The following is a 110,131-nucleotide window of genomic DNA, read 5'->3' as shown; positions in this document are numbered from 1 at the left end:
GGTCGCGGTGCAGGGCGTTCCAGTCTCCGGGCCCGTAACGCAGCAGGATCTGGGACGACTTGGCCTGGCCCGCCTCGCGGCACATCGCGAGCCACTCCTCGAAACTGTCCGGCCAGGGCGCGGGCCGGCCGAGCTTGTCGGCCCAGTCGCGGGCGATCGGCAGCAGACGCGGGTAGAACGCCTCCCGCAACTCCCGCACCAACTCCGGCAGCGGGTCGCTGAAGTAGCGGTACTGGCCGGAGCCGAAGCGGTAGCGGGCCATGTCGATCGTGGAGCGGAAGTGCTCCGTCTCGTCGTACAGCGCGGCCAGCGACCGGCATTCCTCCAGGGTGAGGATCCGCTGGGTCGGCGCACAGCCGTACTCGTTGACCTCGTCGGCCAGGGCGCTCCAGTCGCCCGCGTCGACGCGCGCGCCTGCTCGGGCCGGAAGACGGGTGGTCACGGTCATGGTTCTGGTTCCTCCGGTGTCGTGGGCGGAGCGCGGGTCAGGCGGCCTGCCTGACGCCCTCGTGGAGCAGCAGCTGCTGCTTGCACGGGAGGCCGCCCGCGTAGCCGGTCAGGGAACCGTCCGCGCCGATCACGCGGTGACAGGGCCGCACGATCAGCAGCGGATTCGCGCCGATCGCCGCGCCCAGGGCACGCAGCGCGGCACGCGGGGCACCGATCCGCTCGGCGAGCCGGCCGTAGGTGGTCGTGGTGCCGTACGGGACGGACTCCAGGGCCTGCCAGACCCGCCGCTGGAATTCCGTGCCGCCGGAGACGTACTCGATGTCGAAGTGGGTGACCTCGCCGTCGAAGTACGAACGCAGCTGGGAGAGGATCTCGGTGAACGCCTCCGGGCTGCGCCGCCAGCCGTCCTGAATGGCCGCTCCGCCCTTCTGGCCGGGTACGGACAGGGACGCGAGCGCGGTGCCGCCCTTCGCGGTCGCCGACTCCTCACCCACCAGGAGCAGTTCACCCAGGGGGCTGTCGGTCGTGGTGTACAACGTCATCGTTCTTCCCTTACCTTCCTGTTTGCTTGGCTATGTTCGAGTCTGCCCTCCGTACAAGGTTTCGTCTGGCGGGATTCGGACGCCACGCTCCTGGCCTGCGCGAAGCACCTGCGGGAGCCCGGACCGGCCCCGTGGGCATGTCACCCGTCGATGGCGAGGGCGATGCTGGGGTAGAGGCGGAGCACCTGGTCCGCGCCCGAGATGTCCAGGAGACGCCGGAGCTGCGGCGGAGGCGCGGCGATCCGCAGTGATGTCGTTCTGCGGACGCGGAGAAGCACACTGAGCAGGCTGGAGTCGGCGAAGCGCAGCTCGCTGGTGTCCAGGATGACGACGGTGTGCGCCGCGGCGGCTGTCTCCAGAGCTTCCCGCACCTGGGAGACGTTCGACGCGTCGATCTCACCGCGAGCGACCACCACGTAGATGTCGCGCAGGGCGTCGTGGCCGGCGAAGGCTTCGTTCAGGGCCTGCTCAACGGGATCCGAGTGGTCGTCGTTGTGGGGCGTGCGGGGGCTGGGCACGCAGGGAAGCGTAGGCCAATGAAGCCGCCGGGCCCCCGATAGGTGAGCCGGATCTCATTCGGCGGTGGCGGTGTACGCAGTGGAGGTGGCGGGCGGGACGCGGACCGCGATCAGGGCGATGTCATCGGTACTGGCCTGCCCGAGGCCGGTCATGAGTTCGTCGCAGAACGTCTCCAGCGGTGCGCGGGCCAGCGCGGCGGCGTGCTGGCGCAGCCGGGCCATGCCGTCGTCGAAGGTTTCGCTGCGGCGTTCGATGAGTCCGTCCGTGTACAGCAGCACGGTGGAGTCGGGCGGCAGGGGCTCGATCGCGTCGGGGCGGATCGTGTCGGCGTCGGCTCCGAGCAGCAGGCTGCGGCCCTCGTTCAGGAATCGGGCATCGCCCTGACGGGTGACCAGGAGCGGGGCGGGGTGGCCGGCCACGCCGTAGTGGAACAGCCAGGGGCCGTCGGGTTCGGGTTTGGTGACCAGGGCGTACAGGCACGTCAGGGTCTGGGCGGGGTAGAGAATTTCGTTCGCGGCGTCCAGCCGGGCCAGGATCTTGCCCGGGGGTTCCTTGCGGTCGCACGCGATGCCGCGGAGCATGTTGCGCATCTGGCTCATGGACACGGCGGCCTTGAGGTCGTGGCCGGTGACGTCGCCGATGATGAGCGTGAGGGCGCCGTCGGGGAGCAGGAAGGCGTCGTACCAGTCGCCGCCGACCTCCGCGCTCACCCGCGCGGGGTCGTAGCGCGCGGCGATGTCGAGGGGCCCGTGGTCGGGCAGGTCGGGCAAGAGGGAGCGCTGAAGCCGTTCCGCGGTGGTGGCGATCTGCGCGTGCAGGCGCGCGTTGTCCACGGCCATGGCGATGCGATGGGCCAGATCCTCGATCAGCGGCAGCCGGTCCTGCTCTTCCAGCCCGTCCTGGTCGGTACGTACCAAGGTCAGTACCCCCAGCACCTGGCGGCGCGCACGCAGCGGTACCAGAACCGCTCGATGGGCCCCCAGCTGCTGGAAGGTCTGCAGTTCGATGCGGTGCAGGGCGTCGGTGCCCTCTTCGGACGGCGGAAAGTCCGTCAGCAGCAGGGGCCCGGCGCCCCGCAACGCCCGAGCCAGCGGGGCATCGGAGGAGTCGTCCGCCGGTGGGAGCAGCGCTTCGAGGAACCCGGGAGGCACCGCGTCGGGATCGCGGTGCTCCACCACGGCCCGGCGCAACCGCCCTTCGCCCCTGTCCTCGTCCTCGACCAGGTCGATGACGCACCAGTCCGCCACGGCGGGTACCAGCACGCGGCACAACCGGCGCAGTCCCGGATCCAACTCCAGCGTGCTGGACAGCGCCTCGGAGGCGTTGGCCACCAGGGTCAGCCGGTCCAGGGCGTCCTGCACGGCCTGGTCCACCTCGAAGGAATCGTTTCCGTGGGGCTGCATGGCCACCGTGCTTTCTCTGCCTCGGACGCCCCCGGTCGGCCGCCCGCCACTGCGGCCACGCCGACCGGAGCTCAAGAACCAGCCGCGCCGAGTCCGATGGCCAGGTGGCGGGGGCCGCGCAGTACCGGGCTGGGGCGGTACGGAGGCGGGTCTTCGATCAGGCGGGGACTGTCGAGCCGCCGGATGAGCTCGTTCAGCGCGATCTGGGCCTCCACCCGGGCCAGCGGGGCGCCGAAGCAGTTGTGGATGCCGCTGCCGAAGCCGAAATGCTGATTGTCCTCACGGGTCGGGTCGAAGCGGTCGGGATCGTGGAACCGCTGGGGATCACGGTTGCCGGAGGCGAGCATGAGGACGAGGGGCGCGCCCTTGGGGACGACGGTGCCCGAGACCTCGATGTCGGTCAGGGGCGTGCGCTGCGGCAGCATCTGGACGGGCGGCTCGTAACGGAGCATTTCCTCCACCGCCCTCGGCATCAGCGCCGGTTCCTCGCGCAGTCGTTCCAGCTGGTCGGGCTGTCGTAGCAGGGTGAGCATGCTGTTGCTGATGAGATTGACGGTCGTCTCATGACCGGCGATGAGCAGCAGGACGGACGTGGCCATCAGTTCCTGCTGCGTGAGGTGTCCCTCGGGGCCCTCGTCGTTGACGTACGCGGAGAGCATGTCGTCGGACGGGTGGCCACGGCGTCTGTCGGCGAGCTCTCCCAGGTACAGGCCCATCGCCTGCCGGGCTTCCATGGCCGCGCGCACGCGCTCGGCGGTGTCCGTGTCGGAGCCGGGGTCGAGTCTGGCGATGATGGTGTTCGACCAGACGCGGAACAGCGGTTCGTCCTCGCGGGGTACGCCCAGAAGCCGGCAGATCACGGTGACGGGGAGCGGGTAGGCGAAGTCGTCGACGAGGTCGATCCGCTCCTTCCCCTGGAACGCGGCGATGAGCTCCTCGGCGATCCGGGTGATGTCGCCGCGCATGGCGTCGATGCGGCCCGGGGTGTGGGGCGGGCCGAAGGGCCGCATCGCGAGGCGGCGGAGCCGGTCGTGCTCGGGGTCGTCGACCCCGATGAACGCCGGCTGCAACTTGAACGCGTCCTCGTCCGGTTCGTTGAGGTTGCGGCGGTCCGAGCTGATCCGCGGGTCGTGGAGCAGAGCCGCGATGTCGTGGTAGGTGCCGACCACATAGCTGCCGTCGTCCTGGCGGGCGACCCTGCTCCGGCGCAGCTCGGCGTAGAGCGGGTAGGGGTCGGCGCGGTTGGCGTAGTCGGTGATCCGGCGGAGCAGGGTGTCGGCAGCCATGGGTGGGCGCTCCTCATCGGTAGGGAGTGTGGGCGGTTCAGTCGGCGTGCCGCACCAGGATCAGGCGCCGGTCCGGCAGATAGCCGGTGAGTGCGACGGTCGGCCCGTGCGAAAGCCCCTTCGGGTCCAGTACGTCCGAGGAGACGGGGACGGCCGTGCCGGGACGGTCGGCGGCGCCCGGTCCTGGCGGAAACGGCGCCGCCGTCTCGATCAGGTTCTGGTAGTAACTCAGCCACTTGGTCCGGTTCACGCTCACCGCCGCGGTGACACGTCCCCGGTAGCCGTAGACGGCGACGAGCCGGGCCTCTTTGAGCGAGCCCTGCGCGATGACCACCTGGTCGGAGAAGGTGGGCACGCCGACGGACTTGATGTTGAGGCCGAACTGACTGGACCAGAAGACCGGCACCGCCAGATGCGGGCGCCTGCTCGGGCCCGGGCTGACCATGTTGTGGGCCGCGACCTCGGCCTGCGCGACCGCGTTGCCCCAGTGGTCCAGGGAGAGCATCTGGTACTCGAAGAGCGGATGCGGGAAGCGGGCCACGTCACCGGCGACGAAGACGTCGTCGGTGACGATCCCGTACATGCTGAAGGCGCGGCACCCGGCGTCGCAGGTCACTCCGAGCGGGCCCGCGGCGAGCCCCGAGTCGGCAAGCCATTCGGTGTTGCGGATCGCGCCCAGGGCGACCACGGCGATGTCCGCGTCGATCCTGCTGCCGTCGGAGAGCGTCGCGCCGGTGAGTCGGTCGGTGCCCTCCAGGGCGGTGACGGTCACGCCGCAGCGCAGGTCGACACCGTGCGCGAGCTGCAACTTCGCGGCGAGCGCACCGAACGCTCCGCCGAGCGCGCCGACCAGTGGCGCGGGGCCGCGCTCGGCGACCGTCACCTCAAGACCGCGTTCCCGGCAGGCGGAGGCGATCTCCGAGCCGGTGAAACCGGCACCGATCACCAGCACCCGTCGCGGCCCGGCGTCCAGCCGCTCGGCGAGGCGGCCCGCTTCGTCGCTCGTACGCAGGGTGAACACGCCGTCCAAGGCGTTCTCGGCGGGGTTCGGCCAGGGCCTGGCACGGGTTCCGGTGGCGATCAGCAGCCGGTCGTAGGGCAGCTCCTCGCCGTCGGCGAGGAGGACCCGCTTCTTGACCGGGTCGACGCCGGTGGCCCGTACGCCGAGCTTCCAGCACGCGTCCACCTCACGCCGCTGCGGCAGCCCGGTGTCCTTCGCCGACACCCGCCCGAGCAGCACCTGTTTGGAGAGCGGTGGTCTGTCGTACGGGGGATGGGGCTCGTCCCCGACCATGGTCAGTGAGCCGGTGAAGCCTTCCTCACGCAGCGTCTCGGCGGCCCGCAGCCCGGCCAGTGACGCGCCGACGATGACGATCCGGCAGTCGCGCAGCTCACCGTCGCCCGGCATCGGTACCCGCCTCCTCGCCGATGAGGATGGCCTGCACGGGACACGCCGCCGCGGCCCGCCTGACATGTTCGTCCTGGTCTGCCGGGGCGACGGGGCTGTACGACAGGGCCTCCTCGCCATGCATCGCGAACACGCGCGGGGCGAGGAACGCGCACTGGGCGTAGCCCTGACATCGATTGAGGTCGACGACGATGTTCATCCCGAGCAGCTCCTCCACCGCGACACCCGTGATGTCCGTCCTACTACCGATCAGGCGGCGGCGCGGACGGTGCTGCTCCGTCCGGGGGATGACGCACAGTCACGGGCGCTCACATCGACCGGGCGAGCCGGAACCCGAGGTCGTCGATGCGGAAGGTCGGGTGGCTCTTGCGGCGGCACGACGCCCGGCATCCCCGTGGCGGGTCGTATCCACCACCGCCACGGAACACGCGGTACGGGCCGTAGACCCTGGGATCGTAGACATCCCAGCACCACTCCCACACATTGCCGATCATGTCGTAGAGGCCCCACGCGTTCGGCGCCTTGGCCGCGACGTCGTGCACCTCGCCGCCGGAGTTCCCGCGGTACCAGGCGATCTCGTCCAGCTCCCCGTAGCGGGTGTCGGAGGTCCCGGCCCGGCACGCGTACTCCCACTCCGCCTCGGACGGAAGGCGATAGCCGTCGGCCTCCCAGTCGCAGACCACGTCCTGCCCGTCGCGGTCGTCTCCCATCGCGTAGCAGGGTGCGAGCCCCGTCGCTCGCGAGAGCAGGTTGCAGAACCGAACGGCCTCCTGCCAGGAGACCTCGGTCACCGGCGTCTTGGGCCCCGCCGAACTCGCCGGCGCCTCGCCCCGAACAGCGCGGTACAGCTCGCGGGTCACGGGAGAGGGCGCCAGCCGGAAGGCCCCGACCTCGACCTTCCAGTTCGTCTTCGTACCCTCGTCCCGCAGGACGATCTCCCCGGCGGGGATGTCCCTCATGTCCTCGACGATCGCCTGGTGGACGGTCGATTCAGGATTCATCCCAGCTCCCGTGCGCGTAACAGCCGTACCGCTCCTGTGCACCGGACTGGCCCGTACGGGGGACAGGCCGCCGTGCCGGAATAGTCGGTGCCGGGCGCGGGTTGGCACGGCCGTCGCTGGATTTCGAGGGCACGTAGGAGACAAGACGATGGTAACTCTGCAGGAGTCCGTGGGCCGTTACGGGATCTGGAGCGCGGAGCTCCGCTCCGAGGACCCCGCGCTGCGCGGGGAGATCCCGGAAGCCGCCGCCGAGCTGGAGGAACTCGGCTTCGGAGCCGTCTGGCTGGGCGGCAGCAGCGGCGTCGAGCACGCGGTACCCCTGGTCGAGGCCACGTCGGGGCTCACCGTCGCCACCGGCATCCTCAGCATCTGGCAGTACGAGGCCGCCGACGCCGCCGCCCGGTTCCTGCGGCTGGACTCCGCGCATCCGGGGCGTTTCGTGCTCGGTATCGGCGCCAGCCACGCCAAGCTCGCCGCGCAGTACCGACGGCCCTACTCGGCGATGGTCGACTACCTCGACGCACTGGACACGGCCGGTGTTCCGGCCGGCCGGATCGTGCTGGCCGCGCTCGGCCCGAAGATGCTCGAACTCTCCCGCGACCGCGCGGGCGGTGCCCACCCGTACCTCGTCACCCCCGAGCACACCGCCCAGGCCCGTGAACTCCTCGGCGCGGGACCGCTCCTCGCCCCCGAGCTGAAGGTCGTCCTGGACGCCGACCCGGACACCGCTCGGGCCACGGCCCGCGGCTACCTCGCCATGTACCTCACCCTGCCCAACTACACCAACAGCTTCCTGCGGCTGGGCTTCACCGAGGACGACTTCGCGGACGGCGGCAGCGACCGGCTCATCGACGCCGTCTACGCCTGGGGCGACGACGCCGAGATCCGGCGCCGTATCGACGCCTTCCACACGGCCGGCGCGGACCACGTCGCCCTCCAGATCGTCACCCCCGGCACCACCCCCGCCACCCCGGGCCCTCTGCCCCGCGCCGAATGGCGCCGGCTCGCCGAGGTACTGGCCTGACCCTCGTACCCTCGCCGCCCGTACCCTCGCCGTCCGTACGGAACAGATCCTGCAGCAGGGGTCAGCGGGCGGCCAGGACGAGCTCCGCGGCGCGTTCGGCGATGGCCACCACCGTGGCGTTGGGATTGACGCTCACGATGTCCGGCATCACCGAGGCGTCGGCGACGCGCAGCCCCGTCACGCCGTGCACGGCGCCTGGACCGCGCCAGGGCCGAGCTGGCGGCGGGCGGCGGTCTCACCGTCTCCGAGATCGCCGCCCGCTGGCACTTCGCGGACGCGAGCCACTTCGTACGGTCCTTCAAGAAGCGCCACGGCATGACGCCGTCCGCCTGCGTGCCCCGCGAGGCCGCCGGCCCTGAACCACGGGACAGCCCTTAGGTTGACTCCCATGTACTCGACGCGGGTCTCCCCGCACGTGAGTGCCTCACGTGCGGTCTCCCGACGCCGTGCCCGCCGCCGACAACGAGACAGGCACCCGCATGGCCCTGGCGAACCTCGCCCGGCTCGTCGAGGCGGACGAGCGCTCCGGGGCGGCCGGGCCGCCCCCCGCGTGAGCCGACGCCCTTACGGGCACGGATACTCGTCGCCCTTCGGCCCCCACCTCGTGCGTTCATCGCCGCGCGCCACCCTGCCGCACAGCAGCTCGGTCGCCGGCGCGCCGCCGGTGCCGCGCAACACCGCGAGCAGCTTGTCCTCCGTCACCCGCCCCCCGCCCGCCGCGCCGTGCGCGTCGGTACGGCCGGTGGCGCCGTCGAGGCCCCCGCCGCCCAGGCCCTGGTAGAGCACACCTTGCAGCAGCCCGCGGTCGAGGCGGTCGTCATGTCCGCCGGTGGTGCGCCAGGCCTGGTCGATGCCTTCGGCGAGATAGCGCAACGCGTCCCAGGCGAGCGCGAGATGGCCGTCCTCGCGCATGGCCTTCGTCCTGGCGCTGTGGTCGCCCGCGTACGCACGGTCGTACGCGGCGAGGAAGGCCGCGGCCTCCGGGCTCCGTGGAGCCAGCGCCGGGGCGTTGCCGTGCGAGACGTAGAAGAGGGTGAGGCCCTTGAAGTCGTCCCAGGGACGCTCCTCTTCCGTCAGTGTGTTGGTGACGTCGTCGCCGCCGAGCACACTGATCTTCGGGCAGTCGCCGGAGATACGGGCGATCTCGGCCAGGAACAACTGGAACTGGCTGGCCCGCGCCGACCACACCACCGCCGTCCGCGGCTCCTCACTCACGGCGCCGCAGACCTCGCGGGCCAGATCCTCCACGGTCGCCACGGGCCGTCCGCCCAGCGCACCCGGCACCGGCCCGGGTTCCGGTGCGTCGGTGGGGGTGTAGAGGAGTACGTCGACGCTCCCTGGCCTGTACGAGGCACGGAAAGACGCGGCCAGGCTGTTGCTGTAGGCGTCGGTGGCGTCGGCGACGAGAGTCACCCGGCGCGCCTTCTGCCCGCCCGCGGTCATCCCCGCGCTCGAAGCGAACGCTGCCATCAGCTCGGCGGCCCGCGCGTCGGTGGGGGCCGTCTGGTAGTAGTGCTCGCCCTGGCGAAGGAGTTCGTCGGCGGTGCCCGAGGTACCGACCATCGGGATGCCGGCCTTGTCGAGGACGCCTATCGCTTCGTACGTGTTGCGGCGGCTCTGTCCGAAACCGACGACGCCCGCGATGGACGGATCGCTCGCGGCGAGCTCCACGATCCGGTCGGCGACGGCGGGCGCGTCCTTGAAACGGTCACCCGCGTTGGCGGCGAGGACCCGCAGCGGGACGCGCTCGCCGGAACGCAGCGCCTGGGCGTTGATGTGCTGCTGAGCCAGCGCGAGACCGCGCAGCTCCGCCAGTGTGCCGCCGCGCACCGGGTCTTCCGCGTCCTTGCCGCCGGTGAGGGGGCCGAAGTAGACGACGGTGCGGCGACCGGGGCGCGGGTCGTTGCCCGGCCGGCCCGCGAGTTCCTTGTCGACCTCCTCGTTCTGCCGCTCGATCTGCTGGAGCACGGCCCGTACGGCCTGCTCACTGGGCTCCTTGCCGAAGCCCGCCGCGCCTTCCGCGACCCCGACGCACTGCCCGTCCGTGCCGAGGAAGGTGGAGCCCTGGCAGGGGTCGTCCTTCTGGCGGTTCCCGATGTCCGGTACGAGGACGAGGGCGGCGGCGAGGGCGAGTACGAGCGTGCCGATGCCGAGCACTCCGGCCACCTCGGCGCCGGGCCCCCAGCGCGGCGACGGCGTCACCAGCGTCGGCCAGCGGCCGAGCCAGTACACCGCGGCCTGGTCGTCCTCCGGTCCTTCGGCCACCGGGACGACGATGCCGGTCGGCTGACCCGGCGTCATCCCGCGCCGCTCGATGTTGATCAGCTCGGCGCCGGCGTGAGCCAGGCCGGACGCGTCGATGTCGGGGATGCGCGAGGCCAGCGAGCGTACGCCGCCCGCCACCGCGAACACCGAGGTGCAGCGTAAGTCCTCCATGGCGGAGCGGAGTTCGCGCAAGAAGCGCTGCACGCGCGAGTCGGCGGGCCCCGCCTCGTCGAAGAGCAGCACGAAGCGGGCGGCGCGGCGCCGCCGCCAGGGGTTGAAGAGACGGGCCCGGCACGCCTGGTCCAGATCGGCGAGCAGGGCGTGCATGAGTACCCGGTCCATTCGCTCCGGCTCATGGGACGGATCGCCGTGTACGAGGTCCAGCGCGGAGCGGAAGAAGTCCGTGGGCGGGCTGCCGTGCTGACGGCGCACCCACTCCGCGTACCAGCTGCGACTGCGGGCCCGCCCGAGCATCCGGCGGTTGGCGCGCCAGCCGAACAAGGCGCGCGGCAGCCGCTGGAAGAGCGGGCCCGCGACGAAGTTCCACAGCAGTTCGAGCAGTGTGCCGCCGCTCGCCTGGTCGCGGCCGCCGAGCCACCACAGGGACTGGGCGGTACGGGACCAGTTGCGGTGCTCCGCGTAGCAGTGGTTGCGCAGCTCGGCGTGGCGGCGCTCCATGAGCCCCTCGATGGCGGGCGCGGTGACGACCGAGCGCAGCAACCGGTAGCTGTGCAGCCGAAGTTCACCGGTGCCGGGCGGCATGGTCTCGGCGAGCTGAAGGGTCAGATGCTCGAAGAGTTCGAGCGGCGGCGAGTCGTTCCCGTCCGGTATCTGCGGAATGTACGCGTGCGGCGCGAGGACCTCGCTGCGGCCGCGCATCCGTGAGCGGAGCCCCGTGACGATCTGTCGTCCCGCGGTACCGTCGCCCGGCTCACTGAACAGGACGACCGGCACTCTGCTGCGGCTGCGTCGCGGCTGTACCACCAGTTTGTCGAACGCGTCGATGAAGCGCTCGACGCCCGGATAAGCCGGAATGCGGCTTTGTGGATCCCCCGTGGTCATGAACAGGCCCCCCTGTGTCCCCCTGCGAAGCAAGGGATATTCCCCTTAACCGTCATACGCAAGCATGGGGTCACAGCACAGGAGAGACACAGGATTTTGCCGGGTTCAGGCGGCCGGTTGCCAGCCGAGTGCCGGGCCGAGCTCGGTGGCGATGTCCGTGAGGATCTGGACGTAGTCGTCATGGTCGAAGGTGAAGGGCAGCGCGAACGCGACCTCGTCGATCTCCCGGAAAGCGGCGTGGGAGTAGAGCCGTTCGGCGATCTGCGCGGAGGTTCCGACGAGATCGGGCGCGAACATCATGCGCGCAGGCCCCTGTGGCGTGGCGGTACGCGGCGTGCGCTTCCGGGCGAACTCCTCGTACTTCGCGCGTTGCTCCGGCGAGGCGGTGTCGGTGGGGATGACGACGAGCCCCTGGGAGACGCGGGCGCGGTCCCCGTCGGGGTGGTGGGCGCGGAAGGTCCGTATGTGCGAAAGCTGGATCTCGGCGAAGTCCTCGGACTCCTCAGCCTTCACGACGCTGCTGGTCAGGAGGTTCATCCCGTGCTCACCTGCCCACTGGGCCGACCGCAGGCTCGCGCCGCCGTACCACATGCGGCGGCCCAGACCGGGAGCGTGGGGCTGGACCCGGTCGGAGAACACCTCGAAGCCCTCCGTGCCGCTGAAGTCGGTCGCTGGTTCGCCGCGCACGAAGTCCAGGAGCCGCTGCACACGGTCGTAGCTGAAATCCTCCATGGCGGCGGTGTCGGGGTAGAGCGCGTGTCTGACCTGGTCGTAGTGGATCGGCGGACCGACGCTGACCCCCGGATTGAGGCGGCCCCCGGACAGGATGTCGACCGTCGCCAGGTCTTCGGCCAGCCGCAGTGGGTTCTCCCATCCCAGCGGGATGACCGCCGTGCCCAGTTCGATGCGGCTGGTGCGCTGCGAGGCCGCTGCCAGGACCGCGACGGGGGAGGAGATGCCGTACTGCAGATGGCGGTGGCGCATCCACGCGCTGTCGAAACCCAGCCGCTCACCCAGTTCGATGATCTCAAGTGTCGATTCGTGGCCCCGGCGTGGGTCGGCCCCATCGAACAGCCCGATGGTCAAGAAGCCCAGCTTCCGCAACGGTTCCGAGGGCAGCGGCACAGGGATCCTCCATCGTCCGCGGCATGCTCTGCCGCACATCAGCACTGTCCCGATTGTGGCAGGCGATCGTCGGGCGGACCTGGTCGGCCCGGGGCCGCAAGAGAGCCGGTGTCTCAGGCGTGGAAGCCGTTACACGTGACGGATGTGAACTTCGTGGGGCCGCCCTCCACGTGGTACAGCACCACGGTCCAGTCGCCCCTGTCGTCGCCCACCGGGATCGCGTCGACGGTCCGTTCGCCGAAGTGGGCCCGGAAGTCGTCGGGGTACTTGAGTGTGATGGTTCCGCCCGAGGACCACTGGGAGTAGAGGTCGACGGGCTTGCTGGTGAAGCCGATGCCCTTGCCGGCGGACCGGGTGGGCCGACCGGTGACGCGGTCGGTCTCGTGCGGGGGCCGTACCCCGACGGATATGTAGTACGGCGCGGGCCGCTTTCCCTGTCCGGCGTTCTTGGGGCGCAGCGCCACCGAGGCGGTGTCGAAGCCGGTGGTGTGCGAAACGGAGGACCGCAGGCCGTCCGGCGGTGAGGACTCGGCGAGGCCGGCCAGGTCGCAGGAGCCGATGCCCTGGGCGGCCTGCGCCGGATCCTCCGACAGGGTCCAGCGGTCCTGTGAGACACGGTCGTTCATGATGTGGTCCGGCGGTCGCCCGGCCGGACTGCTGGCCGTCGGCCGGGACGCGGTCTGCGGCCCGGACGGGGTCACGCCGGTCGTGGGTCCGGCCGCGGAGTCCTTGGTGTCCGCTCCGGGGAGCAGCCAGACCGTCACCGCCGCGGCGACCGCCACCGCACCGAGCACGGGCCAGGCTCGGCGACGTACGGCGCGGGCGGGAAGGCGCTGCTGATCGGGCAGGCCGTACGGGGTGGTGCCGAGCGGCCCCGGAGATACCCTGCCCCACGCCCCGGCCTCCGGTTCGGGGTCGGACAGCGTGTACCCACTGAACGGCGGGGGTGGCGTGTTCACGTGCCCGAGCGCGGACACGGACTCGGGCTCGGGCTCGGTGGTGCGGGCCAGCGAGCGGTAGTGGGCGTCCGCCACCAGCGCCGAGTCCACCGCGCATCCGGCGATCACGGCGGACAACTCCGGCCGCTCCGCCGGGTCCTTGGCGACACACCGCCGGATCAGCGCGGCCAGATCGGGCCGTACCCCCGCCAGGTCGATGTCCTCGTGCACGGCCCGGTAGCTCACCACCGTCGCGTCGCCCGTGCCGTACGGGGGCCGGCCGGTCGCCGTGTACGCGAGCGTCGCCCCCAGCGCGAAGACGTCCGCCGCCGGTCCGACCTCGTTACGCAGGACGACCTCGGGCGCCGTGTACCCCGGCGTCCCCGGCGTCATCCCGTCCCGGGTGAGCATCGTCTGCTCAAGCCCCCGGGCGATTCCGAAGTCGATCAGTTGCGGTCCCTGCGGCGAGAGGATGACGTTCTGCGGTTTCACGTCCCGGTGGGTGACGCCGTGGACATGGACCGCGGCCAGTCCCTCGGCGAGCGCGGCGAGCAGCCGCAGGGCACTGTCCGGCGGGAACGGTCCGCCCGCGCCCACAGCGGCGCGCAGCGTGGGCCCGGCCACGTACTCGGTGGCCAGCCAGTACGGGGACGAGTCGAGCGACGCCTCGATCAACTGGGCGGTGTAGGCGCTGCGCACGGCCTCCACGGTCGCGGCCTCCCGCCGGAACCGGGCCAGCGCGTCGGGGTGATCGCTGATCTCGTCCCGGATCACCTTCACGGCCACCAGCCGCCCGCCGGGTGACCGGCCGAGATACACCTGTCCCATGCCGCCCGCGCCGAGACGGGCGAGAAGCTGGTACGCGCCTATTCGCGCGGGGTCCTGAGGTCGCAGCGCATCCACCAGCACGACTGTGCCATATCCGCCCACCCACGTGACGGGCTGCGGTTGACATGCCTGTCGAGGGTGGGAGCGTGGAGGGGGAAGGCGCGATGGTGCGGCGACGGGAGCCGTTACGCGAACCTCACGAGCGCCTCCCACTGAGAGGCAGATCAAACACCATGGGACACGCACTGCACGATCGGAAAGTCGCGATCCTGGCCACCGACGGAGTGGAACGCGTAGAGGTGGAACAGCCCCGCGGCGCCCTCTACGGCGCCGGGGCCAAGAGCGAGATCCTCTCCCTCCACCCCGGTGAGATCCAGGCCCGGCAGTTCGACATCAACCCCGCCGGGACCTTCCCCGTCGACCGACTCGTCGCCGACGCCTCCGTGGACGACTACGACGCCCTGCTCCTGCCGGGCGGCACCATGAACCCCGACCAGCTCCGCGCCAATGAGGACGCCGTCGGCTTCGTGAAAGCGTTCGTCGCCAGCGGGAAACCGATCGGCGTGATCTGCCACGGCCCGTGGACGCTCGTGGAAGCCGACGCCGTACGCGGACACCGCTTCACCTCCTGGCCGAGCGTGCGCACCGACCTGCGCAACGCGGGAGCCGAGGTGGTCGACGAGGAAGTGGTGATCGACGGCCAGTTCATCTCCAGTCGCTCACCCGCAGACCTGCCGGCCTTCTGCGAGGCCATCGTCGACCAGTTCGCCAAGGCCGGCCACGAGGTCGCCGGATAGCCCGGTCAACGCGTGAGCCCCGGACCTGGGCGGTGGTCCCGGCCTTCGCCGGCCTGATGAGCGGGTGACTGAGCCGGTGACCGGCAGGCTGCCCGCATGACGGAGCGGGCCTGGCCGCGCAGCCAGGTGTGAGCGCGGTCGCTGTCGTAACGCTGGTGCCACGCCAGATACATCGGGACCGTGGGCATGTCGAGGGGGAGCGGGAGCACGCGCAGGGCGAGGTCGCCGAGCAGGGGGCGGCTGATGAGTTCGGGGACCGCGACCACGAGGTCGCTGTGCCGGACGAGCTGCAGCGCGGTGGCGCCGGTGGGCACCGCGGCCACCACCCGACGTCGCAGGCCGTGGGCCGCCAGCGCGTCGTCGATGGGGTCGCTCAGGCGTCCGCGGCGGGACACCGTGACGTGCTCGGCCGCCGTGTACCGCTCGATGCTGAGCGGCCCTTCGGTCAGCGGATGACCCGAGCGGACCGCGACGACCAGGCTGTCCAGGCCGACCTTCTCGTAATGGATCTCGGACGGCGACGGCTCGCTGGTGCTGGTTTCGAGGTCGACCTCGCCGCGCCGAAGCTCGTGGGTGTCCGTACTCGACTCGGGCACGAAGCGCAGCCGGACCCCGGGGGCCTGGGAACGGACCGCGGCGAGCAGCGCGGGGCCGCACGCGTGGGTGAGGGCGTCGTGCCACCTCAGGGTGAAGGTGCGCTCCAGGTTCGCCAGGTCGACGTTCCGCTCGGGAGAGAGCACCGCCTGGGCCTGGTGCACCAGGCCGTGGACCTGTTCGCGGATGGCGAGGGAGTACGGCGTCGGGGTCATCGTCCGACCGGTGCGCACCAGGATCTGGTCGCCGGTCGCGCGCCGGATGCGGCCCAAGGTCCGGCTCATCGCGGGCGCGGACACATGGAGCCGGGCGGCGGCGCCGGCCACACTGCCCTCCTCCAGCAACGCGTCGAGTGCGGTCAGCAGGTTCAGATCCACATGCATGGGAGTAATGCTAGGCGTAACAAGCATGCACTTGTCGTTAACTGAGGAGCGGCTTACCTTCGAGATCACTCCGCCACAGCCCCTCTTCTCGGAGATCACCATGAAGATCGTCATACTCGGTTCCACCGGGCGGACCGGCCGCCTGCTGGTGGCCCAGGCCCTCGCCCGGGGCCACGAGGTCGTCGCTCTGGCCCGCGACCCGAGCCGGCTCTCCGAGCTCGCCGCCGGCACCCTGGTCGTGGTCCGGGCGGATGTAACCCAGGCGTCCACCGTCCTGCCCGCGGTCGAGGGCGCCGACGTGCTCGTCAGCGGACTGGGCATCACCAAGAAGCAGGACCCGCGCATCCTCATCGACGGAGCCCGCCTGGTGGCCTCGGCGGTCCCACGGGTGGTCTGGCTCAGCTCGCTGGGAATGGGAGCGACCGAGGGCGCTCTGGGGAGAGTGAACGGTGCGCTGCTCAAGCGCGTCCTGCGCCATGAGTGGGAGGCCAAGGGCGTCGCCGGCCACGTCGTCCGCGCCGCAGGGGGAAGTGTCGTGTACGCCGGGCCGCTGACCGATCGGCCCTACCAGGGCGGCGGACGGCTCGTTCCCGCTGAGAGGTTCAAGCCGCGGCTGGTTCCGCCCGCGGCACCCCGGGCCGGCATCGCCGCTCTCCTGCTCGACGAGGCGGAAGAGCCCCGCTTTTCCGCCACCCCTGCCATCGCGCTGTTCGACCAGCGTTGAAGCCAGCGTTGAAGCCAGCGTTGAAAAAGGTCTCCCGGGGCCACCACGGATACCGTGGTGGCCCCGGTCGCTCTGTGCTATCCGTCTTCGGGCAAGGGCCCGTTGTCGCTGGTGACACCGTCGTTGAAGATGATGGTCAAGGGCGCGGTTCCCTCCCGCCTGGTCTTGCGGAGGTCTTCGGCCATACGCCGGTAGAAGGCGGAGGCCATGGCCCAGCTGCCGTCGATGATGTCGCCCTTCACCCGTGCTTCGCGCAGCGCGATGAGCACGCCGATGAGGGAGCGTCCGGAGAGGATGATCCGTACCCGGCCTTCTCCGTCGTCGGTGATTTCCGGGGTGGGGTTGAAGTGCTCCTGGCCCGAAGCGAGGTCGGCGACGAAGTTCCAGGCGTCCCGGTGGCAGACGAGCACGATGGAGGCGATCGGCGCGGCGCCCAGCAGAAGGGCGCCGTGGCTGATCGCCTCTCTCGGCTCGGTGCCGGAGTCGAGTGCCTCGCTGGACTGCTTGCGCCGGTCGGCCTCCTCGGGCTCTCCCTCGCCTTCGGCGCCCGCGGGGGCCACTACCTCGGTCTCGGCCTCCGGCTCGGGACCACCCGCGGAGGGCTCCTCGGCGGGTACTGCGGTGGCTGCCGCCGTCCGCTCCTCTTCGACGTCGGGGGCGACCGGAGCCCGGGAGATGGACGTATCGAAGAGCTGATGGTGAGCCAGATCGGTCACCAGGCCGCGGAGCGCGGCTATCGACTGATGGATCTCGTGCAGGTCCTGACGCAGAGCGGTGACCTGCCTGCTCACCTCGGTCGTAGCCGCGGACCCGTTGTTCACGCGAGTGCGCGTCTCACGGATGTCGGAGCGGAGGCTTTCCACTTCGGATGCGACAACCTGACGCAGATCCTTTTCCGCGGTGTCGACGCGGTCTCCCACCGCGCCGATCTGGTCACTCAGCTCCCGCCGGGTGTCCAGCAAGGCTGTCATCAGGTCGTTGTTACGTGCCACGGTCGTCCTCATTGCACTCAAAGTATCCAAGTAACTTCGTCTTGTAGTTTCCCCTGGTCGCGGAGTGCTGAAGGCGATTTGTAGCGATCAGGCCGAGGTCCGGCCGAAACTGATGCGTTGTTGATGTTGCTCCGGGTGCCGGACACGGCCTACGGGACAGCCCTCAGCCCAGCAGGCCGCCGAGGACGCCGCCGATGAGGTCGCCGAGCGGGTGTCCCGGGTCCGACGGTCCGGCGCTCGGCTGACCGGCGTCCTGCTCCGGCTCGCCCGGGGCAGGAGTGTCGACGGCCCCGGACGAGCCGTCCGCCGGCTTCCCCGCTCCCGGCTTGCCTGCTTCGGGTTTGCCCGCGGGTTCGTCCGCTCCGGGTTCGTCCGTTTCCGGCTCGGGCGGCTCCTGATGGTCCGTGACCGGCACCGCCGCGCCCGGTCGCGGCGCGGCCGGGGTTTCCGCGCCGTTCGCCGCGTCGCGGCTCGGTACGGGACCGGGCTCGCCCGGCTCTGCGCTCCATGGGCGCCCGGGTGGCGGCCCGGCCGGACCCGTCGGATCCGGTGTCCGCACCACGGATTCGCGAACGGCGGGAGCCGGCGACGTCGGTACGGGTAGCGCCTTTGGCTCCTGCGCGAACGCGGGTATCACCAGCCCGGGCGCCAACGAACTCCCGCCGACCAGCAGGCCGCCTAAGGTGACGGCGTAACACGAACAGGCGGCGGCCACGGTCCACCCGACCCGGCGGAACATCCTGTTCCGACGCCCGCTGGCGTCCACGAAGACCGGCCCGCCCGCCGCCGAGTCCGATTCGACGTGCTGTACCGCTGTACGCATGACGCTCCCCCTGTGTATGTGTGTCGTGCGCATTCCAATCCGTTGTTCGTATCAGCACACAAGCAGGATTGGTCGGAAGTGCGCCACATTCAGACGCCCCTTGGGTACGCCTCGGTGCGCCTCGGTGCCCAACTCGGCTTCCGACAGCTTCACTTCGGCCGTCCCTGCCGTCACACTCTGCTCAGCAGGTAACCTCGGCCCGGGTCGCCCACCCCCCCCTGTATTGGCTGACCTTTCATCACTCTGACACCTGCCGACTCTCGGCGTGTCAACGAAGACCGGCGAAGCTGATCCGGGCATGTCAATCGGACCGTGTGCCCCACGCCGCGGTCGATCAGGAGGACGCAGTGAAGAAAAGCTCGCGCATCCGCAAGGTTTCACTCACCCTCGGCAGTGCCATCGCGCTGGTCATCGCCTTTCCGGGCAGCGCTCTCGCCGATCCCCCCAGGGCCTTGCCCGCCAACGCGGATGGGATGGAGCAGACGTTCCAGCCGGCCTTCGACTACGACACGGACGGTTGCTACCCCACTCCCGCCATCGGCCCCGACGGGACCATAGCCCCCGGTCTCAACACGACCGGGGCCGTCAACGGCTCGTGCCGCGACTCCTGGGATCTCGACAGCACCAACGGATACGCGCGGTACAAGTGCAACAACGGCTGGTGCGCGATCATTTACGGCCTCTATTTCGAGAAGGACCAGGCCGTCGCGGGCAGCGGCCTCGGCGGGCACCGTCATGACTGGGAGCATGTCGTGGTGTGGGTGCAGAACAACCAGGCGCAGTACGTCTCCACCTCCGCCCACGGCAATTTCAACATCCACAGCCGTGACCAGATCCAGTGGGACGGGACGCACCCCAAGATCGTCTACCACAAGGACGGCGCGGGCACGCACTGCTTCCGCGCCGCGAACACCAACGACGAGCCGCCGGAGAACCACTACCGCGGGTGGCAGTTCCCCACACTGGTCGGCTGGAACGGTTACCCCGCGGGTCTCCGCGACAAGCTGAGCCAGGCCGATTTCGGCAGTGCCGTCTTCGGCCTCAAGGACGGTAATTTCAACTCCCACCTGGAGAAGGCCAAGCCGGCCAACATTCCGTTCGACCCCAACGCCTGACGCACGGGGCCGGAGGGCGGGCGCGGCGCGTCAGCCGCCGCTCCGTCCCCCGGCCCCGCCCTCCCCTCTGGCGGACGTTTCGACACGCCGGGGATCGACCAGAACGGAGCGCCCGTAGACGTCCCACACAAGGCAACGCTCGTTGCATAAGCGACGAGTGTCGATTATCTTGCCCGGTATGCGACTGGAGATCTGGGCGGATGTTGTCTGCGCGTGGGCCTACATCGGCAAGCGGCGGCTGGAGACGGTTCTGCTCTCCTGGCACGGGGAGCCCGTAGAGGTGATCTGGCGGCCGTTCCGGATCGACCCCATGGCTCCGGCCCAGGCGCTCGCCCTCGCCGACGCGCTCCAGGATCCGCTGGTGGACGCCGCGTTGCAGCAGTGCGCGCCCGGTCTGTCGCCTGCGGAGAACCGCGTGCGGGTGTCGGAGATCGCGGCGGCCGAAGGGCTGGGGCCGCGCTGGGGCGCGGCCTGGCGGGCCAACAGTCACGACGCGCACCGGCTCATCGCCCTCGCTCACGAATCCGGCGGCGCACCGCTGCAGAACGCCGTGGCGGAAGAGGTGATGAAGGCGCACTTCCTCGACGCGCTCGACATCAGCGCTCACGGCACCCTCGCCCTTGTCGCGGAGCGGGCCGGATTCCCCGAGGGAGCCGGGCTGCTCGCCGGGACGGCCGGTGAGGACCACGTCCGCGAACTGGTCCTGCGCGGCAAGGCCATCGGGGTCACCACATCCCCCACGTTCGTCGTGGCCGGCGAAGCCCTCGCGGGCGCCCATGCCCCGGAGGTCGTCGCGGACTTCCTGCGCCGTAGCGAAGGGCTCACCGAGCCCCGGATCCCAGCGGAAGTGGTACGGCTCCGGGAGGCCGAAGCGCTCCTGGACCTCGGCGACCCGCTGGGGTGCCTCACCCTCCTCGGCCCTCTTCTGGACGAGCACGGCGAGGACAAGAACGTACGGCTGCTCGCCGCCCGCGCCTACTTCCACTCCGCCCAACTGGGCCGCGCCCGTGCGGTGCTGGAGCCCCTGTGCGCGGAAGCGCCCGACGACTCGTATGCCCAACTGCTTCTCGGGCGCGTGCTGGAGCGGCAGGGCCGGGGCGCGGAGGCCGCTCCCCATCTGCGCCTCGCGGCCGCCATGACACCGACGTACGGACGCTGAACCGGCGACAGTCGGCAACGGTCGGCGAGCGGGGCGGAGGGGAGCGGCGCCCGGTCGGGTCAGCCGAGCCGCTCGATGATGGTGACGTTCGCCTGGCCGCCGCCCTCGCACATGGTCTGAAGTCCGTAGCGGCCTCCGGTGCGCTCCAGATGGTGGAGCATCGTGGTCATGAGCCGGGCGCCGGTCGCTCCCAGCGGATGCCCCAGAGCGATGGCGCCCCCGCACGGATTGACCTTGTCCGGATCGATGTCGGTCTCCCGCTGCCAGGCGAGCACGACGGGAGCAAACGCCTCGTTGATCTCCACGGCGTCGATGTCCCCCGCCGCCAGCCCCGCTCGGTCCAGCGCTCTGCGCGTCGCCGGAATGGGCGCGCTGAGCATCATGATGGGATCGTCGCCCAGCACGGTCATCTGATGGATGCGGGCGCGGGGCGTCAGGCCGTGCTCGATGACGGCGCGCTCGGAGGCGATGAGCAGCGCCGCCGCCCCGTCGGCGATCTGCGACGAGGTGGCGGCTGTCAGACGGCCGGCCGGATCGAGGGTCCTGAGCTTCGCCATCGACTCCAGGCTGGTGTCGCGGCGGGCACACTCGTCGGTCGTGAGGGACGCCTCCCCGTCGTCGTATGTGGCGATCTCGCCCGCGAAGTGACCGCCGTCGATGGCCTTCAGCGCCTTCTGATGGCTGGTGAGCGCGAATGCCTCCATCTCCTCGCGTCCGATCCGCCACTTCCCGGCCATCAGCTCGGCCGCGTGGAACTGACTGACCGTCCGGTCGCCGTACCGCTTGCGCCAGCCGCGTGAGCCCGAGTACGGGTCCGGCATGCCGAACTGATCCCCGACCAGGGCCGCCGCGGTCAGTGGTATCTGCGACATGTTCTGCACGCCGCCCGCCACGACGAGGTCGGACAGGCCGCTCATCACGGCCTGGGCGGCGAAATGGACGGCCTGCTGCGACGAGCCGCACTGGCGGTCCACGGTCACGCCCGGCACGGACTCGGGCAGGCCGGCCGCCAGCCAGCTCGTACGGGCGACGTCACCGGACTGGGAACCGATCTGGTCCAGGCAGCCGAAGACGACATCGTCGACCGCCGCCGGGTCGATGCCCGTGCGGTCCATCAGGGCGGTGAGTACATGGGCGCCGAGGTCCGCGGAGTGCACTCCTGCCAGTGATCCGTTCCTGCGTCCCACGGGCGTGCGGACCGCGCCGACGATGTAAGCCTCAGATAACGCGCGCATCTCTACCTTGATCCTCTCGAAGGGAGTCATGACCTGGAGGGAACAGACAGGACGTCCGGTGGACCGGCCTCGCCGGCCCCGACTGTACGACGGCTGTCGCATAAATGACAGGTGTTGCTTTCACGGCACCAGTCGTGGAAACTGTGGCCTCATGCCGAACAACTCAAGCACCAGGGGCACTTCGCGCGACCCCCGAGCCCGGCGCACCAGAGCGCTGCTGCGGGCAGCCGTTCTGGAACTCTCGATGGAGAAAAGCCTGGACGGCATCACCATGGGGGACATCGCGGAGCGGGCAGAGGTCAACCGCGCGACTGTGTATCTGCACTACAAGGACCGGGAAGACCTGCTGCTGGAGGCTTCGGAGAGCACGATGGCCGGCATCCTTGACGCGGCGAGCGCCTGCCGGCTCACGGCGGACACCTCGTTCGCCTTCGAGGAACCCGCTCCCGCGCATCTGGTCAATCTCTTCACGCACGTCGATCAGCACCACTCCCTCTACAGTCATCTGCTCGGAGAGGACGGCAGCCCGCGGTTCGCCGCTCACCTCGAACGGCTTCTCGCCCAGGGCTGGTACGAGCAACTCGTGGCCGACACCGACCCGGAGAAGACGGACGAGATCGCGCTCTCGTTGCGTGCGCACTTCCTCAGCGGGGCGCTGCTCTCGGTCATCGCCCGCTGGACCCAGGGGGAGTTCGCCGACACCGATGCCGCCGCGCACAACTCTGCGGCCTCCGATATCGAGCACGTCGCGCAGGTGACGTGGTCCCTCATCCGCAGCCAGATCTGCGTGCGCGAGCAGCTCTGACCCCCGCACGGAATACGGCAGTTCGCCCACTCGGCACACCCACCCGTTTCTAGTAGATTGCGTAACGCAGAGATGCTGAACGACGTACAGGTCTACTCACAGGCAACGGATACTGATTCCCAGGTCTCGGTCCTGGTGGTTCTGGAGAACGAGTTGGTGCGCTGCGGCGTATTCAACATGCTGAGGAATGTCCCATCGGTCGCCCAGGTGTGGTCGTGCGGCGGCGCGGCCGTCGCGAGCGAACTGATGGCCACGTACCGGCCCGGTATCGTCGTCTGCCACGGAAGCGGCCAGTTGGCCGCAGCGCTGGTGCAGGACGCGGTGGCGTGCGACGCCCGGATCCTCCTGCTCCTGGAGGATCTCCGTCTTGAGGCCATCGACGAGATGGTGATGCTGGCCTCGCAGGGATTTCTCATGCAGGCGGATCTGACCGCGGCCAGCCTCTACGAGGCGGTCACCAAACTGCAGAGCGGGGAAATGCCGCTGCCGCCCGGACTGGCCCGCAACCTCATGGTCCGGGTCCGTGGAACGACCTCATCGAGTACCTCCAGGAAAGTGTCGCTCACGCCGCGCGAACAACAGGTTCTCGCCCTTCTGGCGCAGGGCCTCAGCAATAAGCAGATCGCCCGTCGGCTGACCATTTCCGAACATGGCGTCAAAAGACATGTGACCAATCTGCTGGCCAAACTCAATTCCCCCAACCGCACCCTCGCCGTGGCGCTCGCACTCCAGGAGGGACTGGTCTGACCCCGGGGGCGCGGTGAGCCGTAGGCGCCGGGACCGTCAGATCGGGCCAAGGCGCACCGCGCCGTCCAGCCGGATGACTTCGCCGTTGAGCATGGGATTCTCCAGGATGTGTGCGACGAGCGCCGCGAATTCCTCGGTGCGGCCCAGCCGTACGGGGTGGGGTGTCTGCGCCGCCAGGGAGTCCCGTGCCTCGTGCGACAGTCCCGCGACCATGGGGGTGTCGAACAGGCCCGGGGCGATGGTCATCACGCGGATCGCGTGCCGGGCGAGGTCGCGCGCGAGCGGCAGGGTCATGCCCGCGACCGCCGCCTTCGAGGCGGTGTAGGCGGCCTGGCCCTCCTGCCCCTCGTACGCGGCGATCGACGACGTACAGACCATCACCCCGCGGTCGCCGTCCACCAGGGTGTTCCCCGCCATGGCCGCCGCCGCGAGCCGGACCACATTGAAGGTCCCCAGCAGGTTGACCCGTACGACGTGCTCGAACTCCTCCAGGGGCAGCGGGCCCCTGCGCCCGAGCGTCCGGCCGGGCACCGCGATACCCGCACAGTTGACGACGGCGCCCAGGCGGCCCAGCGAGCACGCCAGCCCGACCGCCTCGGCCACGTCGTCGTCGCTGGTGACATCACCCGGGACGAAGTACGCCTCACCGCCGAGATCCGCCGCCGCCTTGTCCGCCCGTTCCGACGGCCGGCCCATGAAGACCACGCGGGCCCCGGAGGCGGTGAGCCGCCGGGCGGAGGCCAGCCCCAGCCCGGACGTTCCGCCGGTGACCAGTGCGACACTGCCGTGGATGTCCATGCTCCCCTCCCCTCAGCGTCCGAGCCAGACAGCGGGGCGGCGCTCGGCGAACGCCCGTATGCCCTCGGCCGCGTCCGGGGTCGAGGCGACGGCGCTGAGCGTCGCCGACTCGTCCTGGAGGTGGTCGGCGAGGGTGCGCGCGAAGCCGGACCGCAGGAGCCGGTTGGTCTGACCGTGCGCCGTGGTGGGACCGGCGGCGAGCCGCGCGCAGACCGACCGGGCCCGCGCCGTCAGGTGGCCGGCCGGCACGGTCTCGCTGGACAGCCCCCACTGCTCGGCCTGTTCGGCGTCCAGGACATGGCCCAGCAGGGTCATGCGCTGGGCGCGGCGCAGCCCCACCAGCCTGGGCAGCAGATGACTCGTGGAGGCGTCGGGTGTGAGTCCGAGGGCGCCGTACGCCGAGCGGTACGTGGTCCCTTGCTCCGTGAGCAGGACGTCCGCCAGACAGGCGAGCCCCAGTCCCGCACCCGCCACATGCCCCCGCGCCGCCACCACGAGAGGGGCGGACAGGGCCGCCAGCCGGCTGATCGCCGCGTGCAGGTAACTGGTCACCTCCGTCAGGTGGTGGGAGATGTCGTCCTGCGCCTGGAAGGCATGGAGGTCCCCGCCCACGCAGAAGTGGTCGCCCGCGCCGCTGAGCAGCACGCACCGGCTGTCCGCGGTGCGTTCCAGCAGACAGGCCCGGAGCAGTTCCTGGGCCAGCCCGAGGTCGATGGCGTTGCGGCGGGCGGGGCGGTTCAGCGTCAGGTGGGTGACGCCTGCCTCCCAGGTGACGCTGATCCTGGTGAAGGCGGTGGTACCGGGTCCGGTCATCCGCCGCCCACTTCCGTCCTGTCCGCGTCGGAGTAGTCATGGAAGCCACGGCCCGACTTCCGTCCGTGGTGCCCTGAGGCGACGAGCTCGCCGAGGAGCGCGGGTACGGCGAACACCGGGTTTCCCGTGGCCCGGTGGAGCCCGGAGGCCACGTCGTGGAAGACGTCCAGGCCGCTCAGGTCCACCGACGCGAGCGGCCCCATGGGGTGGCCGAAGCCGAGCCGGCAGGCGAGGTCGATGTCCGCCGCACGGCAGGTGCCGTCCTCCACCATCCTGATCGCCTCCAGGATGAGGACCGTGAGCAGGCGGGTGGTGACGAAGCCCGGCGAGTCCCGGTCCACCACGATGCTCTGCTTGCCGATCTCCCGCGCGAAGGAACGCGCGGCGGCCATGGTGCTGTCCGCGGTGGCCGGACCCCGCACGATCTCGCACAGTGCCATCACGGGGACCGGCGAGAAGAAGTGCGTGCCGACCACCCGCTCGGGACGGGACGTGGCGCCCGCGACCAGGCCGATGGGTATGCCCGAGGTGTTGGTCGCCAGCACCGCGGAGCCGGCGCAGATCCTGTCCAGTTCGGCGAACATCCGCCGCTTGGCGGTGAGGTCCTCGGCGATCGATTCGATCACCACGGCCGCCTCGCCGCAGTCACCCAGATCGGTGGTGAGGGCGATACGGAGCCGGACCTGATCGGGATCGGCCGCGGCGCCCGGTTCCGGCCGGGCGGCCTCGCGCCGCGCGATCCGCCGCAGGGAGGTGTCGATGGACGCCGAAGCGCGGGCGAGGGTCTCCTCGGTCCGGCTGTAGAGGATCACGTCGCGGCCCGCGGCCGCCGCGGTCTGCGCCAGGCCGGCCCCCATCGTGCCCGCCCCGATCACGGCCACAGGACCGGCGGGGGCCGCCGGGAGTACGGGGGACTCGACGCTCATGAAACGGGACCGAAGTCGTCGTCACCGGTCCAGCGGATCACCGCGCCGCCATGGCTCATGCCCGCGCCGAACGAGACGATGACGACAATGCTGCCCGGGGTGATCCGGCCGCTGTCCACCGCCTCGCGCAGGACGAGCGGCACCCCGGCGCCCGAGGTGTTGCCGTACTTCTGCACGTTCGTCATGGTCCGGTCCGCGGGCAGGCCCAGCTTCTCCATCAGGAGATGGATCAGGTGGTAGTTGGCCTGGTGAAAGACGATCAGATCGATGTCGTCCACGGAGAGCCCGTCGCCCTTGACGAGTTCCTCGACGAAGGGCGGAATCCGGTCGAGGGCGAAGTCGCGCACGCCGCGGCCGTGCATATGGGCGAAGTTGTCGCCGAAGGCCGACTGCTTGGGACTGCCGTCGTCCCAGGTGCGCTTCTCGCGCTTGACGTACGCGGTGGTGTACGCCGTCGGGTCGCTGCGCAGCAGGGCCGTACCGACTCCCTTGCCGGCCGCTGTCGGCTCCAGCAGGTAACAGGCCGCGCCGTCACCGAAGATGACCCCGACGGTACGGTCCTCCGGGTCGAACGTCTTCGTACTGACATCGGCCAGCACCACCGCGACGCGGCGGTAGGAGCCGGAGGCCACGTACTTCGCGCCGACATCCAGGGCGAAGGTTCCGCCCGGGCATCCGCCACTGTTGACGTCGAATCCGGGGGTCTCCCGGATTCCCGCCTTGCCCATGATGGCCACGGCCGTCGCGGGGATGAGGTGGTCGGGGGTGTACGTGCCGCAGACGACGAGGTCGACCGACTCGGGGCTCACCCCGGCCCTGCGGCAGGCGTCGAGCAGCGCGGCGGCACCGAGGTCGGACGACCACTCGTCGGGGGCGGACCAGCGACGGGTCTTCACCCCGATGTACTCACTGATCCAGGCGTCGGTGGTGTCGAGCCGCTTCTCCAGTTCCGCGTTGGTGACGACCCGTTCGGGAAGGTGGCCACCGATGGCTCTGATCCCTACGCCGTGCCGCTCGTGGTGTGCGATGTCTGCCATCTGACGGGTGCTCCTCATGCCGGCCACCTGGGGTGGACGGCGAGTCGGGACAGGTCGGAAGCGGGGCTGTGGGGCGAGGCCGGGGGAGCGGGCCCTCCCCGGGGCGAGCCCGGTCCCGGGGAAGGCCCGCATCGGCGGGTCCGGCCGGCCGCGCCGGCCTTCGGTGCCGCGGGTGGCGGTACCGGCAGGATGGGACCAGGTACTGACAAGGCCACTCGCACGGTTCGCGAGCGAATGGAAGGTCTGCCGGCGGCGCACCGGAGTGCGCTGGATTCGGTCCTGTTGGGACACGCGCCGGCTGCCACCCGGTGCGCCACGAGTCTGGCTTCCGCCACCGGGGCCGGGAAGAGTCGATCCGGGTGCTCCATCGCCACCGACGGACGGATCGTTCCCCACCTGCACGACCGGGCAGGGCACTTGGATACGTCGAACAACCACCACGAAAATACCGCGCCGACTGAACAGTTGTGGATGGCCCGGAATGCGGGACACGACCTAGAGTGCCGTGCACTGGAAGGCTGTGCGCCCGGTCCCACGCCGGAATTCCCGCAATGCGCCGGGCCCCACCGAAGAGGCTGCCCCGGCCTCGTTGTCCGGGCGGCGACCGCGCACGTACCTAAGCCCGGGTCCGGCCGGAGCCGAGCGGCTGACCGGGCCATCTATCTGCTGCAGCCGTGGCCTCGGTCCCTGTGCACGAGGCCGCGGCCAGCCGGGAAGTGAGCAGACATGCCAGAGGTAATCGAGAATGCCGTGCCGTCCCCGGGCCTTTCGCAGGGCGGTCTCCGTATTCCTGTCGGAATAGCCGGAACCGGCATGTACGTGCCTTCTCAGGTCGTCCGGAACAGTGACCTGGTGAAGACGCTGGACACGACCGACGAATGGATCAGAACCCGTACCGGAATCCAGGAACGGCGGTGGCTGGAACCGGAATTGACCACGTCGGACATGTGCACGGCCGCGGGCCGTCAGGCACTGGAGAACAGTGGGGTGGCCGCCGAGGACATCGACGCGGTCATCGTCGCCACCTTCACCTACGACCAGCCCCTGCCGTCCACGGCCCTGATCGTCAAGGAGGCGCTGGGGGCGAGCCGTGCCTTCCCGCTGGATCTCAGTCAGGCCGCCTGCGCCGGCGGCGCCTACGGGATGCTGGTGGCCGCTCATCTTCTCCAGAACGACAGCCTGCGCCACGTCCTGGTGATCGGCGCCGAGTGCCTGTCCCGGGTGACCGACCCGGCGGACCGTGCCACGCGGGTGTTCTTCGGTGACGCGGCCGGCGCGGTCGTCATGAGCCGTACGTCACCGGGACACGGAATCCTCTCCTGGGATCTCGACGCCTCCCTCTCGCACGCGGTGGAGATCCGGGCCGGCGGCGCCTCCCTGCCCACCACGCCCGAGACCGCCGCCGAGGGCGGGCAGTACCTCCGGATGGACGGCCGCGCGGTCTGGGCCGAGGCGACGAAGCGGCTGCCGGAGAGCATCCGCGTCACGCTCGGCAGGGCGGGACTTCGGGCGGACGACATCGCCCACTACGTACTCCACCAGGCCAATCTGAACATCGTGCGGGAGGTGATGGACGTGCTGGGCGTCGAGCGGTCCAGGGCCGGGGTCACGGTCGACCGGTACGGCAACACCGGGGCGGCCACGGTGTTCACGGTTCTCCACGAGGCCATGGAGCGGGGCGAGGTCACCGATGGGGATCTGATGATCATCTCGGGGATCGGTGCCGGGTTCGTCTGGGGCACACTCTGCCTGCGGGCCGGGTGACAGCTCATGTACGCCGTTGTGGCCGAGCGGTCCGCGCCGCACGATCCGCTCGCCGGTCTGCGTACCGGCGAGTGGCCCGAGCCGTCCGAGCGGGCGGGGTGGACCACCGTGTCGGTCCGTGCCGCCGCGCTCAATCACCACGACCTGTGGACCCTGCGCGGTGTCGCGGTACAGCCGGGCCAGCTTCCCGTGATCCTCGGCAGCGACGCGGCGGGGGTGGACGAGGAGGGGAACGCGGTCATCGTCTATCCCGTGATCGGCGATCCGCTGGCGGGCGGCGGGGACGAGACGATGGATCCCGCGGTCCAGTTCCTCTCCGTGCACCACCCGGGAACGCTGGCGGAACGCGTGTCGGTGCCCGTGCGCTGTCTGGTTCCCAAGCCCGCCGAGCTCAGCTTCACGGAGGCCGCCTGCCTGCCGGGGGCCTGGCTCACCGCCTACCGGATGCTGTTCGAGAAGTCCGGGGCGGAGCCCGGGTCGACGATCCTGGTGCAGGGCGGCGGCGGAGGCGTCGGGACGGCGCTGGTCAGCCTCGGCCGGGCGGCGGGATACCGCGTCTGGGCGGTCAGCCGTTCCGGGGCCAAGCGTGACCGGCTGGCGGGGCTGGGCGCGGAGCTGGTCCTCGCCCCGGGCGAGCGGCTTCCGCACAAGGTCGACGCGGTCCTGGACACCGTCGGCGAGGCCACCTGGGCCCACTCGCTGAAGGCTCTGCGCACCGGCGGGCGGCTGGTGATCTCCGGCGCGACCACGGGTGGGTTCCCGCCGGCCGACCTGGGGCGTATCTTCGCCAACCAGCTCTCCGTGGTGGGGTCGACCATGGGGACCGCGGCCCAGCTCGCCCGGCTGGCGGCCTTCTGTGTCCGTACCGGTGTACGTCCCGTCGTGGACCGGGTGCTGCCCCTGGGGGAGGCACGGGCCGGCCTCGCCGCCATGGGGGCGGGCGACCTCTTCGGGAAAGTCGTCTTCACGGTCTGACCCGGTCCCGTCGCACGCGTGTGGGCCCGGCCCCGCTTCGTACGGAGCCGGGCCGGGCCCACACGGCCTTGGTCACACGCGGCCGGGCGCTGTCGTCTCGTGCTCCGGCTCCGCCGGCGCCGTGACCGCGGAAGCCGGGGGCTGGGCTTTGCGCGGCAGGAACAGCACGGGCAGCACAGTGATCACGGCGAAGACGAGGACCCACCAGAAGGACGTACTGAACGACTCGCTCAGCGGAGTGCCGACGGGCCTGCCGTCCGTGAGGGCCTGTTGCAGGACGACCGCCGCGACAGCCGTGCCCACCGATCCGCCGAGGCGCTGGAAGATGTTCATCGCGCTGGATGCCCGGGGCATCGCCGCCGGTGCCAGCGACCGGTAGGCGGCCGCCAGGCTGGGCAGCGTGACCACTCCGACGCCGATGCCGCGTACCACCATCGCGATCCCCAGCACGAGTTGGCTGGAGCCGCTGTCCAGCATGACGAACGGGACGGTCCCCAGCACGGTCAGCACCACCCCGGCCAGCGCGATCGGACCGGCGCTCAGCCGGTCCGTGGCCTTGCCGACGAGCACCATCGCGATGACATAGCCGGCCCCCTGCGGAGCCAGCATCAGCCCGGCGTGCAGGACGCTGTCACCGCGGCTCATCTGGAAGTACAGCGGCAGCAGGAACATCCCGCCGAAGAGGGCCGCGTTGAGGGTGAACTGCGTGAGTACGGCGGCGGAGAAGCCGCGGTCCGAGAAGAGCCGCAGGTCGATCAGCGGGGTGCGGCGGGTACGCAGCGCGTGTACGGCGAAGGCCACGATCAGGACCGCACCGGACAGGGTCCACGGCAGGCTGCCGGCGCTCGCGAAGCCGTCACCGGCGCTCTCGGCCATTCCGTACAGCAGCAGCGCGAGGCCGGGGGAGAGGAGCAGCAGTCCGAGCACGTCGAGACGTGTCTCCTTGGACGGCCGGTCGGCGGGGAGCTTCACCCAGGCCAGCACGATCGCGGCCAGTCCGATCGGAATGTTGATGAAGAAGATCCACCGCCAGCTCAGCTCGTCGACGAACAGGCCGCCGATCACCGGGCCGATCACCGGGGCGAGCATCGCGGGTACGGAGACGACGGCCATGACCCGGCCCATCCGGCTGGGGCCGGCCGCCCGGGCCAGCATGGCCTGGGCCATCGGCATCACCATGCCGCCGCCGAGCCCCTGGACCACCCGGAAGGCGATCAGGCTCTCCACGGACCAGGCGATGCCCGACAGCACGGAGCCGATCAGGAAGAGCGCCTGGGCGGCGAGCCACATGCGCTTGGCGCCGAAGCGCTCCATGGCCCATCCGGAGAGTGGCACCACCAGGGACAACGCCAGCAGATAGCCGGTGATCGTCCACTGGATCGAGTCGAGTGTGGAGTTGAACTCGTGCGAGAGCGTGTCGATCGCGACGTTGACGATGGTGCCGTCCAGCAGCGTGGTCACGGCTCCGAGGACGAGCACACCGCACAGCCACCACAGCTGTGCGTCGATACGGCTGTCCTGCGCCGCGCCCGGGGGCGAAGGCGTCTGTTGGGTCATGGCGGGATCCCCTCCGAGCGGTGGTGCGGGCTTACAAAGTTAGACGGTGTCGTCTAGATTTGAATAGTAGAGTAGGTCATCCAAGAGGCAAGCCGGTGCCAGTCCGGGAGGCAGAGCGGTGGCAGTGACGCGGAAGACCGGGGCTTCGGGCCCTGTCGCGGTGGCGGGCCCGCCCCCGCGCAGGACGCACGGGGGCAGGGACCGCAGGGCGCAGATCCTGGAGGCGGCCGCCCTTGTCTTCCTGCGGGACGGCTTCGCGCGGGGCAGTGTCGACGCGATCGCCGTGCAGGCGCGGGTCGCGAAGCAGACGCTCTACAACCACTTCGGCGACCGCGACGCGCTGGTCAGGAGCGTCGTCGTGCACGCGATGGATCCGCTCGCCGCGCAGTTCCACGCGGTGCTGAGCGAAACCATCGCGACCCACGACTGCGCCGATCTCGAAGCGCAGTTCCTCGACTTCGGACGCCGCTGGGTGCGCCTGATGCTGTGTGACGACACGGCCGCACTGCGCTGGCGCATCCTTGTCGACGCGCCCTTGGAGGAGTGCCTGAGGGTGGCGCTGCGCGGTGTCGACCAGGAGGCGAGCGTCCGTGACATCGCCGAGCAGCTGGCGCTCCTCGGGCGGGCCGGCCGCCTGTCCGTACCCGATCCGGAGGTCGCGGCGCGTCAGTTGCGCGCCCTGCTGATCGGCGAGGCGCAACTGGTCTCCGCGCTGGGACAGGTGACCCTCGACGACGCCGGGATCGACCGGATCGTCGACCGGGGCATCGGCATGTTCATGCGAGCTTACGGACGATGACCTCGGCCGGGTCGACAGGTGTCTGGACGAGCACGTCCACGTACACCGGTACCGGACGGGGCCGCAGCCGCCGCATCATCGGCACCTCCACCCATCGGTACGCGGCCCACGCGGCCAGCGAGCAGACGGCCAGACACCCGAGGACGACCGGCCCGACCAGCCAGGTGGGCAGGGCGGCCTCCTTGCCGTCGAGTACCCCGGCGGCGGCGAGAGCCGGCCGCAGCCCCGTCGAGAGCACCGCCAGGATCAGCAGCTGGAACACGTACAGGCAGTACGAGATCTCACCGAGGAAGAGCGCGGCCCGCGAGCGCAGCGGAGACCACCGGCCGCGGATGTCGGCCGTGGCCAGTGCCCCGATCAGGACCAGGAACGGCAGGAAGGTGCCCGCTTCGTGCTGGAGGCGTGGCGGGAGCTGGAGATTGACCACGAAGCCCGCCAGGCAGATGACCAGGGCCCAGCGGACGCCCGGTCCGCGCCACTTCCCCTCGCGTACCAGCAGCGCGGCGGCGACGCCGGCGACGAACTCCAGCAGCCGGAACCCCGGGAAGACATAGGTGAACCAGTACGGGAAGGGCCCGCCGACCGGACCTGTCGGGATCATCTCCTCGGCGGGGTAGGGCAGTTGGACGGCGGCGCCCGCCGTGTAGGGCAGAACGAACGAGAGGACCACGGCCGCGCCGATCACGAGATGCAGCGTCCTGGCCCCGGCCCGGCGCAGCAGCAGGAAGACGACCGGCATCATGAGATAGAAGAACGCCTCACAACTCAGCGACCAGGTGACCGGGTTGAGGCCGAAGTAGTGGCTCTGGTCGAAGGACCAGGACTGGAGCAGGGTGAGATGGAGGCCGACGTTCGGCAGGCTGGGCGTGTCGCCCATCGCGGAGAACATCAGGAACGCCAGCACGGTCGAGAGGAGGTAGACCGGATAGATCTTGGCGAACCGCCGCTGCCAGAAGCGGCGCACGGTGTCGCTCTCCGGCCGGTAGGTCCAGGCGAGTACGAAGCCGCTCAGAATGAAGAAGCCGCTGACGCCGATCGTGCCGGTGCCGAAGAGCGTGCGCAGGACCACGTCGGCCGGCCCCGGATCGTCGGCACCCACTTCGGTCCCGAGTCTCAGCGCGGCTATGTGTTCCCCGAATACGAGTAACGCCAGCCACCAGCGCAGACCGGTGAGGGAATGGAGCCTGGCGGCGCCCGTGTGGACGGGGGCGGGGTGTGCGGAACTCATGAAGACCTCCAGAACGGTAGATGCCGCCGGCCGCTCGGGAAGAGCGGCCGGCGGCCTGGTGGGAACGTGGGTCAGACGGACCTGGGGGCGTCCGGTACCGGGACGGGGAGCTGCGGTGCGGCGACACCGGAGTCGGTGAACGCCTTCTGGAACGCTCCGATCGCCTGGGTGACGAACTCGGTCCGGTGGGACACCACCCAGTCGCGGGAGTCCTCGAAGCCGCGCAGCGATCCGTCGAACTGCGGCGCCACATACCGCGCGAGGAGTTCGAGGCTGCGTCGGGCGTTCTCCCTGGACGCCCAGTCGGCGCCGGTGACCAGCAGCTTGCCGAACCCTCCGCTGCTCGCGTGCAGGTTCTCGATGGACTCGGTGACCTCTTCGGGCGAGCCGACGATCGCCGCGCCCGACTTCACCAGCGCTTCGATCTCACGGCCGGGTTCGATGCCGAGCGCGTCGACCGGGAGTCCGACGATGTCGCCGAAGTAGCCGCGCATCCAGGCCGCCGCACCGGCCCGCAGGTCCTCCATGGCCCGCTGACGCGATTCGGCCACATAGACGTTGACGACCAGACGCCAGTCGTCGCGGCTGACGGCGGTGCCGTTGGCCTCGGCCGCCTCCTGCGCGTACGCCCACTGGCGGCGCAGGTCCGGCGCGGTCCCGCCGGGCCGGGGCGAAGCGAAGGACAGCGGGCTCAGCCCATGACGGCCGGCCAGTTGCATGCTGTGCGGGGAGGCCGCGCTGGAGATGGCGACCTCGATCCCCTCGCGGCGGTACGGCCGGTGCTGCAACCGCGCGTCGCGGACGGTGAACCAGTCCGTCTCCCGGGTCACCGGCGCCCGGCCCGCGAGCAGTTGGAGGACGACTTCGAGCGACTCCCCGGTCATCCTGCGCTGTTCGCCGGGTGCGATGCCGAGCATGTGCGCGTCGCCGGGGGAGGAGCCCGCGCCCACGCCGAGCATCACCCGGCCGCGCGTCATGTGGTCGAGCTGGACGATGCGCGAGGCCACCATGAACGGATGGTGATAGGGGAGGCTGGTCACACCGGTGCCGAGCTTGATGTGCCGGGTGCGTTCCGCCGCCGCCGCGAGAAAGATCTCGGGGGAGCCGATGGTGCCCCAGCCGCCCGAGTGGTGTTCCCCGACCCAGGCTTCGGCGAAGCCGAGCTGGTCGAGCCACTCGACCAGCTCCAGGTCCCGCCACATCTGGAGGGTCGGGTTCTCGCCGGGCGGGTGGAGGGGCGACAGGAAAGCCCCGAAGCCGATGTGCGGCCTGGTCATACGCGTATCTCCTCGTGGTTCCCTGCCCCGGGGTGCTCACCGGGGGGTGCGGCGGGGATACGGTCCCCGACCAGCCGTTGCCAGATACGTGCGCCGCGCTCCGCGAGCTGCGGGTGGCCCTCGAACACCGTCGCCAAGGCGGCGCGGCACGCGGCCGGGGTCTCCACCTTGCTGCTGCGTTCCGTACCGTGGGCCGTCTCGATGAGCAGGTCGTTGACGAGGGTGACCTTGCCTTCGGGCGTCACGCGCGAGCACATCAGGGTGCGCGGGATCGGTGAGTCGTTCTCCGGGTTCAGGTAGAGATCCACGATCTCGCCGAAGTGCCGGGCGCCGCGCGGGTCGAGCGTGAACCGGTGGATGGGGGCCCACCGGCCGCTCGTGCCCCTGCGCTGCGCGGTGAACTCCGCACCTTCCTGGTGCACACGGAAGTCCCATCCCCGTTCGCGCCGTACGGCGCCGTCGAGGCCGACCGGGCCGACCGCCGTGAGCTGCGAGTAGGCGACGTCGACGAGCCAGCGTGCGTGGTCGAGGCGGACCAGGAGCACCATGTGGTCCCCGGTGTCCGTGTACGTGCGGTCCTGCGGCAGCCACGGCCGCGAGGCCAGGGTGGTGACGTCGTACCCGAGGGCGGAGAGGAGGGCGGCGAAGAGGTTGTTGACCTCCATGCACGCCCCGCCCTGACGACGGGTGACCACCTTCTCGAAGACGCCGGCGGCGTCGATGGCCGGCTTGATCCCGTCCGGCCCGTCCAGCAGCTCGAAAGGGACGCTCCGTACATGCGCCCAGCACAGGGCCCGCAGCACCTTCATCGTGGGCTCCAGCGGGCCCTCGTATCCGATGCGCGCCAGGTACGCGGTCAGATCCAGCTCTGCCACGCGCCGCTCACCTGCCAGCACCGGGCAGGTGAGCGGCGCGGGCGAGCGTCTCGCGGATCTCCGGCTGACCGAGGGCCAGCGGAGCGAAGTCCGGCAGGTGCCCGCCGCCTCCGGAGCTCTGGTCACCGCTTCCGGAGCTCCGGTCACCGCTCTCGGAACTCTGACCGCCGCCCTGGGGATTCCGCGCGGCCAGTGCGCTCAGGTGCGCTTCCTGCATGTCCTGGAACGCCGACACGAACGGCCTGCGCTTCTGTTCGAACCGCTTCAGCGGAGCGCTGTCGGAGCGGGCCAGCGCCTCGTCACAGGCTTCGGCGAGACATGCGGCGTCCTGGAGCGAGAGATTCAGCCCTTGTCCGCCGTAGACATGGACGCCGTGCGCGCTGTCACCGACGAGCAGGACGTTCCCGGCGACCCAGCGTTCCGGGCGGACGATGTGGTGGGGGAACTCCCTGATCTGATCCCAGCCATGGGTGTGGGCACGGATCCAGTCGGCCGCCTCGGGGACACCCTCCGCGTAACGGTCCACCAGCGCCGACAGCTCTCCCCCCGTGGCGCGTTCGGCCTGTTCTGGCCCGGTGATCCAGACGAAGAGAAGCTGACCGTCCGCGATGGGCGTGCCGAGCATGTAGCCGTCGGCGGTGAAGAAGGCACGCATCACCCCGCCCCAGAACGCCGGCATGGGCACCCGGAGTTCGAGATATCCGCGGGGGAACGCCTTCACTTCCGAGGAGATGCCGGCCATCTCACGGACCGCGGAGCGCTTGCCGTCGCAGCCGACGACCAGGGAGGGGTGGAGCGTACGCGTCCCCTCACCGGTCTCGAGCCGTACGCCTCGCAGGCCGGGGTCTTCCCCGTCGCGCTCGGGCAGGCCGTGCACCGTGGCCTCGTAGACGATGTCGACCCCGGGGGTGCGGCGCACGGCGTCGGTGAGGACGTCCCGCAACTGCGTGATGGACACGGGCAGCGCGTAGGCGACCGGGGCCGCGGGCAGGTCGGCGTAGGCATACGCGGCGACGGTCGAACCGCCCGCGGACACCTCGCCATGCGTCACGGGCGTCGTGTTCTTGGCCAGATCGGGCAGCAGCCCGAGGCCGTCGAGCACACCGAGGGTGGCCGGCTGGAGGATGGGGCAGATTCCGTTACCGGGCGACGGCTCGGGAGCGGGCTCGCGCTCGATGAGCAGGACGCGCCGCCCGCGCTGCCCGAGCAGCAGCCCGAGCAGGAGGCCGGCCGGTCCCGCACCGACGATGGCGACCTCCGGACCGGCCTCGCCGGCTTCCGGGAGAGGACTCGTCGCGGAGTCCGTGAACGGTTCAGGCATGGGTGCTCTCCACCTCGCGTGGCCGGCCGAAGGCCGGTACGGAAACGTTGTCGGCGAGCCGGGCGTACCCGCCCGTGTAGAAGACGAGCGGCTTGCGTCCGGCCCGCCCCTGATGGACGGCCGTCACCCGGCCCAGGACGAGCGTGTGGTCCCCGCCGGGGTACGTGGCTTCGACACCGCACTCGAACGCGGCCAGCGCCTCGGCGGCCAGCGCGTCCTCACTGGCTCCGGCGCACGAGCCGAGCCGGTCGAACGCCTCCGCCCCGCGGGGCCGGTCCTGGCGCGAGAAGAGCACCGACAGATGCTGCTGCTCCTCGGAGAGCACGCTCACGGAGAACGTGCCCCCGTCCCGCAGCCGCTGGTGCAGCCGGCCGGCGGTGCGCACACTCACCAGGAGCAGCAGGGGGTCGAGCGAGACCGACGTCATCGAATTGGCGGTCATCGCCTCGGTGGACGCTGCCGTGCCGCAGGCGACGACGGTGACACCGGTGCAGAACCGGCCCATGGCCTGACGAAAATCTGCCCGTTCCGACCGGATTCGCTCGTGGTCAATGGCCGAACTCATAGGGCGCCCACCTTCCTCTCAGTCGTGGACGCCATCCTTCATTACCTGCGAAAGAGCACAAGTCCCATCGGTACAGGTCGAATACACAGGCATATTCAGCGCCCCCATAACACCTGCCCGACCGGATGAGTACGGGGTACCCGTTCGGGGCAGCCAATTGGCCTCACCAGTCGGCCACTCACGTCCAGTCAGCCCTTTGTGCCGCACGGAGGAGGGGGGTTTGCCTCCTTGACCGCGCCCCGCCGGATTACCTAAATTCCTCGGCATCCGCTGCGCCACAGGAACAGGAAGCGGTCCTGCCCGAATGCGTGGCGCCATCGGCCGAAAGTCAGCCCCGGGTGTCCGCGGAAGAATTTATCGTCCATGAAGGGCGGCCATTCATATGCCCAGATCCCTTTCCAGCGGAAGGGAACTACGTTTCAGTCGGCTCTCCCGCAGAGGCGACGAGCGGTATCTGTTCATTCCGCTGGACCACTCCGTTTCCGACGGACCGGTCGTCGACGCCGATGGATTCGACCGTCTCATGGGCGCGCTCGTCGCGGGCGGCGCCGACGCGGTCATCGTCCACAAGGGCCGGGCCCGCTCCATCGATCCGCGCCACCTGCGGGAGTGCGCGCTGATCATCCATCTCAGCGCGGGCACCGCCCGGGCGGCCGACCACCACGCCAAGGTGCTCGTCGGCAGCGCGGAGGACGCGGTGCGGCTCGGCGCCGACGCCGTCAGCGTGCACGTCAACGTGGGCTCCGAGACGGAGAATCAGCAGCTCGCCGACCTCGGCCTGATCGCGACCGAGTGCCAGCGGTGGAGCCTGCCGTTGCTCGTGATGATCTACGCCCGCGGACCGCGGGTCGTGGACTCCCACGACCCCGGCCTGCTCGCCCATGTGGTGAACATCGCCGCCGACCTGGGCGCCGACCTGATCAAGACGTCCGCCGCCGTACCGATGAGCAGGATGGCCGACGTCGTGGCGAGCTGCCCGGTCCCGGTCCTGGTGGCCGGCGGCCCGCAGGACGGCAAGGACCTCCTGCTGTACGCCCAGACCGCACTGGACGCCGGGTGCAGCGGACTGGCCGTCGGCCGGCGGGTGTTCAGCAGTCCTGACCCCGAGCGTCTCGTGCGGGAACTCGCCGACACCGTTCACCCGCGGCGCGACCAGGGCGGGCTGCCGCTCTCCGTGTCCGAGCTGTACGACACGGCCACCTCCTCCTGATCCGGCCCGCGCCCCGCGTCGCTTCCACTCCTCCCGAGGGACTCCTATGAAATTCGCCTGGATCGACATCCGTTCCGTCGCCCCCGCACAGGTCGCCGCCGTCGTCGACGCGGCCATACACGCCCGGCTCGACGGCATCGTCGACTCCCGCACCGAGATCCTGGCCACCCTGCCGCCCACGATGAGGAAGGTGCTCCTGCCGGCCGGGTCCGACGCCCGGAAACACCAGGAGCCGGACAGCACACCGGATGAGGACGGCCCCACCGCCTCGCCCGTGGACCTCGTCGCCGTGCCGGTCACCGACGACGCCGAGCTCAACGGCCTGCGCCTCAAGCACCTGTCGGGCGAGAAGGGCGCGACCGCCTACGTCGAGGTCATCGACCAGTACACGCTCGACCTCGCCTGCGGCGCCGCCAGTGTCCTCCCGTACACCGTTGTGAAGTTCCGCGACCCGACCAAGATCCCGCTGGAGATCGTCATCGCGGCCGCCGACCGCTCCGAGGGCCAACTGGTCTGCGAGGTCACCTCGCTGGAGGAGGCCGAGATTGTCGTCGGCGTACTGGAGAAGGGCTCCGAGGGCCTGATGATGGCGCCGACGGGCGCCGATGACGTCTTCCGGCTCGCCGAGCTGCTGGCGATCAGGACCGAGCCGCTCGACCTCACCGCGCTGACGGTCGAGTCCATCGAGCACTCCGGCATGGGCGACCGCGTGTGCGTCGACACCTGCACCCACTTCGAGAAGGACGAGGGCATCCTCGTCGGCTCGTACGCACACGGTTTCGTGCTCTGCGTCAGCGAGACCCACCCGCTGCCCTACATGCCGACGCGCCCCTTCCGTGTCAACGCCGGCGCCCTGCACTCCTACACGTACGGAGTGGACAACCGCACCAACTACCTCAGCGAGCTGCACGCCGGGTCGACGGTCCTGGGCGTGGGCGCCGACGGCCGTACCCGCCGGATCGCCGTCGGCCGGGTCAAGCTGGAGTCCCGGCCGCTGCTGACCATCAGGGCGACGTCCCCGGACGGCATCGAGGTCAGCCTGACCGTCCAGGACGACTGGCACGTACGGGTCCTCGGCCCCGGCGCCACCGTCCTCAACGTCACCGAACTCAAGGCCGGTGACCAGCTGCTCGGTTACACGCCGACCGACAAGCGGCACGTGGGCTGGCCCGTCGCCGAGTTCTGCATCGAGAAGTAGCCGACCGCTCGGGTGCGCCCCGCTCCGGGCGCGCACCCGCGGTACCGAGTCCGGAAAGTGGGATCTCCATGGAGAACGCGCCGCTCAAAAGCTGGATCGCGGACATGCTGGCGGGGCAGGCCGAGGAAACGCTCTGGGCCCGCGCGCGGTCCGGGGTGACCTGGGGCCGACTGCGCTCGAAGGTGACGGAACTGGAACGGCTCTTCGAGATCCAGGGCGTCAAGTCAGGATCGACCGTGGCCGTTCAGATGGTGCCCAGCTTCACCTACCTGTGGACGGTCCTCGCGCTGTGGTCGCGCGGGGCGCAGATCATGCTCATGGATCCACGGCTCACCAGGATCGAGGTGGACCGGCTGCTCACCCTGTGCGAACCGCAGTATCTGATGAGCTCGGGGTCCTCCGGAGCGGTCCGCGTCGTCTTCCAGGACGAGTGCGAGATCCAGGTCGAGGTCCGTCGCGGCGGCCACCCGGCTGTCACCCCGCACGCGCTGCTCCAGTTCAGCTCAGGCTCCACCGGCCACCCGAAGATCATCGGCCGCACCGCCGGCTCGCTGCTCGCGGAGGTCGGCCGCTTCGGCGGGCTGCCGGAGATGCCCCGGGCCGGAGAACGGGTGCTGCTGGGAAACTCCCTGACGCACTCGTTCGGACTGATCGGCGGTGTGCTCCACGCACTCGCCGTGGGCGCCGGCATTCTGTTCACCGTCAACGGCCGGCCCCGGACGCTGCTGTCCACCCTCGCCGACGCCGAGGCGCAGGTCCTGTTCGGCGTCCCGTTCCACTTCGAGCTTCTCACCCGGATCTCCGACGAGGTGCCTCTCCCGCACCTGCGGCTGGCCGTCTCCGGCGGTGAAGCCATCCGCCCCGAGGTGTACCGGCGGTTCAAGGAGCGGTACGGGGTACGGATCGGCCAGGCGTACGGCATGACCGAGACCGGGATCATCGCCACCGACCTGACGGGCGCGCACGAACCGCCCGCGGTGGGCTTCCCGGTCCCCGGCACCGAGATCCGGGTCCGCTCGGGCGAGCTTTACGTCCGTACGGACGAGTCCCCCTACCTGTACGCGAACGACGTCGGCAGCCGGTACACGGACGGCTGGCTGCGCACCCACGATCTGTGTGACGTCGACGACAGGACCGGTGTCCTGTCCGTCCACGGACGCACCGACTCCCTGGTGGTGATCGGCGGGCTCAAGGTGGACCTCGGGGAGGTCGAACTGGCTCTGGCCGAACACCCGGACGTCACCGAGGCCGTGGTCCTCTTCACCAGCACCATCGAGGCGTTCGTCGGCACGAACGGCAGGACCACCGCCAGAGAACTCCACACCTGGTGCTCCGAGAGACTGAGCCAGTACAAGATCCCGCGCCGCTTCCAGCTCGCGCCCGCCGTTCCCCGTACCAGCAACGGGAAGCTCGTACGCAACCGCGAGCTGCTGCTGACCCGGATGAGTGCGCAGACGTCGTCGCCGCTCGGCCTGAGCGAGGCCGGAAAGTGATCGTCACTCCCCTGCTGCGCGGCGCTCTGTGCGCCAACGCCCATCCGGACGGCTGCGCGGAGCGCGTACGCCGGGACATCGCGTACGTGCAGCGGCGGCCGGAGCTCCCCGGCGCGGACCGTCCGCGTTCGGTCCTTGTGGTCGGGGGTTCGGCCGGCCTGGGGCTCGCCACCCGGATCGCCGTCTCCTTCGGCGCCCGCGCCGCCACCCTGAACGTGTGCCTGGAGAGCCCCGGCACACCCACCCGCACCGGGACCGCCGGCTGGTACAACACGGCCGCCCTGGAGAAGGAGTCCCGCCGCGCCGGCCTGTATGCCCGTACCGTCGTCGGCGACGCGTTCAGCGACGAGGCCAAGGACCGGACGGCCCGGACCATCCGCGAGGACCTCGGCACGGTGGACCTGGTCGTCTACAGCGTGGCGGCGCCGCGGCGCACCGATCCGGAGACCGGCCAGGTACGGCGCTCCGCTCTCAAGACGCTCGGCAAGCCGTTCACCGCCAAGACGTTCGACAGCTCCACCGGCACGGTCGGCCTGGCGACGGTGGAGCCGGCGTCCGACGACGAGGTCCGCGACACGGTCGCCGTCATGGGCGGCGACGACTGGCGCCGCTGGATGGACACACTGGGCCGCGCGGGCGTCCTCGCGCCCGACGTCACCACGCTCGCGTTCAGCTACATCGGCAACGCCGCGCTCGCACCGACGTACCGCGCCGGAACCCTGGGGCGGGCCAAGGAGCACCTCGAAGCCACGGGACGCATACTCGACGCCGGACTCCGCCCCGGCGGGCGCGCCCTCACCGCCGTGATGCGGGCCATGGTCACCCAGGCCAGCCAGGTCATCCCCGCCCAGACGCTCTACACCGTGGTACTCGGCCAAGTGATGAGCGAGCTCGGCCTTCAAGAGGGTCCGATCGAGCAGGCACACCGGCTGCTCACCGAACGGCTGTACCCGCGTACGGATCACGGGATGACGGCCGGCACCCACCGTCCCACGACGGACGGGCTGGGACGGCTGCGGCTGGACGACCTGGAACTGCGGCCGGACGTTCAGGCGGAGGTCGACCGCCGGCTCGGGCTCGCGGACAGCGCCACCATCGGACAGCTCGGCGCCCCCGCTTCGTACCGCGCGGAATCGCTGGCCCTCAACGGCTTCGGACTGCCCGGTGTCGACTACGCGGCGGAGACGGACCCCGTCCGTGAACTCTTCAACCACGTACGGGTGAACGGCGCGCCCGCGGTCGCGCGGCGCCGCGTCCCCCGGAGCTGAACCAACTCGCCCACCGACAAGGAGAACCGCTGTGGAGTCACAGATCCGCTCGTTCGTCATCGGCATCATCGGCGAGATCGACCCGACCGTGGACGACACGGTCTCCGACGACCTGCCGCTCGGTCCCGGCGGTCTCGAACTGGAATCCCTCGCCCTCGTTGAACTCCTTGTGCAGGTGGAGCACGAGTACGGGGCCGAGATCCGGGACGAGGATCCGGCCGCCCAGCCGACCGCCACGCTCGGAGAGTTCGTCGCGGCGGTCGCCCGGAGCAGGGACGGCGTGTCCACGGAGACGACCGCGTGATCACGACCGACGAGATCCGCAGACTGCTCACACACCATCAGATCGTGCCCGCCTCGCTGGAAGAGCTGGGCGAGGACACACCGATCACACTCGACTCGCTGGCACTGGTGTGGTTCCAGCACGTACTGGACGAGGAGCACGGTATCGGCGTCGACCCGTACGGCGCGGACCTCGACCACTTCACCTCGGTACGCGGCATCCACACGTTCCTCTCGGCGGCCGGGCCCGCGGGGAACGCCGCCGGGCCGCACGCCGGGACCGGGAACGGCGGCCCCGATGCCCACTGACATCAGGATGCCCACTGACATCAGGGTGACCGGGTACCAGACCTTCACCGCGTTCGGCGCCGGCGCCGGTGTGCTGCGGGACCATGTGTTCTCCGGACGCTCCGCGTTCGCGCCGGTGGAGCGCTTCGACACCGGCCCGTTCCGCAACGCGTACGGCGCCACCCACGGCGGCCGGGGCGCTCCGCCCCGGCAGCTCGAGACCATCCTCGACTGCGCGCGCGGGGCGCTGGCCGCGGCCAAGCTGGACCCGGCGGCCGTGGACGGGCGGCGGGCCGCGGTACTCATCGGCACCCAGGGCGACTTCACCGGCATCCACCATTTCTGGCAGGACACCGCGGCCGACCGGGATCCTGACCCCGCCGACACGCACCGCAGCTTCGCGGGAGGCATACCCGCGGCGGTGGCCGGGGCACTCGGATTCACCGGACCCGGGCTGGCCTTCATCAACGCGTGCGTCGCCTCGGCCAACGCGGTCATCCACGCGTGCCGTCTGATCGCGGCCGGCCAGGCCGATGTCGCCGTCGTCGGTGGTGTGTATCTGGTCGACGAGGAGCAGTTCGCCAAATTCGACTCCGGGCGCACCTTCGCCAAGGACGGACGGCTGCGTCCGTTCGCCCGGGGACGCAGCGGGATGCTGCTGGGCGACGGCGCCGCGGCCCTCGTCCTGGAGTCGGAGGAGCACGCGCTGCGCCGTGGCGCCCGGAGCCTGGCCCGTATCCCCGGCTTCGGCATGGCCGCCGACGCCCACCATGTCGTACAGCCGCATCCGAAGGGACTCGGGATGAGCCGGGCGATCGGACGCGCCCTGGACAGGGCGGCTGTCGCGCCCGAGGAGATCCCGTACGTCAACGCGCACGGCACCGGTACCCGGCTGAACGACCCGGCCGAGACCGCGGGCCTGCACGCCGCGTTCGGCGCGCACGCCCCCCGGCTCATGGTCAGCTCCACCAAAAGCATGACCGGACACATGCTGGAGGCCACCGGCGCGGTGGAACTCGTCATCAGCCTCATGGCGCTGGAATCCCAGACCGTGCCGCCCACCGCCGGATTCGACGAGCCCGACCCCGAGTGCGATCTCGACTACGTGCCGAACGAGCCGCGGTCGGCGGAGCTGCGGCGTGTGCTGTCCCTGAACGCCGGTTTCGGCGGACTGAACACCGCGATCATTCTGGAGCAGTTGTGAGAGCACCCGCTGTCCCGCACCCCGCCGACCCCGGAGGAGCCCGCGCCGGCCGGCCGTCGCCGCGCGTGGTTGCGGCGGCGAGCCTCGCACCGGGCGCGGAGGGGACCGAGCTGCCGGCGGTGCCCGGGTTCATCGCCTCCAGCTTCAACCCGCTGGTGCGGGAGACCGTACGGCGCTGCCTCGGTGAGCCGGGGGATCCCGCGCGTCCGAATCCGCTTGTCGCGCCGTACGCCGACAGGACGGCCCTCGTCCTCGCCACCGTGGCGGGCGACGCCACGACCTCGGACCTGGCCAGCCGGAAGCTGGTGAGCGGACGCGTACACAATCCGCTGCTCTTCTTCCAGTCGGTCACCACGTCGATCCTGGGACATCTCACCATCGAGTACGGACTCACCGGACCGGTCTCCTGTCTGGCCGCGGACAGCGATGCCGGCGAGGAGGCGCTGCGGGCGGCCGAGCTGCTGCTGGAGGACGAAGACCTCGACCAGGTGCTCGTCATCGCGGTGGAGCTGGCCGCCAACCCCCGTACCAGGGCCGCCTTCGGCCATCTCGCCGCCTCGGGCGGCACAGGAAGGCCGCCGGAGGGCGATCACGCGGTGGCGCTCCTCCTGCGGGGCGCCGGGGGTGCGGGCATCGCGCTGCCGGCGGCCGGGGACAGACGGGAGTGGCCCGACCCCGGATCGTTCCGGGCCCTGGCCACGCTCGCCGACCGGGTATCAGGACAAGCCGCGCGAGGAGAAGAGGCATGAAGCAGTCACTGGCTGAGCTCATGGCCGGTTTGCCGACGGAGCTGGCGGCGGAACAGCTCATCCACCGGCTGGGCATAGAAGTCACGGAGTGGACCCGGGAGCGCGTGGTCGCGACCATGCCCGTGGCCGGGAACCGTCAGCCGTACGGACTCCTGCACGGCGGCGCGAACGCCGCGCTCGCCGAGACGCTCGGTTCCCTCGCCGCGGGCGCGTATGTGGCGCCCGACGGGATGCTCGTCGGGCTCGAACTGAGCTGTACGCATCATCGGGCCGCCCGCCAGGGGCTGGTGACGGGTGTCTGCGAACCGCTGCACCAGGGATCCCAGGTCGGCACCTACCAGGTGACGATCAGGGACGACCGGGACCAGCTCGTCTGCACCGCGCGGCTGACGTGCCTGCTGCGCAAGCGGCCGGGGCGCTGACCCGTGGCCGGGCTTTCTCGAGGGCAACAGCGTGAGGACACCAGCGTGGTGACCGGCCGGCATCCGGTGACCGGTCCCGATGTCGTACGGTTCCGCTCCCTGCTGGCCGAGGCGGACAGATCGCTCCTGGGCGGACCGGGAGCCACCGGGGGCGCCGGCGGAGCACCGTCACCGCTCGGGCTGCTGGCCGCCCTCGCGCTGCGCGTGAGTGACCGTCTGTTGTCCGCCACAGGGCTTCGCGACGGCGTGGTGCCGATCCATGGAGCGCAGCGGCTCCGGGTGCTGCGGCCCGTCCTCGCCGGGGACGTCCTTCTCTCCACTGCCTCCGTCGCGTCGGTGAAGCCGCTCGGCGCGGGGATCGCCACCGAGGTGGTCGTGGGGTTCACGGCCGAGACCGGCGATGTGCTCGCCGAATCCACCGCGCTGCTGGTGCACGGCCCTCCGCCGACGGGCCCGACTCCTGCCGCTGGGCCCGCCCGCCCGGCCGGCCCTCCTGCCGCGCGTGCCGAGAGCGCCGCCGGGGAGGAGGCCCCACGGACCTCGTCGTTCGCCGTGACCCGCGCGCTCCTGCGGGAGTACGCCGAGGTGTCCGGGGACCACAACCCCATCCATCAGTCGCAATCCGCCGCCCGTGCGGCAGGCTTCTCCGACGTGATCGCCCACGGCCTGCTCACCTTCGCCCTGGCCGGGCACCACCTCGCCGGCTTCGCGGGGGAGGACCGGGTGAGCGAACTCCGGCTGCGCTTCGCCAGGCCCCTGGTCGTCCGGCCCGGCGGTGCGGTGGTCTCGGTGTCCGACAGCCCGGTGCCGGGCCACGACCCCGACGGCCGTGTCCTGAGAGCCGTGGACGGCGACGGCACGACGTTCGCCACGGGACGGGCCGTGCTGCTGCGGCGGCACGACCCGGACAACGCCTAGACGATCAATTCCAAGGGGTCGGTGATCGTACGTTCCCGTTCCCGGACCGTCAGGAGGCGCTCAAGCGGGCCATCGCCTGGTAGAGCTGCTGATTGGTGAGCGGCGGGTCCTCAAGCGTGCTCTCACCGCGGTAGCGGAGGGACTCGAGGATCAGCATCAGCTGTCGGCGCCACGCTTGGGGAGCGATATCGGCAGTGGCTTCGATGATCCGGCTGTTCGCCCATGTCACCGCGATGAGGTCGCCGATCGTCAGGTCCTGGCGAGCGACCTTCGCGTCCTGGGCCCGCTTCAAGATGCTCTCCATCGCCTCGCAGACCCGATCATGCATCGCCTCGGTTTCCTCGCTGGAGGGAAACCGCATCGAGACGAAGTCGTTGAAGCCGCGGTCGCCCGCTTGCATCCCGCAGAGCGCCTCAAGGTAGGAGCTCAATCCGACCCAGGGGTCTTCGGCCGTGAGCGCGATCTCCGCAGCGGCCATGAAGGATTCAAACTTGTCTTCGAAGGCTGCCAGGAGCAGGTCGACCCGCTTGGGGAAGTGCCGGTACAGGGTTCCGATCGCGACGCCCGCGTTCTTGGCGATGTGCTCCAAGGAGGCGTTGATGCCCTGCTCCGCGAACGCCGACCGCGCGGCCTCGATGATGCGTTCACGGTTGCGTGCCGCGTCGCGGCGAAGGCGTGGAGCGGCCGAGTCCTGAAGCGCTTTTCTCACCGGACCAGGGTACAAGGTGAGGCATCCCTCACCACGGCACCGTCACGGCGCCGGTCACGGACGGGTGGGCGCCGCGCCGCCGCCGGGCTCTCATACACCGGAACCCGACGCGCTCTCATACAACGGTGCGGCCACCGTTCACATCCAGCGTCGCGCCCGTCACGAACCGCGCCTCATCGCTGACGAGGAACGCGATGGCCGCGGCGATGTCTTCCGGGTCGGCGACGAAACCCAGCGGGGCCTGCGCAGCGAGCTGCCGCAGCCCCTCTCCGAGGGCCTCGGATCCCGGGGTACGGGTCGGGCCGGGGCTCACGGAGTTCACCCGTACCCCGGCCGGGCCGAACTCGGCCGCCCAGCTCTTGGTCAGCAGGTCCAGCGCCGCCTTGCTCGCCCCGTAGACGGCCAGGCCCGGGAGCGCGAGTTCGGCGGCCAGCGTGGACACGTTGACGATCGCTCCACCACCCCGTGCCGCCATGGCCGGCGCAATGCTCGCAACCAGGTAGAACGGGGCCTTCAGGTTGGTGGCAAGCACGGCGTCGAATGTCGATTCATCGGTGCCCGCGGTCGGTCCACCGGCCCCGATCGCGGCGTTGTTCACCAGGATGTCGAGGGATCCGCCGACGGACTCGGTGGCCTTGGCCGCGAGTTCCGCCGCGGACCGCGCGTCCCGCAGGTCGGCGCCGACAAACTGGGCTGCTCCTCCCTCGGCCCGAATCTGCTCCACTACCTGCAGCCCGCGTTCAGCATGGCGGCCGGAGACCACGACCCGGACGCCGCTGCGGGCGAGCTTGAGTGCGGTGGCGCGACCGATTCCACTCGTCGAGCCGGTGATGAGGGCGGTCTTGATCTCCACGGGGTATCTCCTTGTGCGAATGAGTTCGGACGGGCTTGATGGGCGGTGACCGGGGTGCCTGTGGCGGGCTTGCCGGCGGTCCGACGTCACAGGTTCCGAAGGAAATCGACACGATCTGCGAACGCGCTCCGTGCCACGCGGGAGTCGGGTGCGAACTGATCGAAGCCGTGGAATGCGCCGGGGCGTACGGAGAGGTGCACGGCCACGCTGTGTTCCATGAGCCGCTTGGCGTAGGCGACGGTCTCCGCGCAGAAGAGGTCCAGTTGGCCGACCTCGAGGTAGGCCGTTGGCAGATCGTGGAGCGAGTCCGCGCGGGCGACCGAAGCGGTGGGAGGCACGTTGTCGGCGCCGTACGTGTCGCCGAGGTAGGCCTGCCAGCCGGTGGCGTTGTCAGCGACCGACCAGGTAAGGAATGGCTCGACAGCAGGGTCGGCGAGCGCCGTGCGGTCATCGAGCATCGGGTACACGAGGATCTGTGCGGCCACGGGCCCGATCCCACGGTCACGGCACACCAGCGCCGTCGCCGCCGCGAGGCCACCCCCGGCGGAGTCACCCATGAGCGCGACACGCGCCCCGGGCACGCGCTCCGCGGCATGCTGGATTGCCCACTCAACTGCGGCGACACAGTCCTCAACGGCTGCTGGGAACGGCGCTTCGGGCGCCAGGCGGTAGTCGACTGCGATCATCGCGACCCCGGCCTGCGACACATAGCGGCGGCAGACGTGGTCGTATCCCTCGACGCTGCCGGCGATGAGACCACCGCCGTGGACATGGACGACCAGGGCATTCGGCACGTTCGACGGCTTGTACAGGCGTAGCGGGAGGGTGTGCCCGTCCGAAGACGGCACGGTGAAGTCGACCACTTCGGCGCGGTCATCGTGTGCCGCAGCGGCAGCCAACCCGCCATAAAGGGCGTCGATGTTCGCCCGCCGAGTTTTCCAGTCGCCCGCAGCGGGCTGTGTCGGTGGGGCGGCCGCTGCCATCGCGCCGACCGCCTCGAAAAGTTCGTTGTCGATGCTGAGCACGGTGATCCTTCAAGTCGTCGTGAGAGGTGTCCCGGGTCCGCCCGCTCCGCTGTTGCTGGAGCGACCTCCAACTGGGGGCCCGGAGCGAAGTCGAGGCATACCTCATGTTGCGCTGAAACATAACATGAGGCATGCCTCCGATTCGACCCCCGGTCCCCAGCGCTCCGCGCGGCCGGCTGTTCGTACTCGTCGGCCCGGGGAATCGCGCTCACAGCCGGGTTCGCAGGGCGGCGGTGCCGTTGCCGGTGAGGTGGGGCAGGGCGTGACGGCGGCCGGCGAGGACGGAGATGAGGTGCTCGGCGGCGCCGGCGACGTCGAGGTTCTGGTCGCCGGGGCGGTGCCAGTCGGTGTCGGTGGTGCGGAGGGTGAGGCCGCGGGCTCGGGCGCGGGCCGGGATGAACGGGTTGGGGAGGGTCGTCTCGATCTTCAGGACGGCGTTGGCGACCTTCGGAGTGATGCGGGCCGGCCGGTCCAGGGCGAGGGCGATGTCGAGGTGGTGGACGGTGTGGTCGCCGAGCATGAGCGGGGTGGGCAGGAGCCGTCCGATGCCGCGCGGTCGGACGCGGGCCCGGTCGAAGGCGTCGAGGAGCTCGTACGGAGTGTGACGGTGGCCGTGGCGGCGTGAGAGGTCCTCGTTGGCGCTGTCGAAGGATCCGCGGTGGCTTCCCATGGCGACGAGCAGCCGTGGCAGCGGAAGCCGCAGTCCGAGGACGAGGTGGGCGAGGACGTCCTGATTGGTCCAGCCGGCGCACAGGCTGGGGCGGTGCCACTCGTCGTCGGTGAGGGTGCGGGCGAACGAGGAGAAGTCGTCGTCCTGGCGGGCGAGGAGCGCGGCGTGGTCAGTCACGGCCGGCCTCGCTGAGCGCCGTCGGCCGCAGGTGCCGGGTCAAAAACGCGACCTGGTCGCGGATGATGCGGTCGACGAGCGGCGGGTGGTAGACCTCGAAGTGGTCGGCGGGGTAGTGCAGGGCGGTGCCCCGGGGCGCGCGCTGCGCCGTCTTCGCGGCGATCCGCGGGTCCATGAGGGTCTCGTGGTCGGAGACGCAGACCAGGAGTGGGGCCCGGATCGACGCGGCGCGGCGGGAGGCGTTGAGCTTGACGAGTTCGAAACCGACCGAGGCCGTCACGCGGTTGTCGAACGACGCACCGGGCGGAACCATGCCGTACCAGCCGTCCTTGGCCCCGGGCACGGTCACGATCGCGGTCTTTCCGGGGTCGTCGACGAGGGGAACGTAACGGCGCGGCAGGCGGAGTGCGGCGCGGATCAGGTCACTGGTGATCGGGCCGGCGAGCTTCGCGACGGCGCCGATGCCGGAGCTGAATGCCGCGTTCTTGGTGTTCATGACGGGGCACTGCACGACCGCGGCGGCGAGCTCGGGATGTTGGGCTGCCGCGAGCAGGACGTGGGTGGCTCCCATCGAGGTCCCCCACAGGGCGATCCGCGTCGGATCGACGCGCGGGTCCTCGGCGAGGAAGGCCAGCGCCGCGTCGATGTCGGCCAGCTGTCGGGGGATCGAGACCAACTGCCGGGGTATTCCCTCGGAGGCGCCGATGTGCCGGAAGTCGAAGGACAGGACGACCATCCCGGCGTCTGCGAAGGCCTGCTCGTACTGGTCGAGCCGCATGTCGTGGGTGGCGCCGAAGCCGTGGACGAGGACCACGGCCGGGTGGGGGCCGTCGCCGGTCGGACAGGTGATCCACGCGGCGCACCGCTGCCCCTGGGAGAGGAACGAGGTGTGGTGGGTTTCGGGCATGGGTGGGTGTCCTCACTCGGATACGTACGCTGTACGTGTAGTAGATTCGAATACGTACGGCGTACGTGTCAAGTGGAGAGTGACGATGAGAGCCCGGTTCACACTGGCGGAGATCCAGCAGCAGGCGCTGGCCATCGTCGATCGCGACGGCCTGGCCGGGCTGTCGATGCGCTCGCTCGCGGGAGCACTGCGGACGGGCCCGATGACGCTCTACAACTACGTCAATGGCCGCGAGGCGCTTGAGGAACTCGTGGTCGACGCCGTCGCCGCTCGCGTGGACACACCGGAACCCACCGACGACTGGGCCGCCGACACGCGGGCCGCCGCCACCGCCCTGTGGCGCGCGGTCCGGGCGCACCCGGCCGCTGTGCCGCTCCTCCTCACGCGCCGCACGTCCAGCCCGGCAGGTCTGGCCCCGGCGGAGGTCCTGGCCGCCGCCCTCACCCGCTCAGGCCTCGACGGCGCCGATCTGCTCGCCGCCTTCCGGGCCGTCATGGCCTTCGTGATGGGCCTCGCCCAAGCCGAACTCGCCGGCCCTCTCGCGCCGGAGGGTGCCGCGGCCGCCGAGGCCCATCGCATCGAGGCCCTCACGGAGGGCACCCTCCCCGCCCTCTCCCGACTCGCCTCGGTCAGCGCCGACTACGCCGACGAGGAGTTCGACCGGGGGCTCGCCCTCGTCCTCTCGGGGATTCAGCAGGCCGCGGAGCGCGCGCATGCCTGACCCGGCGCCGTAATCGGTTCCCCCGGCGCCGACCGGCGCCGGGGGAGCGGGGTGTCACGGCCTTCGGTCGGCGACGGTCGGCGAGCGGGTGGACGAGCGGGTGGTGGTCACGGAGCCGAGCAGCGCCGCCGTGGCCAGGACGTCGTCGCCCTGCCGGGCGGCGACCCGTACGGCGAACTGCCCGCCTCTCGGCTGCTCACCGGCGGGCGTGGCCGTGATGATCACGGGAGTGCCCGGCTCACCGAACTCCTCGAAGGCCACAGCGCCGGAAGCAAGGGCCCATGTCCGGTCGGCGGACTCCGCGCCCCCACTTCGTGAGGCCATCAGCGACGCGGCCCGGTGGAAGGCTTCGAGCAGGGTCATGCCCGGGATGTGACCACAGCCGCTGCCGAAGCCGGCCGAACATCCGGTGCCCGGTCTCAGCTCCCAGGAATTCTCCCCGGCGGCGGCCAGTGTCACGTCCCGGTCGTGGAGACCGATGACGGCGGGAGCCGACACGCGGTGGACGACGTCGCAGCGGCCGGGGCTGAGTGCCTGCCAGCCCATGCCCACTTGGCCGACGCGCTGTCCCCCCACGTACACGCCGGCGTCCAGCGACATGCCGAACAGATCGGGGTGGTCGGTGTCAACGGTGCAGGTGATATCGATCCGGACGGTCCGGGAGCCGCCGGCCTCCGTTCCGGCTCTCCGTCCGGCCGGCTCCGATGTGTAGTCGACGCTGGTCAGCATGGAGGGACGATGATGCGGAACCCCGTAGTGCAGGTGCGAGAGGTAACAGCTCGCCCGCCGGACGGTCTCGACCAGCAACAGCGGGTCCGCGGGCGCGCCCGGGTCCGCGGACCCGCCCGGGCCCGCCCCGGACGAGGCCCGGTAATACGGCCAGTGCGCTTCCACGGAGTAGCGGTCGGTCTCCGTACGCGTCGCTTCGGTGAGCAGGACGTTCGCGGCGGCGTTCGGGTCCGCCGACGCGCGGATCACGCACGCGCGCCGCGTGAGGTCCGCCGGTAATTCTTCGGTCGCGGTGTTTTCGGGTGCAGCGGCAAACTGTCTCGTGGTGGTCACGGTCAGATCCCCCCAGGGACGTCCTTGTTTTCGAGGCAGCGCACGGGCAACGGGCGTGGTGGGTGGCGAACTGTGCGCGCGATGGCTCGAAAACATACAGACTGGTCGGAATGTTGGACGCTATGATCCGAGCTGCTCAAGAGGAGTGGCCGCGGCGCGGTCAGTCGGAACCGGCCGCCTTCATGGCTTCCCCCTGTACGTGCGCAACGCGTTGCCCGGATTGCCTCCCGGAAAGCTCTACGCTGGCATGTCCCAGACAGGTCGTCAACGGCACTCCAAGGTCGCGGCGGGGGGCGGTCGCGGACATGCGAGCCGCCCCACGCGGACCGTAAAGAGGGCAGGTGGACGGTTTCCCTTGTGGGAGTCCAGGGGCCGGGACCACCGACGCTCCTGTTACTTCACCCAGAATTTACTTGGGGCCCCGCGGAACCGCTCCCGGCACCGGCTTATCAGCGGCTTACCAACCGGCTTACCAGGGGAGGGGTCCTTCGGCGTCGAAGTAGCCTCCGGTGGGGCCGTCGGGCTCCACCTGCGCCATACGGACGATGATCTCGGCGCCCTGCTCGACCGTCTGGATGCCGGTGTTCCCGTTCAGGTCGGTCTTGGTGTAGCCGGGCTCGACCGCGTTGATCCGCATGTCCGGGAACGCCTTCGCGTACTGCACGGTGATCATGTTGACCGCGGTCTTCGAGGCCGGATAGGCCACGCCCGGGTACGCGTACGTTGGGGTGCCCGCGTCGGTGACCCGGGTCAGCGAGCCCAGCCCGCTGCTGAGATTGACCACGACCGGGGCGGCGGAGCGCCGCAGCAGCGGCAGGAACGCGTGAGTGACACGCACCATGCCGAAGACATTTGTCTCGAACGTCTCCCGCATCGTGCCGGCGGTCACGTCCGCGGGGCCGATCACGTTGTTGTCGGCGTCCCTTTCCTCGATTCCCGCGTTGTTGATCAGTACGTCGAGCCCTCCGCCGGCCTCGATGGCCGCGGCGGCAGCCGCCACGGACGCGTCGTCGGTGACGTCGAGCTGGACGGTCCGCGCGCCCAGCCGCTCGGCGGCCCGGCGCCCGCGTTCGGCGTCCCGGCTGCCCAGGTAGACGGTGTGGCCCGCCGCGATGAGTCGGCGGGCGGTCTCGAAGCCGAGACCCTTGTTCGCTCCGGTGATCAGGGTTGTCGTCATGCCTCCAGGTTCCGGTCGCGCGGTGTGATCAGCCAGCGCTCGGATCTTCCTGGGACTGCCAGTACCAGGGAGATCAGCGGTCGGCGGTACACACTGGTGACCATGACGAAAGCGGAGTTCGGGCAGGCGGTGCGCCGTTGGCGCGACCGGGTCTCACCGGAGGCCGCCGGGTTGCCCGCCGGCGGGCAGCGGCGCGCGGCCGGACTGCGCCGTGAGGAGCTGGCCCTGCTGGCCCAGATCTCCGTCGACTACGTCACCCGCCTCGAACAGGGCAGGGCGACCAATCCGTCGGCGCAGGTCGTCGAGGCCCTGGCCCGGGCACTGCGGCTGTCGGGAGACGAGCGCGTACACCTGTTCCGGATGGCCGGCCTCGTACCACCGGGACCGGACACGGTGCCCTCGTACATCACCCCGAGCGTCCAGCGCCTGCTGGACAGACTGGCCGGCACCCCGGTCGCTGTCTACGACGCTGCCTGGACGCTGCTTACGGCCAACCCGCCGTACGCGGCGCTGATGGGCGATCCGTCCAGGTGGCGCGGCAACGAGCGGAACGGCGTGTGGCGGAACTTCCTGGGCCCGGGCAGCCGGGTCCGGCACACACCGCGCGAACAGCGCGCGTTCGAGGCCGGACTCGTCGCCGACCTCCGGGCGACCGCCGGCCGGTACCCGGCCGATCAGCACCTGCGGCGGCTGGTCGCGGAACTGCGCCTGAACAGTGGCCGGTTCGCCGAACTGTGGGACGCGGGCGCCGTCGGCCACCACGCGGCCGCGCGCAAGACCGTCGAGCATCCGCACGTGGGCCCCCTGACGCTGGACTGCGACGTTCTCACCGTGGCGGGCAGCGATCTGCGCATCATGATCTACACGGCCGAGCCCGGCACTCAGGACGCCGAACGCCTTGCGCTGCTCGCCGTGCTCGGCACCCAGTCACTCGTCTGATATCCGCGCCAGTCGGCGCCGAGCCGGTTACCCGGGCCTGACCGAGGTGTACAGCAACTGCCCTTTGCCGAGTGGTTGTTCCGCGACCTCGCCCCGCCACAGCAGCAGGCCGTGCCGCCGCTCCCAGCGGGCCGCTACGCAGGCCCGCGTCAGCCACTCCACCGACAGCGGCAGCGGGTACAGGGCAGCCCACGGAGACCAGAAGAGGGCCGCGATCAGCGACGGCACGAGGAGCATGAGGAGGAACGGCCAGCTGAAGAGGCGTTGGCGCACCGGGGCGTTGCCGCTGGGCAGGACCGCTTCGGGATCGTTCAGCGGCATTGCCGCCTTGAAGGTCCGCACCTCGCCGATCCCCGGGACCGGGGAAGCCGCGAAGAGCGCCCCGAGTGCGCCGAGGCCGAACAGGAAGAGGACGACCAGCCGCCCATGGCTGTCGTCCTCCGCCGGAATCCCGCGCACGCTGAAGGCCACCAACGTGCCGACGGCGGAGGCGCACACCGCCGTTGTGACCCCCGTCAGCTGATGGTGGACGTATCTGACCATCGAATCCCCCTCCACGGCCCCGAAGCGGAGGGCCACCCCACCCCGACACACCCGCCCCGCCCCACAACCGCCGCCCACCGTAGTTCGACCCCACCCGGCCCAACCACCGGCCGACCTGAACGGCCGATGAACGCCAAGAGATCCACCCGGGCTCGGCAGACCCCCCACCGCACCGACGGCGCGATGTTCCTACGCGACCCAGCGGGGCCTGCGCCCGAGCCCCTGCACCCGGACGAACCTTGGCAATGCCCACCCCCGAGTGCCGTGGACGACGCCATACTTGACGTCGCATCAGTTCTGCTGAGGGGGGCAACCGCAGTGGCACTCAATATGAATCTTCTGCGTGGCTTGCACGTGTTGACGTTCCGGATCCTTCGGGTGCGTGTGCTGTTGGGTGTAGTCCTCGTGCTGGCTCTGTTCCAGGTGCTCTCAGTGGGGCAGGCGCTTCTCACCGCGACGGGGGTCGTGGTGGTACTGGTCGCCCTCAGGCTGGTGATCCGGAAGAAGCTCGCTCCCAGGTTCAGTGCTGTGTGCCAAGTCCGCGTGGGTGAGAGGACCTTGCTCGCGTTCGCTGGCTCCCAACGGGTGATCAGGGTCGGCGATCCGCTCTCTGGCGACGTGGTCAGCATGCTGATGGGGCACCGGGGGTGGGTGAACGCCCTGTGCGAGGTGGAGACCGGCGGCAGGATCCTGCTGGCCTCCGGCGGGAGGGACCGGACGGTACGGCTGTGGGATCCGGGTACGGGCAGGCAGGTCTCCGTCCTCAAGGGGGCGAGCGCCGCTGTGAGCGGTGTGTGCCACGTACGGGTGGGGGACGGGACACTGCTGGCCGCCGGTGGGGAGGACGGGCTGATCCATGTGTGGGAGCCGGGCTCCGGTGAGCACGTTCGTGTCCTCTCGCCCGGAGCCGGCGAGGTCCTGGAGGTGTGCGCGGTACGGTCCGGGGGCCGGGACCTGCTCGCCTCGGCACACGTGGATCGGAGCGTACGACTGTGGGAGCCGGCCACGGGGGAGCAGGTGCGGCAACTGAGCGGTCATGAAGGCTGGCCGAACGCCCTGTGCCAGATAGAGACCGCGAACGGGATCCTGCTCGCCTCGGCCGGCACCGACGAGAAGATTCGGCTGTGGAATCCGGCCACCGGAGAGCAACTCCACGTCATGGAGGACGACTTCGGCTGGCTGCACGCCCTCTGCCAGATCACGGTGGGCGAGCGGCACCTGCTGGCCTCCGGCGGTGACGGGCCGGGTGTGAAGCTCTGGGATCCGAACACCGGAGAGCAGACGGGCACCGTGGGCGGTGCCCCGTTCCTCCTGGGGCCCTACGGCTGCGGGTGGGTGCGAGCCCTGTGCCAGATCCAGGTCGACGGCGAACCGAGGATCGCCACAGGTGGGTACGACAAGCGGGTGGAGACCTGGCGCCTCGGGGAGCAGAGCTAGGGCGTGTCGCGCTCGGCCGGGCCCAGGAGTGAATGGGTCCGGTCGGCGTTCGGTCTGGGCCCAGATCTGGGCCCAGATCTGGGCCTGACCTGGGCCTTGACCTGGGTCCACGGACCCTCCCGTGATCGCTTCCTCCGCTCCTACGCTGCCCACGGCAGACGGGGGTCGCTCGAGCGCGAAGCGCAGGGGGCACACGTATGACGTCAAGACGCGTAACGGACCGAGGGCAGACCGCGGTCGAATACATCGGCCTCATAGCCGTGGTGACTCTGCTGATCGGCGCCATCGGGGCCGTGACCATCTCGACCGGGTTGCACGACAGCTTCGAAAGAGCCTTGTGCCGCCTGGTGCAGGGGGGCGGAGACGGTGGTTCCTGCGACTCCGGCAACCTCGCTGATGGTGGTCAGGGCTCCCCCGGATCGCAGCCGCCCGGATCGAAGACCGGGCCGGACGAACCGGTCACCGATCCGGAATCCGCCCCGTCCTCCGGACCGACGGACGATCCGAGCGCGAAGGATCCGTTCCAGCCCGCCAAGTGCCTGCTTGCCGTGGATGACACGAAGGACACCGTGGTCGTCCAGATCCTGTTCATCAAGATCAGCTCCTCGGAGCAGGTCAAGCTCTCGCAGTGGTCCGACGGATCGGTCACCCTGGAGCGAATGAGTACGACCGGTGGCGGCGTCACCGCGTCGATCGACGCGAGCATTCCGGGTCTGAAGAAGTGGGGCGGCGGCGCGTCGCTCAGCGGCAGTTACATGCGCGGCAGCGGCAGCGGCGGGCAGTGGATGTTCAACGCGCACAAGACGGATGACCCGAACGTCGACCTCGCGGCGAACCTCGAAGAGGCGAAGCAGTTCTCCGAATACCTCAAGGAAGCCGAGAAGTGCCGTAACAAGCCGGGACCTCGCGCGGCCGAACTGGGCATGCTCTGCAGTTACCACGCCGACAAGGACAAGCCGGACGTGGAGCCGGAGCGCGCTCCGGACGTCGACATCACCAAGACCACCACCGAGGCGTCGGGAAGCGTCAGCTTCGGCGGCACCTACGCGAAGAACGACAAAGAGGTCGCGGCGCTGCGCAAGACCATCGCCGACGAAGTGACCAGGAACAACCCGGGCGTCAAGGGAGAGGCCCTGGACAAGCTCATCAAGAACGCCCAGTCCAAAAGCATCATCAAGGACGTGCCGGAGACCAAGAGCGTCGGCAACATCTCCGCCGAGGGCGTGTCGGGCGTGCTCAGCAAGGATGTGGTCGTCATGCGCCACAAGACCGGCCCGAACGCCGGCAAGATCACCTTCGTTTACACCTTCTCGCTCAACGGTTCGGTCGGCCCCGGCGGCCAGGCGAGCGGATCGCGGATGCAGCAGGTGGCCGTCACCTACGACGCGGAGGCGTACGACCGCGAGGAGAAGGACGGCCTTTCGCACCATCCGCAGAAATTGAAGATCACCACGAGCCAGGAGAGCGGCGGAAACGAAGGTGTCTCCCTCGGCGGCGGCGCCAACGCGGGCCCGGTGACCATCGACGTCGGCGGTGGCGGCGGCAAGACCGAGTCGGAACTGCACACCGAGGCGGCCGAGGTGGACCTCTCCGACGAGAAGGACAGCACCACGGCCGAGGACTGGCTGCGCGGACGCGGCAGCAACCCGGCCGACGAGGCCATGCCGTCCCCCTCCTCCATAGCCGAGCCGCTGCCGGCGGACGCCTCCGCGCTCCAGCGCCTGCTGCACGACAAGGGTCAGTTGCAGCGACTGGACTACAAGGTCAACACCGACTGGTGGAACGCCTCGCTCGGTATCGGATTCGGCTTGTCGGCAGGACAGTTCAGTCTCGGATTCAAACTCTTCGGTATCGACATCACCCATGAGCACCGCCGGCAGACCCTGACCGGCAACCCGACCTACGCGAGCGCTCCGCTCGCCGACGGCACCCGGCCCTGGAAGGACTTCACCAACTGCTCCCGGACCAAGCCCGTCGCAAGCTGAGGCGCGGGCGGTGTCCCCGAAAGGCGCCTGGAACCTATTGACTGTTTGCTATAGCAGCAGCCACTCTTGCGACCATGAGCAACAACCCGCTCGGCCACATGGAGACCACGTCGCTGGCCGACCAGGCCTACCGGCGGCTTCGCGATGCGGTGCGTGAGGGTGCCCTGCGGCCCGGTGAGAAGATCACCGAACGTGATCTCGCCGCCCGCCTCGGCGTCAGCCCCACCCCGGTGCGCGAGGCGCTGCGCCAGCTCGTACACGAGAAGGTCGTTGAAAGGGTCGGGCCCCGGGCCCTGCGGATCGCGGACCATTCCGCCTCCGCTCTCTCGGAGGTCGTGGAGGCCGAAGTGCGGCTCTCCGCCCTGATGGCCCGTCTGGCCGCCCGCAACGCCACCGATGCCCAGCTCGCCGAGCTGACCGATCTCCTTGACCGGGCTGACCGCCTGGTCGCACAGACGGAGCAGACGGTGGCCGAGCACGGGCCGGATGCCGAGGTGGCCGAGCGGCTCACCGCCGTCTTCCGACTGCTGCGCCAGTTCCACCACCAGGTGGAGGCCTCTGTCGGGAACCCCGTCCTGGAGGGCCTGCTGCACCAGGCCCGCGCCTTCAGCGACGAGGAGCGCCTGGACCTGACCATCAAGCTGGCCCCGGAGCGGGCCGAGTCGTTCCGCCGCCGCTACCGCGAACACCGAGGTCTGCTCGACGCCTTGCTCGAACGGGACGAAGAACGGGCCGAGCAGCTCGCCATGCATCACCACCGCGAAGCGCTGATCCAGCTCTCCAGCAGCTGATCCCCCAACCGTCTGCTCGTCGGCCCCGCAGGGGCGGTCGTCGAACAGGCACTTTGTTGCTATAGCATATGGCAAGGAGCCCGCCATGATGCACGACACGCATCCGCCCTCCCCCGGCGGGGCGCCGACCACTCTGCCCCCAGCGGCCACCGCCTCCGCCCGGATGAGCGGCAGCACGGTCCTGTGGGTGACCCTGGCGGTCTTCGCCCAAGAATCGGTGTGGAACTTCTACGACGCCCAAGTTCCCTCCCAGCTGCGCCACTACCTCACCTCGGCCGGACTGGTGGGACTGATCATGGGCATGGACAACGTGCTCGGCGTCATCGTCCAGCCGTGGATGGGCTTCCTCTCCGACCGCCGGGCGGGCGGCCGTCTTGGGCGCTGGCCGATCATCCTGGCCGGTGCCTGCCTCGCCGCGGTGCCCTTCGCACTGATCCCATGGACACGCAGCCTGCCTGCCCTCATGGCCTGCGTCGTCTGCTTCGCGCTCATCGCCAACGCCTTCAAAGGCATCACCGAGACCCTGGTCTCCGACTACATCGCGCCGGAGAACCGCAGCAAGGCCCAGGGATTCGTCAAAGCCGGCGTCAGCCTCACCATCGTGATTTCCTCACTGGTCAGCCTGCTGGTGGTCGACCGCAGCCTCACCCTGGCCTTCGCCATCCCCCCGGCGCTCATGCTGATCATGCTCGGCGTGTCCTGGACCTTCCTGGGCCGCCGCCACAACGGGACGGTTCTGCCCACGCACACTGACGCCTCAGATGGTGCCGACACGAGTACGGCGGCGGAGTTCTCCTCGCCATGGGCAGTGGTCAAAGACCTCGTCCGGGATCCCTCCGGTTCCCGGATGCTGCTGATGGTCGGCATCTTCTGCTTCGCCGGCATGTGGTCCGCGCTGCGCTCCCTGCTCACCCCGTACGGCACCGAAGTGCTGGGCCTGTCCCGCGGAACCGCGGGCGGCCTGGCACTGCCCGGTGCGGTCGCCTTCCTGATCGCGGTCGTGCCCATCGCCTACGTGTCGGGACGCCTGGGCCAGGTGCGCGCGATCCGGTACGGCGTGGGTCTGTTCGTCGTGGGACTGGTGGCCGGATCCATCAACCCGAGCCCCACGACGACGATCGTCTCCATGGTCCTGAGCTCCATCGGGTACGCCGTCTTCGCCGTCAACGCCTTGGTCGCGCTGTGGAATCTGGCCCCCAATGACCGCGTGCTGGGCACCTACACCGGTCTCTACACCGTCGCCTCGGCCACCGGGATGGCGTTGGGGCCCGCGCTCCTTGGGATCACCGTCGACCTCACGGGGTGGCGCTTCATGTTCCTGAACGCCGCCGTCTTCGGCGCCATTACCTTCACCGTCTTCACCCGCCTCGCCCGCAAAGCCACCGGGGAGAACACCATCCCCCGGGCAACCTGACGCCCCGGCACAGAGCGCACAGAAAGACCTCCCCATGGACTTCCGTATCCTCGCCCCCACTGGCGCCCTGGGCGCCGGGTTCGACGCCGACGCCTTCCGGCGCGGCGTCGCCGCCCGACCTCACGTCATCGCCTGTGATGCCGGATCCACCGACTCCGGCCCCGCAGCCCTCGGCTCCGGAACCCCCAAGCTCTCCGCCCAGGCCGTCACCCGTGATCTGCGCCTGCTACTCAAGGCCCGTGACGAACTCGGCGTACCTCTCATCATCGGCTCGTGCGGCACCAGCGGCCGTGACGTGGGCGTCGACTGGGTGGCCGGTCTTGCCCGCACCATCGCAGCCGAGGAGAACCTGCACTTCAAGCTCGGCCTGCTCTACGCCGACCAGAGCGCGGAACGCCTCCAGACCCTGTACGACGAGGGCCGCATCCAAGCCCTGCCCAACGCCCCGGAAATCGAGCGGGAGTTGTTCGCGCGCAGCCACACCGTCGCGATGATGGGTGTCGAGCCCATCCAGCAGGCCCTGGCCACCGGCTGCGAGGTCATCCTGGCCGGGCGGGCCAGCGACACCGCGCTGTTCGCCGCACTGCCGCACATGCAGGGCGCCGACCCGGGCCTGACCTGGCACATGGCCAAAACCATCGAGTGCGGAGCGGCCTGCGCCATCCCGCCCTCCGCCAACGGCCTGCTGGTCCACCTGCGCGAGGACCACTTCGACGTCACCACCCTCACCGAAGGCACTCGTCTGACCCCCCGCTCCGTGGCCGCCCACACCCTGTACGAGAACGCCGACCCGTTCCACATTCTGGAGCCGTCCGGCACCCTGGACACCACCCACGCGACCTACGAAGCCATCGACGAGCAGACCGTCCGGGTCTCCGGCGCCGGTTATCTGCCGGCCGACGGCTACACCAACAAGCTCGAAGGCTCCGAACTCGTCGGCTACCAGACCGTCATCATCGGCGGCGTACGCGACAAGGTCGTCATCCAGCGCCTGCCCGAACTGTTGCCCTTTGCCGAGAAGTACTTCGAAGCGAAGATCCTTGACGTCTTCGACGGCCAGGTCGACCCCGGCACCATTGACATCAACTACCGGCTCTACGGGGCGGGAGCAGTCCTCGGCGACCGCGAACCCGACACGCTCGCACCCGAAGAGCTGGGCGTGCTCATCACGGTCACCGCGCCCGACCAGGCGACCGCACACGCTATTTCCACCTTTGTGGCTCACGCCTCCAGCCATCTGCCCATCCCCGAGTACGACGGCCTGGTCTCCACCCTGGCCTACCCCTACTCGCCGCCCGAGATGGACCGCGGCCCGCTGTACCGCTTCACCCTCAACCACGTCGCGACCGGTATCACGCCCACCGAACTGTTCCGCACCACCACCGAAGAGGTCTGACCATGGCCACCCTGCTCGACTACTGCTCCCTGGTCCGCTCCAAGAACGCCGGACCCTTCACCCTCACCTTCGACTTCATGTGCCGTGACGAACACACCTACCAAGCGCTCGTCGATACCGGCTTCCTCACCCCGGGCTTGTTCGCCGAGATCTTCAAACGCGACGAAGACCAGATCCTCGTCGTCAACCACCCCGGCGCGCTGGCGGTCAAGGTCTCCCTGCCGCGCCCGACCGGCCAGGGCGACCTTCGCGACAGCGACTGCTACGCCGGGCAGCAGTACGCCCCGCTGATGGCGATGAATCTGCCCGACCTGTGCTGAGGCGCCGACCGTCGCCACCCCAGAGCAGCGCGGGTTCGCCCGCTGGGCGGGAGGGGGCCAAGGGGGAATTTCGCCCGACAGGCTGGGGGTTGCTCGACGACGCGCTCTTGGCGACCCTCGTCTCTTCCCTGTCCCCGACTGAACCGCCCGCGTGGCCCTGCCCTCCAGCCTCCCCGGAGGGCTCCTGAGAGCAAGTCCCTCCCCTCGCCCTTACCGGTGCCAGGGGCGTCGGCTTTCAGCGCGACAACGGCGCAAGCGATGTGGTCATGCCTCATTCACCATCCCCGCAACTGGGGCAGTTGGCCCTCGGCAACTGACCGCACATCCAGGTTCTGACGTCCCGGCTCCTCGGCAGGCTCAACTTGAATGGGTGATGTCGGTCTGTGGCCATGTAGGCCAACGACGGGCGGTCGAGGGTGTCTCGGCGGCCCGGTCCTCAGTAGACGATGGACACGATCTGACAGGCGGCTTCGGCAAGCTGACGATCCCCACGGATGTGGGCGCGTGTCAGGGCAGTACTGGGCTCGATGCTACGCGTGCACAAGCGCCAGGCAGTCTCCGAGTCCAGCGTCACCGATGCCGTCGGCTGCCCATTGGGTGCCGCGGCAAGTGACCATCGGCCCTTCATTGCTGTCACGGTCCACGTGCCGCCAGCCGGACCACTGATGTCCATCTGGACCTTCGTCCCGACGGCTGCAGAGGTGCCACGCATCGTGTGGGGCAGGGCCCGCATGAAGGTGTCCAGGACCGTGGCAAGGGCCCTGGGCTCCGGATCCGTGCCACGGCCAGTAGCACGGCGGATCTGCTGGCGGTGCGTCCAGTACTCGGTGAACTCCCGTGCGATGTCGAGCCATGTGGGTGCCGGGTCTGCCCCTGCCCAGGACACTGCCAGTCCCGCCGTACCGAGGCCGGCGGCCTCGAATTGACGGTTGACCTGAGTACCTGCCAGTTCTAGGGCGTCGATGAGCTCGGCCGGGCTGTGGCCGGTGTGGAGATCGATCCAGTCTTGGTTGACGCGATGGATGAACGCTTCCAGGGTTTCACCGGGTGCGGAGGCAGGCTGAAATCCGTTTGTGCTCCAGCCGAGGCGACCGCGGTAGTCGCCGAGGATGTGTGCGGCGAGGTCATGCACGCTCCAGCCCGGGACCGCCAGCTCGTTCCATTCGGTGGCCGGCAGTGCGCGCAGCAGGTCCAAGAGTGAGGCCAGTTCCGGCCCGAACAGAGGGCGGGCGTCGATCGGTGTGCCGAGCCAGGAGGCGTCGGACACGCCGTTGGTCTGGGGACTCATATGCGGAGCCTGGCAGTCTGCGACGCCGGCCTGCCAGCGAATACTGCCTTCGCGTGGAGCCCATACCGGTTCCGTCAGCCATCCAAGAGGAGTCCCGCGCCAGCTGGGCAGCCTTCGATCAGCTCCGGCCGGTACTGCCAGCATCTTGAGCTTGCGCTTCACAGCGCGGGTAACCCGGCGAAGGTCAGCGGAGGCAAGAGCACGATCCTGCGGTTCTCCCGTGCCACTACGGCTGAGGAGCTGTTCACCGGTCAGTGGCAAAGCCGCACGACCAAGCTCGACGCCTACAAGCCCTACCTCGACCAGCGCTGGCAGGAAGGCTGCACCAGTGCCTGGAAGCTGTGGGAGGAGATCAGAAAACGGGGCTATCCGGACGGCTACGGCAACGTCCGCAACTACGTGAGCAGAAGTCTGCGGGGCAAACCCCAGCCGGTCGGGCCCCGGCCGCCATCGGCCCGCGCCGTGACCCGCCGGCTCCTGACTCACCCGGACGCCCTGATCGAGAGCGACCGGGTCCAGCTCAAGGCCGTGCTGGCCAACTGCCCCGAGCTGGAGGCCCTCGGCCGGCGCCCAGTCCAGGTCCAGCATGTCCGATGCCGGCGGATCCCAGCGAGGACCGCCGTCTGGTGACGCGCTGGCTGACTGGCGGCAGGCGGCGAGATACTCCGCCGGCATGCGGGCGAGCTGCTGGGTGACGGCCATGATGGCAGTATCTCGGCGATGTCCACCGGATTCTCCGGCGCTCGCTCGGGGCCGAGCACGATCAGCGGGACCACCCACGGTCCATGGGGATCCGTGGCCGCCAGGGTGGGGAATTACGTGACGCTCAGACCCCGAAAGCTGGGGAAATACGTGACCGTCGACAGCCGGTTCGCCCAACACCTCGAACGCGACCTTGACGCCGTCGCCGCTGGCCTGACCCTGCCCTGGAACTCCGGTGCCGTGGAAGGCCACGTCGACCGCGTCAAGATGCTCAAGCGCGAGATGTTCGGCCGCGCAGGCTTCGAACTCCTCCGCAAACGTGTCCTGTTGGCGTGACCGAGCGTCACCGCACCGCACGAAGCGGACCAGAGCCCGAAGATCAATTACAGAGCCACGAAGCATGAATCGGCGCGTCACTGCTCATCGAGGGATACCTGCCGGGCAAGGAACTCCTCGAACGCCGCCTTCTGCTTCGGATCCATGAAGCCTTGGCGGACATTGCGGGCCTTCTCCTCAAGCCAGTGCGCCTCGTCGGGGTCCAGTAGCTCGGCGACCACCACGCCTTTGCGAGCAACCGCCGTGCGCCCTCCTACGCGACGACGAAGGAGCGTGAACGCGCCGAATTCCGCTGGGTGGGCCAGTTCCGGCTCCTCCGCCACAGCCCGGTTCTCGTCCCCAGCGCCACTCGTCGGGTAGGCGGTGGGGGCCCAATGCTCCCAGAGCGCCAGTGTGGCCGCAGGCACTAGCACCGCACGTTCCGCCTCTTCACGCCCCTCCCACATGAACGTCACAGTGACGGGCTCACCAACCGCCTCGGCCAACCCGAGCACCCTCTCCATCTCATCGTTGATCAGGTAACCAGCCACTACATCGATCTGAATGCCCATGGTGCCCGAGGCTACTGGCCGCCTCCGACATGCCAGTCCAAAGCTCCTGCGCCTCCTCGACCACGGCGCACTAGGTGGACCGTCCGAACCGGTGATTTCACCGACTGAGCACCTGTTCGAGGCAATACTGCGACAGAGAGCGACCGCTCCACACAATTTGGGCCAGAGCGCTTTCGGTTCTGGCCCAACTTCCGTGACGCGCGCACACTGAGTGATGGTTGGCGGTCGAGCTGGTCTTCGGGAAGCTGCCCGAAAATGATCAGTGGCGATCTTGGACGGCCGACAGTTCGGGGCTGTAGAAGAGAGAGTGCTCCGGCTGGAGGAGTTGCTGTTCCCGTCGATCGCGGACGTGTCGGTGCTGTCGGTGGACGTGAACAACGAGGCGATACGTATCGAGGCATGCAGTACGGCGACCGGCTCGGCCTGCCCGGCTTGCGGGACTTGGTCGAGTCGGGTTCATAGTTCCTACCTACGGTTTCCTGCTGATGTGCCCAGCGCGGGGCAGCGGGTAGTGCTCTGTCTGCGGGTCCGGCGGTTTGCCTGCCCGGTCGCTTCGTGCGGTCGGCGGACGTTCGTGCGGCAGGTGCCGGGTCTGACCCGGCGGTACGGACGGTGGACCGAGCGGCGCATCAGTCAGCGGCCGGTAGATCGGGGCGCAGCTTCACTGTGAGCTGCTCGAACGCGGTTGGCACCGGTCGTCGCGGCAGGAAGTTACTGATCTGCCGGGCACAGTCCACGGCACTGGCCGTGGTCGTATCGCACTCGATGTCGTACAGGCCGTGCGCGTGTACTTGATGGAATTGGCGGACTGCAAGGCCCATCGGGCGGTCGCCGCGCTCTCGCTCGCGCCGCTCCAGTTCCTCCAGCGAGCAGCGCACCCCTACCAGGACCACATCCCTGGCCGTGAGGAGCCCGAGACAGTCCAGCAGTCGCCACTCCTCACTCAGTACGTGATCCACCACCACGTTATTGCCGGCCGCGGCCATACCGGCGACAGCACGGTGGAAGCCCATCCAGGTGCGTCGAAGAAGGTGGGGCAACTCGTCAGAGGAGACCTCACGGCGAGATCGCATCGCGTGGAAGGCATCCACCGGCATATGGAAGTACGGCCCGTCCAAGACCTGCAGCAATTCCTTCGCGATACTGGATTTCCCAGAACTGGACGTCCCATTCAGGAAGATGATCCGCCCGCTTCGGGCCCGAGCAGAACTGGCGCTGGACTCAGCCGACTCAGGCACGCTGGCATCATCGAATCCGGGCATCGGGGCTCCTTCGCTGCTGCCAATGACGTCTGATCATCATGTCCCTTGAGCGAGGCCCACGGCAGATCACCGCCTCGGCGCCAGTCTTCTCTCTGCGCACGCTGCGTTACCGACCAAGGAAGTTGGGCCAGAACCCGTTCTTCGTGAACATCCGGCCTTGGGACTGGTGAAGGTGAGCATGTCGTCATCGATGACCTTCGGCCGTCCGCCGTGGTTGCCCTTGGCCGCCGCGGTGACCTGGCCTACGAGGGTCTTCTCCCGGATGTAGTTGCGCTCGATCTGCCTGGCGACGGCGAGCACGGCGAAGAAGATGGCGCCCATGCCGTTGGGGTCGTAGATGCCGGTGAGCGGGCCGGTGAGGAGTTCGAGCTGGAGGCCCTGGCCTGGGGCTCGGCGGCGTTGCGCGCGAGCCGCTTGAGCTCGTGGACGGTGAAGATGATCGGCGTCTCGGGGGCCTCCTTGAACTGGTGGGCCAGGGCGAGCGCCTTCTCCAGCTCGGGCCTGACCTTGATGCGGGTGCTGATTTGCTCCGGTTACGTGTCCGAGGCGCTACGCCGACGTGATCGTCGCCGGAACGCGGGCGGGGACCGTCGGAGCCGGTCCGGGACGGACCCTCAAATCCTGCTCTGAGAACGGCTCCGGCGGGGTTGGCCCGGGGCGGATCCGACGACACTGATGGCAGGGGAAGCGGCAGGGCGGGGAAGACAGCAGGACGGGGGGATCACCGATGGGGACCATATTCCGGCGGCGGGCCACGGCGGCCACGCCGACACTGGACCGGTACGACATCGCCCATCTCGCGGGCGGGGCAAGGCGCGTGGCGGAGACCGCGCTCGTAGGACTGCGCGGGCGGGGCGTCATCACGGTCCTCGGCCCGCGGGTGCGCGCAGCGCAGAGCACGGGCGGGCCGGTGGGGGAAGGGGCGGACCACCCCGTCGAACAGGCCCTCGTCGCGCTCTGCCCCTGGAGCAGGAGCGTGGCCTCGGTACTCACCGACGTGGCACGCGGCGCCGAGACGGCCGAGATCGAACGCCGGCTCGTCGCATACGGTCTGCGCACCCGCTACCGGCATCGCCTCACCCACGCGGGCCGGCAGAGCCTGGAGACAGCCGCTCGGGAGGGAACCCTTCCCGCGTACGTCTTCGAGGGCCCCGCGGCCGTCCCGGACCGGCGGCTGAGCCGCGTGATCAGTGAAGCCGAACTTCTCTCCGGGCTGGGCAAGTCCCTGATCCGGCTGGGCAAGGCGCTCGACTCCGACCACGACTCAGGCCACGACTCCGACACGCACAGCGGCTCCGGCCACTCCTGCGGTGGTGGCGGTGGCGGCAGCGACTGAACCCCCGTACGGATCCCGCGGTACGGGACGGGTTCGTATCCGCCAGCAGCTCGTCACCCACCATGCCCTCCGGGCGGTTCCCGAGCAGCGTCAGGATCTCGCTGTGCCGGCGACTGAGTCTGACCTTGGGCCGGGCAAGCGTCCCGTCGGCCGTGCGGCGGCGCGTCGTCGCCGGTCCCGATCCCTCACCCCTCGTCCAGCACATCCGCCAGGGCCGCCGCCGGATCGTGGTCGGCCGGGCCCGCCGGGGCCCAGCGGCCGCGCTCCTTGCGGTACGGCCACCAGCGGCCGTCCCGTCCGTACCGCAGCTGCGCCGGCGTGTCGGCCACGGTCCAGCGGCCGGCGCCGGCGGGCCGCAGTTGTGGCCGGTCCCCGGCCTGCCAGGCCGCGTCGAGAGCCGCCCTCGCCCGGACGAGGGCCTCCGGCTCCGGCGTCCACTCCTCCTCCAGTACGGCGAGGGCCGCAGGGCCTCCGTACCGCCAGGCGCGCACCGCGAGGTCCAGTTCGGCGGGCCGGCGTCCGGTGCCGGAGGCGAGCCGCGCCGTGAGCCGGCTGTCGGTGGTCGAGGCGGCGAGCCGTACGCCGTCCTGGTGGGGCGTCAATTCGACCTCCAGCGGCTGCTGTTCATGGCCCGGCGCCAGCGCTTCCGACAGCAGCCGCAGGGCCCGCGCCGCCGCGTCGGCGGCCAGCAGTTCCAGGGCGTCCGCGTCGACCCCGGGGGGCGGCGCGGCCTCCGTGTCGAGGGCCGGAGGCTGCCCCGGCTCCGGCGGGGGTGACGCGGGAGCGGGCAGCGGCGGCAGGATGTCGCGCGCCGCGAACGCCTCGGCGGCCGGCACGCCCGCCGCCGTCCCGCCGGTCCCGGCCTCCGCGCCCGGCGGCTCCTGGCGCCTACGGGCGGCGCGGGCCACGCTGCGTACCTGCAACTCGCCGAGAAGCCGCCGCTCGCTCCTGCCGCGCATCAGCAGCAGGATGAACGGATCCTGGTCGAGCAGCCTGGCCACCTGGTAGCAGAGCGCCGCCGAATGCGGGCAGTGGTCCCAGGCCTCGCAGCCGCACTCCGGTTCCAGATCGCCGATGCCGGGGAGCAGTTCGACCCCGGCGCCCGCCGCGTCCTCCACCAGATGCGGCGGCATCTCCCGGTCGAGCAGCGCCGCGATATGACCCGCCCGGTCGACCGCCATGCCGAGGAAGCGGTCCCACTCCTCCTCGCTCAGCTGCTGGAGCAGGACATCGCTGCGGTGCGCGGTGCCGTCCCGGTCCTGTACGACCGCGGTGATCCGTCCCGGCCGTACGGACACGGCGCCGACGGCGCCCTCGCGGGCCTGCCTGCGTCCCCTCCTCAGCTGCTCGCCGTCGAGCGCGGTGTCCTCCAGCGCCTGCAGCCAGGCGCGGCCCCACCAGGTCCTGGCGAAACCCCGGCCCCCGGCGGGCGCCAGCGCGGCGAAGGTGCGTTCGGTGTCGTCCGTACCGCCGTTGGTATCCGTACCGCTCATCGCGCGCTCCCTCGCAGCTCCACCAGATCCGCCAGTTCGGCGTCGGTCAGTTCGGTCAGTCCCGCCTCGCCGGAGCCGAGCACCGCGTCGGCCAGCTCCTGTTTGCGGGCGAGCATGTCGGCGATCCGGTCCTCGATCGTGCCCTCGGTGATCATCCGGTGCACCTGTACGGGCCGGTTCTGTCCGATGCGGTACGCGCGGTCCGTCGCCTGCGCCTCGACGGCCGGGTTCCACCAGCGGTCGAAGTGCACGACGTGTTCGGCGCGGGTGAGGTTGAGCCCGGTGCCCGCCGCCTTCAACGACAGCAGAAAGACCGGGACTTCACCGTGCTGGAAGCGGTCCACCATGGACTCGCGCTCGGCGATCGGCGTGCCGCCGTGCAGGAACTGGGTCGGCACACCGCGCGCCGCCAGATGCTGTTCGAGCAGCCGCGCCATCTGTACGTACTGGGTGAAGACCAGCACACTCGCGCCCTCCGCCAGGATGGTGTCGAGCAGCTCGTCCAGCAGCTCCAGCTTCCCGGACCGGTCCGCGATGCGCGGCCGCTCCTCCTTCAGATACTGCGCCGGGTGATTGCAGATCTGCTTGAGCCCGGTCAGCAGCTTGACGACCAGCCCCCGGCGCTCCATCCCGGCCGCCTCCGAGATCGCCGCGAGGGTCTCCCGTACCACCGCTTCGTACAGCCCGGCCTGTTCCCTGGTGAGGGAGACGGCCCGGTCGGTCTCGGTCTTGGGCGGCAGTTCGGGTGCGATCCCGGGGTCGGACTTGCGGCGGCGGAGCAGGAACGGGCGGACCAGCGCGGCGAGGCGCTCGGCCGCCGCCGGGTCGTCGCCGCTCTCGACGGACCGTGCGTAGTGGGTACGGAAGGCGCCGAGGCGGCCGAGCAGTCCGGGAGTTGTCCAGTCGAGGATCGCCCACAGCTCGGAGAGGTTGTTCTCCACGGGGGTGCCGGAGAGCGCGACCCTCGCCTTCGCGCCGATGGTGCGCAGCTGCCTGGCCGTGGTGGAGTACGGATTCTTGATGTGCTGCGCCTCGTCGGCGACGACCATGCCCCAGGCCGCGCCGGCGAGCTTCGGCGCGTCCAGCCGCATGGTGCCGTAGGTGGTGAGGACGAACTCGCCTTCCCGCAGGTCCTCCAGGGCGCGCGAGGCGCCGTGGAAGCGGCGTACCGGCGTACCGGGCGCGAACCGCTCGATCTCGCGCTGCCAGTTGCCCATCAGGGAGGTCGGGCAGACGACCAGGGTCGGTCCCGCGGCCGCCGCGTCGGTCTGCCGGTGCAGATGGAGCGCGATGAGGGTGATGGTCTTGCCGAGGCCCATGTCGTCGGCGAGACAGCCGCCGAGGCCGAGCGAGGTCATGCGGTGCAGCCAGTTGAGACCGCGGAGCTGGTAGTCGCGCAGCGTCGCGGTGAGCGCGGCGGGCTGCCCGATCTCCGGCTCCGCGGGCCCGGTGCCCGCCGTGCCCTCGGGGTCGGCGAGGCGGTCGCGCAGCTGGGCGAGCCAGCCCGTCGCCCGCACCTCGACCCGGCGTCCCTCGATCTCCGTGGAGCCGGTCAGTACGGCTCCGAGCGCGTCGACCGGGGTGAGCTTGCGGTCCTGGCTCTCGCGGGCGCGCCGGGCCTCCGCCGGATCGATGAGTACCCACTGGTCGCGCAGCCGTACCACCGGTCGGCCGGCCTCGGCGAGTTGGTCCAGCTCGGCGCGGGTGAGCCGCTGATCGCCCAGCGCGAACCGCCAGTTGAAGGCGAGGAGCGCGTCGGCCGACAGGAAGGAGGGCAGATCCGTCGCCCTCCGGCGGGAGCCGTCGCCGCCCTCGCCGTCGCCCTCGTCACCGGGTTCTGACTCCGTGTCCGACTCTGTGTCCGAGGGTCCGATGACCGCGCGTGCCGTGAGCGTGCGCGCCAGTTCCTTGGGCCAGTGCACCCGCACGCCGGTCGCGGCGAGCGCGCTCGACGCCTCGCCCAGCAGCTCGGTGACGTCCTCGTCCGCGAGGTCGATGACATCCGGCACGGCGGCCGAGAGCAGCGGGGTGAGCGGCGGCCACGCCCGGGCGGCGCGGCGCAGGGCGAGCAGCGCGTCCATCCGGGCGCGCGGGCCGAACGGCGCTCCGGCGGACCGCGCTCCCGACCACACATCGGCGGCATCGGCGACGACCGTGGGATCGCTGACACTGTGCATCTGGAGTACGGCGCGGAAGACGGGTCCGGGCGCGGCCGTGCCGCTGCGGCTGCCCTCACTGTCCGGCGGACCGGCGGCCGGTGGATCGCCGTCCGGGAGGCCGGGCAGCTCGATGCGCAAGGAGAGCCGTACGCCCGCGTCGTGCCCGGCGGCCACATCGGCAGCCCAGCCCCGCAGTTCGGGAAACTGCCCCGGTGACACGGCGGCGAAGGCGGGACCGGCGGCGGCGATCGGCGCGGCGGGCGTACGCGGCAGCGCGTCGGCCACCGCGTCGAGGAAGTCCCGCAACAGCCGCTCGGGCTCGGGCAGGAGGAGCACTCCCGGCCGCGCTGTGCGGAGCGGGACGGCGTGCGCGGTGGGCGGCATGGAGGCGGCGAGCGTACGGACCCGCTCCAGATCCTCGGCGGTCAGCGGTCCGGCCCGCCAGGCGTCGTGATCCGTACCGGTGAGACCCGGCAACAGCAGCCCCCGGGCGGCGAGTTGCAGAGCGAGCAGCGTGGCCGCGCCCCAGAAGGCGGCCGACGGTGAGGCGTCCGCCGAGGCACGTGCCCTGGTCAGGACCGCGAGCGCGTCCGGCACAGGCATCAACAGCGCCCTGACCGTGAGAGGGTGGGCCTCGGTGTCGACGACGGCCAGCTCCTCCACGGAGCCCGGAGCGGACGGTGGCTCCGCGCCATCGGGGTGCCAGTAGGCGATCCGGCCGGTGCGGGCCGGATCCGCGGGGAGAAAGACCGTGGAACAGCGGGCGAGTTCGGAGATCCGGGAGAGCGTTGCCGCGGGAAGCCTGTGCACAGCGAAGACGCATTCCTCAAGTTTGACTACTGCTGGGTCGGAGCCGCCGAGGGTACCCCACCGCGAAGCCACGCGGGCGCGGCGCCACCGTGACCTGGCTCACCCCGGGACGGCCGGGTGTAGCCAGCACCACCGTCGCCCCCCGGGAAGCCCCCAGCGTTTCCGGGTGGTGGCCTCATGGTCGCCCGCGGTCACATCCCCGTACGTTTCAACAGGTCAAGCGCGGTTCAGCGCGACCCTTCCCCAGCCAGCACCTCGGCCTACAGACCGGAGACCGACATGCCCCAGGCCGCCACCGCCCCCGTCGCGGAGCCCATACCCGACCCAGCTGCCTGCCGCGGCGCGGGCAGCGACTTCGCGCCTCTCCTGCGGACGGTCAGGGAACAGGGTCTCCTGGAGCGCCGGGTCGCCTGGTACGCCCGGGGCATCACCGTCAATCTGGTCTTCCTGGCCGCCATCGTCGCCGGGACGGTGCTTGTCGGACCCTCCTGGTGGGCGCTGCTCCTCGCGCCGCCGCTGGCCGTCGTGTCGGCGCGGATGGCGTTCGTCGCCCATGACGCGGGACATGCCCAGATCGCCGCCGACCGGGGCAGGGGCCGCCTGGTCCAGCTCCTCCACGCCAATCTGCTGCTCGGGATGAGCCAGGACTGGTGGAACGACAAGCACAACCGGCACCACGCCAATCCCAACCACATCGACAAGGACCCGGACGTCGCCGCGGACATCCTCGTCTTCACCCAGCACCAGACCGCGGGCCGCTCCGGACTGCGCCACTGGCTCACCTGCCACCAGGCCTGGATGTTCTTCCCGCTGACCACCCTGGAGGGCATCGCCCTCAAGGTGTACGGCTTCCGGGCCGTCTTCTCCCGGCAGGACAACCGGATGACCGTCCGCCGGCGCGCGCTGGAGGGCTCGCTGCTCGTGGCCCATGTCGGCGGCTATCTGACCCTGCTGCTGACCACCCTGACCCTGGGCCAGGCCGTCGTCTTCGCCCTGATCCACCAGATGCTCCTCGGTCTGCACCTGGGCATGGCCTTCGCGCCCAACCACAAGGGCATGGAGATGCCCGACCCGGAGAGCAGCGAGAACTGGGGCCATCTGCGCCGGCAGGTCCTCACCTCACGGAACATCCGCGGCGGAGCGCTCACGGACTGGTTCCTGGGCGGACTGAACTACCAGATCGAGCACCATCTCTTCCCCAGCATGCCGCGCCCCCACCTGCGGCTCGCCCAGCCGCTGGTGCGCGCGCACTGCCGCTCCCTGGGGGTTTCGTACACCGAGACCGGGCTGATCGACTCGTACCGGCAGGCCCTCGGTCATCTGCACCACGTCGGCGAACCGCTGCGCGCGAGCGCATAGTGGAACTGGCAGGCGTCCATGTGCGTTCACTCAGCAGGGAGCGGCCAGGGCCGCGGAGGAGGCGTCGAGATGTCGACAAGAGCAAAGATCGCCATCGGGGGAGTGGCCGTGGGCCTTCTTCTGATTCCGCTGATCGGATTCTGGTTCTCGCTGCTGCTGGTGCTCGGAGTGCCCGCGGTCGCGTATCTGATGCTGGACCCGTCGCAGCGGCGCAGGCTGCGCCGGATCAGCCGTAAGGAGATCGGTCGCTGATCCGGGGGCTCCGCTGATCTCCGCGGAGCCCGCCGGACCGAGGCAGGTCCCCACGACCGCGTGGCCGGGGGACCGGAGCGCGCCTCAGCTCAGCGCACAGGAATTGACCACGTCACCGCTCGCGGGCCTGCGGATCGTACGGTCCGCGGGCGGGGCCGTGCCGTCCTCCACCCAGGCCGTGAGAGCTGTGAACGCCGAGCGGTAGCACGGCAGGATCGGACGCAGCCGGTCCGGATAGGTGTCGTAGAGGCCGTCGGTGTGGGTGCCGTTCTCGACCGTGTAGTAGCGGTGCAGCCGGCCGCGGCCCTGGCCGTCGATCATCCGCGCATACGCATCGGAGTCGGTGGCGATCGGCAGCAGCGAGTCCAGGTCACCGTGGAGCGTGATCATGGGTTTGCCGATCCGCCCGGTCAGCGCGACCTTCGCCACGGCGCGGTGGACGGACGCGGGGCGGGAGGCGTAGTCGTACGTGGCGTCGGAGGGGCAGGCCGCGAAGATCTCCTCGGTCGTCGAACCGGCCGACGCTCCAGGGCACTCGGTGTCGTACGACGGGTCGAACTCGGCACGGAACATCTTCTGGGTCAGTCCCCAGTACGCCGCCTGGTGATAGGCCCAGAGAAACTGGGAGCCGTCCGCGAAACCGGCCGCGAGGAGATCCTCGTCGTCCGCCGTACCGAGACTCCGGGCCACGGTGACCGGCAGACTCGTCAGCAGATTGGGCCCGCGGGTGGTCCACAGCGTGCCTTCCCAGTCCACGCCTCCGTCGTAGAGCTCCGGGCGGTTCTCCAGCTGCCAGCGGGTCAGATATCCGCCGTTGGAGATGCCGGTCATGTACGTATGGCGCGGCCCGTGCCCGTACCGCTGCTGCGCGGCCTTCTTCGCGGCGCGCGTCAGCTCGGTGACCCGGCTGTTCCATTCGGCGACGGCGTCACCCGGCCGTCTGCCGTCCGCGAAGAAGTCGGCGCCCGTGTTGCCCTTGTCCGTGCTGGCGTAGGCATATCCCTGCGCCAGCACGGCGTCGGAGATCAGGACGTCCGTGGAGTACTGCTTACGGGTGCCCGGCGCACCCGTGACGACCAGACCGCCGTTCCACCGGTCGGGCAGTCTGATCACGAACTGGGCATCGTGCTGCCAGCCGTGCGTGGCGTTGGAGCGCGAGTCGTCGGGGAAGTAGCCGTCGATCTGGATCCCGGGCACGCCGGAGGGCTTCTTCGTGCCCGCCCCCGACAGTCCGGCCTGGTCGGCGGAGTCGGTGTACGGCGTGCCGGCGAGCGCCGTCGTCGTGAGATCGCCCAGACAGACGTTCTGCTGGTGGCCGGCTCCCGGCACATCCAGCCGGTGCTGCCGGGCGCAGTGCCCGTCCGCCCGGTCCGGTGGCGCCGCGCCCATGGCCCCGGCGGGGCCAATGGAGGACAGGCCCATCAGAAGGGCGGCAAGAATCGGGATGCCTCGGGACAGGCGCATACGGGCCTCCGGTGAGCGGCGATAAGGGGTGGGTGCGCCGCCATATCGTGCTGGGGCCGTTCCCGTACGGCCATGGGGTCGGCCCACACCTCGCAAGGCCCGGTCATGTGTGCCTTACCGGTCGGCTGCCGGGTCGGTCGGTTGCCCGGTCGGTCGGCTGCCGGGCTCAGGCGGGGCGTACGGCCATGGCGTCCAGCGCCTTGAGCAGTCCGGGCAGCTCATTGCCGCGACCGACGGGCAGTACCTCGCCCGGCTCGTCGTCCAGAAGGACGAACGCGAGGTCGTCGGTCCTGGCGACCACGGACCAGCCGGGGCCGTCGGCGCGCAGCATGCGCGCCCCGTCCTCGGCGAAGCTGGACCGGACCCGGCCGAGCGGCGGAGCCGTATCCACATAGGCGCGCAGCTCCTCCAGGACCCGCCGCACACCGGGGTGAGAGGGCGCCGGTGGTTCCGTGGCGTCGGCGGACTGCGCGCTCTCGCTGCGCGCGCTCCCCGCCGGTGCCGGTCCCGGCGGCTCCACGGTCACACCGCCGTCGAGCCGCTCCCGCCAGGCCGCCCACTGCTGGGCGATCCCGTCCGCGCCGAGACGGCGCTGGGCCGGACCCCACGTTTCGGTGTCGGGCGGTGCGAGCGGCGCCGGGCCGGCGTCCTCTGCCCCTTCCCCGGCCTCCTCCTCGGAGCCGGGCTCGGGCTCGGGGTCGTGCGGCGCGGGCAGGCCGGGCGCTGCGACCGCGAGAGCGAGGGGCCAGCCCGGCAGCGCGGAGACGATGGTGTGGTCCCCCGGGGACAGGTCGTACTCCATACCGCAGTCCCAGGACGCGATGGCGACCGCGACCAGTGACACGTCGTCCACGATCACCGTCCAGCGGGCACCGCCGCTGTCCTGGCCCATGACCAGGCCGTATCCCTCCGGATGGGGCTCAAGGCCGAGCGCCGCGCACGCCTCCGGATAGTCGTCGCCGAGCACGGCAGGGAACTGCGCCGGTGTCAGCAGCGCGGCGGTCAGTACGTAGAGCGCGTCCTCGTCCACGGAGTCGTCCGTCCCGGCCACGGCACCTCCCTATCCGACTGGTTGTCGGCGCACCCTAACCAGTGGGTAACCCGGACGTCGAGAGTCCGGTACGGGCCGGTCTCCCGGGCGACGTGGTGCCCGGGCGTCAGGCGGCCGGCAGACCGAGCAGGCTGCGGGCCACGGTCTGTGGTGACTCGTCCCGTTCGCGGGCCAGCGCGATGACCGCCCGGCACGCGAGCTCGCTGACGCCGAAGGAGAGCGCCTCCGGCGAGACCCAGGCCGCCGCCTCGTCGCTCTGCTGCTCGTCGTCCTCCGCGCACGCCGACACATACGTGGCGGCGGCCTCGAAGATGTTGTGCTGCCTCGGGCGGGGCCGGCTCGTGGACGGCGTGGTGAAACGGTCCGCCACAAGGATCCTGCGCAGTCTGCTGAACATCGGGTCCACCTTCCCCCTGCTGCCTTGCGTGGTGCGAACCGCGGGGTCGTCCGGGTCCGCTACTCCAACGTACGGTCGCCGGGCCGCAGGCAGAAGAGGCTCTGCCCCACGACCGGCCAGGGCCCGGGCACGACCGGACAGGGCCCGGGCTGTCGCACGGGCGGACGCCCTCCGGTTCCGGTTCAGTCCTGCCGGGTGGCCAGGGCCAGAAAGCGGCTGTCCTCGTCGGTGTACGACTCCAGCCGCCATCCCGAACCGGCCAGCAGTGGACGGAGGTTGGGCTCCGCGCGCAGATCGTCGTCCGTGATCTGCCGGCCCTGCCGGGCGGCCAGCGCGGCCCGGCCGATGGGGTGGAACAGCGCCAGTTGGCCGCCGGGCCGTACGACCCTGGCCAACTCCGCCAGATTCTCCGCTGGTTGCGGCAGATGAGCGATCAGTCCCGCCGCGAACACCGCGTCCAGCGCATGCGTGCGTACCGGAAGCCGGCTCACGTCGGCGAGCAGCAGCCGGCCGCTGCGCTGACGGCCGGCCTGTACGGCTGCCTCCAGCATCGCCGGGGTCAGATCCGCGCCCAGCACCGTGCCCCGCGCGCCCACGGCGTCCCGCAGGGGAGGCAGTGCGCGCCCCGTCCCGCACCCGGCGTCCAGCACCGCGTCACCGGGGCGCAGCCGGAGATCGGCGACCGCGGCGGCATAGGCAGGACCGTCGTCCGGGAAGCGCGCTTCCCAGTCCGCCGCCCTGGCGCCGAAGAATTCCCGCACCTGCCTGTGATCGTGGACCATGCGGACATGATCCCGCAGCGCCGCTCGCGGGCCGCGGGGCTCCCCGGTATTTTTCGACCGGAGAACTTTTTCGGAGTATCTCCGCCGGGGATGTCGAAAACGCGTCGCGTGCTTCTACCTGTCCATGAGAGGCGCCACACGGGCGCGACAGCGTGAGGAGAACGTCATGAAGTACATGCTGCTGATGCAGTTCAGTGCGCAGAACGCCGGCTTTCCGCAGATCACGGAGTGGACTCCGGAGGAGATCGAGGCCCACATCGCCTTCATGCGCGACACGAACCAGAAGCTCTCCGAGGCGGGCGAGCTGGTAGCGGCGGAAGGGCTGGCGGGGCCGGACCAGGCCAGGATCGTCCGGGCCGGCCGCGATGGCGCCGCCCTTGTCACCGAGGGTCCTTACCCTGAGACCAAGGAGTTCCTCGCCGGATACTGGATCGTCGACTGTGACAGCGCCGAGCGGGCGGTCGAGTTGGCCGCGCACGTCTCGACGGCTCCCGGCCCCGGTGGTGCGCCGCTGAACATGGCGATCGAGGTGCGCCAGGTGATGGCGGCACCGACCGAGGAGATGTGAGCCCTGACTGATCCGCGGACGCCCCCGGAGGTCTGTCCTGAGGTGACGGCCGAGGACCTGCTGCGCATGCTGGCGCCGCAGGTCGTCGGCGTGCTCACCCGGCGGTTCGGGGACTTCGCCGCCGCGGAGGACGCCGTACAGGAAGCGCTGCTGGCCGCGGCGACACAGTGGCCCGACGAGGGCGTGCCCCGCAATCCGAGGGGCTGGCTGATCCAGGTCGCGAGCCGCCGGATGACCGAGCAGGTGCGCGGCGAGCAGGCACGCCGCCGCCGCGAGGACCTGGTGGCCGGGCTGGTGCCGGCGGACCGGCGGACGGCGCCGCCCGCGGACACCGACGACATGGCGGACCGGGACGACTCGCTGATCCTGCTTTTCCTCTGCTGCCATCCCGCACTGTCGCCCGCCGCGGCGGTCGCCTTGACCCTGCGCTGCGTCGGCGGCCTGACCACGGCTGAGATCGCGCGTGCCTTCATGGTGCCCGAGGCGACCATGGGGCAGCGCGTCAGCCGGGCCAAGCAGCGCATCAAGACCTCCGGGACTCCGTTCCGGATGCCGGACGGCACGGACCGTGCCCGTCGGCTGGACGCGGTGCTGCGGGTCCTCTATCTGATCTTCAACGAGGGGTACACCACCAGCGAAGGGGCCGATCTGCAGCGGGTCGAGCTGTCCCGGGAAGCGATCCGGCTGACCCGGGCCGTTCACGGACTCCTCCCCGGTGACAGCGAGGTCACCGGGCTGCTGGCGCTGATGCTGCTCACCGACGCCAGGAGCGCGGCGCGCAGCGGTCCGGCCGGTGAGCTGATCCCGCTTGCGGAGCAGGACCGCGGCCGGTGGGACACCGACGCCATCGCCGAGGGCGTCGCGCTCATCACCGCCGCCCTGCCCACGGGGCCCGTCGGCCCGTACCAGGTCCAGGCGGCTGTCGCCGCGGTGCACGACGAGGCGGCGAGCGCCGAGGAGACCGACTGGCCGCAGATCCTGGCGCTGTACGGCGTGCTGGAGCGGCTGTCCCCCAACCCGGTCGTCTCGCTCAACCGGACCGTCGCTGTCGCCATGGTGCACGGTCCTGCCGCGGGGCTCGACATCCTCAAAGCCCTTGACGCCGACGGCGCTCTGGCGGGGCATCACCGGATGTATGTGGTACGGGCCCATCTCCTCGACATGGCAGGCGACCGGCAGGCCGCGATCGAGAACTACCGGGAGGCGGCCCGGCGTACGACCAGCATTCCGGAACGGCACTACCTCATGATCCGCGCCGCCCGGCTCGCCGGGTCCTGACCCGGACCACCGGGGCGCGTCGGGGCCGGGCTCAGACGTCCTTCGGGGCCTCTTCCGCGGCCGCCCGCATCCGTTTGCGCAGGCGCGAGGCGCGGAGGTTGGCCGCGTTGCCGCAGATGCGTACGTCGTGCCAGACGGCGCTGTTGTTGCGCGAGGCGTCGTAAAAGGCCGACCGGCACTCGATGTTGCGGCACATCTTCAGCCGGGACCAGGTGCCGGCCCGCTGGGCGAGCAGCGTCTCGGACCACAGCGCCGACTCCAGCCATGTGCGCCCCTTGCCGACCGGGACCATGCGGACCTGGCCGTGATCGTCAGGGGCGAGCCGCACCATGACGTCACGAGCCGAGGCGGGCGGGGCGGCCGGGGGAGGTGGCGTGTCACTCCCCGTGGCGGTCAGCATCTCCTCGAACGCCGTCCTGAGCTCGCGGAGCGCCCGCGGATCCGTCGCGGACAGCGAACAGCCGGGCGGGTCGAGGCCGTGGATACGGGCCCACTCGCCGGCGGCGCCGGTCAGCCATCGCTCGGCGGCTTCGCGGCCGGCCAGCAGATCGGGGGCGTACTCCTTGATCGCACGCGTGTTGATCAGCTCCTGCACCAGAGCGAGTCCGGCGGGAGCCTCACGTACGCCGTATCGCTCACTGGCCACCCAAGACATAACCGAATCGTACTTGACTGTGTCGCTTGACTCCGGCGCACCGAGCCAGCACGCTGGAGACAGAGGCTATTTGCCGACGCTTCTGTCAATCAGAACGTGGAACTGCCGTCACCCGGCGTGATAGCCGGTGCTTGAGGAGAGCGACATGACTACCGTCAACGGAGCAACCGTCCTGGTCACGGGCGGACAGCGCGGCCTGGGCCGGGCCTTCGTACAGGGCGCGCTGGAGGCCGGGGCCGCCAAGGTCTACGCCACGGCCCGCACGCCCGCCCCGGAGAGCGACCGCAGGATCGTCCCGCTGCCGCTGGAGGTGACCGACGCGAAGTCCGTCGCCGAGCTGGCCCGCCGCACCGGCGATGTCTCCATCGTCGTCAACAACGCGGGTATCGGCAGCGGCGCCCCGCTCGCCGAGGCCGACATGGACGAGGTCAGGGCCGTCTTCGACGCCAATGTGTTCGGTGCGCTGCGTGTGGCGCAGGCTTTCGCCCCGATTCTCGCGGCCAACGGCGGCGGCGCCCTGATCGACATTCACTCGGTGCTGTCCTGGGCGGCCGGCAGCGGCGCCTACGGCGCCACGAAGGCGGCGCTGTGGTCGCTCACCAACTCGCTCCGCCTGGAGCTGGCCCCGCAGGGCACGCAGGTGCTGGGGGTCCACCTCGGATACACCGACACCGACATGGTCCGCGGGCTCGACGTCCCGAAGAACGATCCGCGGGCGGTGGTCCGTGATGTCCTCGCGGCGCTGGAGAACGGCGAGACCGAGGTCCTCGCGGACGACGTCAGCCGTGCCTTCAAGGCAGCCCTCTCCGGACCCGTGGAAGGGCTGAGTGTGGTGTCCGCCGCATGAGGGGCACGGAGTGAGTCCTCGGTCCGCTCGTGGCGGAGCGAGGACTCAGGCCGACACGTCCGCCAGGGCCGAGACCTTGTCGATCCGTACCCGCACGACCAGTTCGCCCGGCACGCCGTTGCGCTCGCCGAACTCCTTCGCCCGCTCCTCGCCCATGTACCGCGCGGCGACCCGGGTCGCCCAGACGCGCAACTGGTCCGGATCCTCGTCGATGTCCGCCCGCCCCTGGATCACCACGAAGGCGAACGGCGGCCGTTCGTCGTCCACGCACAGCGCGACCCGGCCGTCACGCAGCAGATTGCGTCCCTTGACGGTCTCCCTGCCGGTATTGAAGACAAGATCGTCACCGTCCAGAACGAACCAGATGGGCGCGATATGAGGGCTCCCGTCGGCTCGTACGGTGGACAGCTTGCCGGTGCGCGTGCCTTCGGAGACAAAGGCGTGCCACTCGTCCTTGCTCATGTTTTTCGCCATGCCCGCATTCTCCGTCGCCACGGCATCCGGCGCGCTTCGGCGACCCCGGACTCCCGGGATCGCTTGCCCGCGAGCGGTCGGTGCGGAAGGCTACGGGCGTTGCGGGACCACGGGGAACATCTGAACGGGGAGGAACGGCAATGCCGCTGGAAAAGGGACTTGACTGGCTGCTGGACGACCTGACCGAGCGGGTCGAGCACATCAAGCACGCGCTGGTGCTGTCCAACGACGGCCTGGTGACAGGGGCCAGTACGGGGCTGGCACGCGAGGACGCGGAGCACCTCGCGGCGGTCTCCTCGGGGCTGCACAGCCTCGCGCGGGGATCGGGGCGCCACTTCCGGGCGGGCAAGGCCCGGCAGACCATGGTCGAGTTCGACGAGGCGCTCCTGTTCGTCACCGCGGCGGGTGACGGCAGCTGCCTGTGTGTGCTGACCACGGCCGAGGCCGACGTTGGCCAGGTCGCCTACGAGATGACCCTGCTGGTCAACCGGGTCGGTGAGCACCTCGGTGTGGCGGCCAGGCAGCCGGGTCACACCAGTCTGAGCGGCCTCTGAGTGGTCTCTCAGCTGGATGTTCCGCTCGGCCCGATGAGTTATCCACAGGCCGGGCGAAGAGGCCCGCTGTCGCGCTACGGTCGTCACCGAGAGTAGTTACGCCTCACGGGGGAGGACCATCATGTCCGTCAGCGATGCCCGGATTCAGGACCGGGCACAAGCCGTCGGCGTCGTGCGGGCCGCGCAGGAACTGCGACTGAAGCGCGGCGAGTTCGAGCTCGCCGCGCAGTTGGGGCACATCCGCACCACGGCGGGGGCGGGCGCCGGCCGGCGTCAGGTCGCCCGGCAGGAGATCGACCGCCTGCGAGCGGCGGAGGGATTCCCGGACGCCCTGCGTGAGCGGGTGCGGACCGTGGGCACGGCCGAGGGGGCGGAGCTGATGCCCGTCAGCCCCGGCCGGTTCACCCGGCTGGCCAGGGCGGGGTATCTCGCGCCGGTCACGTTCTATCTGAACCGCTATCGCGTGGTCGTGTGGCTGTATCTGGCGCAGGAGCTCAGGGCCTTCGCCGCCAGGGAACCGGCCCTGCTCACCGGCCGGCTGCCGCACGCGCCGCGCGCCGGTCACGACGTGGGGGAGGACCTGCGTCCGCGCAACTGGCGGGGCCGGCGCATCGGCCATCTGCTGCACGGCTGTGAGGACCCCTGGGAGCGGGCGGCCGTCGCCGGCTGTGTACTCGACCCGGTCCACCTGGCCGAGCTGGTGCCTGACCCGTACGAACGCGCCTATGTGAACCGGCTGCGGCCGCGCCTCGCCCATGGCCACCCGGCGTCGGAGGCCGCACAGGAGACGGTGCGACGCCTGCTGGTGGCGGAGCATCCCGACGAGATCCGGTGGCACCGGGCCAGTCTGTGCGCACTGCTGGAAGAGGCGCGGCGCGCCCGGCCGGCCCCGCGCCCCGACGCGGTCGCCGAGCGCCGAGCGGGGCCCGTCGTGCCTTCAGGCGGCTCCGACCCCCTTGCTGACGGGGCGGAGCCATTGCCGGAGGGGGCATCCGGGCCGCCGGGCGGGAACGGCCGCAGAGGTCTGCTGACCCGGCTGCGGATCAGAAGGATCAGCAGGGACAGACGCGTGGGAATCGCGGTCCGGAGGTGAGGAGGAGCGCCGGGCCGGGCCCGGTCCCGCCGTACCCCCGCCCGGCCGGCGGGTTCCGGTGGCCCGGCCGGGCGTCAAGGGGCCACGTGCAGAACGAGCTTGCCGCGCGTCCGTCCCGCCGCGCCCCTGCGGTGGGCCTCGGCGGCCTGCTCCAGCGGCAGGACCTCCTCGACCTCGACCTTCACGACGCCCTTGTCGATCAGTCCCGCGATCCGGGTCAGCGCGGCGCCGTCGGGCTCCACCAGGAAGGTGCTCGCCCGCAGTCCCTGGGCGCGGGCCGCGTCCAGCAGTTCGGGGGAGACGCCCGAGGGGACGGCGACGAGGACGCCGCCGGGCCGCAGCGTCCGCAGCGAACGGGTGCTCGTCGCGTCGTGTCCGTCCCCGACCAGGTCGATGACGACATCGACATCGCTGACCACGTCCTCGAACCGGACCGCGGTGTAGTCGATGAGTTCATCGGCGCCGAGCGAGCGCAGCCAGTCGTGCTTGGCGGCGCTGGCGGTGCCGATGACATACGCCCCGAGGTGCTTGGCGAACTGCACCGCCAGGTGCCCCACGCCACCGGCGGCGGCGTGGATGAGGACCCGCTGTCCCGCCTCGACCCGCGCGGCGTCGACCAGCGACTGCCACGCGGTGAGCCCGGCCAGCGGCATCGCGGCGGCCCGGTCGTGGTCGATCGTGGTCGGCTTGAGCGCGAACTGCCGGGAGGGCGCGGTCACATACTCGGCGTAGGCGCCGGCCGGCCGGGGGAACCACGGCATCCCGTACACCTCGTCGCCCACCTGCAGCGTGTGCACACCGAAGCCGGTCTCCGTCACGACGCCGGAGACATCCCAGCCCAGTACGAAGGGAGGATCGCCCAGCAGGCCCGCGATTCCGCCGCTCTCGCGGCTCTTCCAGTCGACGGGGTTCACACCCGCCGCGTGGACACGGACCTGCACCTCGGTCGGCAGGGGCTCGGGGCGTGCCACTTCGGCGAGCTGGAGCACCTCGGGGCCGCCGAGGGTGTATTGAGTGATCGCGCGCATGGTCGTCTCGCTGCTCATCACGGTCTCCTGCTGGTGCGTGCCGGGGCACTTTCGCACCGACCGGCCGGTTGGTGGTCGACACCTGCACGCTATTCCCTGGGTACTGGTATCCCGCAAGGGTGATTGCTACCCATTGGAAAGCATGCAGCTCGGAACCAGTATGGAGGGTGTCATGAGCGCCACGCGTGGACGGCGGACCGACACGCCGTACCCGTCCTCAGGGCTTGCCGTCGCCGGTGACGACGGTGCGTTCCGCGGAGAACCGGCCCCAGTTGCCGTCGGGCAGCTTGGCGCGGATCTTCACCCGGTAGGTCTCGCCGGCCTTCTTGCTCACGTACACGCTGTACGTGGCCCGGCCCCGGGGCACGTCGCCGCCCCAGACCAGCGTCGTCGCGAACTTCCCGTCCAGATAGATCTGGTACGAGGGGACCTCGGTGCCGGTCTTCGGCGCCAGCCAGGACAGATCGGCGTAGTACGCGCCGTCGGCGGTGTGCGTCGCGGCCCGGAAGTCGATCGGCGCGGTATCGGGATCGTCGCCGGGGCCGCGCGGGGTGGTGACCTCGACGGCGCGGCTGGCGGGCGAGGTGTTGTCTGCGGCGTCCCTGGCGGTGACGGTGAAGCTGTAGTGGGTGCCCGGCCGCAGCCGGGTGATCCGCGCCGTCGTGGCGTCCGCGCCGACGCTGTGGATCTTGGAGCCGCCCTGGTAGATGTCGTACGAGGTGATGCCCTGGTCGCCGGCCGCCTGGTGCCAGCTGAGCCGCGCGGCCCGGGCCCCGTCGCTCCTGCCCGCCAACTCGGTGGGCGTGGCGGGCGCTTCCTTGTCCTCGGCGACCGCGGCCGGTGTGGTGACAGGCTTCTCGCCGCTGTGCGGTGAGAGCGTGCCCTCGGCGTCCCGGGCCCTGACGGTGAAGGTGTAGGCGGTCGACGGCTTCAGCCCGGTGATGTCGATCATGTTCTTCCCGGCCGGGACGTCCTTGACCTTCGTCTTGCCCCGGTACACCTCGTACCCGCTGATGCCGTCCTGGCCGGTGGCCTGGTTCCACATGACATGGACGGAGGTCGCGCTGCCGGCCTGGACCGTGACCCCGGCCGGCGCCGAAGGCGCCTTCGCGCCCCCGTCGTTCGAGCCGCACGCGGCCAGAGTGAGCACGGCGGCGGACGCGAGCGCGGCAAGGCTGGAGATCCTTCTCATGGCCGTGTCCTCCATCCGGGGGCAATGGTCTAGACATATATGACACAGGTGTCGGGTCCACATCAAGAGGGCGGCGCGCACGGGTGTGCCGCGACGAGTAGGAAAGTCTGTGGTCGAGGGGGCGACACACCGGCGGGTTCCTCCGGCCGGGGCACGGAGAGGCCCTGGCGGACAATGACCATGGCTCAGCGAAGACGTGGGGAAGGACTGGAATCGTGCATATCGACCTGGCCGGAAAGACCGCTCTGGTGACGGGGTCCACCCAGGGAATCGGCGCGGCCATCGCGGCCGGTCTGGCCCGCTCCGGGGCCCGCGTCGCCGTCAACGGACGGAGCGCCGAATCCGTGGACAGTGCCCTCGACCGGCTGCGGGCGGAGGCGCCGGACGCCGAATTCCTGGCCGCGCCAGGCGATGTCGTCTCGGACGATGGCTCCCGGCAGGTGCTCGACGTGGTGCCTCAGGTGGACATCCTCGTCAACAACCTGGGCATCTTCGGTTCCCGGCCCGCGCTGGAGATCAGCGACGACGAGTGGCGGCGCTACTTCGAAGTGAATGTCCTCGCCGCGATCCGGCTCACCCGGGCCTGTCTGGGCGGGATGATGGAGCGGTCCTGGGGGCGCGTGCAGTACATCGCCAGCGACGCCGCGATCGTCATCCCCGCCGAAATGATCCACTACGGAATGACCAAGACCTCCCTGCTCGCGGTCTCCCGCGGCTTCGCCAAGGTGGCGGCCGGCAGCGAAGTCACCGTCAACTCCGTGCTCGCGGGCCCGACCCACACGGGCGGCGTCGAGGACTTCGTCTACGAGCTGGTGGATTCCCAACTGCCCTGGGACGAGGCGCAGCGCGTGTTCATGCGCGAACACCGCCCGCAGTCCCTGCTCCAGCGCCTGATCGAGCCCGAGGAGATCGCCAACATGGTGGTCTACCTCAGCTCGCCCCTCGCATCGGCCACCACCGGTGCGGCGATCCGCGTCGACGGTGGGTACATCGACGCGATCGTTCCCTGACCGGGGCGCCGCCCACCCCGGCGGGGGCGGGCGGCGGCCGACGCGAGGGGGTGCGGTCAGATCCGGTGGACGAGCTGCGTGGTGAGCTCGTAACGGGCTCCGACGATGGCGAGCTTGCCCTCGGCGATCCTGGCCGCCAGGTCGGGCTCCGCGGCGAGACGGCCGCGGACCATCGCGACGTTCGCGGTGACGGTGGCGTCGATACGCGCGTCACCCTGCTGGGAGTGATCGATCGCGGGCCGTATCTGGTCCGCCAAGTACTGTATGTGGGCCGGGAGTGCCTCGCCCGTCTCCTCCGCGTGGACGGCGGCGGCGACGGCGCCGCACGACTGGTGCCCGAGGACCAGGACGAGCGGTATCTCCAGCTCCAGCACGCCGTAGCAGATGCTGCCGAGGACGGCCTCGTCCAGGACCTCGCCCGCTGACCGTACGGTCATCAGGTCGCCGAGCCCCTGGTCGAAGGCGAGCTCCGGAGGTACCCGGGAGTCGATGCACCCGAGGATGACGGCGAAGGGGTGCTGGCCCGACACGAGGGCCTGGCGCACGGTCTCCGTCTCGTGCGGGTGCTGCTCGCGGAAGGTCCGCCAGCGGCGGTTTCCCTCGGCGAGTTCCCTGAGCGCCTCGTCCGGGGTGGCCGGTCGGACGCGCGTCGACCGAGAGTGAGTGGCCGCACCGGCGGACGGCGCGGCGAGCGCCACTCCGGCGGTGGCGGCGGTCCCCGCGAGGGCCGCGCGAAGCAGCGTGCGGCGCGGTGCGCCGGTGGGGGCGGGGGACGTGTTCGTCTGTCTGTTCAATATCACGGCCGGAGACTATCCGTGACAGCCTTGGCCATTGGTTGTCGATGGCGGTTTGTTGACCCTTTCTTGAATCAACTTGCCCTGTACGGACGCGGCCCGTGCCTGATCCGCTACGGCCGGTTCGCTCCGGCCCCCGCGGCGGCCTCCAAATGCCTCAGCGCCGCTTCGAGTTGCGGGGCCACGTGGCGCCATGCCCACTCCCGCCGGCCGTCCGGGTAGTCGCGGGGAACCACTTCCACCAGCATGATCAGATAGAGGTAGCAGCGGTAGAGAGCCATCCGCAGCCGGGCCGGCGCGTCGAACTCCGCCCGGCCGCCCGCCGCCGCGTATCCGGCGAGGAAGTCCGTGTCCTCCTCGATGTCGCCGAGCAGTGCCAGGGAGACGAAGTCCGCGAGCGGATCGCCCCAGAACATCCGCTCGCCGTCCACGATCCCGCTGACCGTACGGGCGCCGGCCCGGCCGTCGAGCAGCACATTGCCCTGCCACAGATCGAAGTGGACCGCGACGGGGACGGTGACCTCGTCGAGGACCCCCGACACCTCGGCCGTCAGAGCGCGGATCACGGCCGGGCTTCGCGGCAGCCGCGCCCCGTAGCGTTCCGCGTCGTCCAGAAGCCCCGCCATCATGGCCGCGAACGCCTCACGCCAGGTTCCGGCGAGCGGACCCAGCGGCAGCGCAGGGTAACCGAATCCCGGCCCGGTCACCGTATGTGTCCGCGCGACCAGGCCGCCCAACTCCCGCCGCAGTCCGGCACGTTCCTCCGGGGCCAGTTCGCCGTCCCGCTCGTGCCACGGCGCACCCGGAAGCGCCGACATGATCAGGAACGCGCCGGTCGCGGCGGTCGGATCGCATGCGTACCGCACGACCTCCGGCACCGGCACACCGTCGACCGCGCCCACCGCCGTATAGAAGGCCACCTCGCCACGGAGCAGATCGCGCTCATAACCGAGCCCGGGGCGCGACTCCGGCGGCGGGACCTTGACCACCCACTCCCGGCCGTCACGCAGCGAGACCCGGAAGAGCGCGTTGTACGTACCCCCCGACAACGGCTCGCACCTCGTCACCTCGCCAGCCGGCAGGCCGGCGGCTCCGACCGCCGCGTCGACCGCGGACCTGGCCGCCTCGCTCCGTTGACGATCCGTCACAACCGCTCCCGCTCCACGACCGGCCCGGCGACCGGCCCGGCGACCGGCCCGGCGACCGGCCCGGCGACCGGCCCGGCGACCGGCCCGAGCCGGCGCGTCGAGCTGCGTACCACCAGCTCGGGCTGGAGCACGACGGAGCGATGCGTGTGGCCGTCCGCGTCCGGTCCCGTCTCGTCCATCAGCATCTCCGCGGCCGTACGCCCCATCCGGGCCGCGGGCTGCCGTACGGACGTCAGCGGTACGACGGCCGCCGCGGCGAACTCGATGTCGTCGTAGCCGACGATCGACACATCGCCGGGGACGTCGACCCCGGCCCCGTACATGGCTTGCAGAACGCCCAGCGCGAGCAGGTCGTTGGCGCAGAACACGGCCGTGGGGCGCTCCGCGAGGCCCAGTAGCCGCGCCCCGGCGTCTATGCCCGATGCCACGTCCAGCCGCGCCGTCTCCACCTGGCGCAGGGCCTGTTCGGGCAGCCCGGCCTCGCGCAGAGCGGCCAGCGCGCCGGTGCGGCGGTCCCGGCACTGGGGGAGAGACATCGGGCCGCTGATATAGGTCACGGAACGGTGCCCTGCCGCCAGCAGATGCCGGACCGCGAGCGCGCCGCCCGCCACATCGTCCACCGAGACGGAACAGCCCTCGGCGGCCGGCACAGCGCGGTCGACATGCACGAACGGAATGCGCTGACGCGCGAACTCCCGCACATTGGCGCCGGTCGTGTCGGCGGGGGTGAGCAGCACCCCGCGCACCCGCTGCTCGGCGAAGAGCGACAGATACTCCGCCTCCTCGGCCGTGCTTCCCGCGCTGTTGCAGAGCATCACCCCGAGCCCGGCCTCGCGCGCCGCGCGTTCGGCGCCCTTGGCCACGGCGACGAAGAAGGGATTCGCCATGTCGAGCACCAGGATGGCCAGGATGCGGCTGGTACCGACCCTGAGCTGCCGGGCCGTCTCGCTCCGTACGAAACCGAGCTGGTCGATCACCGCCCGTACCCGCACGCGGGTGTGCTCAGACACCTTCTCCGGCCGGTTGAGCACATTCGAGACGGTCCCGACCGAGACACCGGCCAGCCGGGCCACATCCTTTATGCCGACCGTCTGCACCACGCGTCCTGCCTGCCCTGTCACTACTCGTCGGAACCCCTGACCGGGTGGACCATCATATGCGCGGTACGCACCGCGAGGACGGTCGCCGTGGGCTCCGCGCCATCCGTCACGGCCGCGGCTCCCCGGCGGCGATCAGCGCCGCCGCCCGGTCCCAGGCCCCCCGGTCACCGGCGGGTTCGTACCGGCGCGGGGCCAGTGTGCCGCGGAGCAGGGCGCGCAGATCGGAGAGGTCTCCCCGGACCGTACCCGCCGCCCGTGCCTGGACGAGTACGTTGCCGAGCGCCGCGGCCTCCGCAGGGCCGGCCACGACGGGCAGCCCGCAGGCGTCGGCGGTGAGCCGGCAGAGCAGGTCGTTGCGGGCCCCGCCGCCGACGATGTGCACGGTGTCCACGGCGCGGCCCGACAGGCGCTGGGCGTCCTCAACCGCGCGCCGGTGGGCGAGGGCCAGGGAATCGAGGACACAGCGGGTGACCCCGGCCGGGCCCTCCGGCGCCGGCCTGCCGGAACGGCGGCAGGCGTCCGCGATCCGCCGTGGCATGTCTCCCGGTGCGAGGAACGCCGGGTCGTCGGCGTCGACGAACGACCGCAGCCCCGGCACGTCGGCGGCCTCGCGCAGCAGCCGGTCCAGCCGCTGGGGTACGCCGTCCGCCTCCCATGTACGCAGGCACTCCTGGAGCAGCCACAGACCCATGATGTTGCGCAGATAGCGGACGGTGCCGTCGACACCCAGTTCATTGGTGAAGTTGGCCCGCCGGCTCTCCTCGGTGAGCACGGGGGAGTCCAGCTCCAGCCCGGCGAGGGACCAGGTGCCGGTGGCGATGTACGCGAACCGGTCGCCGGACGCGGGGACCGCCGCGACGGCGGAGGCGGTGTCATGGGAGCCGACGGCCGTCACCGGGACCGGGCCCGTCAGACCGGTCTCGGCCAGAACGTCGGGGAGCAGGTGTCCCGCCGGGGCGCCAGGACCGCGCAGGGGTGCGAACAGCGTCAGGTCGATGCCGAGCGCGTCGGCGACGGGCCGGGACCAGTCGCGGGTGCGGGGGTCGATGAGCTGGGTGGTGGAGGCGTTGGTGAGTTCGGTCCCGGCCTCACCGGTCAGCCAGTACGCGATGAGATCGGGGATCAGCAGCAGCCGGTTCGCGGCGCCGAGCACCGCACTGCCCTGCGCGGCGGTCAGTTGGTACAGGGTGTTGAAGGGCAGATACTGCAGGCCGGTGGCCGCGTACAGGGCGGCCGGCGCCAGCACCGCAGCCACCTTGGCCGCCTCGCCCTCCGTGCGGGCGTCCCGGTAGTGCACCGGATTGCCGAGCAGCGCGCCGGAGGCGTCGAGCAGGCCGTAGTCGACGGCCCAGGTGTCGATCCCGATGCTCGCCGGCGCCCGTCCGGCGCTCGCGCCGGCGGCCCGCAGGCCGTCCAGCACGCCCCCGTACAGGGACAGGATGTCCCAGTGCAGCGTGCCGGCGGTCCGCACCGGACGGTTGGGGAACCGGTGGACCTCCTGGAGGCGCAGCGTGCCGGTGCCGCGGCCGGAGACATGCCCGACCATGACGCGGCCGCTGGACGCGCCGAGGTCGACGGCGGCGAAGGGGACGGCTTCGGTGAGTGGCACGGCGGACCTCGTTGATCGGCGGGCAGCCGGCGCTGCACGCCGACAGACAGCGGGCAGGCGCGCGGACGGACTGCGGGCAGGCAGCGGGCAGGTGCGCGGAGAGGCCGGCCGGTGAGCGCCCGGCCCCGCCGCCCTCAGCGCAGGAAGGCGCCCGCCACCCCCGCGTCGACCGGGATGTGCAGACCCGTGGTGTGGCTGAGATCGCCGCCGGTGAGGGCGAACACGGCGTTGGCCACATGCTCGGGCAGCACCTCCCGCTTGAGGAGCGTGCGCTGCGCGTAGAACTCGCCGAGCTTCTCCTCGGCCACCCCGTAGACCGCGGCGCGTTCGGCGCCCCAGCCGCCTGCGAAGATCCCGGAGCCACGGACCACCCCGTCGGGGTTGACGCCGTTGACCCGGATGGAGAGCGCGCCCAGCTCGGCGGCGAGCAGCCGCACCTGGTGGGCCTGGTCGGCCTTGGCCGCGGAGTAGGCGATGTTGTTGGGCCCCGCGAACACCGCGTTCTTGGAGGCGATGTAGACGATGTCGCCGCCGAATCCCTGATCGGTCATCACCCGGGCCGCCTCGCGGGAGACCAGGAAGGAGCCACGGGCCATGATGGCGTGCTGGAGGTCCCAGTCCCCGGCCGTGGTCTCCAGCAGCGGCTTGGAGATGGAGATACCGGCGTTGTTGACGACCAGGTCCACTCCGCCGAAGGCGAGGGCGGCCGCGTCGAACGCCGCCCTGATCTGCTCCTCGTCCGTCACATCGGCGGTCACGGCGACCGCCTGGTCGGCGCCGCCCAGTTCCTCGGCGACCGTCCTCGCGCTGTCGCCGTTGAGATCGGCGACGACGACACACGCACCTTCGGCGACCAGCCGGTGCGCGATGGCCCTGCCGATCCCGGAGCCGGCCCCCGTCACCAGCGCGACCCGCGTGGCCAGCGCCTTCGGGGCGGGCAGCCGGAGCAGCTTGGCCTCCTCCAGCTCCCAGTACTCGATACGGAACTTCTCGGCCTCCTCGATGGGCGCGTACGAGGAGACCGCCTCGGCGCCGCGCATCACCTGGACGGCGTTGAGATAGAACTCACCGGCGACCCGGGCGGTCTGCTGGTCCTTGCCGAAGGAGAACATGCCGACACCGGGCACCAGCACGATCGCCGGGTCGGCGCCGCGCATCGCCGGTGAATCGGGGGCCGCGTGCCGCTCGTAGTACGCCCGGTACTCCTCGCGGTAGTCGGCGTGCAGCTCCGCCAGCCGCTCCTTCATCCGCTCCAGCGGTGCGCCGGCCGGCAGATCGAGGACCAGGGGCCGGACCTTGGTGCGCAGGAAGTGGTCGGGACAGGAGGTGCCCAGGGCCGCCAGCCGCGGGTGTCCGGCGCGGGAGAGGAAGTCGAGGACGGGACCGGCGTCGGTGTAGTGGCCGACCTGCCGCCGGTCGGTGGAGGCGAGACCGCGGATCAGCGGGGCGAGCGCCGCGGCCCTGGCCCGCCGCTCGCCCTCGGGCAGCGGCTCGTACCCGGGAAGGACCGGACCGAAGGGCTCCGCCCTGCCCCGCTCGGTCAGGAAGGCCTCGGCGGTACGGATGATGTGCAGGGAATTGTGCTCGCACTCCTGCGAGGTGGCGCCCCAGGCGGTGATGCCGTGGCCGCCGAGCACACAGCCGATGGCCCGCGGATTGGCTTCCTTGACCGCGGCGATGTCCAGGCCGAGCTGGAAGCCGGGCCGGCGCCAGGGCACCCAGACCACGGTGTCGCCGAAGCACTCGGCGGTCAGCTTCTCCCCGTCGGCCGCGCAGGCCAGCGCGATCCCCGAGTCCGGGTGGAGATGGTCCACATGAGGGGCGTCGACCAGTCCGTGCATGGCGGTGTCGATGGACGGGGCCGCGCCGCCCTTGCCGTGCAGGCAGTAGTCGAACGCGGCGACCATCTCGTCCTCGCGCGCCACCCCCGGATAGACCCCCATCAGCGCACGCAGCCGGTCGACCCGCAGCGCCGCCAGCCCGCCGGCGGTGAGCGTACCGAGATCGCCGCCGGACCCCTTGACCCACATCAGTTCGACATCGTCGCCGGTCACGGGGTCCGGGGCGGAGCCCTTCGCGGAGGTGTTGCCGCCGGCGTAGTTGGTGTTGCGCGGATCGGCGCCGAGCCGGTGCGAGCGGTCGAGCAACTGCGCTGCCACCGGATGGACGTGGGGCTGGTCGGTCATCATGTCCCTCTGGGATGTGGTGCCTTGGACGAGGCGGGCGAGCGGGGGCCTGCGGACGGTCGGTGGGCGGTCGGTGGACGGCTCAGGCTCCCCAGCCCGCCGGGGTGCCGCCGACGCGATCGGCGATGATCTTCTTGCCGTAGCCGGAGGCGTGGTACGCGGCCACGGGGTCCGCGTCCGCGCCGAGTTCGGTACGGACCTCCGCCACCAGCGGGCGTACATCGGTGCTGAACGCGTCCATCAGCACCGCGTTGGCCGCCAGCACATCGCCGCTCCGCTGCGCCGCGTCGAGCGCGTCCGCGTCCACCAGCAGCGCCTTGGCCGTGGCCTCCTGCACATTCATCACCGACCGGATGATCGCGGGGATCTTCTCCTCGATGTTGTGGCACTGGTCGAGCATGAAGGCCGTCTCCGCCGTGAACCCGCCGCCCCTGATCACCTCGTACATGATCCGGAACAGCTGGAAGGGGTCCGCGGCCCCGGCCATCAGGTCGTCGTCCGCGTAGAAGCGGGAGTTGAAGTCGAATCCGCCGAGCTTCTTCTCGCGCAGCAGTACCGCGACGATGAACTCGATGTTGGTTCCCGGCGCGTGGTGTCCGGTGTCGACGACGACCCGCGCCTTCGGCCCCAGCCGCAGACAGTGCGCGTACGCCGTCCCCCAGTCCGGCACATCCGTGGCGTAGAAGGCGGGCTCGAACAGCTTGTACTCCAGCAGCATCCGCTGCCCCTCGCCGAGCCGCTCGTACACCGCGGACAGGGCCTCGGCGAGCCGGCCCTGACGCGCCGAGATGTCGTCCTGCCCCGGGTAGTTGATCCCGTCCGAGAACCACAGCTTCAGATCGCGCGAGCCCGTGGCGTCCATGACGTCCACGCACTCCAGCAGATGTCCCAGCGCCTTGCGGCGCACCGCGGCGTCCGGGTGGGTGACGGACCCCAGCTTGTAGTCGTCGTCCTGGAACACGTTCGAGTTGATCGCCCCGACGCGCAGTCCCAGCTCGCGCGCGTCGGCGGCGAGCGCGCCGTAGTCGTCCACCCGGTCCCACGGGATGTGCAGCGCCACGGTCGGGGCGACGCCCGTGTGCGCGTGCACGCGCGCCGCGTCCGCCAGCTTCTCCCGCGGCGTCCGCGGCACCCCCGGCTGCGCGAACACCTTGAAGCGCGTGCCCGAGTTCCCGAACGCCCACGACGGCGTCTCGACGGACTGTGACTTCAGCGCCGCCTTCACAGCGGACACGGCGGATCGACCCGTCATCTCTCAGCGCTCCCGTGGTGCGGACCCGCGGTGCGAGTCAGTGATGCAATCCTTTGTGAATCGTTTCATCGCGGTGAAGCTATGGGAGTCGTGAAGACGTGTCAACCCTCCGTGCACCACCTGTGGTTGCCCGATCCGCGCCCTGCGGATTCACCGGAAAATGTGGCGCGCGGGCCATTGACGCCGTCGGCAATCGCCGTTTAGCTTCCGAGCAACCTCATTGAAACCTTTCACGGCGGGTGGTGTCACCAGTTCACCGCTGCTGAGGAGCCCTCATGAACCAGCCCGCCACGGGCCCCGCCCCGGTCCTTGCCCTGAAGGAAGTGAGTAAGTCCTTCGGCGCCGTACGGGCGTTGCGGGACGTCTCCCTGCACCTGTTCCCCGGTGAGGCGCACGCCCTCGCCGGGGAGAACGGCGCGGGCAAGTCCACCCTGATCAAGACGCTCGCCGGGGTGCACAGGCCCGACGCGGGCGAGGTACTGCTCGACGGCAGGACCGTCGTCTTCCACGGCCCGGCCGACGCCCGCGACGCGGGCATCGCCGTCATCTACCAGGAGCCGACGCTCTTCCCCGATCTGTCGATCGCCGAGAACATCTTCATGGGGCGTCAGCCGAGGCGGTCCCTGGGCCGGATCGACCGGAAGGCCGTACGGGAGACGACCGCCGCGCTCATGAGACGGCTCGGCGTGGAGCTCGACCCGGACCGGCCGGCCCGTGGACTCTCCATCGCCGACCAGCAGATCGTCGAGATCGCCAAGGCGCTCTCCTTCGACGCGCGCGTCCTCATCATGGACGAGCCCACGGCGGCCCTGACGGGCAGTGAGACCGCCCGGCTGTTCTCCGTCGTACGGACCCTGCGCGCCGAGGGCGCCGCCGTCCTGTTCATCTCCCACCGGCTGGAGGAGATCTTCGCGCTCTGCCAGCGGGTCACCATCCTGCGCGACGGCCGCTGGATCTCCTCGCAGCCGCTGACCGGACTCACCGAGGACGACCTGGTCCGCGGGATGGTCGGCCGCGACCTCGGCGAGCTGTATCCCAAGCAGCGGGCAGCCGTGGGCGAGACGGCCCTGTCGGTGCGCCGGCTGACCCGCGAGGGCGTGTTCCGGGACATCTCGTTCGACGTACGGCGGGGCGAGATCGTCGCCCTGGCCGGGCTCGTCGGCGCGGGACGCAGCGAGGTGGTGCAGGCCGTCTTCGGCGTCGACCGGGCCGACGCCGGCGAGGTCGAGGTCAACGGGCGCAAGCTGCCCGCCGGTTCACCGACCGCGGCCATGGACGCCGGACTCGCGCTCGTCCCCGAGGACCGCAGGCAGCGCGGTCTGGTGATGGAGATGTCCATCGAGCGGAACATCGCCCTCACCGGCCTCGACCGGCTCGGCAGGGGCGGCCTGGTGCGCCGGGCCCTGGAGCGCGGCCGGGCCGCGGACTGGGCCGTACGCCTCCAGCTCAAGTACAACCGCCTCGCCGACCCCGTCGGGGTGCTCTCCGGCGGCAATCAGCAGAAGGTCGTCCTCGCCAAGTGGCTGGCCACCGAACCGGCCGTGCTCATCGTGGACGAACCCACCCGTGGCATCGACGTCGGCACCAAGGCGGAGGTGCACCGTCTGCTGTCCTCCCTGGCCGCCGAGGGACTCGCCGTCCTGATGATCTCCTCCGACCTCCCCGAGGTGCTGGGCATGGCCGACCGCGTACTCGTCATGCACGAGGGCCGGCTGACGGCCGAGATCCCCCGCGCCGAGGCCACCGAGGAATCGGTGATGGCGGCCGCCACCGGACGCGGCGAAAGGGCGGCGGCATGACCAGCCTGCTGGACAAGCCCACCACGACCACGAAGGACGAAGGATCGGCCCGCTCGCTCGTCGACGCCGTGTTCCGGGCCAGGGAGATCAGCATCGCCGGAGCGCTGGCGCTGCTCATCCTCGGCACCTGGATCTCCAACCCGCGCTTCCTCGACGACCAGGGCGTCAAGGACCTCCTCCTCAACGCCTCCATCCTGGTCCTGCTCGCCGTCGGCCAGTCCGTGGTCGTCATCACCCGCAACATCGACCTCTCGGTCGGCTCGGTCGTCGGGCTCTCCGCCTTCGCCTGCGGCAAGTTCGTCGCGGGGACCGACCACGGAGTCCTCACCGTCATGCTGCTGGGCATCGCCCTCGGCGTGCTCTGCGGGCTGGTCAGCGGCGCCCTGGTCAGCTTCGGCAGGGTACCGGCGCTCGTGGTGACCCTCGGGATGCTCTACATCATCCAGGGGCTGGACTACTGGTGGGCGCAGGGCGACCAGATCGGCGCCGCCGACGTCCCCGACCCGATCCTCGACCTGGGCAGCGGCAGCCTCCTCGGCATCCCCTATCTTCCGCTCATCGCCGTGCTCCTGCTTGCCGCCACCGCCTACTACCTGCGCGGCTACCGGTCGGGACGTGAGCTCTACGCGATCGGCTCCAACCCCGAGGCCGCCCGGCTCGCGGGCGTGCCGATCCGCCGCCGGATCCTTGGTGCGTACGCCTTCTCCGGCGCCGTGGCCGGGTTCGCCGGCGCGCTGTGGCTCGCCCGCTTCGGCACCGTCGTCGCGGACAACGCCCACGGCTGGGAACTCACCGTCGTCAGCGCCGTGGTCGTCGGCGGCGTCGCCATCACCGGCGGCACCGGCACGGTGTGGGGCGCGGCGCTCGGCGCGCTGCTGCTCACCACCATCGGCAGCGCGCTGGTCGTCCTGAAGGTCGACGCGTTCTGGCAGGGCGCCATCACCGGCGCACTGCTCCTCGCGGCCATCAGCGTCGACCGGATCGTGACCCTGCGGATGACAGCCGCACTGAGGAAGAGGAGCGCCCGACATGGGAATGGCGCCTGACACACAGACCGCGCCGGGGCCGCCGGCCAAGGCGCCGGCGCCCCGCGCCGCGACGGCCGGCGAGCTCGTCAGGGCTGTGGGCCTGCGCTGGGACACGGCGGTCGGCGCCCTGCTGGTGGCGGTCTTCGTCGTCGGTCTGGGCAGCACCGACGGCTTCGCGTCCGGCGAGAACCTCGCCTTCGCCTTCAACGACATCGCCGAAGTCGCCCTGATCGCCCTGCCCATGACCCTGCTGGTGGTGGCCGGCCAGGTCGATCTGTCCGTCGCCTCCATGCTGGGCCTCGGCAGCGCCCTGACCGGGGCGCTGTGGGAGGCCGGCTGGGCCTTCGAGATGATCGTGCCCGTGGTGCTGCTGGCCGGCGTCGCCGGCGGGCTCCTCAACGGCTGGCTGGTCACCCGCGTGGGCCTGCCCTCGCTCGCCGTCACCATCGGCACCCTCGCCCTCTACCGGGGCCTCGCCTCGGTCGCCCTGGGCAGCGACGCCGTCACCGACTTCCCCCAGACGTACGCCGACTGGGCCGTGGACACCACCACCATCCCCGGCACGTTCGTCACCTACCCCATCGCCCTGTTCCTCGTGCTGGCCGTGGCCACGGCCGTACTGCTGCACTCCACCGCCTTCGGACGGTCGCTGTTCGCCATCGGCGCGCAGGAGGAGGCCGCCTACTTCGCCGGGATCAGGGTCAAGCGCTTCAAACTGATCCTCTTCGTGGTCACCGGGCTGTTCTCCGCCTTCGCCGGCATCGTCTTCACCCTCCGGTACGGCAGCGCACGCGCCGACAACGGCCTCGGCTTCGAAATGCTCGTCATCGCCTCCGTACTGCTCGGCGGCGTGGACTTCGACGGCGGCAAGGGCACGCTCTTCGGCGCGGTCGCCGGTGTGCTGCTCATCGGAGTCCTCAAGAACCTGCTCACGCTGAACGATGTGCCGAACGAGGTCCAGGTCATCGTGACCGGGCTGCTGCTCGTCGCCTCCGTCCTCACCCCGCGGGTCATCACCACCGTGGCCGAACGCCGCCACCGGCGCGCCGCGAACACGTCCCCGCCGTCCGACGCGTCCTGAGTTCCCCGAGCACCCGCTCCTGAGCACCCGCCCCGAGCCTCGCGAAAGGTCCACCCCCCATGACGATCCTCAGCCCTGCCCGGCGCCGCGCGTCAGCAACCGCCGCCACCGCCTGCGCCCTCGCCGTCGCACTCACCGCCTGCTCCGGCACCACCAAGGACAGCGCGAAGAAGGACACCTCGAAGGCGGGCACCGCCGCCAAGGCCGACCCGGGCGCACCCCTCAAGAAGGGCCTCAAGCTCGCCTTCCTGCCCAAGCAGATCAACAATCCGTACGAGAAGATCGTCGACGAGGCCGGCATCGCCGCCGCCAAGGAGTACGGCGGAACCGGCAAGGAGGTCGGCCCCTCCGACGCGAGCGCGTCCTCCCAGGTCTCGTACATCAACACCCTCATCCAGCAGCGCCAGGACGCGATCCTGATCGCGGCCAACGACCCGAACGCGGTGTGCGGCCCGCTCAAGCAGGCCATGAAGAAGGACATCAAGGTCGTCGCGTACGACTCCGACACCGCCAAGGACTGCCGGCAGCTGTTCATCAACCAGGCCAGCTCCGAGGAGATCGGCCGCAGCCTCGTCCAGCACCTGGGCGAACAGATCGGCTACCAGGGCAAGATCGCCATTCTCTCCGCCACCCAGAACGCCACGAACCAGAACACCTGGATCGAGTTCATGAAGGACGAGCTGAAGCAGCCCACGTACAAGAACATGCAGCTCGTGAAGGTCGCGTACGGGGACGACGCCGACCAGAAGTCCTTCCAGCAGACCCAGGGCCTGCTGCAGGCGTACCCCGACCTCAAGGGCATCATCTCGCCCACCACCGTCGGTATCGCGGCCGCCGCCCGTTACCTCAGCGACTCCTCGTACCAGGGCAAAGTCGTCCTCAACGGCCTGGGCACCCCGAACCAGATGCGCAAGTACGTCAAGGACGGCACCGTCGAGCAGTTCTCCCTGTGGAACCCCGAGGAGCTCGGCTACCTGGGCTCGTACGCGGCCGCGGCCCTGGCCTCCGGCCAGATCACCGGCGCCGAGGGCGAGAAGTTCAAGGCGGGCAAGCTCGGTGAGTACACCGTCGGCAAGGACGGCGAGGTCATCCTCGGCGAGCCGACCGTCTTCGACAAGAAGAACATCGACACGTTCGACTTCTGAGCGGGGCCCTGCGCAACGCGTCCGCTTCCCGCGGGCGCTGTCGGAGTCCGGCTCCCGTGCCGCCTCACCCCTTACGGAGCCGCCATGACCGTCCGTACCCCCGCTGTCGCCCGCAAGCCCAGGATCGGCCTTGTCGCCGGGGGACTGGGTGCCTACTGGCCCCAGTTCCCCGACCTCCTCCCGCAGCTCCGGCGGTCCGCCGCCCGGGTCACCGAGCGCATGCGGGAGTTCGACGCCGAGGTGGTCGACGTCGGCTTCATTTCCGACGCGCAGGAGGGCGCCGAGGCCGCCGAGAGGCTGCGCGCCGCCGACTGCGATCTGATCGTCGGCTTCCTCACCACCTATATGACGGCCACGATGCTCGTGCCCGTCGCGCGGCGCAGCGGCGCGCCCGTGCTGCTGGTCAACCTTCAGCCGACCCCGTCGATGGACCACGCGTCCTTCGACACCGGACAGTGGCTGGCGTACTGCGGCGCCTGTCCGCTGCCGGAGATGGCCAACGCCTTCGAACGGGTCGGCGTGCCCTTCCGCTCCGTCTCCGGACATCTGGAGGACGAGCGCGCCTGGGATCGCATCGGCCGCTGGATCCGCGCCGCCGGGGTCCGCGCGGTGCTGCGCGGTGGCCGGCACGGCCTGATGGGGCATCTCTACCCCGGTATGTACGACGTCTCCACCGACCTCACCATGGTCCCCGGCAACCTCGGCGGCCATGTGGAGGTCCTCGAATTCGACGATCTCCGGGTACGGGTCGACCAGGTAGGGGACAGCGAACTCACGGCGAAACTCGACGAGACGCGCGAGGTGTTCGAACTCGCCGATTCCGTGGTCGAGGACGACCTCCGGTGGGCCGCGCGCGTCGCCGTCGGCCTCGACCGGCTCGTCTCCGACTTCGACCTCGACTCCCTCGCGTACTACCACCGCGGGCTGGACGGCGAGATCCATGAACGGCTCGGCGCGGGCATGATCCTCGGCTCCTCGCTGCTGACCGCCCGGGGGATCCCGGCCTGTGGTGAGTACGAACTCCGTACGTCACTGGCCATGCTCATCGCCGACCGCCTCGGCGCCGGCGGCTCGTTCACCGAACTGCAGGCACTGGACTTCACGGCCGGCGTCGTCGAGATGGGCCACGACGGCCCGGGCCACCTCGCCATCAGCGAACGCAAGCCGCTGCTGCGCGGACTCGGTGTCTACCACGGCAAGCGCGGCTGGGGGGTCTCCGTCGAGTTCGACGTACGGCACGGACCCGTCACCCTCGTCGGACTCGGGCAGAGCCGCGACGGCCGGTACCGTCTGGTCGCCGCCGAGGGCGAGGTCGTGGCAGGACCGCTGCTGAGGATCGGCAACACCACCTCCCGCGTCGACTTCGGCTGCGACCCGGGGGAGTGGACCGACGCCTGGAGCGCCAGCGGTGTCGGCCATCACTGGGCCCTGGCCACCGGCGCGCTGCTGCCGGAGCTGCGCGCTCTGGCCGGCCTGACCGGCCTGGATCTCGTGGAAGTCGCCGTCTGATGCGTCGCCCGGTGGGGATCAAGGACGTGGCGGGCGCGGCCGGTGTCTCGGTGGGCACCGTCTCGAATGTGATCAACCGACCCGAGTCCGTCACCGAAGAGACCCGCCGGCGCGTCCTGTCCACCATCGAACGGCTCGGCTATGTGCGCAGCGAGTCCGCGCGTCAGCTGCGCGGGGGCCGCAGCCGCATTCTGGCCATGCTCGTCCTCGACATGGCCAACCCCTTCTTCGTGGACGTGGCCTCGGGCGCGGAGCGCTCCGCGCGCGCCGTCGGGCTGGGCGTGATGCTGTGCAACAGCGCGGAGAGCCCGGCGGAGGAGGCCACGTACCTCACGATGTTCTCCGAGCAGCAGGTACGGGGCGTGCTCGTCACCCCGGCGGACATGAGCGGCCGCAATCTCGACGCGTTCCGGCGCCACGGCATCCCCTTTGTCTTCGTCGATCGCATCGTGCCCAGCGCGGACGGCTGTTCGGTCTCCGTCGACGATGTGGCGGGCGGCTCCCTGGCCGTGCGCCATCTGCTGCGGCGCGGGTGCCACGACATCGTGTACGTCAGCGGTCCGATGCATCTGGCGCAGTGCCAGGACCGCCGCGCGGGCGCGCTTCTCGCCCTCGCGGAAGCGGGACTGCCGCCGCGGGCGCTGCGGCAGGTCGAGGCCGCGCGCCTCGATGTCGTCGCGGGCCGGGACGCCGGGGCACGGCTGCTCGGCATGGCGGCCCGGCCGAGCGCGGTGTTCTGCGCCAACGACCTGCTGGCTCTCGGTGTGCTGCAGACCCTCTACCACGCGGGGATACGGGTGCCCGAGGATGTCGCGCTCGTCGGCTACGACGACATCGAGTTCGCCTCCGCCGCCGCCGTACCGCTGACGTCGGTGCGCCAGCCGGCCTTCCAACTCGGCGCGGCCGCAGCCGATCTGCTCATCGAGGAGACCGGGGACGGAGCCGGCGGGCACGAACACCGGCGGATCGTGCTACAGCCCGAACTCGTGGTCCGCGCCTCCACGCTCTCGCGTCCGCACCACTGACGGCCGGAAGCACCCCGATTGATACCCGGAAGCACCCCGATGGCCGGTATGCCGTGGTCCGGGTGGACGCCCAACTCCGCCACTTGGTCTAGACCTTGACAGCTGTGCGGGATTCCGGTTTGGTTCCCTCACCCCCCATGTCGGCCAGCGGCTCTCCGCCGGCCGCGCGAAGGAGTGAGTCGTTTGAGACAGCGCGTCCTGGCACTGCTCACGGCGATGGTTTCGGCCCTCGCCCTCGCGATATTCCTGCCCGCCTCTTCCGCCTCCGCAGCCACCTGCGCCTCCGGCTGGAACGCGTCCGCCGTCTACACCGGCGGCACCACCGCCTCGTACAACGGTCACAACTGGTCCGCGAAATGGTGGACACAAGGGGAGACCCCCGGCGCCACCGATGTCTGGGCCGACCAGGGAAGCTGTGACGGCTCCACCCCCGGCGGCGGCTCCGGCGCCTGTGACTACCCGGCCTGGGCCGCGGGCCGGTCGTATGTCACCGGCGACATCGTCAAGTACACCGACGGCAAGTTCTACCAGGCCGAACACGACAACCCGGGCTATGACCCGGTCATCAGCACCTGGTACTGGGAGCCGTACACCTGCAGTGGCACGCCGCCGACCGACCCGCCGCCGCAGGGTGGATTCGTGGTCAGCGAGGGCCAGTTCAACCAGATGTTCCCCGGCCGGAACTCCTTCTACTCCTACAGCGGGCTGACCGCCGCCCTGAGCGCCTACCCGGGCTTCGCGAACACCGGCAGCGACACGGTCAAGCGCCAGGAGGCCGCCGCCTTCCTGGCCAACGTCAGCCATGAGACCGGCGGACTGGTCCACATCGTCGAGCAGAACACGGCCAACTACCCGCACTACTGCGACGCGTCGCAGTCGTACGGCTGCCCCGCGGGCCAGGCCGCGTACTACGGCCGCGGACCGATCCAGCTGAGCTGGAACTTCAACTACAAGGCGGCCGGCGACGCCCTGGGCATCGACCTGCTCCGCAACCCCAACCTCGTGCAGAACGACTCGGCCGTGGCCTGGAAGACGGCCCTCTGGTACTGGAACACCCAGACCGGCCCCGGCACGATGACCCCGCACAACGCCATGGTCAACAGCCGCGGCTTCGGGGAGACCATCCGGAGCATCAACGGCAGCATCGAATGCAACGGTGGCAACCCCGGACAGGTGCAGAGCCGGATCAACAGCTACCAGAGCTTCACGCAGATCCTCGGGACCACTCCCGGGTCCAATCTGAGCTGCTGACCGACCGAGGACGACGTGCCGGGTGCCCGTGCCCGGCACGCGCGGCCGGGCCGATGACCTGCGTGCCGTACGGCGCGGGTCGTCGGCCCGGTCCGTACGTGGATCAGCCGGCGTGCCGGCCGGCGGACGCCGGGCGTGCCTGTGCGGTCGAGCGCCCCGCGGGCGGTGGCGGTACGGACACGCGGTCGCCGCTCCGGTCCGCCTTTCCCCTGGCGAGCTCGGCGTTGAACTGGGCCCCGGCCAGGAGCGAGAGGTTGGTGACCCAGAGCCAGACGAGGAACACGATGACACCGGCGAGCGAACCGTAGAGCCGGTTGTACGTGCCGGCGTGCGCCGTGTAGAGCGCGAAGCCGGCGGACGTGAGCAGCCAGAGCGCGACCGCCAGGATCCCACCGGGCAGGGAGCGCCGCAGCCGGCGTGTCCCGGGCGGACCCGTACGGAACACGATGAGCACCAGGACCGCGGCCAGCGCCAGCAGCAGCGGCCACTTCAGCCCGCTCCACACCAGCGTCACCGCGCTGCTCATCCCCAGCATCCGGCCCAGCGAGGCCGCTGCCTCGCCGGTCAGTACGAGAGTGAAGGCGCTGGTCACGAGCAGCGCGAGCAGGGCGCAGGCGGTGATCGCGATCCGCGGCGCGGTACGCCACGGCGGCCGGTGGTCGACGGCGCCGTTCATGGTGTGCAGGGCCCGGCGGAACACGCCGAGATAGCTGGAGGCCGACCACAGCGCGCCGACGGCGCCGAACGACGCCAGCAGCCAGGCCGCCGAGCGCTGCTCCGCCATCTCCTGCAGCGCGCTGTGCACCAGGACCTGGGACTGCGCCGGGACGAGGGCTGTGACCTGGTTGGCGAGCTTGCCGCTGGCGTCGGGACCGGCGAGGCCGATGGAACACACCGTGACGAGCAGCGCCGGGAAGATCGCCAGGACCGCGTAGTAGGTGAGAGCGGCGGCCCGGTCCGTGGCGTCGTCCCGCCACAGCGCGAGCGGCGTACGGCGCAGCGCGCCGGTCAGCCGCTCGCCCCGGCGCGGGCCGGACTGCCCGCGCCGCTCCTCGGGGTTCCGTCCTTCGGGGTCCGCACCGCGCTGCGGCGAGCCTGTGGGTCCGGGGTCCTCGGCGGACACGGTTCCTCCTGCGTTCTGTGTGGTCAGCGGTCTGTGCTCCGCCGGCCCGGCCCTACCTTGCCTCATCGCATCGGCGGACCCGACCCGCACCGCCGCGCTACAGACCCTGTACCCCGTCCTGGCGTCCGCAGGGCCCCGGAGCCTTACGAACCGGAGCCTTACGAACCGGAGCCCTGCGAACCGGAGCCCTGCGGGAGAGAACCCGCGGTCACCTGCGCCTGCGCTCCGGCGGCCACAGATAGTCACGCAGCCTGCCGTGGTCGGCGAGCCGGCCCACGACAAAACCCACCGCGCCGAGCGCGGCCACCAGCAGGAACGCCCCGAACCCGCCGAACCAGCCCGCGAAGCCCAGCGCCATACCGGCGATCAGGCCCACCACAGCTGTGTTCATCATTCACCTCATATCGCCTCATGCCGATCGGAGCTATTCGACGCGTCCCTCGCCACCGCTCGACTCGTCGTCGTCCTCCGGTACGTGTACGTCGTCGATGCTGACGTTCACCTCCACGACCTCCAGGCCCGTGGTCCGCTCGACCGCGGCGATCACGTTCTCCCGTACGTCACGGGACGCCTCGGTGATCGGTACGCCGTACTCCACCACCAGATCCAGATCGATGGCGGTCTGGCGCTCGCCGACCTCGACCTTGACGCCGCGTCCGGCATTGGAGCGCCCGCCGGGCACCCGGTCCCGTACGGCGCCCATGGTGCGGGACAGCCCGCCGCCCATGTCGTACACACCGGGGATGTCCCGGGCCGCCATGCCCGCGATCTTCACGACCACGACATCCGCGATGGAGGTCCTGCCGCGCGTGGCGGCCGGTTCGTCGGCGCCCACGGATCCGGCGCCGAGCGTGGTGGAATGCGCGGCGGCGTCGCGCTGCCCGCTCCCGGCCTTCTTCGCGCCGGTACGCATCTCCTGGGTCGCTGTCATGGCACAGCCTCCTGACTTCTCCGTCCGGTCGCCCTGCTCTCGGGGGACTCTCACTTTCTTGGACCCGGTATCCGGTGATTCGTCACGCGGCGTCCGGCACCTTTCTCCGCTCGCGCGCCGGAACGGGCACCGGAGGGTTCATGCGTGACGATGGACCGTCCCTGGTGTCCAAGGGGCAGGGACGGCAGGCGCAGCGAAGCGTGTCGGGGAGGGGTGTCGAGAGGAGTCGGTGAGTGCCCGGTCACGGGAAACAGCTGTCAGCGCGCGCACCGGACCGGGGCTTGAACCTGGACCTGGACCGGGACCGGCGCGGCCAGGACCTGTACCAGGACGTGGACCGGTACCAGGACTGGTCCGACGACGGGCTGCTGGCCGTACGCGCGGGCGAGGGCGACGAGGAAGCGTTCGAGACGCTGGTGCGCCGGCACGGCCCGGTCATGCTCCGGCTGGCGACGCGCCTGCTCGGCAGCCGTACCGAGGCCGAGGACGCGGTGCAGGAAGCCTTTGTGAAGGCCTGGCGCAAACTGCCCGAATTCCGTGGCGAATCCGCCTTCAGGACCTGGATGTACCGGATCGTCACCAACCGGTGCCTCAACCAGCTGCGCGCTCGCCACCCGGCGACCGACCTCGAATCGGTGCCGGAACCGGCCGCGCCCGACCCCGAGTCCTCACCCGTACGCGTGGCCGAGTCCCATGCGGCCGGCCGTGAGCTGGCCGCGGCGATGGGCGGACTCTCCCCCGAACAGCGTGTCTGCTGGGTCCTGCGGGAGCTGCACGGAATGTCGTACGAGAACATCGCGGAGACGGTCGGAATCAGCCTGCAGGCGGTCCGCGGCCGGGTTTTCCGAGCACGCCGCTACCTGACGGAGGCGATGAGCGCATGGCGCTGAACGCGCGGTCCGGCCGCCCCGGGGAGACGCCTGGGGCCGAAGTGACGGCCGACGAGGAACTGCTGCCCTGCGGCCGTGAACTGAGCGCCGTCTGGGAGGCAGGGGACACCGGACGGGCCGCCGACGACCCGCACATGTCCGACTGCCCGCACTGCACCGCCGCGCTGGCCGACCTGGCGGCGCTGGACGAGGCCGTACGCCACGCGCGCGACTCCGCCGACCCCGATCCGGCCGGACCGACCGATCTGACCGGTCGCATCATGGACATCGTCCGCCTGGAGCTGCGCCCCGGCAGGACCCTGCCGCTCGGCGACCCGGACGAGGACGCGTGGATCGTGGAGGCGGCGGTGGCCCGTACCTTCCGCGCCGTCGCCGAGTCCCTGCCGGGGGTACGGGCGGGCAGCTGCCGGATCGGTCCGCCGGACCCGCCCGGTGGCCGGGACACGGCCATGACTCGGGCGGGTCCGGGAATCCGGGGGCCGGTCCGCGTCCGGCTGGACGTCGCCGCCGCGCCCCACCGCTCACTCCCGGAGCTGGCCGAGACGGTCCGCGCCCGCGTGGCCGAGGCGGCGCGGGACGCCATCGGTATCGAGGTGGAATCCATCGATGTGACCGTCGTCGACCTACTCGACGCCGAGTACGACGACTTCGCCGAGTACACCGACGACGGCCACGACGGCCAGGACCGGAGGTACCGGTGAGAGGGAACGGAATCCAGGAAGAACTGGCCCTGGCGGCCGCCGACGCCGCCCAGCAGGTCCCGGGGGTGGCCTTCCTGCGGCCGGGACTCGCCGATCTGCTCCGCGCCTCCGCCGGCTCGCGCGCCGGACGCCTCCGTACCAGGTCCATCACCGCGACCGCCCGCGCCGGCCACGGCAGCCGGCCCCCGGGCGTACACGTCTCACCGACGGCCGGCCCGGCGCGGTGGCACATCGACATCCAGCTGGTCGCGCGGACGGCCTACCGCAGCGTCGAGGTGACCCGGGCCGTCCGGGAGGCGGTCGAGGCCGTGGCCACCGGCGTCCTGCCGGAACCGGACCACCCGGTACGGATCACGGTGACCGTCACCGGCATCGTCTGAATCGCCCATCAGGGCCTCGACTGTTCGTCTGTCGGAGAACTGTTTGGCCGGCGTCTCGTTGTCCCGGTCGGGGGCAGCGGCCGGTCTCTTGTGTCCTCATCGCACAACCGGATCCCCTGCCCCGTCCAGCACCGACGAGCGGAGGTCCTTCATGCGAGGCGGAACCCCGGTGGAACCGAGACGTCATTTCCTGCGTGCGGTGTTCACCTTCGGTGTGGTCGCGGGCACCGCGACCGCACTGGCCCCCATCCTCGGTGCCCGCCGGGCGGCGCCCGAGGCCGGGGGAGCGGTACCCGGCGCGGACGACAAGCCGGGCGGCGGCGCCGTCGACGAGATGTACCGCGGACGCCATATCCAGGTCGCGGTACCGGACGCCGCCGCCGCGTCCCGTGCGGCCACCTCGTCCGCCGCGGCTGTCCCCCCGCTGTCGCCCTCGTCCGCCGTCGACATCCGGATCGACGGCCGCCCCCTGCAGGTGATGCGGCGGGCCGACGGCAGTTATCTCAGCGTGGTCAACCACTACGAGTCGTTCCCGACCCCGCTCGAAGTGGCCCGCGCGGCGGTCGACGACCTCGACGGCGCTCAGCTGTCGCTCTCCGGACCGAACCACCACATCTGACCGAGGGAGGAGCTTCACCGGTGTACACCAGAAAGAACCAGCGCGATCTCAGCGGCGCCGAGAGGAAGAGGTTCGTCAGCGCCGTCCTGGAGCTCAAACGCCGGGGCGAGTACGAGGACTTCGTCCGGCTGCACATCCAGTACTACGTCTCCGACGCGAAGGGCGGAGCGCGTGCCGGGCACATGGCCCCGTCGTTCCTGCCCTGGCACCGGCGGTTCCTGCTGGAGTTCGAGGGGGCTCTTCAGCGGGTGGATCCGGGGGTGAGCGTGCCGTACTGGGACTGGACGACCGACAACACGCCGGCCGCCGCGCTGTGGTCCGACGACTTCCTCGGCGGGAACGGCCGCTCGCGCGACCAGCAGGTCACGACGGGTCCTTTCGCCTATCAGACGGGGAACTGGACGATCACGAGCAGTGTCACGGAGGACAGATACCTCGCCCGCAACTTCGGCCGCCCGGCCGCGCCGATCTCGCTGCCCAGCAAGGCCGAGCTGGCCGCGGCGATGAAGCAGAAGGTGTACGACGCGGCTCCGTGGGACTCGACCGTCACCACCGGCTTCCGTAACCGGCTCGAGGGCTGGACGTCCGGCGGACAGGCCCGCTGGCGCAATCACAACCGCGTGCACCGCTGGGTCGGCGGGCACATGCTGGGCGCGGCGTCGCCCAACGACCCGGTCTTCTGGCTCCATCACGCCTTTGTCGACCTGCTCTGGGACCGCTGGCAGCGCAGGCACCCGAAGGCGGCCGGCTACCTGCCGCGGAGAAAGCTGCGCGCCGGTGATCCGCAGCGTGGCCGGGCGATCAGCCTGAAGGAACCGATGCCGCCGTGGAACGTCAAGCCGTCCCAGCTCCTTGATCACCGGGGACTGTACCGGTACGTCTGACCTGCCGCGCCGGGCGAGCTGCCGGCGCCTACCGGCTCGGCACGCGCGACGGCCTCCCGCGCGGAAACGCGGGAGGCCGTCACTCAGCGGAATCGCGCGGCCCCCGAGGCCGCGCATCTCACTCCCGCGATCAGCCGCCGTAGCCGCCCTGGTGCGCGGCCTGCTGTCCCCCGGCCTGCTCCTGGACCGAGATGTTGGCGCACTTGCTGCCGAACGCCGGGTTGAGCAGACCGGTCACGTTGACGGTGTTGCCACAGAGATTGACCGGGGTGCTCACCGGGGACTGGTGCAGGTTGCCGGACAGGACACCGGGCGAGCCGATGGCCGCACCCTCGGCGCCGGCGTCAGCGGCAGCCATACCGGCGCCACCGGCCAGCACGGCGCCCGTGCCGACGAGAACGGCAGCTGCCTTCGCGATACGCAACATCAAGTTTCTCCTTGAACGTTTTGAGCACGGCCGCACGATGTGCGGCCTTCACGCACGTTCAACGCCGTGACTCACGCTCGGTAACGGACAACCTGGCAATGGATCTCGGATCGCCCGGATCTCCACCCGCGGAAAGCCCGCTGACGGTCAGGGCTCATGAGCGCCGCCGTGTTAGCTTTAAATGAGAGGCTGCCTATCGCTTGGCCCGGCCGTGGTCAGGCGGACTCGGGGAGGCCGGACATGACACAGACATGGCTCATCACCGGCAGCTCGCGCGGATTCGGACGTGAGCTGGCCGAGGCCGTACTCGAATCCGGGGACAACGTCGTCGCGACGGCCCGCCGGCCGGAACAGCTCGGCCCCCTGGTGGAGAAATACGGAGAGCGTGTCCGCGCGGCCGCGCTCGATGTCACCGACGCCGCGGCCGCCCGCGCCGCCGTGCGGCTGGCGCTCGACGCGTTCGGCGGGCTCGACGTCGTCGTCAACAACGCCGGTTACGCCAACTCCGCCCCCATCGAGGAGATGCCGGACGACGACTTCCGCGCCCAGATCGAGACGAATCTGTTCGGCGTCGTGAATGTCACCAGGGCGGCCCTGCCCGTGCTGCGCAAGCAGCGGTCGGGCCGCTTCATCCAGTTCTCGTCGGTCGGCGGACGCGTCGGCGGCACCCCGGGGATGGGCGCCTACCAGACCGCGAAATTCGCGGTCGAGGGCTTCTCGGAGGTCCTCAACAACGAGGTGAAGCCACTCGGGATCAAGGTCACCATCGTGGAGCCCGGCGCGTTCCGCACCGACTGGCAGGGATCGTCCATGCACCGCGCCGAGGTGGGCGAGGACTACGACGGGACCGTCGGTGTGATCAACCGCTTCCGTGACTCCACGGACGGCGCCCAGCCGGGAGACCCGGCCCGCGCGGCCCGCGTCATCACCGAGGTCGCCCGTCTCGACGCACCGCCGCTGCGGCTGCTGCTCGGCTCCGACGCGGTCGAA

Annotated in this window: 112 protein-coding genes and 1 pseudogene (2 of these 113 running past the window's edge); 55 read left to right on the top strand and 58 right to left on the bottom strand. The window is 70.6% G+C overall.

Features of this window, described 5'->3' with window-relative positions; all coding sequences use genetic code 11:
- The 8 genes from ACFVWW_RS02260 to ACFVWW_RS02225 all read right to left on the bottom strand — a co-directional run.
- Positions 1-448, bottom strand: partial view of a 2OG-Fe(II) oxygenase gene (locus ACFVWW_RS02260; RefSeq protein WP_386875394.1) — the 5' portion only. The gene continues 284 nt to the left of window position 1, outside the view; the window shows 448 of its 732 coding nt (coding positions 1-448); the start codon lies at positions 446-448; the stop codon falls past the left edge of the window.
- 37 nt (positions 449-485) lie between these two features.
- Positions 486-992 carry a methylated-DNA--[protein]-cysteine S-methyltransferase gene (locus tag ACFVWW_RS02255; RefSeq protein ID WP_384182115.1) on the bottom strand — a complete coding sequence of 169 codons (507 nt, stop codon included), beginning with the start codon at positions 990-992 and terminating at the stop codon, positions 486-488.
- 140 nt (positions 993-1,132) lie between these two features.
- On the bottom strand, positions 1,133-1,510 hold the full coding sequence (locus ACFVWW_RS02250; RefSeq protein ID WP_386875392.1) for an STAS domain-containing protein: 378 nt from the start codon (positions 1,508-1,510) through the stop codon (positions 1,133-1,135).
- Positions 1,511-1,564: 54 nt separating this feature from the next.
- A complete protein-coding gene (locus ACFVWW_RS02245) occupies positions 1,565-2,914 on the bottom strand; it encodes a PP2C family protein-serine/threonine phosphatase (RefSeq protein ID WP_386875390.1) in 1,350 nt (449 codons plus the stop codon).
- Positions 2,915-2,985: 71 nt separating this feature from the next.
- A complete protein-coding gene (locus ACFVWW_RS02240) occupies positions 2,986-4,200 on the bottom strand; it encodes a cytochrome P450 (RefSeq protein ID WP_384182108.1) in 1,215 nt (404 codons plus the stop codon).
- Between the two features lie 37 nt (positions 4,201-4,237).
- Positions 4,238-5,608: an NAD(P)/FAD-dependent oxidoreductase gene (locus tag ACFVWW_RS02235; protein ID WP_384327924.1), complete on the bottom strand. Its 1,371-nt coding sequence runs from the start codon at positions 5,606-5,608 to the stop codon at positions 4,238-4,240.
- A complete protein-coding gene (locus ACFVWW_RS02230; RefSeq protein ID WP_384182103.1) occupies positions 5,592-5,807 on the bottom strand; it encodes a ferredoxin in 216 nt (71 codons plus the stop codon). Before ACFVWW_RS02230 ends, ACFVWW_RS02235 begins: the two co-directional genes overlap by 17 nt.
- 109 nt (positions 5,808-5,916) lie before the next feature.
- Positions 5,917-6,609 carry a formylglycine-generating enzyme family protein gene (locus tag ACFVWW_RS02225; RefSeq protein ID WP_386875388.1) on the bottom strand — a complete coding sequence of 231 codons (693 nt, stop codon included), beginning with the start codon at positions 6,607-6,609 and terminating at the stop codon, positions 5,917-5,919.
- A gap of 148 nt (positions 6,610-6,757) precedes the next feature.
- On the opposite strand from ACFVWW_RS02225, the gene ACFVWW_RS02220 reads away from it, so the two are divergent.
- On the top strand, positions 6,758-7,633 hold the full coding sequence (locus ACFVWW_RS02220) for an LLM class F420-dependent oxidoreductase (RefSeq protein ID WP_384327918.1): 876 nt from the start codon (positions 6,758-6,760) through the stop codon (positions 7,631-7,633).
- Between the two features lie 61 nt (positions 7,634-7,694).
- Here the strand turns inward: ACFVWW_RS02220 and ACFVWW_RS02215 are convergent.
- A pseudogene (locus ACFVWW_RS02215) lies at positions 7,695-7,823 on the bottom strand (GMC oxidoreductase); the annotation flags it as partial.
- Positions 7,824-7,828: 5 nt separating this feature from the next.
- On the opposite strand from ACFVWW_RS02215, the gene ACFVWW_RS02210 reads away from it, so the two are divergent.
- Together ACFVWW_RS02210 and ACFVWW_RS02205 are read left to right on the top strand one after the other, a co-directional pair.
- Positions 7,829-8,011, top strand: coding sequence for a helix-turn-helix domain-containing protein (locus tag ACFVWW_RS02210; protein ID WP_386876700.1), 183 nt, complete (start codon positions 7,829-7,831; stop codon positions 8,009-8,011).
- 50 nt (positions 8,012-8,061) lie between these two features.
- Positions 8,062-8,187, top strand: coding sequence for a hypothetical protein (locus ACFVWW_RS02205; protein ID WP_386876807.1), 126 nt, complete (start codon positions 8,062-8,064; stop codon positions 8,185-8,187).
- Between the two features lie 10 nt (positions 8,188-8,197).
- On the opposite strand, the gene ACFVWW_RS02200 is transcribed toward ACFVWW_RS02205, so the two are convergent.
- From ACFVWW_RS02200 to ACFVWW_RS02190, 3 genes are all read right to left on the bottom strand, one after another.
- Positions 8,198-10,960 (bottom strand): ABC transporter substrate-binding protein, encoded by a 2,763-nt coding sequence (locus tag ACFVWW_RS02200; protein WP_384327915.1) that lies wholly within the window; start codon positions 10,958-10,960, stop codon positions 8,198-8,200.
- A 105-nt stretch (positions 10,961-11,065) separates the two neighbouring features.
- On the bottom strand, positions 11,066-12,124 hold the full coding sequence (locus tag ACFVWW_RS02195) for an LLM class flavin-dependent oxidoreductase (RefSeq protein ID WP_386875385.1): 1,059 nt from the start codon (positions 12,122-12,124) through the stop codon (positions 11,066-11,068).
- Between the two features lie 74 nt (positions 12,125-12,198).
- On the bottom strand, positions 12,199-13,926 hold the full coding sequence (locus tag ACFVWW_RS02190; protein WP_386875383.1) for a serine/threonine protein kinase: 1,728 nt from the start codon (positions 13,924-13,926) through the stop codon (positions 12,199-12,201).
- A gap of 158 nt (positions 13,927-14,084) precedes the next feature.
- On the opposite strand from ACFVWW_RS02190, the gene ACFVWW_RS02185 reads away from it, so the two are divergent.
- Positions 14,085-14,648, top strand: a complete 564-nt coding sequence (locus tag ACFVWW_RS02185) for a type 1 glutamine amidotransferase domain-containing protein (protein WP_386875381.1) — start codon at positions 14,085-14,087, stop codon at positions 14,646-14,648.
- Positions 14,649-14,653: 5 nt separating this feature from the next.
- On the opposite strand, the gene ACFVWW_RS02180 is transcribed toward ACFVWW_RS02185, so the two are convergent.
- Positions 14,654-15,625 (bottom strand): LysR family transcriptional regulator, encoded by a 972-nt coding sequence (locus tag ACFVWW_RS02180; protein ID WP_386875379.1) that lies wholly within the window; start codon positions 15,623-15,625, stop codon positions 14,654-14,656.
- A 100-nt stretch (positions 15,626-15,725) separates the two neighbouring features.
- Here ACFVWW_RS02180 and ACFVWW_RS02175 point away from each other — a divergent pair, with 100 nt between their 5' ends.
- Positions 15,726-16,349 (top strand): NAD(P)-dependent oxidoreductase, encoded by a 624-nt coding sequence (locus ACFVWW_RS02175; protein ID WP_386875377.1) that lies wholly within the window; start codon positions 15,726-15,728, stop codon positions 16,347-16,349.
- Between the two features lie 77 nt (positions 16,350-16,426).
- On the opposite strand, the gene ACFVWW_RS02170 is transcribed toward ACFVWW_RS02175, so the two are convergent.
- Both ACFVWW_RS02170 and ACFVWW_RS02165 read right to left on the bottom strand, forming a co-directional pair.
- Entirely contained in the window at positions 16,427-17,341 is a 915-nt protein-coding gene (locus tag ACFVWW_RS02170; RefSeq protein ID WP_386875375.1) for a hypothetical protein, read from the bottom strand.
- Between the two features lie 163 nt (positions 17,342-17,504).
- Entirely contained in the window at positions 17,505-18,164 is a 660-nt protein-coding gene (locus ACFVWW_RS02165; protein WP_386875373.1) for a hypothetical protein, read from the bottom strand.
- A gap of 347 nt (positions 18,165-18,511) precedes the next feature.
- On the opposite strand from ACFVWW_RS02165, the gene ACFVWW_RS02160 reads away from it, so the two are divergent.
- Entirely contained in the window at positions 18,512-19,279 is a 768-nt protein-coding gene (locus ACFVWW_RS02160) for an NPP1 family protein (protein WP_384182067.1), read from the top strand.
- Positions 19,280-19,457: 178 nt separating this feature from the next.
- On the top strand, positions 19,458-20,438 hold the full coding sequence (locus tag ACFVWW_RS02155) for a DsbA family protein (protein WP_386875371.1): 981 nt from the start codon (positions 19,458-19,460) through the stop codon (positions 20,436-20,438).
- Between the two features lie 59 nt (positions 20,439-20,497).
- Here ACFVWW_RS02155 and ACFVWW_RS02150 read toward each other — a convergent pair whose 3' ends face one another.
- Complete coding sequence (locus tag ACFVWW_RS02150) at positions 20,498-21,673, bottom strand: acetyl-CoA C-acetyltransferase (protein ID WP_386875369.1); 1,176 nt, start codon at positions 21,671-21,673, stop codon at positions 20,498-20,500.
- Positions 21,674-21,824: 151 nt separating this feature from the next.
- On the opposite strand from ACFVWW_RS02150, the gene ACFVWW_RS02145 reads away from it, so the two are divergent.
- Together ACFVWW_RS02145 and ACFVWW_RS02140 are read left to right on the top strand one after the other, a co-directional pair.
- Positions 21,825-22,478: a TetR/AcrR family transcriptional regulator gene (locus ACFVWW_RS02145; RefSeq protein ID WP_384182059.1), complete on the top strand. Its 654-nt coding sequence runs from the start codon at positions 21,825-21,827 to the stop codon at positions 22,476-22,478.
- A gap of 72 nt (positions 22,479-22,550) precedes the next feature.
- Positions 22,551-23,225: a LuxR C-terminal-related transcriptional regulator gene (locus tag ACFVWW_RS02140; RefSeq protein ID WP_384182056.1), complete on the top strand. Its 675-nt coding sequence runs from the start codon at positions 22,551-22,553 to the stop codon at positions 23,223-23,225.
- Positions 23,226-23,261: 36 nt separating this feature from the next.
- Here the strand turns inward: ACFVWW_RS02140 and ACFVWW_RS02135 are convergent, their stop codons facing one another.
- From ACFVWW_RS02135 to ACFVWW_RS02120, 4 genes are read right to left on the bottom strand one after another with little or no spacing between them, the layout of a single operon-like run.
- On the bottom strand, positions 23,262-24,023 hold the full coding sequence (locus ACFVWW_RS02135; RefSeq protein WP_386875367.1) for an SDR family NAD(P)-dependent oxidoreductase: 762 nt from the start codon (positions 24,021-24,023) through the stop codon (positions 23,262-23,264).
- A 12-nt stretch (positions 24,024-24,035) separates the two neighbouring features.
- Positions 24,036-24,836, bottom strand: coding sequence for an enoyl-CoA hydratase/isomerase family protein (locus tag ACFVWW_RS02130; protein WP_384182052.1), 801 nt, complete (start codon positions 24,834-24,836; stop codon positions 24,036-24,038).
- A complete protein-coding gene (locus ACFVWW_RS02125) occupies positions 24,833-25,762 on the bottom strand; it encodes a 3-hydroxyacyl-CoA dehydrogenase family protein (RefSeq protein ID WP_384327887.1) in 930 nt (309 codons plus the stop codon). Before ACFVWW_RS02125 ends, ACFVWW_RS02130 begins: the two co-directional genes overlap by 4 nt.
- Positions 25,759-26,799: a 3-oxoacyl-ACP synthase III family protein gene (locus ACFVWW_RS02120; RefSeq protein ID WP_384182046.1), complete on the bottom strand. Its 1,041-nt coding sequence runs from the start codon at positions 26,797-26,799 to the stop codon at positions 25,759-25,761. Before ACFVWW_RS02120 ends, ACFVWW_RS02125 begins: the two co-directional genes overlap by 4 nt.
- Positions 26,800-27,525: 726 nt before the next feature.
- Here ACFVWW_RS02120 and ACFVWW_RS02115 point away from each other — a divergent pair.
- Together ACFVWW_RS02115 and ACFVWW_RS02110 are read left to right on the top strand one after the other, a co-directional pair.
- The gene (locus tag ACFVWW_RS02115) at positions 27,526-28,563 is read left to right on the top strand and encodes a 3-oxoacyl-ACP synthase III family protein (protein WP_384327881.1); all 1,038 of its coding nucleotides are present in this window, start codon (positions 27,526-27,528) and stop codon (positions 28,561-28,563) included.
- A 6-nt stretch (positions 28,564-28,569) separates the two neighbouring features.
- On the top strand, positions 28,570-29,538 hold the full coding sequence (locus ACFVWW_RS02110; protein WP_386875364.1) for a zinc-binding dehydrogenase: 969 nt from the start codon (positions 28,570-28,572) through the stop codon (positions 29,536-29,538).
- 72 nt (positions 29,539-29,610) lie between these two features.
- Here the strand turns inward: ACFVWW_RS02110 and ACFVWW_RS02105 are convergent, their stop codons facing one another.
- Positions 29,611-31,095, bottom strand: a complete 1,485-nt coding sequence (locus ACFVWW_RS02105) for an MDR family MFS transporter (RefSeq protein WP_384182038.1) — start codon at positions 31,093-31,095, stop codon at positions 29,611-29,613.
- Positions 31,096-31,213: 118 nt separating this feature from the next.
- On the opposite strand from ACFVWW_RS02105, the gene ACFVWW_RS02100 reads away from it, so the two are divergent.
- Positions 31,214-31,894 (top strand): TetR/AcrR family transcriptional regulator, encoded by a 681-nt coding sequence (locus tag ACFVWW_RS02100; protein WP_384182035.1) that lies wholly within the window; start codon positions 31,214-31,216, stop codon positions 31,892-31,894.
- Here ACFVWW_RS02100 and ACFVWW_RS02095 read toward each other — a convergent pair.
- The 5 genes from ACFVWW_RS02095 to ACFVWW_RS02075 form a co-directional block, all read right to left on the bottom strand.
- Positions 31,872-33,122, bottom strand: coding sequence for an acyltransferase family protein (locus ACFVWW_RS02095; RefSeq protein ID WP_386875361.1), 1,251 nt, complete (start codon positions 33,120-33,122; stop codon positions 31,872-31,874). The two genes, ACFVWW_RS02100 and ACFVWW_RS02095, sit on opposite strands and share 23 nt — an antisense overlap.
- Positions 33,123-33,193: 71 nt before the next feature.
- Positions 33,194-34,399, bottom strand: a complete 1,206-nt coding sequence (locus ACFVWW_RS02090) for an LLM class flavin-dependent oxidoreductase (protein ID WP_384182029.1) — start codon at positions 34,397-34,399, stop codon at positions 33,194-33,196.
- Positions 34,396-35,274 carry an arylamine N-acetyltransferase gene (locus tag ACFVWW_RS02085; RefSeq protein WP_386875359.1) on the bottom strand — a complete coding sequence of 293 codons (879 nt, stop codon included), beginning with the start codon at positions 35,272-35,274 and terminating at the stop codon, positions 34,396-34,398. The genes ACFVWW_RS02090 and ACFVWW_RS02085 overlap by 4 nt, the downstream gene beginning before the upstream one ends.
- Positions 35,275-35,281: 7 nt before the next feature.
- A complete protein-coding gene (locus tag ACFVWW_RS02080) occupies positions 35,282-36,595 on the bottom strand; it encodes an FAD-dependent oxidoreductase (RefSeq protein ID WP_386875357.1) in 1,314 nt (437 codons plus the stop codon).
- Positions 36,588-37,160 (bottom strand): flavin reductase family protein, encoded by a 573-nt coding sequence (locus ACFVWW_RS02075; RefSeq protein WP_384182020.1) that lies wholly within the window; start codon positions 37,158-37,160, stop codon positions 36,588-36,590. Before ACFVWW_RS02075 ends, ACFVWW_RS02080 begins: the two co-directional genes overlap by 8 nt.
- A 382-nt stretch (positions 37,161-37,542) precedes the next feature.
- On the opposite strand from ACFVWW_RS02075, the gene ACFVWW_RS02070 reads away from it, so the two are divergent.
- From ACFVWW_RS02070 to ACFVWW_RS02025, 10 genes are all read left to right on the top strand, one after another.
- On the top strand, positions 37,543-38,370 hold the full coding sequence (locus ACFVWW_RS02070) for a 2-amino-3,7-dideoxy-D-threo-hept-6-ulosonate synthase (RefSeq protein ID WP_386875355.1): 828 nt from the start codon (positions 37,543-37,545) through the stop codon (positions 38,368-38,370).
- Between the two features lie 46 nt (positions 38,371-38,416).
- Positions 38,417-39,568, top strand: coding sequence for a 3-dehydroquinate synthase II family protein (locus ACFVWW_RS02065; protein WP_384182014.1), 1,152 nt, complete (start codon positions 38,417-38,419; stop codon positions 39,566-39,568).
- Between the two features lie 68 nt (positions 39,569-39,636).
- On the top strand, positions 39,637-41,061 hold the full coding sequence (locus tag ACFVWW_RS02060; protein WP_386875353.1) for a class I adenylate-forming enzyme family protein: 1,425 nt from the start codon (positions 39,637-39,639) through the stop codon (positions 41,059-41,061).
- Positions 41,058-42,329, top strand: coding sequence for an enoyl-ACP reductase FabV (fabV, locus tag ACFVWW_RS02055; protein ID WP_386875351.1), 1,272 nt, complete (start codon positions 41,058-41,060; stop codon positions 42,327-42,329). The genes ACFVWW_RS02060 and fabV overlap by 4 nt, the downstream gene beginning before the upstream one ends.
- A 31-nt stretch (positions 42,330-42,360) precedes the next feature.
- Positions 42,361-42,633: an acyl carrier protein gene (locus ACFVWW_RS02050; protein ID WP_384327855.1), complete on the top strand. Its 273-nt coding sequence runs from the start codon at positions 42,361-42,363 to the stop codon at positions 42,631-42,633.
- Positions 42,630-42,920: a hypothetical protein gene (locus ACFVWW_RS02045; RefSeq protein ID WP_384182003.1), complete on the top strand. Its 291-nt coding sequence runs from the start codon at positions 42,630-42,632 to the stop codon at positions 42,918-42,920. Before ACFVWW_RS02050 ends, ACFVWW_RS02045 begins: the two co-directional genes overlap by 4 nt.
- Before the next feature lie 7 nt (positions 42,921-42,927).
- Complete coding sequence (locus ACFVWW_RS02040; RefSeq protein WP_386875349.1) at positions 42,928-44,103, top strand: beta-ketoacyl-[acyl-carrier-protein] synthase family protein; 1,176 nt, start codon at positions 42,928-42,930, stop codon at positions 44,101-44,103.
- Positions 44,100-44,852: a beta-ketoacyl synthase chain length factor gene (locus tag ACFVWW_RS02035; protein ID WP_386875347.1), complete on the top strand. Its 753-nt coding sequence runs from the start codon at positions 44,100-44,102 to the stop codon at positions 44,850-44,852. Before ACFVWW_RS02040 ends, ACFVWW_RS02035 begins: the two co-directional genes overlap by 4 nt.
- Positions 44,849-45,274 carry a PaaI family thioesterase gene (locus tag ACFVWW_RS02030; protein WP_384181994.1) on the top strand — a complete coding sequence of 142 codons (426 nt, stop codon included), beginning with the start codon at positions 44,849-44,851 and terminating at the stop codon, positions 45,272-45,274. The genes ACFVWW_RS02035 and ACFVWW_RS02030 overlap by 4 nt, the downstream gene beginning before the upstream one ends.
- Positions 45,275-45,319: 45 nt before the next feature.
- Entirely contained in the window at positions 45,320-46,192 is an 873-nt protein-coding gene (locus tag ACFVWW_RS02025) for a MaoC/PaaZ C-terminal domain-containing protein (protein ID WP_386875345.1), read from the top strand.
- Between the two features lie 49 nt (positions 46,193-46,241).
- Here the strand turns inward: ACFVWW_RS02025 and ACFVWW_RS02020 are convergent, their stop codons facing one another.
- The 5 genes from ACFVWW_RS02020 to ACFVWW_RS02000 form a co-directional block, all read right to left on the bottom strand.
- Positions 46,242-46,901, bottom strand: a complete 660-nt coding sequence (locus tag ACFVWW_RS02020; RefSeq protein WP_384181989.1) for a TetR/AcrR family transcriptional regulator — start codon at positions 46,899-46,901, stop codon at positions 46,242-46,244.
- A 115-nt stretch (positions 46,902-47,016) separates the two neighbouring features.
- Complete coding sequence (locus tag ACFVWW_RS02015) at positions 47,017-47,754, bottom strand: SDR family NAD(P)-dependent oxidoreductase (protein WP_386875343.1); 738 nt, start codon at positions 47,752-47,754, stop codon at positions 47,017-47,019.
- Positions 47,755-47,840: 86 nt separating this feature from the next.
- The gene (locus tag ACFVWW_RS02010; RefSeq protein ID WP_386875341.1) at positions 47,841-48,779 is read right to left on the bottom strand and encodes an alpha/beta hydrolase; all 939 of its coding nucleotides are present in this window, start codon (positions 48,777-48,779) and stop codon (positions 47,841-47,843) included.
- 208 nt (positions 48,780-48,987) lie between these two features.
- Entirely contained in the window at positions 48,988-49,626 is a 639-nt protein-coding gene (locus ACFVWW_RS02005) for a maleylpyruvate isomerase family mycothiol-dependent enzyme (RefSeq protein WP_386875339.1), read from the bottom strand.
- Positions 49,619-50,533 (bottom strand): alpha/beta hydrolase, encoded by a 915-nt coding sequence (locus ACFVWW_RS02000; protein ID WP_386875337.1) that lies wholly within the window; start codon positions 50,531-50,533, stop codon positions 49,619-49,621. Before ACFVWW_RS02000 ends, ACFVWW_RS02005 begins: the two co-directional genes overlap by 8 nt.
- Positions 50,534-50,618: 85 nt before the next feature.
- Here ACFVWW_RS02000 and ACFVWW_RS01995 point away from each other — a divergent pair, with 85 nt between their 5' ends.
- Entirely contained in the window at positions 50,619-51,254 is a 636-nt protein-coding gene (locus ACFVWW_RS01995; RefSeq protein WP_386875335.1) for a TetR/AcrR family transcriptional regulator C-terminal domain-containing protein, read from the top strand.
- A 54-nt stretch (positions 51,255-51,308) separates the two neighbouring features.
- Here the strand turns inward: ACFVWW_RS01995 and ACFVWW_RS01990 are convergent, their stop codons facing one another.
- Together ACFVWW_RS01990 and ACFVWW_RS01985 are read right to left on the bottom strand one after the other, a co-directional pair.
- Positions 51,309-52,232, bottom strand: a complete 924-nt coding sequence (locus tag ACFVWW_RS01990) for an AfsA-related hotdog domain-containing protein (protein WP_386875333.1) — start codon at positions 52,230-52,232, stop codon at positions 51,309-51,311.
- Between the two features lie 553 nt (positions 52,233-52,785).
- Positions 52,786-53,493: an SDR family NAD(P)-dependent oxidoreductase gene (locus ACFVWW_RS01985; RefSeq protein ID WP_386875331.1), complete on the bottom strand. Its 708-nt coding sequence runs from the start codon at positions 53,491-53,493 to the stop codon at positions 52,786-52,788.
- 102 nt (positions 53,494-53,595) lie between these two features.
- Here ACFVWW_RS01985 and ACFVWW_RS01980 point away from each other — a divergent pair, with 102 nt between their 5' ends.
- Positions 53,596-54,432, top strand: coding sequence for a helix-turn-helix transcriptional regulator (locus ACFVWW_RS01980; protein ID WP_386875330.1), 837 nt, complete (start codon positions 53,596-53,598; stop codon positions 54,430-54,432).
- 27 nt (positions 54,433-54,459) lie between these two features.
- Here the strand turns inward: ACFVWW_RS01980 and ACFVWW_RS01975 are convergent, their stop codons facing one another.
- Positions 54,460-54,975 carry a hypothetical protein gene (locus tag ACFVWW_RS01975; protein ID WP_386875328.1) on the bottom strand — a complete coding sequence of 172 codons (516 nt, stop codon included), beginning with the start codon at positions 54,973-54,975 and terminating at the stop codon, positions 54,460-54,462.
- A 558-nt stretch (positions 54,976-55,533) separates the two neighbouring features.
- Here ACFVWW_RS01975 and ACFVWW_RS01970 point away from each other — a divergent pair.
- The 6 genes from ACFVWW_RS01970 to ACFVWW_RS01945 all read left to right on the top strand — a co-directional run bounded on the left by ACFVWW_RS01970 (position 55,534) and on the right by ACFVWW_RS01945 (position 62,318).
- Positions 55,534-56,412 carry a WD40 repeat domain-containing protein gene (locus ACFVWW_RS01970; RefSeq protein WP_386875326.1) on the top strand — a complete coding sequence of 293 codons (879 nt, stop codon included), beginning with the start codon at positions 55,534-55,536 and terminating at the stop codon, positions 56,410-56,412.
- A gap of 197 nt (positions 56,413-56,609) precedes the next feature.
- Entirely contained in the window at positions 56,610-58,397 is a 1,788-nt protein-coding gene (locus tag ACFVWW_RS01965; RefSeq protein ID WP_386875325.1) for a hypothetical protein, read from the top strand.
- 74 nt (positions 58,398-58,471) lie between these two features.
- Positions 58,472-59,188, top strand: a complete 717-nt coding sequence (locus tag ACFVWW_RS01960) for a GntR family transcriptional regulator (RefSeq protein ID WP_386875323.1) — start codon at positions 58,472-58,474, stop codon at positions 59,186-59,188.
- Between the two features lie 85 nt (positions 59,189-59,273).
- Positions 59,274-60,602: an MFS transporter gene (locus ACFVWW_RS01955; protein WP_386875321.1), complete on the top strand. Its 1,329-nt coding sequence runs from the start codon at positions 59,274-59,276 to the stop codon at positions 60,600-60,602.
- Between the two features lie 34 nt (positions 60,603-60,636).
- Positions 60,637-61,998 carry an acyclic terpene utilization AtuA family protein gene (locus ACFVWW_RS01950; RefSeq protein ID WP_386875319.1) on the top strand — a complete coding sequence of 454 codons (1,362 nt, stop codon included), beginning with the start codon at positions 60,637-60,639 and terminating at the stop codon, positions 61,996-61,998.
- 2 nt (positions 61,999-62,000) lie between these two features.
- On the top strand, positions 62,001-62,318 hold the full coding sequence (locus ACFVWW_RS01945; protein WP_386875318.1) for a DUF4387 domain-containing protein: 318 nt from the start codon (positions 62,001-62,003) through the stop codon (positions 62,316-62,318).
- Between the two features lie 436 nt (positions 62,319-62,754).
- Here the strand turns inward: ACFVWW_RS01945 and ACFVWW_RS01940 are convergent, their stop codons facing one another.
- Complete coding sequence (locus ACFVWW_RS01940) at positions 62,755-63,606, bottom strand: maleylpyruvate isomerase family mycothiol-dependent enzyme (RefSeq protein ID WP_386875316.1); 852 nt, start codon at positions 63,604-63,606, stop codon at positions 62,755-62,757.
- On the opposite strand from ACFVWW_RS01940, the gene ACFVWW_RS01935 reads away from it, so the two are divergent.
- On the top strand, positions 63,607-64,236 hold the full coding sequence (locus ACFVWW_RS01935; protein ID WP_386875315.1) for a hypothetical protein: 630 nt from the start codon (positions 63,607-63,609) through the stop codon (positions 64,234-64,236). It abuts the gene before it with no gap.
- A 222-nt stretch (positions 64,237-64,458) separates the two neighbouring features.
- Complete coding sequence (locus ACFVWW_RS01930) at positions 64,459-64,644, top strand: hypothetical protein (RefSeq protein ID WP_386876805.1); 186 nt, start codon at positions 64,459-64,461, stop codon at positions 64,642-64,644.
- A 77-nt stretch (positions 64,645-64,721) separates the two neighbouring features.
- Here the strand turns inward: ACFVWW_RS01930 and ACFVWW_RS01925 are convergent, their stop codons facing one another.
- Positions 64,722-65,195: a hypothetical protein gene (locus ACFVWW_RS01925; RefSeq protein WP_386875313.1), complete on the bottom strand. Its 474-nt coding sequence runs from the start codon at positions 65,193-65,195 to the stop codon at positions 64,722-64,724.
- A 262-nt stretch (positions 65,196-65,457) separates the two neighbouring features.
- Here ACFVWW_RS01925 and ACFVWW_RS01920 point away from each other — a divergent pair, with 262 nt between their 5' ends.
- Positions 65,458-65,865 (top strand): transposase family protein, encoded by a 408-nt coding sequence (locus ACFVWW_RS01920; RefSeq protein WP_386875312.1) that lies wholly within the window; start codon positions 65,458-65,460, stop codon positions 65,863-65,865.
- On the opposite strand, the gene ACFVWW_RS01915 is transcribed toward ACFVWW_RS01920, so the two are convergent.
- Both ACFVWW_RS01915 and ACFVWW_RS01910 read right to left on the bottom strand, forming a co-directional pair.
- On the bottom strand, positions 65,825-66,457 hold the full coding sequence (locus tag ACFVWW_RS01915; RefSeq protein WP_386875310.1) for a chloramphenicol phosphotransferase CPT family protein: 633 nt from the start codon (positions 66,455-66,457) through the stop codon (positions 65,825-65,827). The genes ACFVWW_RS01920 and ACFVWW_RS01915 overlap by 41 nt on opposite strands.
- A gap of 66 nt (positions 66,458-66,523) precedes the next feature.
- Positions 66,524-66,778 (bottom strand): hypothetical protein, encoded by a 255-nt coding sequence (locus ACFVWW_RS01910; protein WP_386875308.1) that lies wholly within the window; start codon positions 66,776-66,778, stop codon positions 66,524-66,526.
- Positions 66,779-67,184: 406 nt separating this feature from the next.
- Between ACFVWW_RS01910 and ACFVWW_RS01905 the strand changes: the two genes are divergently transcribed.
- Positions 67,185-67,793 carry a TIGR04222 domain-containing membrane protein gene (locus ACFVWW_RS01905; protein ID WP_384327795.1) on the top strand — a complete coding sequence of 203 codons (609 nt, stop codon included), beginning with the start codon at positions 67,185-67,187 and terminating at the stop codon, positions 67,791-67,793.
- A gap of 185 nt (positions 67,794-67,978) precedes the next feature.
- On the opposite strand, the gene ACFVWW_RS01900 is transcribed toward ACFVWW_RS01905, so the two are convergent.
- Together ACFVWW_RS01900 and ACFVWW_RS01895 are read right to left on the bottom strand one after the other, a co-directional pair.
- Positions 67,979-69,286 carry an SWF or SNF family helicase gene (locus ACFVWW_RS01900; RefSeq protein WP_384327792.1) on the bottom strand — a complete coding sequence of 436 codons (1,308 nt, stop codon included), beginning with the start codon at positions 69,284-69,286 and terminating at the stop codon, positions 67,979-67,981.
- Positions 69,283-72,255, bottom strand: coding sequence for a DEAD/DEAH box helicase (locus tag ACFVWW_RS01895; RefSeq protein WP_386875306.1), 2,973 nt, complete (start codon positions 72,253-72,255; stop codon positions 69,283-69,285). Before ACFVWW_RS01895 ends, ACFVWW_RS01900 begins: the two co-directional genes overlap by 4 nt.
- A gap of 279 nt (positions 72,256-72,534) precedes the next feature.
- Here ACFVWW_RS01895 and ACFVWW_RS01890 point away from each other — a divergent pair, with 279 nt between their 5' ends.
- Both ACFVWW_RS01890 and ACFVWW_RS01885 read left to right on the top strand, forming a co-directional pair.
- Positions 72,535-73,614, top strand: a complete 1,080-nt coding sequence (locus ACFVWW_RS01890) for a fatty acid desaturase family protein (protein ID WP_384181916.1) — start codon at positions 72,535-72,537, stop codon at positions 73,612-73,614.
- 69 nt (positions 73,615-73,683) lie between these two features.
- Positions 73,684-73,866, top strand: coding sequence for a hypothetical protein (locus tag ACFVWW_RS01885; protein ID WP_384181913.1), 183 nt, complete (start codon positions 73,684-73,686; stop codon positions 73,864-73,866).
- Between the two features lie 84 nt (positions 73,867-73,950).
- On the opposite strand, the gene ACFVWW_RS01880 is transcribed toward ACFVWW_RS01885, so the two are convergent.
- The 4 genes from ACFVWW_RS01880 to ACFVWW_RS01865 form a co-directional block, all read right to left on the bottom strand.
- Positions 73,951-75,330, bottom strand: coding sequence for a tannase/feruloyl esterase family alpha/beta hydrolase (locus ACFVWW_RS01880; RefSeq protein WP_386875304.1), 1,380 nt, complete (start codon positions 75,328-75,330; stop codon positions 73,951-73,953).
- A 166-nt stretch (positions 75,331-75,496) separates the two neighbouring features.
- A complete protein-coding gene (locus tag ACFVWW_RS01875; RefSeq protein ID WP_386875302.1) occupies positions 75,497-76,381 on the bottom strand; it encodes a hypothetical protein in 885 nt (294 codons plus the stop codon).
- A 106-nt stretch (positions 76,382-76,487) separates the two neighbouring features.
- Positions 76,488-76,778: a hypothetical protein gene (locus tag ACFVWW_RS01870; protein ID WP_384181904.1), complete on the bottom strand. Its 291-nt coding sequence runs from the start codon at positions 76,776-76,778 to the stop codon at positions 76,488-76,490.
- Positions 76,779-76,960: 182 nt separating this feature from the next.
- A complete protein-coding gene (locus tag ACFVWW_RS01865; protein ID WP_386875300.1) occupies positions 76,961-77,560 on the bottom strand; it encodes a class I SAM-dependent methyltransferase in 600 nt (199 codons plus the stop codon).
- A 166-nt stretch (positions 77,561-77,726) separates the two neighbouring features.
- Here ACFVWW_RS01865 and ACFVWW_RS01860 point away from each other — a divergent pair, with 166 nt between their 5' ends.
- Positions 77,727-78,128: a YciI family protein gene (locus ACFVWW_RS01860; RefSeq protein ID WP_384181899.1), complete on the top strand. Its 402-nt coding sequence runs from the start codon at positions 77,727-77,729 to the stop codon at positions 78,126-78,128.
- Between the two features lie 42 nt (positions 78,129-78,170).
- A complete protein-coding gene (locus ACFVWW_RS01855; protein WP_384181896.1) occupies positions 78,171-79,406 on the top strand; it encodes an RNA polymerase sigma factor in 1,236 nt (411 codons plus the stop codon).
- 31 nt (positions 79,407-79,437) lie between these two features.
- On the opposite strand, the gene ACFVWW_RS01850 is transcribed toward ACFVWW_RS01855, so the two are convergent.
- Entirely contained in the window at positions 79,438-80,061 is a 624-nt protein-coding gene (locus tag ACFVWW_RS01850; RefSeq protein WP_386875298.1) for a CGNR zinc finger domain-containing protein, read from the bottom strand.
- A 145-nt stretch (positions 80,062-80,206) separates the two neighbouring features.
- On the opposite strand from ACFVWW_RS01850, the gene ACFVWW_RS01845 reads away from it, so the two are divergent.
- A complete protein-coding gene (locus tag ACFVWW_RS01845) occupies positions 80,207-80,908 on the top strand; it encodes an SDR family oxidoreductase (RefSeq protein ID WP_386875296.1) in 702 nt (233 codons plus the stop codon).
- 45 nt (positions 80,909-80,953) lie between these two features.
- Here ACFVWW_RS01845 and ACFVWW_RS01840 read toward each other — a convergent pair whose 3' ends face one another.
- Positions 80,954-81,382, bottom strand: coding sequence for a PPOX class F420-dependent oxidoreductase (locus tag ACFVWW_RS01840; protein WP_386875294.1), 429 nt, complete (start codon positions 81,380-81,382; stop codon positions 80,954-80,956).
- Positions 81,383-81,522: 140 nt separating this feature from the next.
- Between ACFVWW_RS01840 and ACFVWW_RS01835 the strand changes: the two genes are divergently transcribed.
- Together ACFVWW_RS01835 and ACFVWW_RS01830 are read left to right on the top strand one after the other, a co-directional pair.
- Positions 81,523-81,936: a roadblock/LC7 domain-containing protein gene (locus tag ACFVWW_RS01835; protein WP_384181885.1), complete on the top strand. Its 414-nt coding sequence runs from the start codon at positions 81,523-81,525 to the stop codon at positions 81,934-81,936.
- Positions 81,937-82,057: 121 nt separating this feature from the next.
- Positions 82,058-83,029 (top strand): DUF6397 family protein, encoded by a 972-nt coding sequence (locus ACFVWW_RS01830; RefSeq protein ID WP_386875292.1) that lies wholly within the window; start codon positions 82,058-82,060, stop codon positions 83,027-83,029.
- A gap of 74 nt (positions 83,030-83,103) precedes the next feature.
- Here ACFVWW_RS01830 and ACFVWW_RS01825 read toward each other — a convergent pair whose 3' ends face one another.
- Both ACFVWW_RS01825 and ACFVWW_RS01820 read right to left on the bottom strand, forming a co-directional pair.
- Positions 83,104-84,075, bottom strand: a complete 972-nt coding sequence (locus tag ACFVWW_RS01825) for an NADP-dependent oxidoreductase (protein WP_384181881.1) — start codon at positions 84,073-84,075, stop codon at positions 83,104-83,106.
- 199 nt (positions 84,076-84,274) lie between these two features.
- A complete protein-coding gene (locus tag ACFVWW_RS01820; RefSeq protein WP_386875290.1) occupies positions 84,275-85,249 on the bottom strand; it encodes a fibronectin type III domain-containing protein in 975 nt (324 codons plus the stop codon).
- A 215-nt stretch (positions 85,250-85,464) separates the two neighbouring features.
- Between ACFVWW_RS01820 and ACFVWW_RS01815 the strand changes: the two genes are divergently transcribed.
- A complete protein-coding gene (locus ACFVWW_RS01815) occupies positions 85,465-86,259 on the top strand; it encodes an SDR family NAD(P)-dependent oxidoreductase (protein ID WP_386875288.1) in 795 nt (264 codons plus the stop codon).
- A gap of 56 nt (positions 86,260-86,315) precedes the next feature.
- Here the strand turns inward: ACFVWW_RS01815 and ACFVWW_RS01810 are convergent, their stop codons facing one another.
- From ACFVWW_RS01810 to rhaI, 6 genes are all read right to left on the bottom strand, one after another.
- The gene (locus ACFVWW_RS01810; protein ID WP_384181875.1) at positions 86,316-87,059 is read right to left on the bottom strand and encodes a carbonic anhydrase; all 744 of its coding nucleotides are present in this window, start codon (positions 87,057-87,059) and stop codon (positions 86,316-86,318) included.
- A gap of 107 nt (positions 87,060-87,166) precedes the next feature.
- Positions 87,167-88,201, bottom strand: a complete 1,035-nt coding sequence (locus tag ACFVWW_RS01805; RefSeq protein WP_386875286.1) for a phosphotransferase family protein — start codon at positions 88,199-88,201, stop codon at positions 87,167-87,169.
- Positions 88,198-89,301, bottom strand: a complete 1,104-nt coding sequence (locus ACFVWW_RS01800) for a LacI family DNA-binding transcriptional regulator (protein WP_386875284.1) — start codon at positions 89,299-89,301, stop codon at positions 88,198-88,200. Before ACFVWW_RS01800 ends, ACFVWW_RS01805 begins: the two co-directional genes overlap by 4 nt.
- 106 nt (positions 89,302-89,407) lie before the next feature.
- A complete protein-coding gene (locus ACFVWW_RS01795) occupies positions 89,408-90,847 on the bottom strand; it encodes a rhamnulokinase family protein (protein WP_386876698.1) in 1,440 nt (479 codons plus the stop codon).
- A 197-nt stretch (positions 90,848-91,044) separates the two neighbouring features.
- Positions 91,045-93,096 carry a bifunctional aldolase/short-chain dehydrogenase gene (locus tag ACFVWW_RS01790; protein WP_386875283.1) on the bottom strand — a complete coding sequence of 684 codons (2,052 nt, stop codon included), beginning with the start codon at positions 93,094-93,096 and terminating at the stop codon, positions 91,045-91,047.
- Between the two features lie 82 nt (positions 93,097-93,178).
- Positions 93,179-94,348, bottom strand: coding sequence for an L-rhamnose isomerase (rhaI, locus tag ACFVWW_RS01785; RefSeq protein ID WP_386875281.1), 1,170 nt, complete (start codon positions 94,346-94,348; stop codon positions 93,179-93,181).
- Between the two features lie 275 nt (positions 94,349-94,623).
- On the opposite strand from rhaI, the gene ACFVWW_RS01780 reads away from it, so the two are divergent.
- From ACFVWW_RS01780 to ACFVWW_RS01750, 7 genes are all read left to right on the top strand, one after another.
- Positions 94,624-96,147: a sugar ABC transporter ATP-binding protein gene (locus tag ACFVWW_RS01780; RefSeq protein WP_386875279.1), complete on the top strand. Its 1,524-nt coding sequence runs from the start codon at positions 94,624-94,626 to the stop codon at positions 96,145-96,147.
- Positions 96,144-97,193 (top strand): ABC transporter permease, encoded by a 1,050-nt coding sequence (locus ACFVWW_RS01775; protein ID WP_386875277.1) that lies wholly within the window; start codon positions 96,144-96,146, stop codon positions 97,191-97,193. The genes ACFVWW_RS01780 and ACFVWW_RS01775 overlap by 4 nt, the downstream gene beginning before the upstream one ends.
- Positions 97,177-98,256 (top strand): ABC transporter permease, encoded by a 1,080-nt coding sequence (locus ACFVWW_RS01770; RefSeq protein ID WP_384181859.1) that lies wholly within the window; start codon positions 97,177-97,179, stop codon positions 98,254-98,256. The genes ACFVWW_RS01775 and ACFVWW_RS01770 overlap by 17 nt, the downstream gene beginning before the upstream one ends.
- Before the next feature lie 59 nt (positions 98,257-98,315).
- The gene (rhaS, locus tag ACFVWW_RS01765) at positions 98,316-99,401 is read left to right on the top strand and encodes a rhamnose ABC transporter substrate-binding protein (protein ID WP_384181857.1); all 1,086 of its coding nucleotides are present in this window, start codon (positions 98,316-98,318) and stop codon (positions 99,399-99,401) included.
- An 84-nt stretch (positions 99,402-99,485) separates the two neighbouring features.
- Positions 99,486-100,910: an arabinose isomerase gene (locus tag ACFVWW_RS01760; RefSeq protein ID WP_384327740.1), complete on the top strand. Its 1,425-nt coding sequence runs from the start codon at positions 99,486-99,488 to the stop codon at positions 100,908-100,910.
- Positions 100,910-101,935, top strand: a complete 1,026-nt coding sequence (locus ACFVWW_RS01755) for a LacI family DNA-binding transcriptional regulator (protein ID WP_386875274.1) — start codon at positions 100,910-100,912, stop codon at positions 101,933-101,935. The genes ACFVWW_RS01760 and ACFVWW_RS01755 overlap by 1 nt, the downstream gene beginning before the upstream one ends.
- Before the next feature lie 183 nt (positions 101,936-102,118).
- Positions 102,119-103,186 (top strand): glycoside hydrolase family 19 protein, encoded by a 1,068-nt coding sequence (locus tag ACFVWW_RS01750; protein ID WP_386875273.1) that lies wholly within the window; start codon positions 102,119-102,121, stop codon positions 103,184-103,186.
- Between the two features lie 103 nt (positions 103,187-103,289).
- On the opposite strand, the gene ACFVWW_RS01745 is transcribed toward ACFVWW_RS01750, so the two are convergent.
- From ACFVWW_RS01745 to ACFVWW_RS01735, 3 genes are all read right to left on the bottom strand, one after another.
- On the bottom strand, positions 103,290-104,309 hold the full coding sequence (locus tag ACFVWW_RS01745) for a YihY/virulence factor BrkB family protein (protein ID WP_386875271.1): 1,020 nt from the start codon (positions 104,307-104,309) through the stop codon (positions 103,290-103,292).
- Between the two features lie 208 nt (positions 104,310-104,517).
- Positions 104,518-104,700 (bottom strand): hypothetical protein, encoded by a 183-nt coding sequence (locus ACFVWW_RS01740; RefSeq protein WP_384182162.1) that lies wholly within the window; start codon positions 104,698-104,700, stop codon positions 104,518-104,520.
- Positions 104,701-104,733: 33 nt separating this feature from the next.
- Complete coding sequence (locus ACFVWW_RS01735; RefSeq protein ID WP_384181847.1) at positions 104,734-105,240, bottom strand: Asp23/Gls24 family envelope stress response protein; 507 nt, start codon at positions 105,238-105,240, stop codon at positions 104,734-104,736.
- A 233-nt stretch (positions 105,241-105,473) separates the two neighbouring features.
- On the opposite strand from ACFVWW_RS01735, the gene ACFVWW_RS01730 reads away from it, so the two are divergent.
- From ACFVWW_RS01730 to ACFVWW_RS01710, 5 genes are all read left to right on the top strand, one after another.
- Complete coding sequence (locus tag ACFVWW_RS01730) at positions 105,474-106,130, top strand: RNA polymerase sigma factor (RefSeq protein WP_386875269.1); 657 nt, start codon at positions 105,474-105,476, stop codon at positions 106,128-106,130.
- Positions 106,121-106,831, top strand: coding sequence for a hypothetical protein (locus ACFVWW_RS01725; protein ID WP_386875267.1), 711 nt, complete (start codon positions 106,121-106,123; stop codon positions 106,829-106,831). The genes ACFVWW_RS01730 and ACFVWW_RS01725 overlap by 10 nt, the downstream gene beginning before the upstream one ends.
- Complete coding sequence (locus ACFVWW_RS01720) at positions 106,828-107,211, top strand: Asp23/Gls24 family envelope stress response protein (protein WP_386875265.1); 384 nt, start codon at positions 106,828-106,830, stop codon at positions 107,209-107,211. The genes ACFVWW_RS01725 and ACFVWW_RS01720 overlap by 4 nt, the downstream gene beginning before the upstream one ends.
- Before the next feature lie 169 nt (positions 107,212-107,380).
- Positions 107,381-107,830, top strand: coding sequence for a tyrosinase family oxidase copper chaperone (locus ACFVWW_RS01715; RefSeq protein ID WP_386875263.1), 450 nt, complete (start codon positions 107,381-107,383; stop codon positions 107,828-107,830).
- A 20-nt stretch (positions 107,831-107,850) separates the two neighbouring features.
- Positions 107,851-108,714 (top strand): tyrosinase family protein, encoded by an 864-nt coding sequence (locus ACFVWW_RS01710; RefSeq protein ID WP_386875261.1) that lies wholly within the window; start codon positions 107,851-107,853, stop codon positions 108,712-108,714.
- Positions 108,715-108,844: 130 nt separating this feature from the next.
- Here ACFVWW_RS01710 and ACFVWW_RS01705 read toward each other — a convergent pair whose 3' ends face one another.
- The gene (locus tag ACFVWW_RS01705; protein ID WP_384181837.1) at positions 108,845-109,141 is read right to left on the bottom strand and encodes a chaplin; all 297 of its coding nucleotides are present in this window, start codon (positions 109,139-109,141) and stop codon (positions 108,845-108,847) included.
- Positions 109,142-109,381: 240 nt separating this feature from the next.
- Between ACFVWW_RS01705 and ACFVWW_RS01700 the strand changes: the two genes are divergently transcribed.
- Positions 109,382-110,131: the 5' portion of an oxidoreductase gene (locus ACFVWW_RS01700; RefSeq protein WP_384181835.1), read on the top strand. Its footprint extends 96 nt past the window's final position; the window shows 750 of its 846 coding nt (coding positions 1-750); its start codon is at positions 109,382-109,384; its stop codon lies beyond the right edge, outside the window.

The sequence above is a fragment of the Streptomyces sp. NPDC058198 genome, assembly GCF_042882605.1.
Classification (GTDB): domain Bacteria; phylum Actinomycetota; class Actinomycetes; order Streptomycetales; family Streptomycetaceae; genus Streptomyces.
Note: the sequence above shows the minus strand (reverse complement) of the source record. Positions and strands in the feature narration are given on the sequence as shown.

Coding starts and splice junctions, on each gene's coding strand:
- ACFVWW_RS02255 (WP_384182115.1), bottom strand. CDS start 992: ATGACGTTGTACACCACGACCGACAGCCCCCTGGGTGAACTGCTCCTG.
- ACFVWW_RS02245 (WP_386875390.1), bottom strand. CDS start 2,914: ATGCAGCCCCACGGAAACGATTCCTTCGAGGTGGACCAGGCCGTGCAG.
- ACFVWW_RS02240 (WP_384182108.1), bottom strand. CDS start 4,200: ATGGCTGCCGACACCCTGCTCCGCCGGATCACCGACTACGCCAACCGC.
- ACFVWW_RS02235 (WP_384327924.1), bottom strand. CDS start 5,608: ATGCCGGGCGACGGTGAGCTGCGCGACTGCCGGATCGTCATCGTCGGC.
- ACFVWW_RS02230 (WP_384182103.1), bottom strand. CDS start 5,807: ATGAACATCGTCGTCGACCTCAATCGATGTCAGGGCTACGCCCAGTGC.
- ACFVWW_RS02225 (WP_386875388.1), bottom strand. CDS start 6,609: ATGAATCCTGAATCGACCGTCCACCAGGCGATCGTCGAGGACATGAGG.
- ACFVWW_RS02220 (WP_384327918.1), top strand. CDS start 6,758: ATGGTAACTCTGCAGGAGTCCGTGGGCCGTTACGGGATCTGGAGCGCG.
- ACFVWW_RS02200 (WP_384327915.1), bottom strand. CDS start 10,960: ATGACCACGGGGGATCCACAAAGCCGCATTCCGGCTTATCCGGGCGTC.
- ACFVWW_RS02195 (WP_386875385.1), bottom strand. CDS start 12,124: ATGTGCGGCAGAGCATGCCGCGGACGATGGAGGATCCCTGTGCCGCTG.
- ACFVWW_RS02185 (WP_386875381.1), top strand. CDS start 14,085: ATGGGACACGCACTGCACGATCGGAAAGTCGCGATCCTGGCCACCGAC.
- ACFVWW_RS02180 (WP_386875379.1), bottom strand. CDS start 15,625: ATGCATGTGGATCTGAACCTGCTGACCGCACTCGACGCGTTGCTGGAG.
- ACFVWW_RS02175 (WP_386875377.1), top strand. CDS start 15,726: ATGAAGATCGTCATACTCGGTTCCACCGGGCGGACCGGCCGCCTGCTG.
- ACFVWW_RS02165 (WP_386875373.1), bottom strand. CDS start 18,164: ATGCGTACAGCGGTACAGCACGTCGAATCGGACTCGGCGGCGGGCGGG.
- ACFVWW_RS02155 (WP_386875371.1), top strand. CDS start 19,458: ATGCGACTGGAGATCTGGGCGGATGTTGTCTGCGCGTGGGCCTACATC.
- ACFVWW_RS02150 (WP_386875369.1), bottom strand. CDS start 21,673: ATGCGCGCGTTATCTGAGGCTTACATCGTCGGCGCGGTCCGCACGCCC.
- ACFVWW_RS02145 (WP_384182059.1), top strand. CDS start 21,825: ATGCCGAACAACTCAAGCACCAGGGGCACTTCGCGCGACCCCCGAGCC.
- ACFVWW_RS02140 (WP_384182056.1), top strand. CDS start 22,551: ATGCTGAACGACGTACAGGTCTACTCACAGGCAACGGATACTGATTCC.
- ACFVWW_RS02135 (WP_386875367.1), bottom strand. CDS start 24,023: ATGGACATCCACGGCAGTGTCGCACTGGTCACCGGCGGAACGTCCGGG.
- ACFVWW_RS02130 (WP_384182052.1), bottom strand. CDS start 24,836: ATGACCGGACCCGGTACCACCGCCTTCACCAGGATCAGCGTCACCTGG.
- ACFVWW_RS02125 (WP_384327887.1), bottom strand. CDS start 25,762: ATGAGCGTCGAGTCCCCCGTACTCCCGGCGGCCCCCGCCGGTCCTGTG.
- ACFVWW_RS02120 (WP_384182046.1), bottom strand. CDS start 26,799: ATGGCAGACATCGCACACCACGAGCGGCACGGCGTAGGGATCAGAGCC.
- ACFVWW_RS02115 (WP_384327881.1), top strand. CDS start 27,526: ATGCCAGAGGTAATCGAGAATGCCGTGCCGTCCCCGGGCCTTTCGCAG.
- ACFVWW_RS02110 (WP_386875364.1), top strand. CDS start 28,570: ATGTACGCCGTTGTGGCCGAGCGGTCCGCGCCGCACGATCCGCTCGCC.
- ACFVWW_RS02105 (WP_384182038.1), bottom strand. CDS start 31,095: ATGACCCAACAGACGCCTTCGCCCCCGGGCGCGGCGCAGGACAGCCGT.
- ACFVWW_RS02095 (WP_386875361.1), bottom strand. CDS start 33,122: ATGAGTTCCGCACACCCCGCCCCCGTCCACACGGGCGCCGCCAGGCTC.
- ACFVWW_RS02090 (WP_384182029.1), bottom strand. CDS start 34,399: ATGACCAGGCCGCACATCGGCTTCGGGGCTTTCCTGTCGCCCCTCCAC.
- ACFVWW_RS02080 (WP_386875357.1), bottom strand. CDS start 36,595: ATGCCTGAACCGTTCACGGACTCCGCGACGAGTCCTCTCCCGGAAGCC.
- ACFVWW_RS02075 (WP_384182020.1), bottom strand. CDS start 37,160: ATGAGTTCGGCCATTGACCACGAGCGAATCCGGTCGGAACGGGCAGAT.
- ACFVWW_RS02070 (WP_386875355.1), top strand. CDS start 37,543: ATGCCCAGATCCCTTTCCAGCGGAAGGGAACTACGTTTCAGTCGGCTC.
- ACFVWW_RS02065 (WP_384182014.1), top strand. CDS start 38,417: ATGAAATTCGCCTGGATCGACATCCGTTCCGTCGCCCCCGCACAGGTC.
- ACFVWW_RS02060 (WP_386875353.1), top strand. CDS start 39,637: ATGGAGAACGCGCCGCTCAAAAGCTGGATCGCGGACATGCTGGCGGGG.
- ACFVWW_RS02040 (WP_386875349.1), top strand. CDS start 42,928: ATGCCCACTGACATCAGGGTGACCGGGTACCAGACCTTCACCGCGTTC.
- ACFVWW_RS02030 (WP_384181994.1), top strand. CDS start 44,849: ATGAAGCAGTCACTGGCTGAGCTCATGGCCGGTTTGCCGACGGAGCTG.
- ACFVWW_RS02000 (WP_386875337.1), bottom strand. CDS start 50,533: ATGCCCGAAACCCACCACACCTCGTTCCTCTCCCAGGGGCAGCGGTGC.
- ACFVWW_RS01995 (WP_386875335.1), top strand. CDS start 50,619: ATGAGAGCCCGGTTCACACTGGCGGAGATCCAGCAGCAGGCGCTGGCC.
- ACFVWW_RS01985 (WP_386875331.1), bottom strand. CDS start 53,493: ATGACGACAACCCTGATCACCGGAGCGAACAAGGGTCTCGGCTTCGAG.
- ACFVWW_RS01980 (WP_386875330.1), top strand. CDS start 53,596: ATGACGAAAGCGGAGTTCGGGCAGGCGGTGCGCCGTTGGCGCGACCGG.
- ACFVWW_RS01975 (WP_386875328.1), bottom strand. CDS start 54,975: ATGGTCAGATACGTCCACCATCAGCTGACGGGGGTCACAACGGCGGTG.
- ACFVWW_RS01965 (WP_386875325.1), top strand. CDS start 56,610: ATGACGTCAAGACGCGTAACGGACCGAGGGCAGACCGCGGTCGAATAC.
- ACFVWW_RS01960 (WP_386875323.1), top strand. CDS start 58,472: ATGAGCAACAACCCGCTCGGCCACATGGAGACCACGTCGCTGGCCGAC.
- ACFVWW_RS01955 (WP_386875321.1), top strand. CDS start 59,274: ATGATGCACGACACGCATCCGCCCTCCCCCGGCGGGGCGCCGACCACT.
- ACFVWW_RS01950 (WP_386875319.1), top strand. CDS start 60,637: ATGGACTTCCGTATCCTCGCCCCCACTGGCGCCCTGGGCGCCGGGTTC.
- ACFVWW_RS01945 (WP_386875318.1), top strand. CDS start 62,001: ATGGCCACCCTGCTCGACTACTGCTCCCTGGTCCGCTCCAAGAACGCC.
- ACFVWW_RS01940 (WP_386875316.1), bottom strand. CDS start 63,606: ATGAGTCCCCAGACCAACGGCGTGTCCGACGCCTCCTGGCTCGGCACA.
- ACFVWW_RS01935 (WP_386875315.1), top strand. CDS start 63,607: ATGCGGAGCCTGGCAGTCTGCGACGCCGGCCTGCCAGCGAATACTGCC.
- ACFVWW_RS01925 (WP_386875313.1), bottom strand. CDS start 65,195: ATGGGCATTCAGATCGATGTAGTGGCTGGTTACCTGATCAACGATGAG.
- ACFVWW_RS01915 (WP_386875310.1), bottom strand. CDS start 66,457: ATGCCCGGATTCGATGATGCCAGCGTGCCTGAGTCGGCTGAGTCCAGC.
- ACFVWW_RS01910 (WP_386875308.1), bottom strand. CDS start 66,778: ATGGGCGCCATCTTCTTCGCCGTGCTCGCCGTCGCCAGGCAGATCGAG.
- ACFVWW_RS01905 (WP_384327795.1), top strand. CDS start 67,185: ATGGGGACCATATTCCGGCGGCGGGCCACGGCGGCCACGCCGACACTG.
- ACFVWW_RS01900 (WP_384327792.1), bottom strand. CDS start 69,286: ATGAGCGGTACGGATACCAACGGCGGTACGGACGACACCGAACGCACC.
- ACFVWW_RS01890 (WP_384181916.1), top strand. CDS start 72,535: ATGCCCCAGGCCGCCACCGCCCCCGTCGCGGAGCCCATACCCGACCCA.
- ACFVWW_RS01885 (WP_384181913.1), top strand. CDS start 73,684: ATGTCGACAAGAGCAAAGATCGCCATCGGGGGAGTGGCCGTGGGCCTT.
- ACFVWW_RS01880 (WP_386875304.1), bottom strand. CDS start 75,330: ATGCGCCTGTCCCGAGGCATCCCGATTCTTGCCGCCCTTCTGATGGGC.
- ACFVWW_RS01870 (WP_384181904.1), bottom strand. CDS start 76,778: ATGTTCAGCAGACTGCGCAGGATCCTTGTGGCGGACCGTTTCACCACG.
- ACFVWW_RS01865 (WP_386875300.1), bottom strand. CDS start 77,560: ATGGTCCACGATCACAGGCAGGTGCGGGAATTCTTCGGCGCCAGGGCG.
- ACFVWW_RS01860 (WP_384181899.1), top strand. CDS start 77,727: ATGAAGTACATGCTGCTGATGCAGTTCAGTGCGCAGAACGCCGGCTTT.
- ACFVWW_RS01850 (WP_386875298.1), bottom strand. CDS start 80,061: ATGTCTTGGGTGGCCAGTGAGCGATACGGCGTACGTGAGGCTCCCGCC.
- ACFVWW_RS01845 (WP_386875296.1), top strand. CDS start 80,207: ATGACTACCGTCAACGGAGCAACCGTCCTGGTCACGGGCGGACAGCGC.
- ACFVWW_RS01840 (WP_386875294.1), bottom strand. CDS start 81,382: ATGGCGAAAAACATGAGCAAGGACGAGTGGCACGCCTTTGTCTCCGAA.
- ACFVWW_RS01835 (WP_384181885.1), top strand. CDS start 81,523: ATGCCGCTGGAAAAGGGACTTGACTGGCTGCTGGACGACCTGACCGAG.
- ACFVWW_RS01830 (WP_386875292.1), top strand. CDS start 82,058: ATGTCCGTCAGCGATGCCCGGATTCAGGACCGGGCACAAGCCGTCGGC.
- ACFVWW_RS01825 (WP_384181881.1), bottom strand. CDS start 84,075: ATGAGCAGCGAGACGACCATGCGCGCGATCACTCAATACACCCTCGGC.
- ACFVWW_RS01820 (WP_386875290.1), bottom strand. CDS start 85,249: ATGAGAAGGATCTCCAGCCTTGCCGCGCTCGCGTCCGCCGCCGTGCTC.
- ACFVWW_RS01795 (WP_386876698.1), bottom strand. CDS start 90,847: ATGGTCGGGCATGTCTCCGGCCGCGGCACCGGCACGCTGCGCCTCCAG.
- ACFVWW_RS01790 (WP_386875283.1), bottom strand. CDS start 93,096: ATGACCGACCAGCCCCACGTCCATCCGGTGGCAGCGCAGTTGCTCGAC.
- rhaI (WP_386875281.1), bottom strand. CDS start 94,348: ATGACGGGTCGATCCGCCGTGTCCGCTGTGAAGGCGGCGCTGAAGTCA.
- ACFVWW_RS01780 (WP_386875279.1), top strand. CDS start 94,624: ATGAACCAGCCCGCCACGGGCCCCGCCCCGGTCCTTGCCCTGAAGGAA.
- ACFVWW_RS01775 (WP_386875277.1), top strand. CDS start 96,144: ATGACCAGCCTGCTGGACAAGCCCACCACGACCACGAAGGACGAAGGA.
- ACFVWW_RS01770 (WP_384181859.1), top strand. CDS start 97,177: ATGGGAATGGCGCCTGACACACAGACCGCGCCGGGGCCGCCGGCCAAG.
- rhaS (WP_384181857.1), top strand. CDS start 98,316: ATGACGATCCTCAGCCCTGCCCGGCGCCGCGCGTCAGCAACCGCCGCC.
- ACFVWW_RS01760 (WP_384327740.1), top strand. CDS start 99,486: ATGACCGTCCGTACCCCCGCTGTCGCCCGCAAGCCCAGGATCGGCCTT.
- ACFVWW_RS01755 (WP_386875274.1), top strand. CDS start 100,910: ATGCGTCGCCCGGTGGGGATCAAGGACGTGGCGGGCGCGGCCGGTGTC.
- ACFVWW_RS01740 (WP_384182162.1), bottom strand. CDS start 104,700: ATGAACACAGCTGTGGTGGGCCTGATCGCCGGTATGGCGCTGGGCTTC.
- ACFVWW_RS01735 (WP_384181847.1), bottom strand. CDS start 105,240: ATGACAGCGACCCAGGAGATGCGTACCGGCGCGAAGAAGGCCGGGAGC.
- ACFVWW_RS01725 (WP_386875267.1), top strand. CDS start 106,121: ATGGCGCTGAACGCGCGGTCCGGCCGCCCCGGGGAGACGCCTGGGGCC.
- ACFVWW_RS01705 (WP_384181837.1), bottom strand. CDS start 109,141: ATGTTGCGTATCGCGAAGGCAGCTGCCGTTCTCGTCGGCACGGGCGCC.